Source organism: Streptomyces sp. So13.3, from assembly GCF_005860785.2.
GTDB lineage: Bacteria > Actinomycetota > Actinomycetes > Streptomycetales > Streptomycetaceae > Actinacidiphila > Actinacidiphila fildesensis.
Genome location: NZ_CP048835.1, coordinates 5,205,328 through 5,287,500 on the forward strand (window position 1 = coordinate 5,205,328; position 82,173 = coordinate 5,287,500).

Sequence of the window (82,173 nt, forward strand, 5' to 3'; positions counted from 1 at the left end):
GGTCCCGTACCAGGAGAAGCAGACGACCGCGCTGGTCGTCTGGCGTCCCAAGCGGAACGATTAGTCGCTCTTGTGTACGAGCCCGGCATCCCCTCGGGGGTGCCGGGCTTCGTCGTGTCACAGGCCGTGCCACCGGGCCGCCCCCCCCGAATATCCGGACGACATGTCCGGACCCGGCTGTTAGCGTCGAGGCACTATGGAACCGCTCGTCGAACAGCAGATCCGTGCCTCCTTCGTGAACTGTTCCAAGGGAGAAGCACGCCGCCTCAACCTGCCCCGGGACTTCGCCGACCTGCCCTGGGCAGATCTCGACTTCCTCGGCTGGCGCGACCCCGGAGCCCCGGACCGCGGCTACCTGGTGGCAGCCCACGAGGGCGGCCTCACCGGAATCGCGCTGCGCAGCTCGGGCGGAGCCCGCCGCAACATGCTGCGCACCAGCCTCTGCTCGCTGTGCGTCACCAACCACGCGAGCGGCGGCGTCGACCTCCTCGTCGCCCCGAAGGCCGGCCCGGAGGGCCGGAACGGCAACACGATCGGCACGTACATCTGCGCCGACCTGGCCTGTTCGCTGTATGTGCGGGGCAAGAAGAAGGTCGCGACGGCCCAGCGGTTCGAGGAGACCCTCACCCTGGACGAGCAGATCGCCCGGACGATCCGGAACCTCGACGTCTTCCTGGCCAAGGTCACCGCGGACACGGGCGCCGACGCCACGCCCTAGCAGAGCGGTCACCGCAGCGGGAGACGGCTGCGGTGACGGCGGTTACAGCCTGCTGGGGAGCGCGAGAAGCCACACGATGAGTGGTGTGACGAGCAGGACGCCCCAGGCGCCGGCGAGGAAGAACCCTAGCGCGATTTCCGACAGCCATTTGATCCGGGTCGGAACGACCACGCGACGGGGATCGCGGGGGTCGTAGCGGATCTCGCCTCTCCGGGCAGCGGTGTGCGATTGATGCTCGCGTGCGTCACCGTCGAGAGTCCGAAAGCGATGCGTGTAGTCGGGGGCGTCGTCCTCGGCGGTGTCACTACGGGTGGACTCCGCACGGGCCGTTACGCCACGCCACCCAACGATCAGGTGGGTGCGGAACTCGGACAGGTCCGCCCAGAAGCCCAGAAGTGCGAGTCCGGGCAGCGACATGGCCCATGCCTCAAGTCCCGAAGTGCGAGGCTCAACCGGTATCAGCAGCATGATCGGTGCCCCGAGCACGACGTAGGCCAGCGCGCACCGCTGCCACGGCGGACCGTGCCGCACAACGTGTGTGATCCACCCGCCGGCTGCGTGGACCGCCCGCCGCAGCTGGGACGGTGCGGTGTCCTCGCGGACCTCCGGCTGCCGTTCGGCGCTGTCCTCGATGATGGCGTCGATGTCCGCGGCGAGGGCGGCCAGTACCTCTGGATTCCTGTGCCGCAGTGTCAGGGGGGTCGGCTCCTTCGCGTCATCGGCCAGAAGCAGGCTCAACCCCTTTTCGTGGCGGCGGACCTCTCGTACCCGTGCTCCCGGAACGACGGTGGTCCTACGGCCGCGCTGCCAGTGCACCGCGCCCTTCTCGACCCACACCCGGTTCCGGCCGTCCACGACCACGACGCCGGTCCCCTCTGGCTTCTGCTCCCCCATACGGCACACGGTAAGCCCACGCGGCCGGGGCGGCTTGGGTTATGAGCCTGACGATCAACTCAGTTCGAACCAGACGCCCTTCCCGGGCCCCGGCCCGTGCCGGCACACCCCCCACGCCGTCGCACACGCACTGAGCAACGGCAGCCCGCGCCCGTGCTCCTCCTCGCCCCCGGGCCGTGCGTGCGGCTGCGGCAGCCCCGGCGCGTCATCGGTGACCAGCACCCGCAACGCGCCGGGCGTTGCGCACTCGGCGAAGAGCGTCAGGCGCGCCTGAGTGCCGGCTCGCCGACAGGCGAGCACGGCGTTCGTGACGACCTCGGACGTCAGCAGTAACGCCACATCGGAGAGTTCGGCTCCGCCGCCGGTAGCGGTGAGCAGCGTACGGACGCCCTCGCGGGCGGAGCGGACCCATACGGGGTCGGGCGGGAAGACGAGCGAGAAGTCGGTTCCATTCGTCATGGGGGTTCGCGCTTCCGTGGGGCGGGGGCCCACGCGAGGATGGTGGCTCTGCCTGCCCCAACTACCGTTGGGGCAGATGCACTTCCGGTTCCGTCGCGATGGGCGGGTCGCTACGAAGGTAGGGACAGCTTCCGTAGAGTTACAAGTGTGTCCGCGAAATTCAACCCGCAAGAGTGGTGTGCGAGTTGATCGGTGGAACGAGGGTGGCCGGACGTGCAGACTGCCCTCGGTCACGAGGAGGGTTCACATGCCGCCGAGGAGTACCCCGAGCGAGCGTCAGCGTCGACTGGGAGTCGAGCTTCGGAAGTTGCGGAGCCACGCCGGGCTGGCCGGCGACGCGGCGAGTGCTGTGCTGGGTGTGGAGCGGACGCGCATCAGCCACATCGAGGCAGGCCGGGTCGATGTACCGCGGAACGGTCTGTACAAGCTGCTGCGCGCCTACGGCTGCGAGGAAGGACCGCTCTTCGACGGCTTGATGGAGATGGCGCAGGAACGGGGCAAAGGCTGGTGGGACGAGTTCCGCGACGTGGTTGCCCCGGTGGCCGCCGACCTTGCCGAACTGGAGTCACGGTCGGCCGGAATCCGGATCCACGAGTCGCTCATCGTGCCCGGCCTGCTGCAGACCGCCGACTACGCACGGGCGGTGATCTCGGAGTCGGAACACGACGCGAAGCGCGTGGAGCGGTATGTGGACTTCCGCATGGCCCGCCAGAGCGTTCTGGCGGCGCCCTCGACGGTCACCTACCGGGCGATCATCCACGAGGCCGCGCTGCACACCCGCGTCGGCGGCGCGAAAACCATGCGCCGACAGCTGCTGCGACTGATCGAGGTTGCGAGGCAGCCCAACGTCTTCGTGCAGGTCTTCCCGTACGAGGCGGGTGCATACTCGGCCTTCAGCCGTTCCTTCGGGATCTTCGGCGGGGCGACCTCGGGACTGGACACCGTCCACCTGGAGCACCCGCTGAACTCCGTATTCTTGCGGGATGGCCAGCACCTCGACGAATACGCGAAGATGTTCGAAAGGCTGTCCGTGCTGGCGCTCGACGCGGTGGATCCGGAGTCCGAGCCGGAGTCGCACGAGTCCCGCGACTCGTTGAGTCTCATCCAGCACGTCATGTACAGCATGTGAAAAGGGGTCAGATGTCCGAGCTCGCGTGGCGGAAGTCCTCGTTCAGCGGTGGCGGCAACGGCGACTGCGTCGAGGTGGCGGCCGGCGACACAGGCCTCGTCCACCTCCGGGAGAGTGACGACCCCCTGGCCGTCATAACCACCACCCCCGCCGCCCTCCGCGCGCTACTCCGCGCCGCGAAGGCCGGCGCCTTCGATCACCTCGCGCGCTGACGCGCAACAGAACCACTACTCGGCCGCGTGGACCAGCACCTGTTGGGCGCGGATCAGGCGGGGTCCCATCGCGTAGCCGTGGCGCACGATGCGTGCCACGTGGCCCACGAGGTCGGGGCTGAGGGCCGGTACGGTGCCCACCGCCTCCTGGGTGGCGGGGTTGAAGACGCCCGCTTCGATCGGCATCCGCGTCATGCCGTACTTCTCCAGGACCGTGGAGAGCTCGGCGCGGACGGAGTCGGCGAACGGGTCGGTCTCGCGCTCGACGCGGTCGAGCAGCAGCACCAGGTCGTACAGGAGCGGCTGGACCGTGCGGCCCTCGGCGAGCTTGCGGGTGTGGTCGAGCTCCTGGTGGAGCTCCTCGACGGAGCGGCGGGTCTCGCGGTCGTTGAGCAGCCGGCGGCGGAACTGGTCGCCGAGCGCGGCGACTTCGTCGCGCAGCCCGTCGACGGCGTCGGCGACGACGTTGAGCACGTCGGGGCCCGGGGAAGCGGGCGCGGGCGGTGCGGCGGGCGCCGGGATGCCGGGGGGCGCCTCCGGGTGCGGCGGCGGAATGCTCACGATTGGCTCCAGTCCGGCTGTACGGCGTTCGGGGGCAGCGATTTGCGGGCGTGCCACCAGCGGGGCTTCCAGCCGAGGCGTACCAGGAGCACGATCGTCGCGAGCAGCAGCACGTTGCTGATCCAGTTCGCGACGCCGCCATCGGGCAGGGCGTAGGCGATGATGACGAAGATCAGCACGACGCCGAACATGCTCTTGCGCCCGCGCCAGGTCTTTCCCGTCGCGTAGCGCGCGGCGGCCTGGTCGGTGTGGAGCTTCTGCACGAGTTCCTGGTCGGTGGGCTGGACGGCGAGCGCCTGGTCCACGATGCCGTCGATGCGGCGGGCGGCCTCGGCCGAGGTGATCAGCCGCTGCTGGGTGAAGGGGTGGTAGGTCTTGGCGCCCTCGGCGCGGAGCGACCAGATGGAGCTGATCTGGTTGCGCAGCCCCGCGTGCTCCGGCTGGTCGGTCAGTGCGCGCTCGTAGTGCTGCAGGGCCTCGTCGTACTGGCCGGCGGCGTACAGGGCGTCACCGAGGTAGATGCGGTATTCGGTGTTGTCCTGCTCCAGCGCGCAGGCCTTCAGGTGCCAGGTGATCGCGGTCGGGAGGTCGTTGACCGCGCGGCCGGCTCTGCCCATGAGGAAGTGGCTGTACGCGTTGCGCGGCGCGAGGGTGATGGAGCGGCGGAACTCCTGGATGGCGGCGGCGGTGTCCCCGGCGTCCAGGTGCAGCGCCCCGAGCAGCTGCCAGGCGTCGGCGTTCGTGTCGTCGAAGTGGACGGCCTGCTGGGCCTCGTAGAGGGCGGCGGTGGGGTTGCCGCGCCGGACCTCTGTGCGGGCGGCCTCCAGCCAGTCGCGGGTCCGCGGGGCGTCCCCGCCCTGCTGGCCGGGGAGGGACTTGCCGCCGGAGCGCTGCTGCGGCTTCGCCTTCGGCTCCGGGGCGCGCAGCCGCTGGGTGCGCCGGGTGTCGTACGCGGTGCGGCGGGCCGGGTCGAGGAGTTCCTTGCGGGCCTCGGTGATCTGGGCGACCCGGTCCTCGGCCTCGCGGCGCTTGTCCGCGCTGGGCGCGCGGCTGGCCTTGCCCGCCCAGGCGCGCTGCTGGACGTCGAGCTTCTTGCCGAGCTCCTCGGCGCTGTCGGCGGGGTCGAGCTCGAACTCGGCGTAGTAGTCCCGGAATTCGCCGGTGCTGGTCATGGGGTTGAGACTCCGGTCAGAGGGCGGCGCGAAGGATCAGGCGTGTGCGGAGTTCAGAGCGCGGAGATCCGCGCGACCCGGTCGCTGAGCGCGTCCAGTTCCTGGGAGGTGAGGTTGTCCAGCCGCTCGACCTCGAACTCGCCGAGCCACTTGCCGCTGGTGCCGTCCTTGACCTCGACGTGGATGATCCCGTCGACGTCGTAGGAGTAGAAGACCTCGAACGGGGCGCCCACCGGGTACGGCGGGATCTGCAGGGTGCTCTCGCCGACGACCTTGACGTAGTCCAGGTCCTCGCCGTCGCCCTCGGTCACGGCGACGCGCAGCTTCGTCTGCTGGTTGGCCAGCGTGTGGAAGGTGTCGCTGCGGCGGGTGGGGACCGAGGTGTTGCGGGGCACGATGATCGAGTTGTACTGCAGCGAGTGGTCGTGGTCATGGGTGGCCACCATGCCGAGGGACTGCGAGGTGACGTCCTTGATGGACTTGATCTTGCCCTTGGTGAGCCGGGCGAGCCCGTCGCCGGGCGAGGTCTCCACGACGGCACCACTGCCGATGTACTTCTTCTTCTCCTTGGCCTGCTCGCCGCGCACCTGGGCGTCGAGGCCGACCAGCGCCGCCCCGAGGGCGACGACCTCGTCCTGGTTGATACCGCGCTCGGGGTCCTTGCCGGACAGCCGCTTCACCAGGTCCGCGACCATCGGCATCCGCGTCGAGCCGCCGACGAGCAGCACCCGGTCGATACCGGCCCAGGTGAGCGAGGCGTCCGTGAGGACGCCCTCGGTGATGATGCGGGTGCGGTCCAGCAGGTCGGCGCTGAGCTCCTCGTACTTCTCGCGCGTGATGCGGATCTGCTCGTGCCGGCCGTCGGCGGAGAGCATGACGACGGCCTGCGGGGCGTTGGAGAGGGTGCGCTTGGCGATCTCGGCCTTGTCGCGGAGCTCGGCGAGCAGCGCGCCGTCGTCGGTGAGGTCGCGCCCGCCGGCGGCGGTGAACGCCCCGTTGAGGTGCTCCATGAGGACGCCGTCCCAGTCGAAGCCGCCCAGGTTGCGGTCGCCGTCGGTGGCGATCACGTCGTAGTCGCCGTCCACGACGCGCATCACCGTCACGTCGAAGGTGCCGCCGCCGAGGTCGTAGACCAGGACGGTGCCGATCTCCTCGCCGTCGTCCACGCGGTCGAGCCCGTAGGCGAGCGCGGCGGCGGTGGGCTCGTTGACGATGCGCAGCACCTCGAAGCCGGCGATCTGGCCGGCGTCCTGGGTGGCGCGCCGCCTGGCGTCGTCGAAGTAGGCGGGGACGGTGATGACGACCTGGTCGACGGCTTCGCCGAGCATCATCTCGGCGTCTTCGCGCAGCCGCTTCAGGACGAGGGCGGAGATCTCCTCGGGCCGGTAGGCGACACCGGACTCGGAGGTGTAGATGGCGTTCGGCTCGCCCATGTAGCGCTTCGCGAACTGGATGACGTGGTCGGGCGCGGTCATCGCGGAGCGTTTGGCCTGGGATCCGACGACGACCGTGTCGCCCTGGAACATCACCACGGACGGGGTGATGTTCTCCCCCTCACGGTTCCTGACGATGGTGGCCGCACCCGACGCGTCGGCCACCGCCATCGCGGAATAGGTCGTTCCGAGATCGATCCCCAAGACACGCGCCACAGCACTCTCCCCGTTGTCGGCCGTTCCACCGCACGGGACATGATGCCGTGTCACGTACAAGTGCCGCCAGGCCCTTGGGAGATCGACGCGGGACGGGAGGTGCTGGTGGTGCTGCTGGGATCGGAGCGGACGGCCCTGGGGCGGGTGGGGTCAGGCGCTGCCCATCGCGCGGGTCAGCGCGATCTCGATGACGACGCGGTCGGGGTTGAAGGCGGGCGTCCGCGCGTAGCGCTCGCCGTAGCGCCGGACGGCGTCGGCGATGCGTTCCGGATCGGTGCTGACGGTCGCGACGCCCTCGAGGGTGGCCCAGCGGCCCTTGTCGACCTGGCAGGCGGCCACCCGGGCGCCGTCGGGTCCCGCGGCCAGGATGTTCGCGACCTTGCGGCTCGCCTTGTTGGTGATCACGCGGGCGAGGCCGGCCTCGGGGTCGTACGTCACGCCGACCGCGACGACATGCGGGCTGCCGTCGGGGCGTGGTGTCGTGAGGGTGCACAGGTGATATTCGCGCCAGAAGGACAGGTACGCGGATTCGGGGTTGCGTAGGTCTCGGGCCATGGGAATGCACGCTACCGTTCCAGGGTTGAGTGGCATAGACTCAACTTGAATGAGTGATCCGACAGGAGGTTGCAGGTGGCCGTGGAAGCGGAGCTGACCAACAAGAGCCGGGAAGCGCTGAACACCGCCAACGCACACGCGGTGTCCGCCGGGAACCCGGACCTCACCCCCGCACATCTGCTGCTCGCCCTGCTGGGCGGAGCCGACAACGAGAACATCGTGGACCTGATGGCAGCGGTCGGCGCCGACGCCGCGGAGCTGCGCGCGGGCACCGAGCGGCTGATCGCCGCGCTGCCCGTCGTCCAGGGCGCCACGGTCGCGCCCCCGCAGGCCAACCGTGACCTGCTGGCCGTCGTCGCGGACGCGTCGCAGCGCGCGAAGGACCTCGGGGACGACTACATCTCGACCGAGCACCTGCTCATCGGTATCGCCGTCAAGGGCGGCCAGGCCGGCGAGCTGCTCGTCCAGCGGGGGGCCACGGCCAAGAAGCTGCTGGACGCCTTCGAGTCCGCCCGGGGAGGGCAGCGCGTGACGAGCCAGGATCCCGAGGGCACCTACAAGGCGCTCGAGAAGTACGGCACGGACTTCACCGCCGCCGCCCGCGAGGGCAAGCTCGACCCGGTGATCGGCCGGGACCAGGAGATCCGCCGGGTCGTCCAGGTGCTGTCCCGCCGCACCAAGAACAACCCGGTGCTGATCGGCGAGCCCGGCGTCGGCAAGACCGCCGTCGTCGAGGGCCTCGCGCAGCGCATCGTCAAGGGTGACGTGCCCGAGTCGCTGCGCAACAAGCGGCTGGTCTCGCTGGACCTCGGCGCGATGGTCGCGGGCGCCAAGTACCGCGGTGAGTTCGAGGAGCGGCTCAAGGCGGTGCTCTCCGAGATCAAGGAGAGCGACGGCCGGGTCATCACCTTCATCGACGAGCTGCACACGGTCGTCGGCGCGGGCGCCGGCGGCGACTCCGCCATGGACGCGGGCAACATGCTCAAGCCGATGCTGGCCCGCGGTGAGCTGCGGATGGTCGGCGCCACCACGCTCGACGAGTACCGCGAGCGCATCGAGAAGGACCCGGCGCTGGAGCGCCGCTTCCAGCAGGTGATGGTGGCCGAGCCGTCCGTCGAGGACACCATCGCGATCCTGCGCGGGCTCAAGGGCCGGTACGAGGCGCACCACAAGGTGCAGATCGCGGACTCGGCGCTGGTGGCCGCCGCGACCCTGTCGAACCGCTACATCACCTCCCGGTTCCTGCCGGACAAGGCCATCGACCTGGTGGACGAGGCCGCCTCCCGGCTCCGGATGGAGATCGACTCCTCACCCGTCGCGATCGACGAGCTGCAGCGCGCCGTCGACCGGCTGCGCATGGAGGAGATGGCGCTCAAGAACGAGACGGACCCCGCCTCCGTCCAGCGGCTGGAGAAGCTGCGCAAGGACCTCGCCGACAAGGAGGAGGAGCTGCGCGGCCTGACCGCCCGCTGGGAGAAGGAGAAGGAGGGCCTGAACCGCGTCGGCGCCATCAAGGAGAGCCTGGACGAGGTGAACACGGACATCGAGCGCGCCCAGCGCGACGGTGACTTCGAGGCCGCGTCCAAGCTGCTCTACGGCGAGAAGCCGCGGCTGGAGGCCGAGCTGGCCGAGGCCACCGAGGCCGAGGCGGCCGCCGCCAAGGACACCATGGTCAAGGACGAGGTCGGGCCGGACGACATCGCGGACGTCGTCGGCGCCTGGACCGGCATCCCGGCCGGCCGGCTGCTGGAGGGCGAGACCCAGAAGCTGCTGCGCATGGAGGACGAGCTGGGCCGCCGGCTCATCGGCCAGACCGAGGCCGTCCGCTCCGTCTCCGACGCCGTACGCCGTTCGCGCTCGGGCATCTCCGACCCCGACCGGCCGACCGGATCGTTCCTGTTCCTCGGCCCCACCGGCGTCGGCAAGACCGAGCTGGCCAAGGCGCTGGCGGACTTCCTCTTCGACGACGAGCGCGCCATGGTCCGCATCGACATGAGCGAGTACGGCGAGAAGCACTCCGTCGCCCGGCTCGTCGGCGCCCCGCCCGGGTACGTCGGCTACGAGGAGGGCGGCCAGCTCACCGAGGCCGTCCGGCGGCGCCCGTACAGCGTGGTGCTGCTCGACGAGGTCGAGAAGGCGCACCACGACGTCTTCGACGTGCTGCTGCAGGTGCTCGACGACGGCCGGCTCACCGACGGCCAGGGCCGCACGGTCGACTTCCGCAACGCGATCCTGATCCTGACGTCGAACCTGGGCAGCCAGTACCTGGTGGACCCGGTGCTCGGGGACGCGGAGAAGAAGCAGAGCGTCCTGGAGACGGTGCGGATGTCCTTCAAGCCGGAGTTCCTGAACCGGCTCGACGACATCGTGGTGTTCAGCGCGCTGAACAAGGAGGAGCTGCGGCACATCGCCCGGCTGCAGACGGACCGGCTCGCCGACCGGCTGCGGGACCGCCGGCTGGTCCTGGACGTCACCGACGCCGCCCTGGACTGGCTCGCCGACGAGGGCAACGACCCGGCCTACGGCGCGCGGCCACTGCGCCGCCTGGTGCAGACCGCGATCGGTGACCCGCTGGCCCGCGCGATCCTGTCCGGCGAGGTCGTCGACGGTGACACCGTACGGGTCGACCGGGCGGGTGAGGGCCTGATCGTCGGCCCTGCCCCGTCCCTGTCCAAGACGGTCTGAGCAGGCTGCCCCCGGCGTGGATCCGCCGGGGGTTGCCAGACCCCTCGGCGCATGGGGGAGGATGGAAGGAATCCGTACGAAGGGAACTCACGGTGAGCATCGATCCGTCCTCGATTCCTAATTTCGGGGGCCAGCCGGACCCCGAGCAGAACGGCCCCGCCGCCAGCGCGGTCATCCCCGACCAGGACCTGGTCAAGCAGCTGCTCGAACAGATGGAGCTGAAGTTCGTCGTCGACGACGAGGGTGACCTCGCGGCGCCGTGGGAGGAATTCCGCGCGTACTTCATGTTCCGCGGCGAGGAGGACCAGCAGATCTTCGCGGTCCGGACCTTCTACGACCGGCCGTACACCGTCGATGACAAGCCCCAGCTGCACGAGGTCATCGACGACTGGAACCGCCGCACCCTGTGGCCGAAGGTCTACACGCACACGCACGACGACGGCTCCGTCCGTCTGATCGGCGAGGCGCAGATGCTGATCGGCCTGGGCGTCAACCTGGAGCACTTCGTCTCCAGCACGGTCAGCTGGGTACGCGCCTCGATCGAGTTCGACAAGTGGGTCGTGGAGACCCTCGGACTCGAGAAGGACGTGGACGCCGACGGCGGCGCCAAGGGCGACGAAGGCACCAACGGCGACGACGCCTGACGCAGCCCGGATCTTGGATCTTGGATTGTGGATCTTGGGTTGAACCACGCCGGATCGGAAACGCCGGATCAGACCGGCGCGGAGACGACCGTCAGCAGGTACGTCCCGTAGAAGAACGAGAGCCCGGCCAATGCGGCCACCGCTACGGCGGCGGTGCGCGGCCGGGCTTTCGCCAGTGCCAGGGCGGCCGGGACCAGCAGCGGGAAGGCCGGCAGCAGGAAGCGCGGCTTGGATCCGAAGTAGTGCGAGCCGCCCAGCGCGATGAGCACCAGCACCCCCGCGTAGACCGCCAGCGGCAGCGGGATCCGCTCCAGCAGCGCCAGCGCGAGCAGCACCAGCGCGGCGGCGGTGATCGCGACGACCATGTAGCTCATGAGCTGCTCGCGGTCGAGGATCAGATGCCGGACGTACTCCACGGAATTTCGGCCGAAATCGAACTCCGAGCCCCAGCGGCGCTGCACGTCGAAGTACCCCAGCGGCCGGCCCGTCTGCCGGCCCACCCAGCCGACGTACCCGCACCAGCCCAGCGGCGCGATCAGCACGGCCGCCCAGGCCGCCCGGTCCTGCGGCAGCCCCTCCCGGCGGCGGCGCCAGGCATCGGCGGCGACGGTGACGGCGACGGCGGCCACCACCGCGACGCCGTTCGGGCGGGCCAGCCCGGCGAGCAGCGCCAGCACCCCCGCGGCGAGCCAGCGCCGGGTGAGCAGCGCGTAGAGCGCCCAGGCGGCGCAGGCGGTCAGCAGCGGCTCGGTGTACGCCATCGTCAGCACGACGGAGTGCGGCAGCAGCCCCCACAGCAGCACCAGGGCGATCCCGGCCCGCCGGCCGTACAGCCGCTCGCCGATCGCGTGGATCCCCCAGGCGGCCAGGGCGGCCGCGCCCCAGGAGATCAGCAGGGCGGTGTTGACCGGGCCGATGGGCAGGACGGCGGAGACGGCCCTGATCAGCGCCGGGTAGAGCGGGAAGAACGCCAGATCGCTGAAGCTCATGCCCTGCGTGACGGCGGACGGGAAGAACGTCCCGTAGCCCCATTCGGCGATCCGCTCGTACCAGCGCGCGTCCCAGCTCTGCCCGAACAGACTGCGCGGATGCAGTCCGGCGTGCACCGCCCACGCCGTCACCAGCACGGCGCCGGCCAGCCGGGTGGCGGCGAAGAGGACCAGGGGGGGGGGCGGCCCGGCGCAGGAGCCGCGCCAGGCGGGGAGCGGCCGGGCTGCGCGTCGGGTGCGGGGTGCGACCCGGTGGTTCGGGGGCTGGACGAGACCGGCTCGGCCGTGTGCACCGTACCGCTCCTTCCGTGCCCGGTCGGGGCGCCGTCGGGTCCGCCCGGCTCCGCTCGGAGCGGCGGGAATGACGGTACGACTATGCGGTGATCGTCCTGAGGAATGTGCTCCCGGGCGCACGCCGAGTCGCATTCCACCCACTTGGCGGACGCCCTTGCCCGGCGCGGGGGGCCGGGGCATTCTGGATTCGGACGGTGTCGCAATCAGGCGCCGGGAAAACATCGTTGGGCGCGGTAGCAGGGCAGCGGCTCGTCGCGGGAAGCTCGGATGGTGGATTCCCAAGTCGCTGAACTGATCCGGGTCCTGGTCCTGAGTGGTGGTCAGGGACCGCCGCGTGACTGGACCAGGCTCTGCGCCGAGGTGCTCGGGGTCGACGGGATCGCGATCTCGGTGGCCTCGGACGGCACGGAACTGCTGTGGTTCAGCGACGAGCGGAGCGCGCGGCTGGACGATCTGCAGTTCACGCTCGGCGAGGGCCCCAGTGTGGAGGCCGCCCGTGACGGGTCGCTGAACCTGGAGTCCAATCTGGAGCGCGCGTTCGGGGAGCGCTGGCCCGCCTTCGTCCCCGCCGCGGTCGACTCCGGAGTGCTCGCGGTCTTCGCCTTCCCGCTACGGCTCGGTGCGATCTGCTGCGGCGGGATGACCGGCCACCGGCGGCGGCCGGGACCGCTGGGCGAGCGGGCCGTCGCGGACGCGCTGACCATCGCCGACGCCATGGCCGTCTACCTGCTGGCGCTGGGGCCGCGCGATACGGGCCCCGCCCCTCTCGCCGCCGGGACGGGGCACCCGGGCGGCAGTGGGGGCGGGACCGGCAGGACCACCGGCGGCGGCTTCGGGAGCGGGTTCCTGACCGGGTTCGGGGACCTGCACCGGGCGGAGGTGCACCAGGCGGCCGGGATCAGCAGCGTCCGGCTGGACGTGCCGCTGCCGGATGCCCTGGTGCGGCTGCGCGCCCACGCGTACGCGTCGGACCGCCCCATCCTCGATGTCGCCCGGGACATCATCGGCAACCGCCTGCAGCTGCCGCGCGATCCCGCATCGTGAAGGACCGGGCGGGAAGGCGGCGGCGGGACGGGGCGGGACAGGGCGGGGCGCGGCGGAGCGGGATGAGGTGGGGGCGCGACGGAGCGGGACGGGACGGCGCACGGCACGGCTTCGGAACCACGTTCGGCGGCAGAAAGGCAGGCGATCATGGATCGCGAACAACGGCTGGCCGACACCTTCGTCGAGTTGGCGGACACGCTGATCGACGACTTCGACATCATCGAGTTCCTCCATCAGCTGTCCACCCGGTGCCTGGAGCTCCTGGAGGTGTCGGCCGCCGCGATCATGCTCGCGCTGCCCGGCGCCGATCTGCACCCGGCCGCCGCCTCCGACGACCGCGCCGAGCTCTCCGACCTGCTGGCGCTGAACCAGCGCGAGGGCCCCGCGCTGGACTGCTACCGCACCGGATCACCGGTCGGGCCGTTCGACGTCGCCCGTTCGACGCCGCAGTGGCCGGACTTCGCCGGCCAGGCCCGCCGCGCCGGATACGGCGTGGTCTGCGCTCTGCCCATGCGGCTGCGGCGCGAGGTGATCGGCTCGCTGCTCCTGCTGCGCGCCGGCGCGACCCCGCTGAGCAGTGCCGACGTCCGGCTGGCGCAGGCACTGGCCGACGCCGCCACGATCGGCATCCTGCACCAGCAGACGCTGCGCCGGCACGCCGACCTCAGCGCCCAGCTGCACACCGCGCTGCACAGCCGGATAGCGATCGAACAGGCCAAGGGCGTACTGGCCGCCCGCTGGGGGACCACCGTGGACGAGGCCTTCAGCGCGATGCGCCGCCATGCCCGCACCCAGCGCCGGCTGCTCAGCGATGTCGCGCACGACATCGTCAACGGCGGATTCCAGCCGGACCGCGTCGAGTAGCCCCCACCGCACACCGTCTCCCCTCACCCCGTCTCCCCCTGACACCGTCCCCCGCCGCATATCGTGAGCCTCCTGTGGTGGGCCCAGGGAAGTGGCTCGGGACGTGGCTCAGGGAAGTGGGGAACGCATGGGTGAGTGGAGTCCGGCCGCGCGGGTGCGGGGCGTCGGAACGTCGATCTTCACCGAGATGACGGAGCTGGCCAGAAGGACCGGGGCCGTCAATCTGGGGCAGGGAGTGCCGGAGCTGGCCAGCCCCGCGACGCTGCTCAAGGACGTGGCCGAGGCCGTGCTCGCGGGCAACAACCAGTACCCGCCCGCCACCGGCTTCCCGGCGCTCCGCACCGCCGTCGCCGAACACCAGCTGCGGCGCTACGGGCTCGACTACCGGCCGGACGGCGAGGTGCTGATCACCACCGGCGCCACCGAGGCCATCGCGGCGGCGCTGCTCGCGTTCTGCGACCCCGGCGACGAGGTCCTGGCCTTCGACCCCTGCTACGACGCCTATCCCGCCGCCGCCCGGCTCAGCGGTGCCACGCTGGTCGGCGTCCCGCTGGAGGCCGACGGCGACGGCTTCGTGATGAACGCCGACGCGCTGCGCGCCGCCGTGACGCCCAGAACCCGCGTCCTGGTGCTCAACACCCCGCACAACCCGATGGGGAAGGTGTTCACGGCCGCGGAACTGGACGCGATCGCCGACGTCTGCCGGGAACACTCGCTCATCGTGGTGACCGACGAGGTGTACGAGCACCTGGTCTACGACGAGACCCCGCACCGGACGATCGCGGCGCTGCCCGGCATGCGGGAGCGGACGCTGATCATCTCCTCGGCGGGCAAGACCTTCAACGTCACCGGCTGGAAGATCGGCTGGATCTGCGGACCCGCGCCGCTCGTCGCCGCCGCCGGCTCCGTCAAGCAGTTCCTCACCTACGCCTCCGGCACCCCGTACCAGGAGGCGCTGGCCCGGATGCTCGGTTCCGTCGAGGAGTGGGCGGCGGAACTGCGCGGCACCCTGCGCACCAACCGTGATCTGCTGAGCGACGGCCTCAAGCAGGCCGGGCTGCGCCCGTACCGCGCGGAGGCCGGGTACTTCCTGCAGGCGGACGTACGGCCCTGGGGCTATACGGACGGCGTCACGTTCTGCCGGGAACTGCCGGAGCGGGCAGGCGTCGTCGCCATTCCGACGTCTGCCTTCTACCAGGGGCAGGACGCCCCTTCCTGGCTGGTCCGATTTTCCTTCTGCAAGCGCGAGGAATCGGTACGCACCGCCGTCGACCAGCTGGTGCGGGCGCGCTGAGAAGTTTTCGAACCTCTGGACTTCCTCAACTCTGCTTTCGATCCGATTCGGCGGGGGCATCACCGTCGCACGAACAACATCACAGCTCAGGAAGACGGGGGGCGGGGAAGATGCGTGCATTCCTCATTGGTCTGGTCGCCGTAGTGGTCATCATCGCCATAGCGATGCAACTGCAGCGCCGGAGCCGATCGGTGAACCTGCGCAAGGGACGGGGCCGCGGACGGGGCCGGGCGGGCGCGGACGGCGCGAGCGCCACGGCGGGAGGCGGCAGCTGGTGGGCCTTCGGCGGCTCGGACGGGGGCGGCTCCGGGGGCGGCGGCCACCACGGCGGGGGCGGTCACCACTCCTGCGGCGGCGGGCATTCCTGTGGCGGCGGTTCGTCGTGTGGCGGGGGTTCGTCCTGTGGAGGAGGCGGCGGCTGCGGTAGCAGCTGATCCGTGGAATTGCATGTGGCCCATGCCCATTCGCATATGCGCCCGGTGGAACTGTCACCCGCCGGGCGCAGTTTTGGTGAACACCTGAACCGATACGCGCTCCTGGGGATGTAAAGAGCGCGAAGATGGGTAAAAAGGCTGAAGGCACCCCGCGTTTCATGATTCCGTATCTACCGGACCCCACGTGGGCACGAGCCGACGTACGTTCCCGCCAGATCCACCACCTGGTGCGGGTCGGCCCATCATCCACTGCGTGCTTGCGGAGCCGACCCATGCTCACCACTCTCCAGACCGCTTACACCGATACCCGTGCCGGAGACCTGGCCTGGTGCCTGGGCAGGGAAGCGCTCCCCGCGCTCGCCGTGCTCGACCTCCAGCTCAGCGGCGCGGACCAGCCCCCCGTGCAGGTGCAGATGCGCCTGCTCGGCGCCTCCCACCAGGTACTCATCGAATCCGAGGGCGGCGGTTGTTCGGAAACCGTCGCCTGCATCCCGGGAAGTCAGACTCCGCTCCCTTTTGGCGTCGCCAAACGGATCGGCATATGGGACTACGAATTCGCGGCACGCGTCGAGACGTTGTCGCGCGGCTCCTTCGCGGGCCGGGCGCAGGAACTGCTCGCACTGGTCGCGGATCATCCGCACGGTCTCGCGGGAACGTTTCCCGGGGATCCGCACGCGTTCACCGCGATGCTCGTCCAGCACAGCGAGGGCAGCGTCCGCTGGCGCACCTGGCACGCCTATCCCCAGGAAGGGCGGTTGGTGGCGACGAGGTCGCGCGTCAGTGCCCTTCCGTAGCCGTACGGCGGGCGGGCCGCGGGTGGAGTGCGCTTCGGTGCCGGCGCTCGGAGCGCACTTTTGCGAGCCGTGGTGGTACTCATCGCGCCCTCAAGTGACGTCAAGTGCCCTCAAAATGCACCCCTGTGGGTGACAAATGCGACCGCAAGCCTGACATAGCGTTCATTCATGATCGACCAGTCAAGCCGCCGGTCCGCCGTGCGGCTCCCCGTACCGGTCGGGCCGGCCCGTGCACTGGTCCTCGCCGCCGTCTTCGTCTGCGCCGCCTGCGGCCTGATCTACGAGCTCGAACTCGTCGCGCTCGCCTCCTACCTGGTCGGTGACTCCGTCACCCAGGCCTCCGTCATCCTGTCGGTGATGGTCTTCGCCATGGGCGTCGGCTCCCTGCTCGCCAAGCGGATACGGTGCGTCGCGGCCGTCGGCTTCGCGGGGGTGGAGGCGGCGCTCGCGCTGGTCGGCGGCCTCTCGGTGATGGCGCTGTACGCGTGCTTCGCCTGGTTCGGGATGGCGCGGCCGGCGATGATCGGCTGCGCGTTCGCCATCGGGGTGCTGATCGGCGCCGAGATCCCGCTGCTCATGACGCTGATCCAGCGGATCCGCCGGCAGGATGCCGGCGGCGCCGTCGCCGATCTGTTCGCCGCGGACTACGTCGGCGCGCTCGCCGGCGGACTCGCCTTCCCGTTCCTGCTGCTGCCGGCGTTCGGACAGCTCACCGGCGCGCTGGTCACCGGCGCGGTGAACGCGGTCGCGGGCGCCGCGATGGTGCTGTGGCTGTTCCGCAACGACCTGACCCCGAGCGCCCGCAACTGGCTGCTCGTCGCCAACCTCGGCGTGCTGACGGTGCTCGGCGGCGCCGCCTTCACGGCCGGCCCGTTCGAACAGGCCGCGCGGCGCGCGGTGTACGGCGGCGATGTGCGCGTCGCCGAACAGACCGATGTGCAGGAGATAGTCCTGACCGGAGGCTCCGGCGCCCCCGTCCAGCTCTTCTTCGACGGGCGGCTGCGGGTCTGCGGAGCCGACGAGTTCCGGTACCACGAGGCGCTGGTGCACCCGGCGATGGCCGGCCCGCACTCCCGCGTCCTCATCCTCGGCGGCGGCGACGGCCTCGCCCTGCGCGAGGTGCTCCGGTACCCGGACGTCACGTCGGTGACCGTCGTCGACCTGGACGGCGAGCTCGTGCGGCTCGCCCGCACGGACGCCGACCTCGTCGCGCTCAACCGGCACGCCTACGCCGATCCGCGGGTCCGCACCGTCACCGCCGACGCCTTCGACTGGCTCCGGGCCGGCCGCCCGGGGCCGTACGACGTGATCCTCGCCGATCTGCCCGACCCCGGGATCTCGCGCAGCGCGAAGCTGTACTCCGAGGAGTTCTACGGCCTGGCGGGCCGCGCGCTGGCCCGGGACGGACGGCTCGCCGTCCATGCCGGCTCGCCGAGCTCGGCCCGGCACACCTACTGGACGATCGACGCGACGCTGCGGGCCACCGGGCTGCGCACCGTGCCGTATCTCACCGGCGGGCGGGACTGCGGGCCACCGTCGGGACCCGACCGCTGGTCCGGCAGGACCGGTGACGGGCCCACCGACTGGGGCTTCGTGCTGGCGTCGCGCGAGCGGCCCGAGCTGCGGCTCGCCCCGGACGCGCCACCGCTGCGCTCACTGACCCCGGCGGCCCTGCGGTCACTGCGCGAGGCCGCCTGGGCCTCCCGCGAGAGCGGACTCGCGCCTTCCACACTGATGCGGCCACGGGTGGGCGGCTGAGTGGGGTGGCGACCCGGCTCCGCGCCTGCTGCCGGGTCCGCTGCCGGGTCCGCTTCCGGGTCCGGTTCCGGTCCGGCTCGCAGGCCTGGCTCGGGCCTGTGTCCGGTCCGGCCGGTGCGACCCGGTGACCTGGGCGGCCGACGGTCGGTAGGCTCCCCGCATGGAGCATGAGGTGTTCGTTCCGGTCCTGGCGGAAACCATTCGGCAGGCACTCGCCGACCCGGCCCGCGTCGCCGCGAGCCTGCCCGGCTGGCAGCCCGACCCCGGCGGGGACGTTCTCACCGGCCGGCTGCGCGTGCGGGCCGGCGGTTCGACGATCACCTACCGCGGCTCGCTCCGCGTCACCGAGCGCGACGGCGGGTTCTCCGTCGAGGGCGAAGGTGCGGAGGCGCGCGGCACCGGCACCGTGAAGTTCTCGCTCGGAGTGCTCGTCGAGGAGGCCGACCAGGCCGTTCCCGGCACGATGCTGTCCTTCACCGGCACCGCGACCGCGGACGGGCGGCTCGGTACGTTCGACGGCCCCGCCCGCGAGACCGCGGCCCGCCGGCTGCTCGACCGCTTCACCGCGGAACTGACGGCCGGGCTCCCCGGACTGCCCGAGGAACCCGATGTCGTCGACGGCCTCGACGGTGCCGACGAGGGCGGGGAGCCGGACCCGGCCGAGGAGATCGCGCTGGTCGAGGTGGACCTGAACGAGGTCGAGGTGGAGGTCCCGGAGACCGCGGCCGAGCTCGACGACCTCGAACCCCCGGCCGAGGCGGCCCACGCCCGCCGCACGATGATCGGCCGCAGCGCGGAGGAGGTCGACCACGCTCCGCCCCGCGGCCGTTACGCCCCCGCGCCCTCCGCGGCGACCACCTCCACCACCGCCACCCTCCGCTGGGCCGCACCCGCCGCCGCGGTCCTGGTGGCCTCCGCGGTCGTCGTGGGCCGGGTGCTGCGCCGCCGCCGGTAGGTGGGTGCTGAGCACACATGATCGAGGGTCAGGCCCTACGCTCATAGGGTGACGACTGGGAAGAAACTGACGGCGGGCGACGCCGAACTGACCGTGGTGCCGCAGGACGGCTGCCGGATCGCCTCGCTGACGGTCGGAGGGACCGAACTGCTGCGCCAGGGCGACCGGTACGGCTCGTTCATCATGGTGCCGTGGTGCGGCAGGACCGAGAACGGCCGGTTCCGCAACGGCGGGATCGTGCACCAACTGCCGGTGGACGCAGCTCCGCACGCGATCCACGGCACGGGCCGGCACACCGCGTGGCACGACGGTCCGCCCGGAACGGACTCGGCGGCTTCCTACTACTTCGACCTGGCCGACCCGTGGCCGTATCCGGGCCGCGTCACGCAGACCTTCGAGCTGGGCGAGAACGAGCTGCGGATGACCCTGGCGGTGGAGGCGTCCGCCGACTCCTTCCCGGCGCAGGCCGGCTGGCACCCCTGGTTCCTGCGGAACCTCGGACAGGGCGGCCGCGACGCCGAGATCGACTTCAGCCCGGAGTGGCAGGAGGAGCGCGGCGACGACCATCTGCCGACGGGCAAGCGGACCGAGCCGAAGCCCGGACCGTGGGACGACTGCTTCGGGATGCCGGACGGAGTGGACGTGTCGCTGACCTGGCCCGGCGAGCTGCGGGTACGGGTGACCAGCCCGGCCGAATGGGTCGTGGTCTACGACGAGCAGCCCGAGGCCGTGTGCGTCGAGCCGCAGTCCGGGCCGCCGAACGGCCTCAACACGCTGCCGCGCCTCGTCACCCCGATCGATCCGCTGGAGATCACGACGGTCTGGTCCTGGGAGCGGCTGGGCTGATTCCGCCCGAGCCGATCGCGGCGGCTAATCTCGACGCTATGAGTGACGTGCGCGAGGCCCTGCTGCAGCAGATCAAGGACAAGGCCGTGGTCCACGGCAAGGTGACCCTCTCCTCCGGGCTGGAGGCCGACTTCTACGTCGACCTCCGCCGGATCACCCTGGACGGCGAGGCGGCGCCGCTGACCGGCCAGGTGATGCTCGATCTGACCAAGGACCTCGACTTCGACGCCGTCGGCGGGCTGACGCTCGGCGCCGACCCGGTGGCCGGCTCGATGCTGCACGCGGCCGCCGCCCGCGGCCGCCGGCTCGACGCCTTCGTCGTCCGCAAGGCGACCAAGGCGCACGGTATGCAGCGCCGGATCGAGGGCACCGAGGTCAAGGGCCGACGCGTCCTGGTCGTCGAGGACACCTCGACCACCGGTGGCTCCCCGCTGACCGCCGTCGAAGCGGTGCGTGAGGCCGGCGGCGAGGTCGTGGCCGTCGCCGTCATCGTGGAGCGCGGCGCCGCCCCGGCGATCGAGGCGGCCGGGCTGCCGTATCTCGCCGCCTACTCGCTGGCCGACCTCGACCTCGGCTGAGTCACGGCTGAGTCTCGTTCCTGCGCTTGCTCAGCGGCGGGAAGGGCCTTCTGACCTGCGGATCCACCGGCCCCCTGAACGTTCCACGTGGAACGTTCAGGGGGCCTTCGCATGCGAGGTGTGCACCGAGGTGGTGTTCCAGCGGCTCTCTGGGAGGATGGTGCCGACAAAGACGTCGTACCGCAGTATCAGGACCCGCACATCACGAGGAGCGGACAAATGCCCATCGCAACCCCCGAGGTCTACAACGAGATGCTCGACCGGGCGAAGGCAGGCAAGTTCGCCTACCCGGCCATCAACGTGACCTCGTCGCAGACGCTGCACGCCGCGCTGCGCGGCCTGGCCGAGGCGGAGAGCGACGGCATCATCCAGATCTCCACCGGTGGCGCGGAGTTCCTGGGCGGCCAGTACAGCAAGGACATGGTCACCGGCGCGGTGGCGCTGGCGGAGTTCGCGCACATCGTGGCCGAGAAGTACCCGGTCACCGTCGCGCTGCACACCGACCACTGCCCGAAGGACAAGCTGGACGCGTACGTCCGTCCGCTGCTGAAGATCTCGCAGGACCGTGTCGCCGCGGGCCGTCTGCCGCTCTTCCAGTCCCACATGTGGGACGGCTCGGCGGAGAACCTCAACGATAACCTCGCCATCGCGCAGGAGCTGCTCGCCCAGGCCGTCAGGGCCAACATCATCCTCGAGGTGGAGATCACCCCGACCGGTGGCGAGGAGGACGGTGTCTCGCACGAGATCAACGACTCCCTCTACACCACCCCGGACGACGCGTTCCGTACCGTCGAGGCCCTCGGCCTGGGCGAGAAGGGCCGCTACCTGCTGGCCGCGTCCTTCGGAAACGTGCACGGCGTCTACAAGCCGGGCAACGTCGTCCTGCGCCCGGAGATCCTCAAGGAGCTCCAGGTCGCGGTCGCCGAGAAGCACGGCAAGGCCAACGCCTTCGACTTCGTCTTCCACGGCGGTTCCGGCTCGACGATCGAGGAGATCAACGAGGCCCTGGAGAACGGCGTCGTCAAGATGAACATCGACACCGACCTGCAGTACGCCTTCACCCGCCCGGTCGCGGACCACATGTTCCGTAACTACGACGGTGTGCTGAAGGTCGACGGCGAGGTCGGCAACAAGAAGGTCTACGACCCCCGCGTCTGGGGCAAGTCCGCCGAGGCCGGCATGGCCGCGCGCGTCGTCGTCGCCGCCGAGAACCTGCGCTCCGCGGGCAACAAGATCAAGTAATTCGCGGCGCCACTGCGGAGTGCCGCTCCGTGGCACGACCGCGCAGTACCGCTCCGCACGCAGCCCCCCGGGTCCGCCGTTCCGGCCCGGGGGGCTGCGCGCTGTCCGGGACAGGGCAGACTGGAACGCATGGCCATTCACAAAGACCTTCTCGGGGGTCCGCCCCCGACCCATCTGCCCGACGACCCGGAGCCGCGCGAGCTGCTCGCCTCCGGGGCGGCGCCCTCCGAGGTAGCCGCGAAGTACCCCGCCTCCTCTCTGGCCTGGGCCCAGCTCGCCGACGACGCCTTCGAAGGGGGCCGGGTCGTCGAGTCGTACGCCTACGCGCGCACCGGCTACCACCGCGGCCTCGACGCGCTGCGCCGGGCCGGCTGGAAGGGCCACGGCCCGGTGCCGTTCGAGCACGAGCCGAACCGCGGCTTCCTGCGCGCGCTGCACGCCCTCGCCCGCGCCGCGCAGGCGATCGGCGAGCAGGAGGAGTACGAGCGCTGCTCGTCCTTCCTCCGCGACAGCTCGCCGACCGCGGCGGACACCCTCAGCTGACGGAACCGGCGACGGGATCTCCGGCGGCACCAGTGGTGCGACGCGTGAGGGAACTCGCGTACGTCACCCACGTATTGGGCTGATGCCGCCTTCTCCCGTCCGGTCGCCGATTGCCCCCGAATTGCAGCAGAAGCTGACAAAAATTCATGCGGTTTGGCGTTGGACCGAACCCATGTGTGATTGTGAGCGTCATTGTCTGTGAGCACCGTGGGAGCAGTCGGCGGCCGGGGAGGCCGCCACTCCGGTGGCGCCTTCAGGGGGAGCTTTGACCCATCACGCACCGGTGGCCGGCGGCGACCGACAGCGAGGCCCCAGCCGTCGGGGGAGCCGGAGCCAGGCCGCGCGCCGGCGTCGGCGCGCCCAACGGCGTGTGCGGTTGCTGCTGACCTTCACCGTGCTGGCCTTGCTGGTCGGCGGTGTCGCCGCGTGGTGGAGCGGTGGTTCCGACGACGTCGCGGACGCGTCGGCCCCGACCGCGGCACCCGCCGCGTCCTCCCCGGTCGCCACCGCGTCGAAGGACGTGTCCCCGAGCGCTGCCGCCAAGAGCCCCAAGGCATCCACGTCGCCCAGCGTGACGAAGGGCGGCGGCAAGTCGACGTCCGTACCGAAGTCCGGCCCCGGCACCTTCAAGGCGGGCAAGGGCAAGGGCGACGGCTCAACGGTCGGCAAGGGCCTCATCCGTACGTACCGGGTCCAGGTCGAGGACGGCATCCTGGTCTCCGCCGACCAGGCGGCGGACGAGGTGGCGGCGATCCTCGCCGACCCCCGCAGCTGGGCCCATGACGGCAAGCACGGCTTCCGCCAGGTGTCGTCCGGCAGCGCCGACCTGGTCATCAAGATAGCCACGCCCGACACCGCCGACGCGCTCTGCCTGGCCGCCATCCACCTGGACACCGGCAACGAGCTGAACTGCGAGGTCCCCGGCGGTGTGGTGGTGAACCTCCGGCGGTGGATCCTGGGCTCCCCGACGTTCACCGGTCCCATCTCCGACTACCGCGCCCTGATCATCAACCATGAGGTCGGGCACAGCCTCGGCCACGGCCACGAGGGCTGCCCCGGCCCCGGCAAGCTCGCGCCCGCGATGATGCAGCAGATCAAGGGCCTCGACGGCTGTAAACCGAACGCCTGGCCGTACGACTCCCAGGGGCGCTACATCAGCGGCCCGCACGTGACCTGAGGCCCTTGCCGAATCACCGCACTCGACAGATGATCTCGGCGTGGCCCGGCGACCCCGGGCCGAGATCCTGAAGGGAACGGAAATGTCCGAAACACCGGCCGAGAGTCCGGAGACCCCGAACCTCGACTTCCAGGGCACCACCCCTTACGAGGACTACGTCCAGGCGGATGTCCTCACCCACCTTCAGCACACCCTCTCCGACGACCCCGGCGAGATGGTCTTCCTCGTCACCACCCAGGTCATGGAGCTGTGGTTCACCGTCCTCGTCCACGAGTGGCACACCGCGGGGCAGGCGCTCCGCGAGGACGACATCCCGACGGCGATGGCGGCGCTCAAGCGCAGCACCTACGAACTCGAATCGCTCAACGCCTCCTGGAAGCCGCTCGCGCACCTCACCCCCGGGCAGTTCAACGCCTACCGCAGCGCGCTGGGCGAGGGCTCCGGATTCCAGTCCGCGATGTACCGGCGGATGGAGTTCCTGCTCGGCGAGAAGTCGGCGTCCATGCTCGTCCCGCACCGCGGCTCGCCGCGGGTGCACGCCGAGCTGGAGAAGGCCCTGCACGAGCCGAGCCTCTACGACGAGGTGCTCGGCCTGCTGCAGCGGCGCGGCCACGACATCCCCGCCGAACTCCTCGAACGCGACCTCTCGCTGCGCTACGAGCCCGACCCGGCCGTCGAGCGGGCCTGGCAGCGGATCTACTCCGCCGCCGAGGCCACTCCCGAGGCCACTCCCGGGGCCACTCCCGGGGCCGGCGCGGCCTCCGCCGGTGACGCCGATCTGCTGCGGCTGGGCGAGGCGCTGACCGAGGTCGCCGAGCTGGTCTGGCGCTGGCGCAACGACCATCTGGTGGCGACCCGCCGCGCGATGGGTTCCAAGACGGGCACCGGCGGCTCCGCGGGCGTGGCGTGGCTGGAGAAACGTGCCACCAAGAACGTCTTCCCCGAGCTGTGGACGGCGCGCAGCCATGTCTGACGCCTCGCTGCGGGAGAAGGCCGGGCGGCTCGACGCCGCCGACGGGCTCGCGAAGATCCGCGACCGGTTCACCCTCGACGAGACCGTCTATCTGGACGGCAACTCCCTGGGCGCCCTCCCCACCACGGTCGCGCCCCGGCTGCGGGACGTGATCGAGCGCGAATGGGGCAGTCTGCGCATCCGCTCCTGGGACGAGAGCGGCTGGTGGACCGCACCCGAACGGATCGGCGACCGTATCGGCGCGCTGATCGGCGCGGCCCCCGGCCAGGTCGTGGCCGGCGACTCCACCAGCGTCAACGTCTTCAAGGCGGTCGTGGCGGCCGTCCGGATGGCCGGGGAGGACCGCACCGAGATCCTCGTGGACGCAGCGACCTTCCCGACCGACGGCTACCTCGCCGAGTCCGCGGCCCGGATGACCGGCCGTACCGTCCGGCCCGTCGCGGCCGGGGCGATGGCGGACGCCATGGGCGACCGCACCGCCGTCGCGCTCGTCAACCACGTCGACTACCGCACCGGGCGGCTGCACGACCTGCCCGGTACGACGGCCGCCGCGCACGCCGCGGGCGCCCTGGTCGTCTGGGACCTGTGCCACAGCGCGGGCGCGCTGCCGGTCGGTCTCGACGCGCACGGGGTGGACCTCGCCGTCGGCTGCTCGTACAAGTACCTCAACGGCGGCCCCGGCGCGCCCGCGTACCTGTACGTCCGCCGCGATCTGCAGTCCCGTTTCGACTCGCCGCTGCCGGGCTGGAACTCGCACGCCGATCCCTTCGGCATGAGCTCCGACTACCTTCCCGCGGATGGCGCCGTCCGCGGCCGCGTCGGCACGCCCGACATCCTGTCGCTGCTCGCCCTCGACGCCGCGCTCGACGTCTGGGACGGCGTCGCCGTCGCCGACGTACGGGCCAAGAGCCTGGCGCTGACCGACTTCTTCCTCGACTGCGTCGAGCGGTACGTGCCGGCCGGCCGGGTCTCGTCGATCACGCCGGCCCCGCACGAACACCGTGGCAGCCAGGTCGCGCTGCGCTGCGACGACGCCGGCGAGGTCATGCGCCGGCTGACCGCCCGCGGTGTCGTGGGCGACTACCGGCGCCCCGACGTCCTGCGCTTCGGCTTCACCCCGCTCTACACGCGGTTCGCCGACGCGGAACGCGCCGCGCAGGTGCTCGCCGACGTGCTCCGCGAGGTCGACGAGGAGGCCGGTGCGAAGCCCGGCGCGGAGGTCGTGGAAGCTGGCGGCGAAGCCGGCGCGCCGTCCGGCCACGACGCCGGTGAAGGGAACCGATAACCGATGCCCGCCTCCACGCCCGAGCACGCCGCCCACCGCGCGCCGGCCCCGGCCGGCCCCGGCCCGGCGGACGCCGCCGCGAAGCGTGCGGAGGCGGAGGAGGCATCGGCCTTCGCGCACGCGGCCGTCCCCCCGGACGTGACCGCGGCCTACGGTGAACTGCCCGACCAGATCGCCGACTTCTACCGGCCGCGTACCGCGCCCGGTGTCCCCGCGCCGCTCGTCGTGGTGCTGCACGGCGGTGCCTGGCGCGCACGCTACGACCGCCGGCACATCTCGCCGTTCGCCGCGTACCTCGCCGGCCGCGGCTTCGCCGTGGCGTCGGTGGAATACCGCCGCGGCGGCGAGGAGCCGCCGTCCGGCGGCGACGGCAGCGCCTACCCGCGCGAGGAGACCCCGCCGGCGGGCCGTTGGCCGGACACGCTCGACGACATCGCCGCCGCCGTCGACGCCCTGCCCGCGCTCGCGGTGCGGGCGCTGGGCGCGGACACCGTGGACCCCCGGCGGGTCGTGCTCACCGGGCACAGCGCCGGCGGGCACCTGGCGCTGTGGGCCGCCGCCCGCAACGCCCTTCCGCTCGATTCCCCCTGGCATCGCCCCTCGCCTCCCCCGTTGCGCGGTGTCGTCGCCCTCGCGCCGATCGCGGACTTCGCGTCCGCGATCCGGCTGGGGGTGTGCTCCGACGCCGTCGTGCAGTTCCTCGGCGGGCCCGAGCACGTCACGGCGCGGCTGCCCCACGCCGATCCCGCCGCGCTGCTGCCCACCGGTATCGCCACAACCATCGTGCAGGGGACCACTGACAATGAGGTTCCGCCGCAGGTCGCGAGGGCTTTCGCGGCAGCCGCGGCCCTGGCGGGCGAGGAGGTCACCGAGGCGGTGCTGGACGGCATCGGGCACTTCCCGCTGATCGACCCGGCTGCCGCCGCCTGCGCCGTCGTCGCCGAGGAGATAGCGCAACTCGCCTGGTAGCGGGCGGCGCCGGCGACCGTCCGTGCCGCCTTCCGGCGGAGCCGTGTAGTCCTTGAGACGGATGCCGGGAGATCGGCTCCGGTGTGGACGACGCGCCGCCGTGAGCTGCCTAGTGTGTGAGCGTGACCGACACCGACCAGACCACTTTGCGGACCGAGCTCCGGATAGCCCGGAGCGCTCTGAAGGGGCTGCGTGACGACCTGGTCACCGACGCCTTCGCCTTCCGCCCGCTGCCGCCCCGCTCCACCGACGGCCCGGTCGTACACCGTCTCCCCGACCGGCTCCGCGACTCCGCGCGCCTGCTGCCGCACGCCTGTCTGGCCGCCTTCGCCTGCTTCCTCATGCTGGTGGGCTTCGAGTTCGAGAGCGAGCGGGGCGGAGCGGCACTGGCCGCCGCGCTCCTCACCGGGATCCCGCTCTTCACCGTGCTGTTCCGCCCGGTCGGCGGCTGGTGGCTGTCCTTCGGGGCCGCCTTTCTCAGCGGCGCCGCGGCCGGCCAGTTCTCGGTGTGGCCGTGGTCGGCCACCGGATTCGTCTCGCACCTGGTGGTGATGGCCGTCGTCGCGGGCCGCACCCGGCCCCGGGTCGCGGCGGAGATGTGGCTGCTGACGGTGCTTCTCGGCGCCGGGTTCGCGTTCACGACGCCCGGCCGGGAGTCGGACACCTTCGCCATGGCGTTCGTGTCGTTCCTCGTCCTGCTCACCGTGGTGCTGATCAGGGGCTGGCGCGAGACGCAGGCGAAGGTCGTCGAGCAGGTCGCGGTCACCCAGGTGGAGCGCTCGCGCCGCACCGTCCTGGAGGAGCGCACGACGATCGCCCGCGAACTGCACGATGTCGTCGCGCACCACATGTCCGTCATCGCGATCCAGGCCGAGGCCGCGCCCTACCGCGTCGACGACCCGCCGGCCGAACTGACCCGCAGCTTCGCGATCATCCGGGAGAACGCGGTGGCCGCCCTCACCGAGCTGCGCCGCGTCCTGGGCGTCGTGCGGGCCGACAACCCCGAGGCGTTCGCCGGCGGTGCCCCCGAGGCCCCGCAGCCCACCCTCGCCAACCTCGACTCGCTGCTGGCCAACGTCAGGGACACGGGCGCGGACGTCGACAAGGTGGTGACCGGCGCCGTCCGGACGCTTCCGCAGGGCGTGGAGCTCTCCGCGTACCGGATCGTCCAGGAGGGGCTCAGCAACGCGCTGCGGCACGCTCCGGGCGCCGCCACCCGCGTCGAGATCGGCTACGTCCTCGGCGGCCTCGGCCTGCGCGTGGTCAACGGCCCGGCCACCGAGGAGGTCAGGCCGTCCCACGGCGCCGGTCACGGGGTGCTGGGCATGCGGGAGCGGGTGTCGATGCTGGGCGGCGAGATGACGGCGGAACCCACCGCCGAAGGCGGCTACGAGGTGACGGCCTTCATCCCGGTGGCCGCCGAGCCGAAGCCGGAGCCGAAACCGGAAGGGGACCCCGGAGCGAAGCGGGAACCCGAACCGAACCCGCAACGGAAGCCCTGGCCCATGGTCAAGTCCACCGGGGACCCCGTATGACGATCCGGGTGCTGATCGTCGACGACCAGATGATGGTCCGGGAGGGCTTCTCGGTCCTGCTCAACGCGCAGCAGGACATCGAGGTCGTGGGGGAGGCGGTGGACGGCCGGGAGGCCATCGCCCAGGTGGCCGCGCTCCGTCCCGACGTCGTCCTCATGGACATCCGGATGCCCGAGGTCAACGGGCTGGAGGCGACCCGCGAGATCGTCGCGGCCGACGCCGACGCCAAGGTCCTCGTCCTGACCACCTTCGATCTGGACGAGTACGTCTACCAGGCGCTCCGCGCCGGAGCCAGCGGCTTCCTGCTCAAGGACGCCTCGGCGCGGCAGCTGGGCGACGCCGTACGGATCGTTGCCGCCGGTGAGGCGCTGCTCGCCCCGGCCGTCACCAAGCGGCTGATCGCCGAGTTCTCCCGGCTCGGTACGCCCAGGCCGCCGGCCCAGGACCGGGTCGGCGATCTGACCGACCGCGAGACGGAGGTCCTCGTGCTGGTCGCCCAGGGCCTGTCGAACGCCGAGATCGCCTCGCACCTCGTCGTCGCCGAGTCCACCGTCAAGACCCACGTCAGCCGGGTCCTGGTGAAGCTCGGGCTCCGGGACCGCACCCAGGCGGCGGTCTTCGCCTACGAGGCCCGTCTGGTGACCCCGGGAGGCTGACCGGCCGGAACGGACGCCTCCGGGGGCCGCAGGCCCGCAGAAGGCGGTCCAGGCGCCCTCTGGACGCACCGAAGGCCCCGCCCGGTGAGGGGCGGGGCCTTCGGCAGGTGGTTCGGTCAGCGGCTGCGCTTGGCGAGCCGCTCCACGTCGAGCAGGATCACCGCGCGCGCCTCCAGACGGAGCCAGCCACGGCCGGCGAAGTCGGCGAGCGCCTTGTTGACGGTCTCGCGCGAGGCGCCGACGAGCTGCGCCAGCTCCTCCTGCGTGAGGTCGTGCACCACGTGGATGCCCTCTTCGGACTGCACGCCGAACCGGCGCGACAGGTCGAGGAGCGCTTTGGCCACCCGGCCGGGCACGTCCGAGAAGACCAGGTCCGACATGACGTCGTTGGTACGCCGCAGCCGTCGCGCGACGGCGCGCAGCAGCGCGGTCGCGACCTCGGGCCGGGCGTTCAGCCAGGGCTGCAGGTCACCGTGGCCCAGGGCCAGGAGCTTGAGCTCCGTCAGTGCCGTGGCCGTGGCGGTCCGGGGGCCGGGGTCGAAGAGCGACAGCTCGCCGATCAGCTCGCCGGGGCCGATGACGGCGAGCATGTTCTCGCGGCCGTCGGGGGAGGTGCGGTGCAGCTTCACCTTGCCCTCGGTGACGACGTAGAGCCGGTCCCCGGGGTCTCCCTCGTGGAACAGCGCGTCGCCACGCGCGAGCGTGACCTCGGTCATCGAGGCGCGCAGTTCAGCGGCCTGCTCATCGTCGAGCGCCGCAAAAAGCGCCGCGCGCCGCAGAACGTCGTCCACGAGCTCTCTCCTTGTCGACATCGCCGGATGATCCCCGTGATGCCCGCTGGCAAAACAGTGCGATCAATCACAAGTCTGTCTTATGTATCGCCGTGCACGTGCCCCGGGGGTCCGATTGGGGGTCGGTTCCTTGTGGTCAAGGGCAGATGTCAGTGCCGAGCCTTAGGCTGGCCGGGTGTCTGATACGCCGAGTTCGCAGAAGAAACGGCAGGGTGGGACGGCCAAGCGGGTGACCCGGACCCCTGATTCCGCTGTGAGCGAACAAGCTTCGCTCAAGCCCGCCAAAAAACCGGAATCACGCATCGCCCTGGTCCGCCGGGCGCGGCGGATCAACCGTGAGCTCGCCGAGCTCTACCCGTACGCCCATCCGGAACTCGACTTCGAGAACCCGTTCCAGCTCCTCGTCGCGACGGTCCTGTCCGCGCAGACCACCGACCTGCGCGTGAACCAGACGACCCCCGCCCTCTTCGCCGCCTACCCGACACCGGAGGACCTGGCGGCGGCCGAACCGGAGCGGCTCGAGGAGCTGATCCGGCCGACCGGCTTCTTCCGCGCCAAGGCCAAGTCGCTGCTGGGCCTGTCGACGGCGCTGCGCGACCGGTTCGACGGCGAGGTGCCGAGCCGGCTGGAGGACCTGGTCACGCTGCCGGGAGTGGGCCGCAAGACGGCGAACGTCGTCCTGGGGAACGCGTTCGGAGTCCCCGGGATCACCGTCGACACCCACTTCGGCCGGTTGTCCCGCCGCTTCGGCTGGACCACCTCCGAGGATCCGGAGAAGGTCGAGCAGGAGGTCGGCTCGCTCTTCCCGAAGAGCGAGTGGACGATGCTCTCGCACCGGGTGGTCTTCCACGGCCGCCGTACCTGCCACTCCCGCAAGCCGGCTTGCGGCGCCTGCCCGATCGCCCCGCTCTGCCCGTCGTACGGTGAGGGCGAGACCGACCCGGAGAAGGCGAAGAAGCTTCTGAAGTACGAGCTGGGCGGTGCCCCCGGCCAGCGCCTGCAGCCACCGCCCGACTATCCGGGCGACCCGGCTCCGGCGCTGGGCGCCCCGGCGGCCACCGCGGCCATGACGCAGGGGAGCGAATGACGACGACACGTGGCGGCGAGGCGGCCGTATCGACCCAGGGGCTGCCCCAGTGGCTGCAGCCGGTGGCCCGCGCGGCGGGCGATGTGCTCCCCGAGCAGCTCAGCCGGTTTCTGCCGCCCGAGTCCGGCCGGGGCCGGCAGTCCGCAGTGCTGATCCTCTTCGGTGAGGGCGAGCACGGCCGCGACCTGCTGCTGATGGAGCGCGCGACGTCGCTGCGGTCGCACGCGGGCCAGCCGTCGTTCCCCGGCGGCGCCCTCGACCCCGAGGACGGCGATCCCGAGGGCGACGGCCCGCTGCGCGCGGCCCTGCGCGAGGCGGAGGAGGAGACCGGCCTGGACCCGTCGGGCGTGCAGATCTTCGGCGTGCTGCCGCGGCTCTACATCCCGGTCAGTGAGTTCGTCGTCACACCCGTGCTCGGCTGGTGGCGCACTCCCAGCCCGGTCGGCGCGGTGGACCAGGCCGAGACCGCCCGGGTCTTCCGGGTCCCCGTCGCGGACCTCGCCGACCCCGCCAATCGGGCGACGATGACCCATCCCAGCGGTTTCCGCGGCCCGGCGTTCCTCGTCGAGGGCGCGGTGGTGTGGGGATTCACAGCCGGTCTGATCGACAAGATTCTGCACTTCGCGGGCTGGGAGCAGCCCTGGGACCGGGGCAGGACGGTGCCGCTCTCATAGAACGGCATGAGACCGTGTGCTCGTGCTGTGTCTTCCTGGGGGGCAGCCCCGGGAACCCCGGCCGTTGCCCCGGTCGAGCTGGACCGTCCTCGCGAGGTCAACCTAGATGAACGTGCTGGACTTGTTGCTGTTGCTCGCGGCCGCGTGGTTCGCGGTCGTCGGCTACCGCCAGGGATTCGTCGTCGGCGTCATGTCGGTGATCGGGTTCCTGGGCGGCGGCCTGGCAGCGGTCTACCTGCTGCCCATGATCTGGGACAAGGTCACCGACGACTCCTCGCCGGGGTCCGTGGCGGTGGTGATCGCCGTGGTCGTGGTGATCGTCTGCGCCTCGGTCGGCCAGGCGTTCACCACCCATCTGGGCAACAAGCTGCGCACCCAGATCACGTGGTCACCGGCCCGCGCGCTGGACGCGGGCGGCGGCGCGCTGGTTAACGTCGCCGCGATGCTGCTCGTCGCCTGGCTGATCGGCTCCGCGCTGGCCACCACGGCGCTGCCGACCATAGGCCGTGAGGTGCGCTCCTCGAAGGTCCTGCTCGGCGTCTCCCGGGTCATCCCGCAGCAGGCCGACAACTGGTTCACCGACTTCAGCTCCACGCTCGCGCAGAACGGCCTCCCGCAGGTCTTCAGCCCGTTCGGCAGCGAACCGATCACCTCGGTGCCCGCGCCCGATCCCAGGCTCGCGAGCAGCGCGGTCGTCAACGACGCCCGTCGGAGCATCGTGAAGGTCGTCGGGACCGCGCCCAGCTGCGGCAAGGTGCTGGAGGGCACCGGCTTCGTCTTCGCCAGGGACCGGGTGATGACCAACGCCCACGTCGTCGGCGGGGTCAGCGAGCCCACCGTGCAGATCGGCGGCGAGGGCCGGCTCTACGACGCCCGCGTCGTCCTCTACGACTGGCAGCGCGACATCGCCGTCCTGGAGGTGCCGTCCCTCAACGCACCCGTGCTGAACTTCACCGCGGGCGACGCGCACAGCCGCGACGACGCGATCGTGGCGGGCTTCCCGGAGAACGGCGGCTTCGACGTCCGTGCGGCCCGGGTACGCGGCCGCATCCAGGCGAACGGCCCGGACATCTACCACCGGGGCACCGTGCACCGCGACGTCTACTCGCTGTTCACGAAGGTGCGCCAGGGCAACTCCGGCGGCCCGCTGCTGACCCCGGACGGCAGGGTGGCAGGCGTCATCTTCGCCAAGTCCCTCGACGACGCCGACACCGGCTACGCACTGACCGCGGACGAGATCCGCGACGACATCACCGCGGGCCGCACGGCGGACCGCCAGGTCGACAGCCAGGGCTGCGCGCTCTAGAAGGTCTTCCAAGGTCCCTGCGGGCCGTTCGGGATCGGCCGAACGGCCCCTGAGGCCCTGTCCGGGTCCCTGAGGCCCTGTCCGGCGCTAGTCGCTACGGGGGTGCCGCAGGCGCGCGCCCACCCAGCGGGCGCGCCGCCGGAGAATGCGGGGAATACCGATCTGATGCTCCCCCTCGGGGAGTACGGCCACAGGCGTCGCGCGGTTGACAGCTGCGACGAGATTGCGGCGGGTGCGTGATACATCACGGTAGTCGTGCGTCCAACCCATACCGAGCTACGTGCCCGCGCCCCAAGGTCGGTAATCGTGCGGCGGTCGGCCAATTGGCGTATGCGTCCGGCATTTGGCTGATCGTCAGACAGTCGTACCGGACTGTCCACCCGTCTGACGTCCCGTCCGGCGGCCGATTCTTCAGGGTGACTAGCGGTCCGGCTCGGGGTCCTTCAGCCAGTTGATCAGCTCGGTCGAGAACGCGACCGGGTCCTCCTCGTGCGGGAAGTGCCCCAGCCCGTCGAAGAGCCGCCAGCGGTACGGCGCCTCCACGTACTCACCGCTGCCCGCGGCGCTGCGGGTGCGCATCGCGGAGTCCAGCGAGCCGTGCAGATGCAGGGTCGGGACCCGCACCGGACGCTTCATGCGCCGGTTGAACTGGATGCCGTCGGGGCGGGCCATCGAGCGGACCATCCAGCGATACGGCTCGACGGCGCAGTGCGCCGTCGAGGGAATCTGCATCGCCTGCCGGTAGACGTCGACCGTCTCCTCGTCCGGCAGCAGCGGTCCTGACCAGTCCCGGATCAGCCGTCCGACCATCGCGGAGTCGTCCGCGATCAGCTGCCGCTCCGGCAGCCATGGCCGCTGGAAGCCCCAGATGTAGGAGCCGGCCGCGCTCTGCTTCATGTCGGTGAGCATCGCCGTGCGCCAGCGCCGGGGGTGCGGCATCGAGCACACCGCCAGCCGGCGCACCAGCTTCGGGCGCATCACCGCCGCGGTCCAGGCGAGGTAGCCGCCGATGTCATGGCCGACCAGCGCGGCGTCCGGCTCGCCGAGCGAGCGGATCACCCCGGTCACGTCCAGCGCCAGGTTCGCGGGGTCGTAGCCGCGCGGCGTACGGTCGCTGCCGCCGACCCCGCGCAGGTCCATCGCGACCGCGCGGAAACCCGCGTCGGCGAGCGCCGTCAGCTGGTGCCGCCAGCTCCACCAGAACTGCGGGAAGCCGTGCAGCAGCAGCACCAGCGGGCCGTCGCCGGCCTCGGCGATGTGGAAGCGCGCGCCGTTCGCGGCGACATCCCGGTGAGTCCAGGGTCCGTCGAGCCGTGCAACCGAGGAATTACCAGCGACCGTCATGAAGCTGAGCGTGTCACACCTTGAGGTCGTCGGTGGTCCTGGACTCCAGGGGGCGCGGATGCGGCTTGACGCTCTGGAGTACGGCTGCCGTCTGCTTGGCCGAGGCGATGCTGCGCTCCGGCTTCTTCACCTTCTTGAACTTCGCCCGCGCGAACACCCCGAGGATCAGGGCGATCAGCACGTACGCGCCGCCGACGATCAGGAACGACCAGGCCAGACCCAGCCCGAGGGCGTGGATGCCGTAGGCCGCCGCCATGCTGAACATCGGCAGGGCGAAGAACGCCAGGGTGACGGCGCCCACGATCGCGCCGCTGCCGAGGCCGACCCGCTTGACGTCCTCACGCAGTTCCGCTTTGGCGAGGGCGATCTCGTCATGCACCAGGGCGGACATCTCCGCCGTGGCGGAGGCGAACAGCTGTCCGAGACTGCGGCTCGCGCCCTCGGCCTGCTCCACTGCGCTCATCGCATCCTCCGTCGGTATCCGTCATGCCCGGCTACCAGGTGGTAGGGACTGTTACCCACAGATCATGCCTCAGTCCCCGTCACCCGCGCCTCTGACCCGGGCCAGTTCGGCGAGCCTGCGGTGCTCGACGGCCTTCCGTTCGAGGATCTCGGCCATCCGCAGGTGGTACTCCGGCTTGTCCTGCTCGTAGATGTCCGGGATGCCGTCCCCGTCCTCGTCGCGCTCCTCCTCCTCGCACATCGCCCGGTACTTGTTGTTGCGGAGCTTGAGCAGGATGCCCGCGATGACGGCCGCGATCAGGGACCCGATCAGGACGGCCGCCTTCACCTCGTCGGCCAGCACCGGGTCCTCGTCGAAGGCGAGTTCGCCGATCAGCAGCGACACGGTGAAACCGATCCCGGCCAGTGAGGCGACGGCGAGCACATCGGGCCAGCGGAGCTCCGGGTTGAGCTCCGCCCGGGTGAACCGGGCCGCGAGCCACGTGCCGCCGAACACGCCCAGGGTCTTGCCGGCCACCAGGCCGAGCACCACGCCGAGCGTCTCGGGCTGGGAGAAGACATCGGTGAGCGCGCTGCCGGAGACGGCGACACCTGCCGAGAAGAGGGCGAACAGCGGCACCGCCAGGCCGGCGGAGACGGGGCGCACCAGGTGCTCGACGTGCTCGCCCGGAGAGTGCTCCTCGCCCTCCCGGCGGGTACAGCGCAGCATCAGGCCCATGGCGACGCCCGCGATCGTGGCGTGCACGCCGCTGTTGTACATCAGCCCCCAGATGACCAGGGCGAGCGGCAGGTAGATGTACCAGCCGCGCACTTCCTTGCGGAGCAACAGCCAGAAGACCAGCAGGCCGAGCACAGCGCAGCCGAGGGCCACGAAGTTGATCGACGAGGTGAAGAAGACCGCGATGATCAGGATCGCGAAGAGGTCGTCGACGACGGCGAGCGTCAGCAGGAAGGCGCGCAGCGCGGACGGCAGCGAGGTGCCGATGACCGCGAGCACGGCCAGCGCGAAGGCGATGTCGGTGGCGGTCGGGACCGCCCAGCCGTCGAGCGCGCCGCCGCCGACGGTGTTGACCACCACGTAGACGAGCGCGGGTACGGCCATGCCGCAGACGGCGGCGATGACCGGGAGCGCCGCGGCGGACGGCGTCCGCAGCTCACCGGCGACCAGCTCGCGCTTGAGCTCGATCCCGGCGACGAAGAAGAAGACGGCGAGCAGCCCGTCGGCCGCCCAGTGCTGCACCGACAGGTCCAGCCCCAGGGAGGACGGGCCGAAGTGGAATTCCCTGACCGTCTCGTAGGTGTGGTGCGCCGGGGTGTTGGCCCAGATCAGCGCGGCGACGGCGGCGATGAGCAACAGGATGCCGCCCACGGTCTCGGCGCGCAGTGCGTCGGCGACGAAGGTCCGCTCGGGGAGGGACAGCCGGCCGAGGAGGACGGAACGGCGGGTGGGCGCGGTCGCGGGCTGGTCGGTCGCGGGTCGCTCGGTCACAGGTCGAAGACCTCCGGTCGGTCGGTCATCCACTGGACATGGCTGACTCCGTTGCCGACCAGACTTCCCGGCGCACCTTGTGTACTGACGCGTTCCTGACGCGGGGACCAGCTTATCGGGTCACGCGCTGTGCCGTCCGGCGATCGTCATATTACGGACATGAGGGGCTCCCGGCCTGCTGCCGGGAGCCCCTTGTCGGCCGTCCGGACCCTCTCAGGCCCTGCGGTCAGTCCTCGCTGGTCGCGCCCGGCAGGTTGGTCTGGATCAGATCCATCACCGAGGAGTCCGTCAGCGTGGTGACGTCACCGAGCTCGCGGTTCTCGGCGACGTCGCGGAGCAGCCGGCGCATGATCTTGCCGGAACGGGTCTTCGGCAGCTCGCTGACGATCAGGATGCGCTTGGGCTTCGCGATCGGGCCCAGCGTCTTCCCGACGTGGTCGCGCAGCTCGGCGACGAGCGTGTCGGAGTCCGAGGCGGTGCCGCGCAGGATGACGAAAGCGACGATGGCCTGGCCGGTGGTCGCGTCGGTCGCGCCGACGACCGCCGACTCGGCGACCTTCGGGTGCGAGACGAGCGCCGACTCGACCTCGGTGGTCGAGATGTTGTGGCCCGACACCAGCATCACGTCGTCCACCCGGCCGAGCAGCCAGATGTCGCCGTCCTCGTCCTTCTTGGCACCGTCACCCGCGAAGTAGCGGCCCTCGAACCGCGACCAGTAGGTGTCGATGTAGCGCTGGTCGTCGCCCCAGATGGTGCGGAGCATCGACGGCCACGGCTCGGTCAGCACCAGGTACCCGCCGGAGCCGTTCGGCACCTCGCGCGCCTCGTCGTCCACGACGGTGGCGGCGATGCCCGGCAGGGCGCGCTGCGCGGAGCCCGGCTTGGTGGTGGTGGCGCCCGGCAGCGGGCTGATCATCATCGCGCCGGTCTCGGTCTGCCACCACGTGTCCACGATCGGGCAGCGGTTGCCGCCGATGTGCTCGCGGTACCACATCCACGCCTCGGGGTTGATCGGCTCGCCGACGCTGCCCAGCACCCGCAGCGAGGACAGGTCGAACTTCGCGGGGATGTCGTCGCCCCACTTCATGAACGTCCGGATCGCGGTGGGCGCGGTGTAGAGGATCGTCACGCCGTACTTCTGGACGACCTCCCAGAAGCGGCCCTGGTGCGGGGTGTCCGGGGTGCCCTCGTAGATCACCTGGGTGGCGCCGTTGGAGAGCGGCCCGTAGACGATGTACGAGTGGCCGGTCACCCAGCCGATGTCGGCCGTGCACCAGTAGACATCGGTCTCCGGCTTGAGGTCGAAGACGGCGTGGTGGGTGTAGGAGGTCTGGGTGAGGTAGCCGCCCGAGGTGTGCAGGATGCCCTTCGGCTTCCCCGTCGTGCCGCTCGTGTAGAGGATGAAGAGCGGGTGCTCGGCGTCGAACGCCTGCGGCGTGTGCTCGGCGGACTGCCGCGTGACGATGTCGTGCCACCAGACGTCACGGCCCTCGGTGAACGCTGTCTCCTGGCCGGTACGGCGGACCACCAGGACATGCTCGACCTGCGGACACTTGGCGACCGCCTCGTCGATGGCGGGCTTGAGCGCCGACGGCTTGCCGCGCCGGTAGCCGCCGTCGGAGGTGATGACGAGCTTGGCGTCGGCGTCCTGGATGCGGGACGCGACGGCGTCGGCCGAGAAGCCGCCGAAGACCACGGAGTGGGCGGCGCCGATCCGGGCGCAGGCCAGCATCGCGACCACGGCCTCGGGGATCATCGGGAGGTAGACCGCGACCCGGTCGCCGGCCTCGACGCCCAGCTCGGTGAGCGCGTTGGCGGCCCGGCTGACCTCGTCCTTGAGCTCGGCGTAGGTGAGCGAGCGGCTGTCGCCGGGCTCGCCCTCGAAGTGGATGGCGACCCGGTCGCCGTTGCCCGCCTCGACATGGCGGTCGACGCAGTTGTACGCCACGTTGAGCTTGCCGTCGGCGAACCACTTGGCGAACGGCGGGTTCGACCAGTCCAGCGTCTCGGTCGGCTCGGTGTCCCAGCTCAGCCGGCGCGCCTGCTCGGCCCAGAAGGCCGGGCGGTCGGACTCGGCCTGTGCGTACGCATCCGCGGTGACGTTGGCGGATGCGGCCAGCTCGGCCGGCGGAGCGAAACGCCGCTCCTCCTTCAACAGATTGGCCAGGCTCTCGTTGCTGCTCACGCCAACTCCTTGTCAGACTGTCCCAGATGTCCCGGCCATAGCTCATCAGGCCGCGGGCGCGATGACAAGAGTCGCAGGATAATTGGTTTAGACCTGTAGCGTGAGCGGCCCCGTTCGGGGCCGCGCGGCGTGTCGCTCCGCCGCCCGGCCCCGGCCGGTGTCAGACCGCGTCCAGCACCTCCGGATGCACCGCCGAGAACGCCCCCGTGGCGTGGTCCAGGACGTACGCCTGGGCCTCGGCGACATGGAAGTACATGCCCTGGAGCTCGAGCTTCCCCTCCGCGTAGCGGCGGGCCACGCACGGGTGGTCCAGCAGGTGCTCCAGCTGTTGGACCACGTTGGCCAGGCTCAGCCGCTCCAGATCGTCGGCCGGTGCCCGGTCCGTCATCCCGGGACCGCCCCGCGCCAGCCGCTCCAGGCTCGGCCGGCCGTGTCGCAGCCAGCGGGCCAGCGGGGTCTGCGCGCCGGGCGCGTGGTCGCTGCCGAGCAGCGCCTGCATGGCGCCGCAGCCGGAGTGCCCGCAGACCGTGATGCTGCCGACCTTCAGTACGTCCACCGCGTACTCGACGGCCGCGGCCACCGAGTCGCAGGAGTTGTCCGAGCCGGGCGGCGGCATCAGATTCCCGACATTGCGGACGGTGAAGAGGTCGCCGGGACCGCTGGAGGTGATCATGCTGGTCACCAGCCGGGAATCGGCGCAGGTGAGGAAGAGCTGGGTGGGCCGCTGGCCCTCCCGCGCCAGCCGCGCCAGCTCGTCGCGCACCAGGGGTGCGGTGTTGCGCTGGAAGTTGCTGACGCCCCCGAGCAGCTGGTTGCCGGCCGGTGCGGTGACGGTGGCGGCGCTCGGCCGGGTGCAGTGGTGGTTGCGCCACGGCGTCCAGGGCCGGCAGGCGTGCGTGCTCGCCGGTTCGCTGACGGTCCCTCCGTTGCGGTCGCCGAGCATGGCCCAGCCGCCGCGGGCACGGTGCCGGTCGCACCACGACTGCAGCGCTTCGTACGCCGCGTGGTCCATGAACGAGCCGTCCAGCTCCACGACGGCGTGCGCTCCGTCCGGCACTTGGGCGAAGGCCCGGGTGAGCCGGGGCACCGCGAGGAACGTCAACTGCCCGCGGGCCCGCACCCGGTAGCCGCCCGCCTCCTCGGAGACCGTGATACGGGTGCGGGTGAGGCGGCGCAGCGCGGTGAACGCCGCTACCGCGATCCCGGCCACCACGCCCTCCAGTACGCCGAGCAGCAGCACGCCGCCGATGGTGGTGACGTACACCGGGAACTCCTGGTGCCGCCGTACGTTTTTGATGTGCGCGAAGCTGACCATCTTCACGCCGACGAGCAGGACCAGGACGGCGAGGGCGGCGAGCGGGATCAGATCCAGCACGCCGGCCAGCAGGCTCGCGCACAGCACCACCCCCACCCCGTGCAGGACGGTGGACCAGCGCGTCACGGCTCCGGCCCGGATGTTCGCCGAGCCGCGCATCGCGCCGCCGGCCACCGGCAGACCGCCGAGCAGCCCGGAGACCACGTTCGACGCGCCCTGGCCGAGCAGTTCACGGTCGAGCCGCGCGGGTCTGGCCTGCCGGTCCGGGTACGCGGACTGCATCTTGTCGAGCGCGACCGCGGACAGCAGCGATTCCATGCTCGCGACGAGGGTGACGGTGACGACCGCGGCGAGCAGGCCGAGCACCGGGCCCTCCGGCAGCCGGGGCAGCACCGGAGCGTTCCACGACGGCAGATCGACGCGCGGCACGGTCAGCGCGAGACCAGCGGCCGTGGCGGCGGCGACCGCCGCCAGCGCCGCCGGGACCGCCCGCAGCGCGCGCACGGCTCTGTTTCTGACGTTCTTTCCGGGCAGCCGGGGCCAGCCGACGAGGACGACGGCGGTGAGCGCGCCGATCCCCAGGGTGGCCGGGCTGGTGGCCGCCAACTGGCGTGGCAGCGCACCGAGGTTGGCCAGGGCGGAGCCCTGAGCGGTGCCGCCGAGGATGACGTGCAATTGCCCGACGGCGATGGACACGCCGATCCCGGCGAGCATGCCGTGCACGATGGCGGGGCTGACGACGAGCGCGGCCCGCGCCACCCGCAGGGCGCCGAGGGCGACCTGGGAGAGGCCGGCGAGCACGGTGATGGCGCAGGTGGTGCGCCATCCGTAGCGCTGTACGAGTTCGGCGGTGACGACCACGAGGCTGGTGGCAGCCCCGCTGACCTGCAACGGGGCCCCGCCGAGCAGCCCGGCGACGATACCGCCGACGGCTGCGGCGACAAGGCCGGACTGGAGGGGCGCACCGGTGGCGAGGGCGATACCGAGCGACAGCGGCACGGCGATCAGAAAGACAGTGATCGAGGCGGACAGATCGGACCTGTGAGGCGTCTGCATGGTTCCCGTCTCCTTCAGGGCGGCGGGACGTGGTAGCCGTACGTAACTGTATGGCTACTCTCAAGCGTCGGTAAAAGGAGAGTAATGCGGATATACGGTTCGGTGAAGTCCGTAGATCCACTCGGGCGGAGATTTGCTCCTATCGGGTGAATCGGGGAGTGGTTTGGCCGGTCGTGACGGCCAAATCGCGGGAGCATGTCAGTTTTTGCTCTCGAATCCCTGCTCTCCCCTTTGGATCGAGGTTCGTATGCATTCCATGCGGAAGACCACGGCCCTGGCGGCTGTAACCGCGTTGGCATTCGGCGCGGTGGGTTGTTCGAGCGGTTCCAGCGGTTCCAGTTCGGGAGGGTCCGGGCAGAGCAGCCGGCAGCACGACGGTCCTGCCGCGGCCGTGCAGAAACCACCGGCGCGGGTGATGAAGCTGATCGGCGACGGCTCCACCGCCGAGACCGGGGCGCAGCCCAACCAGCCCAAGTTCGAGCGGCTCGCGCCGGGCGAGAAGCCCCCGCAGTTCGTCGTCTTCTCCTGGGACGGCGCGGGAGAGGACAGCCAGAAGCTGTTCTCGCACTTCCGCGAGGTCGGCAAGGAGAACAACGCGGCCATGACGTACTTCCTCAGCGGCGTCTACCTGCTGCCCGGGGACCGCAAGGAGGTCTACGCGCCGCCGCGGCACTCGCGCGGTGCCTCCGACATCGGCTTCACCGACCGCCCGGAGATGACCGACACGCTGCAGCAGATCCGGCTGGCGTGGCAGGACGGCAGCGAGATCGGCACCCACTTCAACGGCCACTTCTGCGGCCCGAACGGCGGGGTCGGCACCTGGTCGTCCGAGGAGTGGAAGAGCGAGATCGAGCAGGCCGAGGGCTTCGTCAAGAACTGGAAGACGAACAGCGGCCTCACCCAGCTCGCCCCGCTGCCGTTCGACTACAGCAAGGAGCTGGTCGGCGGCCGCGCCCCCTGTCTGGAGGGCCAGCGGAACCTGATCCCGGCCGCCAAGGCGATGGGCTTCCGCTACGACGCCAGCTCGGTCGGCGGGCGGCAGGTCTGGCCCTCGCAGATCGACGGCGTCTGGGACTTCCCGCTCCAGGACATCCCGGTCCCCGGCCGCGCCTTCGAGACGCTGTCCATGGACTACAACTTCCTGGCCAACCAGTCCGGCACCACCAAGGGCGACCCGTCGATGCGCGACTACTGGGGCCGGCAGATGGAGAACGGCCTGGCCGCCGCCTTCGACCGCGCCTACACGGGCAACCGGGCGCCGATGTTCGTCGGCAACCACTTCGAGTCGTGGAACGGCGGCGTCTACATGAAGGCCGTCGAGTCCACCATCAAGTCGGTGTGCAACAAGGACGGCGTGCGGTGCGTGTCGTTCAAGCAGATGGCGGACTGGATGGACGCGCAGGACCCGGCCGTGCTGCAGAAGCTGCGCACGCTGGACGTCGGGCAGGCGCCGAAGGAGAGCTGGCCGGCCCTCCTCGCGGCACCTGCGGCCCCTGGCGCGCCTGCGGCTTCGGCGGGCGCCGCCGGACCCGGGTCGAGGGTCAGCTAGGCGACAGCGCGCCGGCGGCGGTCATCGCCCCGGCCTCGCCGAGGACGAAGACGGGGTCGACCTGGGATGCCAGGTCGGCGCCCGTCTTGGCGTTGCCCCAGCTCTCCGCGTTCTTCAGATGGAAGTGCACCATCTGGCGGGTGTAGCGGTCCCAGTCGCGCGCGTCGTACGAGGCGTCGGCCGTCTCGTGCATCGTCCGCAGCGCGCGGCGGTTGGTCTCCTCCAGCAGCTCGAAGCTCGGCGGACGGCCCTTCTCCATCGCGCGCACCCAGTCGGAGTGGCCGACGGTGGCCAGCAGGTCGTCACCCGTCTCGTCGCGCAGGAACGCCAGGTCGTCGGGGCCCTGCACCTTGTTGCCGATGACGCGCAGCGCTACGCCGAAGTCGCGGGCGTACTCCTTGTACTGGCGGTAGACGGCGACGCCCTTGCGGGTCGGCTCGGCGACCAGGAACGTCATGTCGAACCGGGTGAACATCCCGGAGGCGAACGAGTCGCTGCCGGCCGTCATGTCCACCACGACGTACTCGCCGCGCCCGTCGGTCAGATGGTTCAGGCACAGTTCCACCGCTCCGACCTTGGAGTGGTAGCAGGCGACGCCGAGGTCGGACTCGTTGAACGGGCCGGTCGCCATCAGCTGCACATGGGCGCCGTCGTCCAGGGGGACGGTGCGGGCGCACGCGGCGTAGACCGGGTTCTCCTCGACCACCCGCAGCAGGCGTGAGCCGCTGCCCGGCGGAGTCGTCTTGATCATGGTCTCGACGGAGGCGATCCGCGGGTTGGTGCCCCGCAGGTACTCCTTGATCTCCGGCAGGTGGGCGCCCATCGCGGGGAACGCGGCGGCCTCCGCCTCGTCCAGGCCGAGGGCCGGGCCGAGGTGCTGGTTGATGTCCGCGTCAACGGCGACGACGGGCACGCGGGCGTCCGCGAGGTGGCGGATGAACAGGGAGGACAGCGTGGTCTTGCCGCTGCCGCCCTTTCCAACGAAAGCGATCTTCATGTTCGCCAAGAGTAGTCGGACATCTACGGGCGGTGACGGTCTGGAGTGGGGAAGGCCACTCGATCGGGGTTCATTGGTGCGGTTCGCTGTGCGTAGGGTCGTACTCATGGGTACGAACGCTGATCCGCTCGCCATCCTCGGTTCCCTGCCCGGCGTGTCCGACGCGGTGGACTCTGTGCGGCAGTCCGTGGACAAGGTCTACGGGCACCGGGTGATGCGCCGCCGGTCCGAAGAGGTGACGTCCGAGGCGGCGCTGCGCGGAGCGCGCGGTTCCGCCGCACTGGCCGGCGCCGACTGGCCGCTGGAGGAGATGCGGCGGCGCAGCGACTTCTCCGCGGACGCCGAGGCCCGCACGGTGGGTGCGGCGCTGCGGCTGACCGCCGAGGCCGGGCAGATGCTCAGCGTCTGGCGCCAGTCGCCGGTGCAGGCGCTGGCGCGGCTGCACCTGGTGGCGGCGGGCGGCGCGGCTCCTGACGACACGGTCGGCCGGCCGCGGCTGGCCGGTGAACCGGTCGACGAGCCGCTCGTGGAGCTCCCGCTCCCGGAGTCGGGAGAGGTGGCCGCCCGGCTCGACGGGCTGGTCGGACTGCTGCGCGCGGGGAGCGAGGCGCCCGCGCTCGTCGTCGGCGCGGTGGTGCACGGCGAACTGCTCTCGCTGCGGCCCTTCGGCTCGTTCAACGGGCCGGTCGCGCGGGCCGCGGAGCGCATCGTGCTGGTCGGCAGCGGACTCGATCCCAAGTCGATCTGTCCGGCCGAGGTGGGCCACGCCGAACTCGGGCGGGCCGACTACCTCAAGGCCCTGGAGGGTTACGCGTCCGGGACGCCGGAAGGCATGGCCGCGTGGATCGGGCACTGCGGGAAGGCGCTGGAACTCGGGGTGCGCGAGAGCGTCGCGGTGTGCGAGGCGCTGCAGCGCGGCGCGGCCTGAGACCGGAGCCCGGAAAGGGTTGCGCCGGAAAGGGTTGCGGCGGCACCCAGGGGGTGCCGCCGCTGACATGTCCGTCGCGTTACCATGCGTGCTCGATTTTTGCCGATCAGGTCGGGACTTTGCCCGTCACCTGGTGCGGCTGGCCCGGTTAGCGGGTCGGCTGCGCGTGGGTGCCCGACTTCCATGCTGGGTCCGTGTGGCCAGATACTCTGCGGTCTTCCTCTCGGAACGTCCGTGGTCTCGCGGGCCTCTGAGTCCTTTCTACCGCCGCCACGGCCGAAGCGGAACCCCTGAGCGCACTTCTTTACTTTTGCCTTCAATCAGGACAAAAGTGACGGTCGGCGGCGGCGGGCCGCGTACCAGACCAGTCCGGCGGTGGCGGCGGCCGCTCCGACCGCTGCGGCGGCGAGCACCGGGCGCGGCGGCATCGACAGCGACGGGATCCGCTGGTTGAGCCGGACCGGCCGGTTGAAGGTGAGGATCGGCCACTCCTTGCCGGTCGCCTCCCGGCGCAGCCCGCGGTCCGGATTCACCGCGTACGGGTGGCCGACGACCTCCAGCATGGGGATGTCCGTCACCGAATCGCTGTACGCGAACGACCGTTCCAGGTCGTATCCCTCGGTCTCGGCGAGCCCGAGGATGGCCTCGGCCTTGGCGGGGCCGTAGACGTAGTGCTCGATCTCGCCGGTGTAGCAGCCGTCCTTGGCGACCATCTGGGTGGCGATCACATGGTCGGCGCCGAGCATCCGGCCGATGGGCTCGACGACCTCGGCTCCCGAGGCGCTCACGATCACCACGTCCCGGCCGGCGGCGTGGTGCTCCTCGATGAGGGATGCGGCCTCGTCGTAGATGATCGGGTCGATGAGGTCGTGGAGGGTCTCGGCCACGATCTCCCTGACCTGCTGCACGTTCCAGCCGCGGCACAGCTCGGAGAGGTACTTGCGCATCCCCTCCATCTGGTCGTGGTCGGCGCCGCCCACGAGATACACGAACTGGGCGTAGGCGGTGCGCAGCACGGCCCGTCGATTGATCAGGCCGCCCTGGTAGAAGGATCTGCTGAAGGCGAGGGTGCTCGACTTGGCGATCACGGTCTTGTCGAGGTCGAAGAATGCTGCGGTGCGCGGGGACAGGTGGTTTTCCACGAGCACGAGCATAAGCAACCACCATTCGGCGTAAGCTCAGGCGCGTGGGTTTGCCTGAGAAGGCTGTCGGGTACACCATGGAAGTCACGGATCGTTCGCGACCGTGCTAACCCGGTCTGGCTCCTCCCCCCCGAGTCGGACTGTGGGGACGACCCCCGCTCTCCCCCCCGGCGGGGGTCGTCGCATGTCCGGATGTCTTTTCGGACCGACGTCCCGGTAGCTCTCCTTCCTTTTATGCGGTAGCTCCGCCTCCTCTTGCGCTGCCTGTATCGGGTACGACGTGTCACGTTCTGTAATCGTTGCGCCTTGGCGGCGAACTCACCCGTTCGAGTGGCGGAGTTATCCACAACCGCTGAGTTATCCACCGGAACCGACCAAGATCATCTGAGACTCCGGAACGGCCGGACTCTGTTCGCAGGCGATGCACCACCGTGCTCGCGGGACGAACGAGGGGGACAGGGCCGTGGCTGAATCCATCACACCCGACCGGAGGCCGGCAGCAGCGGACGAGCCGGTCGGACCGCTGATCGTCACTCAGGACGAGGCGCTGCTCGACGATTTGCTGCGGCTGTGCGCGGCGGCCGGCGCCGAACCCGAAGTGGCTTTCGGGGCTCCGCCACGTGCGGGCAGCTGGGAATCCGCGCCGCTGGTCCTCGTCGGCTCCGACGACACCACCCGGCTCCGCGGCGCCGTCCGGCGAAAGGGCGTGCTGCTCGTCGGCCGGGATCTGGACGACCAGGACGTGTGGCGCAGAGCCGTCGACATCGGCGCCGATCATGTGCTCTTCCTGCCGGATGCCGAGACATGGCTGGTGGACCGGATCGCCGATGTGGCCGAGGGAGTCGCCGAACCCGCCCTGACCATCGGGGTGGTGGGCGGCCGCGGCGGCGCCGGGGCCAGCACTCTGGCCTGCGCCCTCGCGGTCACCGCGGCCCGCGACGGCCGCCGCGCGATGCTCATCGACGGCGACCCGCTCGGCGGCGGCCTCGACATCCTGCTCGGCGCGGAGCGCGCCGGGGGACTGCGCTGGCCCGACCTCGCCGACTCGCGGGGGCGCGTCAACAGCGGTGCGCTGGAGGAGTCGCTGCCGCGGCTGGACGCGCTGAGCGTCCTCAGCTGGGACCGCAGCGACTCGGTGGTCATCCCGCCGCAGGCCATGCGGTCCGTGCTGGGTGCCGCGCGGCGCCGGGGCGGAGTCGTCGTCGTGGACCTGCCCCGCCGGGTCGACGACGCGGTCGCGGAATCCCTGGCCCAGATCGACGTCGGACTCCTCGTCGTCCCGGCCGAGTTGCGGGCGGTGGCCGCGGCCACCCGGGTCGCCTCGGCGGTCAGCATGGTCCTCAAGGACCTGCGGGTGGTTGCCCGCGGGCCGTTCGCTTCGGGGCTCGGGGACGAGGAGATCGCCAAACTCATCGGTCTGCCGCTGGCCGGTGAACTGCCGTCGGAACCGGACCTGCTGGATGCGCGGGACGGCGGGCGGCCGCCCGGCGCGAGCGGACGCGGGCCGCTGGCCCGCTTCTGCTCCGCCTTCCTGTCCCAGGCCCTGCCCAGCGGCGGGAGCGTGCCGGTATGAGCGCCGACCGCGCGGAACCGAGGGCGGCGCTCCTGGACGCCGTCAGACTCCGCCTCGCGGAGTACAGCGGGGACCCGACACCCAGCAGGGTCGCCGCCGCGCTGCGCGCCGAAGGGCGGCTGCTGGGCGACACCGAAGTGCTCGGCGTCGTCACCGCGCTCCGCTCCGAAATGGTGGGCGCGGGGCCGCTGGAACCCCTCCTCGCGGATCCGGACGTCACCGATGTTCTCGTCAACGGGCCGGACGAGGTGTGGGTCGACCGCGGGCACGGCCTGGAGCGCAGCGACGTCGGCTTCGCCGATGCCGCCGCGGTGCGCAGGCTCGCCCAGCGGCTCGCGACCACCGCCGGGCGGCGGCTGGACGACGCGCGGCCGTGGGTCGACGCCCGGCTGCCGGACGGCACCCGGCTGCATGCCGTGCTGCCGCCCGTCGTCGTCGGGTCGCCGTGTCTGTCGCTGCGGGTGGTGCGGGCCCGTGCCTTCGCCCTGGACGAGCTCATCGCCGCCGGCACCATGGACGCCGAGACCGCCCGGCTGCTGCGGGCCGTCCTCGACGCCCGGCTCTCCTTCATGATCAGCGGCGGCACCGGCACCGGGAAGACCACACTGCTCAGCTGCTTGTTGGGCCTGGTCGAACCGGATCTGCGCATCGTCCTCGCCGAGGACTCCGCGGAACTGCGACCCGACCACCCGCATGTCGTACGTCTGGAGACCCGGCCGGCGAATCAGGAGGGTGCCGGTCTGGTGGAGCTCCGGGACCTGGTGCGCCAGGCCCTGCGGATGCGCCCGGACCGGCTGGTGGTCGGCGAGGTCCGCGGACCGGAGGTCACCGAGCTGCTCGCCGCGCTCAACACCGGGCACGAGGGCGGTTGCGGCACGATCCACGCGAACGCGGCCGGCGACGTGCCGGCCCGGCTGGAGGCGCTCGGCTCGACCGCCGGACTCGACCGGGCCGCCCTGCACAGCCAGTTGGCGGCCGCGCTGTCCGTCGTCGTCCATCTGGCAAGGGACCGTTCGGGGCTGCGCCGGGTCGCCGAGATCCATGTACTGGAACGCCGCGCCGACGGGCTGGTCGTCACCGTCCCGGCCGTGATGCGCGGCGCTCACGGTGCCGGGGAGCGGGGGCCGGGCTGGGACCGGCTGGCGGGCCTGTGCGAGCGGGGCGCGTCATGAGGCCCGGGCCGGCGCTGGTGACGCTGTGGGCGGCGGTGCTCTGCGCGGGGACCGCCGGGTGGCTGATGTGCGGCAGGGACGCCGTGCTGCGCCGGGCCCGGCTGATGCTCGTCGGCAGTCAGCGGCCGGCCACCGTGTGGGCTTGGGGGCCCGGCATGTGGCGTGGGCCGGTTGCCTGCGGGCAGGCGCTGCTCGCACCGCTGCGGGAGCGGCTGGGATGGCGGCTCGGACGGGAACTGCTCTGCCTGCCCGCCGGACTGCTGCTCGCGCTGCTGGCGCATTCGGTGCTGCCCGCGCTGGCCGGGGCCGCCGCTGTGCCACTGGTCGGCCGCCAACTGCGGGAGCGGGCACGGCGGGTGGCAGCGGAGATGCGGGTGACCGCGGTGGGCACCCTCTGCGGGACGGTCGCCGGTGATCTGCGGGCGGGAAGCCCGCCGCACACGGCACTGGCGGGCGCGATCGAGGACGACGGCTGGCCGGACGCCCCCGAGCTGGTGGACGCCGCGCGGCTGCTGCTGGCCGCCGCCCGGTTCGGCGGAGATGTGCCGGAAGTTTTGCGGGCCGCCGCGCGCCAGGAGGGCGCCGAGGGGCTGGCGGCCGTCGCCGCCTGCTGGCAGGTCGCCGTCGACGGCGGCGCGGGGCTGGCCGGGGGCCTCGACCGGATCGCCGCCGCGCTGCGCGCCGAACGTGATCAACGCGACGACCTGCGAGCCCAGTTGGCCGGTCCTCGCTCGACCGCGCTGATGCTGGCCCTGCTCCCGCTGTTCGGAGTGGTGCTGGGCGCGGGACTGGGAGCGGATCCGGTGGGGACGCTGCTGGGCACCCCGACAGGGCTGGCCTGCCTGCTGGCGGGCGGCCTGCTGGAGTGGGCGGGACTCGCCTGGACCGGACGCATCGTGCGGTCCGCCGAGGAGTCCTGGTGAGCGGCGACCGGGTCCACAGCCTGGGGACAGCCGTCTCGGTCGGCGCCGCGGTCCTGTGTGTCGCGGTGACGGTGATCGAGGCCCGGCGGGAACGCGCCGCGCTCGGCAGGCTCCGCCTGCTGTTCGGGGTGCGGGTCGCCAAAAACCCTGGAACCGCGTGGTGGACCAGAGGGCCCGCGCTGCGGACCTGGGGTCCGGTGGCAGCGGTGGCGCTCGGCGCGGCCGTGTTCGTGGGAGGGATCCCCGGCTGTGTGACGGGTCTGCTCGCCGCGTACGGGATACGGCGCTGGCAGCGCCGGGCACGGACGGCCGGCAGCCATGACCGTGACGTGAGTGCCGGGCGTCAACTGCCGCTCTGCGCCGACCTGATGGCGGCCTGCCTCGCGGCGGGCGCCCGGCCGGGCGAGGCGGCCGAAGCGGTCGGCCGCTCACTGGGCGGGCCGTTGGGCGACGGGCTCATACGGGTGGCGGCCGAGCTCCGGCTGGGCGGTGATCCCGAGCAGTGCTGGGAACGGTTCGGCCGGCTGCCCGCGGTCAAGGGGCTCGCCCGCTGCCTGGCCCGCGCCTCGCACAGCGGAGTGGCGCCGGTCGACGAAGTGGCCCGCCTCGCCGCTGACTACCGCGCGGCACGCGGCCGTTCGGCACTCGCCCGGGCCCGGCGCGCGGGAGTGCTCGCCACGGCTCCGCTCGGACTCTGCTTTCTGCCGGCCTTCCTGCTCGTCGGGGTGGTTCCGGTGGTGATGGGGCTGGCGGCGGGGATCCTCGCGGGCGGCTCCGGCTAGCGCCAGGGCCGGCTCGATCACGGCATACGAACGTCATTCAACACATACCGATACAAGGGGGAACGTCATGGTGGTCCGGATGCTTCGCGCGACGGCCCGGCGGCTTCGGTCGGCCGCGGATGCGGGAATGACCACGGCGGAGTACGCCGTCGGCACACTGGCGGCCTGTGGATTCGCCGCCGTGCTCTACAAGATCGTGACCAGCGGCGCGGTGAAATCGGCGCTCAGCGGTCTGATCGAGAGGGCACTCGATGTGTCCTTCTGAGAGCCCTCCGGAAGGGTCGTCGGAGTCGCCTTCGGAACCGCCCCCGAAACCGCCCATCCGGCGGCCGTCAGTGAGGGCGTGGCGGGGCGAGCGGGGGTTCGTCACGGCGGAGGCCGCGGTCGCGCTACCGGTCATGGTGCTCTTCACCGCGGGGCTGCTGAGCGGGCTGATGGCCGTGGCGGCTCAGATCCAGTGCGTGGACGCGGCGCGGGCGGGTGCGCGGGCCGCGGCCCGTTCCGAGCCGGAGGCCGCCGCGCTGGCGGCGGCCCGCGCCGCCGCTCCGCGGGGTGCCGCGGTGTCGCTGACCCGGGAGGGTGAGCTGGTCAGGGTGCGGGTCACCGCCCGGGCGCCGGTGCTGGAGGTCGCGCTGCACGCGGAAGCGGCGGCGCTCGCCGAGGACACCGTCCGATGAGCGGCGGGTGGCGCGGGGACCGGGGCTCGGCGACGGTCTGGGCCGCGCTGCTGATGGGCGTGCTGTGTCTGGCGTTCGGCGCGGTCCTGGCCATGGGCCAGGCGGTCGCCGCCCGCCATCGGGCGGGCGGCGCGGCGGACCTGGCGGCCCTGGCCGCGGCGGACCACGCGCTGGACGGCCCGGTCGCCGCCTGCGCGCGGGCCGCGCGGACGGCGGCGGCACAGGGCGCCCGGCTCGTGCGGTGTGTGGTGACAGGTGAGATCGCCGATGTCACCGCCGCCGTCGGCCCGGCCCGGGTCCGCTCCCGTGCCGGTCCCGCCTCCCCGGGCTCTCACTCCCCGACCGGAGCCGGGCCCGCTGCTGGATCCCCGCCTGGATCCCCGCCTGGATCCGCACCTGGATCCGCACCTGGATCCGTACCTGGGCCAACAGCTGGATCGGCCTTTGGATCCGCAGCTGATTCCGGGAGCGTCTCCCGGGCCAGCAGGCAGTCCAGGAGGCGGACGGCGGCCGGTTTGTCCAGGGGCTCGTTGCCGCTGCCGCACTTGGGGGACTGGACGCAGGAGGGGCAGCCGAACTCGCACTCGCAGGAGGCGATGGCCTCCCGGGTGGCGGTGAGCCAGCCGCGGGCGGTGTGGAAGGCGCGCTCGGCGAAGCCCGCGCCGCCCGGGTGGCCGTCGTAGACGAAGACGGTGGGCAGGCCGGTGTCGGCGTGCAGCGGGATCGAGACGCCGCCGATGTCCCAGCGGTCGCAGGTGGCGAAGAGCGGGAGGAGACCGATGGAGGCGTGTTCGGCGGCGTGCAGGGCGCCGGGGAGCTCCTCGGGGTGGATCCGCGCGGCGTCCAACTGGTCGTCGGTGACGGTCCACCACACGGCGCGGGTGCGCAATGAGCTTGGCGGGAGGTCGAGTTTGGTCTCGCCGAGCACTTCACCGGTGATCAGCCGGCGGCGCAGGAAGGAGACGACCTGATGGGTGACCTCGACCGATCCGAAGTGGACGCGGGCAGCGCCCCAGGACTCCTCCAGGTCGGTGGAGAGAACGGAGACGGAGGTGGTCTCACGGGCCATCGTCGAGTAGTCGGGGTCGGCCTCGCCGACCAGGGCCACGGCGTCCTCGAGGTCCAGGTGCTCGACCAGATACGTCCGGCCCTGGTGGAGGTGGACCGCGCCGTCGTGGACCGATGTGTGGGCGGAGGCGTCGTCGACCGTGCCGAGCAGCCGTCCGGTGGCGGACTCTACGACCTGGACGGCCTTTCCGCCGGCACCCCGGATGTCGGTGAGGTCGGCGGCGCGCTCCCGGCGGGTCCAGAAGTAGCCGCCGGCCCGGCGCCGCAGCAGACCGCGGCGCTCCAGCTGGGGGAGCAGGGCCGCGGTTTCGGGGCCGAAGAGCGTCAGATCGTCGTCGGTGAGCGGGAGCTCGGCCGCGGCGGCGCACAGATGGGGGGCGAGGACGTAGGGGTTGTCGGGGTCCAGGACGGTGGATTCCACCGGGCGTTGGAAGATCGCTTCGGGGTGGTGGACGAGATACGTGTCGAGCGGGTCGTCGCGGCCCACGAGGATGGCGAGCGCGCCCTGTCCGGCGCGCCCGGCGCGGCCCGCCTGCTGCCACATCGAGGCACGCGTGCCGGGATAGCCGGCCAGCAGGACGGCGTCGAGCCCGGAGACGTCGACGCCCAGTTCCAGGGCGGTGGTGGAGGCCAGGCCGAGGAGCCGGCCCGAGTGCAGATCGCGTTCGAGGGCGCGGCGCTCCTCGGCGAGGTAGCCGCCGCGGTAGGCGGCGACCCGGGAGGGCAGCGAGGCGTCGACGGCGGCCAGTTTCTCCTGGGCGATCAGGGCGATCAGCTCGGCGGCCCGCCGGGAGCGGACGAAGGCGACGGTGCGGGTGCCCTGGACGACGAGGTCGGTGAGGAGGTCGGCGCACTCGGCGGTGGCGGTGCGGCGGACGGGCGCGCCGTGCTCGCCGCTCATCTCCGTCAGCGGCGGTTCCCAGAGGGCGAAGGCCAGTTCGCCACGGGGGGAGGCGTCGTCGGTGACCTCCACGACCTGGACGCCGGTGAGACGGCCTGCAGCGGCCGCGGGATCGGCGGCGGTGGCGGAGGCGAGTACGAAGACCGGATCGGCGCCGTAATGGGCGCACAGCCGCCGCAGCCGCCGCAGCACCTGGGCAACGTGGGAGCCGAAGACACCCCGGTAGGTGTGGCACTCGTCGATGACGACGTACCGCAGCCGGCGCAGATACGAGGCCCAGCGGGCGTGGGCGGGAAGGATGCCGCGGTGCAGCATGTCGGGGTTGGTGAGGACGTACGTGGCGTACTGGCGGACCCACTCGCGTTCCTCGAATGGAGTATCGCCGTCGTAGAGCGCGGGACGGATCGCCGAACCGAGCGGTTCTGCGAGCGCGGCGACCGCCCGCCGCTGATCCGCTGCGAGGGCCTTGGTGGGCGCCAGATAGAGCGCGGTGGCCCCACGGCCGTTCGGAGCCTCGGAGCCGTCCAGGAGGGCACTGAGGACCGGGGCGAGGTAGGCGAGGGACTTGCCGGAGGCGGTTCCGGTGGCGACGACCACCGACTGGCCGCGCATCGCGTGTCCTGCGGTGAGCGCCTGGTGCTCCCAGGGACGGGCGATACCGGCCGCCCGGATGGCCTCCAGCACCTCCGGACGGATCTGATCAGGCCAATCGGCATGGCGACCGACCCGCGGGGGCAAGTGCTCCGTATGGGTGATGCGTGCGGCTCGGCCTGCCCCCGTGGCGAGCCGCTCGAGAACGGTGCGGGGGGACGGCCGGCCGTGCGCCGACTGCGGAAGTTGATCCTTAGCCATCGGCACTCAGTGTGTCACCGGCGTGACGGACAATCGCAGGAAGGCGTCGTGCTGGCCCGCTGTGAAGTGATTGAATGCCATCGCGGCTGCCGATCCGTCCCCTCCCCTTCGGCGGGGAGGTCCCCGGGGGCGACGCCGCTCGATGCAAGGTGCTGGAGGATCCGTGGACCTGTCCCTGTCGACTCGAACCGTTGGCGACCGTACGGTCGTCGAGGTCGGCGGCGAGATTGATGTGTACACCGCGCCCAAGCTGCGTGAGCAGCTGGTAGAGCTGGTGAACGACGGCAGTTATCACCTGGTTGTGGACATGGAGGGAGTCGATTTCCTCGACTCCACCGGTCTGGGTGTACTGGTCGGCGGTCTCAAGCGGGTGCGTGCTCACGAAGGCTCGCTGCGCCTGGTATGCAATCAGGAGCGCATTCTTAAGATTTTCCGGATTACTGGCCTGACCAAGGTGTTCCCGATCCACACCTCGGTCGACGAGGCTGTCGCGGCGAACGACTGATCATCCCGATCGTCGCAGGACGGGGGTACCGGGCGGTTTCGTCGCCCGGACCCCTGTGATGCCCACCCATAGGAGCGAGGGGGAGGCCATGCCCACCGTAGAACTGCTCTTCAGCGCTCAGCCCGAGCACGTGCGCACCGCACGGCTCGTAGCGGCTGCGGTAGCGCGCCGGGCGGGGGTGGACGAGGCAGTCCTTGACGAGGTGCGGCTTGCCGTGGGCGAGGCGTGCAGCCGAGCTGTCGGCCTGCACCTGAGCAACGGCGTGGACCGGCCCGTGCGGGTGTTGCTGACCGAGGAGGAGAAGAAATTCTCCATCGAGGTCGGCGACGAGGCACCGGGTTCACCGGCGGGCTCCGTCCCGTCGGCGCGCGCGTCCGGCGCCGATGACTCCGACGACGAGGGCGAGATGGGCCTGGCCGTCATCAGCGGTCTGGTCGACGACGTCGAGGTCACCGTTGGCGAGCACGGCGGAATCATCCGCATGAGCTGGCCGACGGCGTCCGCTGTCGTGCTCCCCTAGGACCTGCTCCGGCCGTTCCCGAACCGGACGACTCACCCGCAGCACCGGCAGCACACGCCTCACCCGTATCGCTCATTCGCGACGGGCGGAACGGCCCCCCGCGGCGGCCCTCCTAGCGCTGCCCGGCGCCGTCGTCATGACGCCGCCCGCGCGCCGGCCCCGCCTGCCTCCGCGCTGCCCGCATGCTGCCCTGGTGCTGCCTTCGCGGCGTCTTCCGCATGCCTTCCCCGCGCCTTCCCCCGTGCCCGATTCTTCACCGCATTCGGTGGTTTACGCGCCCGAGGGGAATTCCGGCTTCCCCGACACAGGCGAATTCTGATCCCGCGCACTGTTTTGATCTAGTCCCGCTCCCTACAATCCGTCCATCTTTGCTCAGCTCGCTGAGCGTCGCGGCTGTGGGAGTCGCAGGAGCCGCGCGCCCATGCGCCAAACGTCAAGGAGGACGAATGGCGGGGCCACTTACCCCTCACACGCACGACATCGCTCAGGCACTGGCCGCCGGGCCGGTACTGACCGACGGCAACCGGAATCTCGTACTGATCATCGTGGTCGTCGCACTGGCGGCACTGGCGCTCGCCGGAGTGCTGGTACGTCAAGTGCTCTCGGCGGACGAGGGCACCGACAGCATGAAGCGCATCGCTGCTGCCGTGCAGGAAGGCGCGAACGCCTACCTCGCACGGCAGTTCCGTACGCTGGGGATCTTCGCCGTGGTGGCGTTCTTCCTGCTCATGCTGTTGCCTTCGGACAACACTTCGCAGCGAATCGGCCGTTCGGTGTTCTTCCTCGTGGGCGCCGTGTTCTCGGCGGTCACCGGCTATGTCGGCATGTGGCTGGCGGTGCGCGCCAATGTGCGCGTGGCGGCCGCCGCACGGGCGGCCACGCCCGCGCCCGGCGAGCCGAAAGCGGATCTGACCGATGTCTCGCACCGCGCGATGAAGATCGCTTTCCGCACCGGTGGTGTGGTCGGCATGTTCACGGTGGGCCTCGGTCTGCTGGGCGCCTCGGTCGTCGTGCTCCTTTACAAGGCCGACGCGCCCAAGGTGCTGGAGGGCTTCGGCTTCGGCGCGGCCCTGCTCGCGATGTTCATGCGTGTCGGCGGCGGCATCTTCACCAAGGCCGCCGACGTGGGCGCCGACCTGGTCGGCAAGGTCGAGAAGGGCATCCCCGAGGACGACCCGCGCAATGCCGCGACCATCGCGGACAACGTGGGCGACAACGTCGGTGACTGCGCCGGTATGGCCGCCGACCTCTTCGAGTCCTACGCCGTCACCCTGGTGGCCGCACTCATCCTGGGCAAAGTGACGTTCGGCGACGCCGGGCTGGCCTTCCCGCTGCTCATCCCCGCGATCGGCGTGCTCACCGCGATGATCGGCATCTTCGCCGTCGCGCCGCGCCGCTCCGACCGCAGCGGGATGACCGCCATCAACCGCGGCTTCTTCATCTCCGCCGTCATCTCGATGGTGCTCGTCGCGGTGGCGGTCTACCTCTACCTCCCGGCCACCTACGCGGAGCTGAAGGGCGTCCCGGCCGACATCGCCGGCCACTCGGGCGACCCGCGGGTCCTCGCGCTCGTCGCCGTCGCCATCGGCATCGTGCTCGCCGCGCTCATCCAGCAGCTCACCGGCTACTTCACCGAGACCAGCCGGCGTCCCGTCCAGGACATCGGCAAGTCCTCGCTGACCGGCGCGGCCACCGTGGTCCTCGCCGGCATCGCCATCGGCCTGGAGTCGGCGGTCTACTCGGCGGTGCTGATCGGGCTGTCGGTCTACGGGGCGTTCCTGCTCGGCGGCACCTCCGTGTGGCTCGCGCTGTTCGCCGTCGCACTGGCCGGCACCGGCCTGCTCACCACCGTCGGCGTGATCGTGGCCATGGACACCTTCGGTCCGGTCTCCGACAACGCCCAGGGCATCGCGGAGATGTCCGGGGACGTGCACGGCGAGGGCGCCCAGGTGCTCACCGACCTGGACGCGGTCGGCAACACCACCAAGGCGATCACCAAGGGCATCGCCATCGCCACGGCGGTGCTCGCCGCGACCGCGCTCTTCGGCGCGTTCAAGGAGGCGATCGACACCGCGGTCGCGGGCGCCCACATCTCCGTGTCCGACATGAGATGGCTCAGCCTCGACATCTCGCAGCCGAACAACCTGTTCGGGCTGTTGCTCGGGGCGGCCGTCGTGTTCCTGTTCTCCGGCCTCGCCATCAACGCCGTCTCGCGCTCCGCGGGCTCGGTGGTCTACGAGGTGCGGCGGCAGTTCCGCGAACACCCCGGGATCATGGACGGCACCGAGCTGCCGGAGTACGGCAAGGTCGTCGACATCTGCACCAAGGACGCGCTGCGCGAGCTGACCACCCCCGGTCTGCTCGCCGTCCTCGCGCCCATCGCGGTCGGCTTCTCCCTCGGCGTCGGCTCGCTCGCCTCGTATCTGGCGGGCGCGATCGGCACCGGCACCCTGATGGCGGTGTTCCTCGCCAACTCCGGTGGCGCCTGGGACAACGCCAAGAAGCTGGTCGAGGACGGGAATTACGGCGGCAAGGGCAGTGAGGCCCATGCCGCGACCGTCATCGGTGACACGGTCGGCGACCCGTTCAAGGACACCGCGGGACCGGCGATCAACCCGCTGCTCAAGGTCATGAACCTGGTGGCGCTGCTGATCGCCCCGGCGGTGGTGAAGTTCTCGTACGGCGACGACGCGAACCTCGGGGTCCGCATCACGGTGGCGGTGGTCTCGATCGCCATCATCGTCGGCGCGGTCTACAACTCCAAGCGGCGTGGCATCGCGATGGGGGACGACAACAACGCGCCGACGCCGGAACGTTCGGCCGATCCGGCGTCGGTCTCCTGACCGGCTCCTGACCGGGACGCACTGACCCGGATCCGGACCGACGGCACGTCAGAACGGCGGCGGGCGGCACTTTTTGAGTGCCGCCCGCCGCCGTGCGCGAGTGTACCGACACCGGACGATCCTTGGTGCAAATGGCTTCAATAGGGGATGAATCTTCCTTCGGACTCGTGGTCGACACCCATTTGGCGTGTAAGTTCCGGGGCCGTAGAGCCATGGAAGGGACACAACCGGTGAAGAAGAAGCTCGTGGGCGCGCTGTCCGGTGCCGCTCTGCTCCTGGCATTGACGGGATGCAGCAGCGACGACTCGAACGACAAGCTGGACGCCTGGGCGAAGACCGTCTGCGACCAGGCCTCGGCACAGACCAAGAAGATCAACGACGCGAACACGGCCATCACGAAGGTCGACAAGAACGGCAAGCCGGCGGATGTGAAGGCGGCGGACTCCGCGGCCTTCCAGCAGATCTCCGAGGCGTACAAGTCCCTCGCGGACATCGTGAGCAAGGCCGGACCGCCGCCCACCGACAACGGCGAGGTCCAGCACAAGGACACGGTCGCCGACCTCAACAAGGCGTCGGCCGCCTACGCGTCCGTGAAGATCAAGGTCGACGGGCTCGACACGTCGGACCAGGGGAAGTTCGCCGACGGCCTCACCGCCGCCTCGGCGGAGGCGGACACCGCCAACAAGACCGCGGAGACGGCTCTCAACACCCTGCGCAAGGGTGAGGTCGGCAAGGCGATGGCCGACCAGCCCGGCTGCAAGACCGGAGCCTCACCGTCGGCGACATGACAGGTCCGGCCGCACGACAGGTCCGGCGGCATGACGGGGCCGGCCGCATGAGACAGGGCCGGCCGCATGACCGGACCGTCGACATGACACGCCCGGCGGGTCCCTGACCCGATCCGAGGGCCCGATCCGAGGACCCGACACGGCCCGGCATCCCTCCGAGGGGCGCCGGGCCGCGCTCGTTCCGCGACAATGGGGGCGTGAGTACCCCGCCCCTCTCCAAAGCCCCGCCCCTCCCCGCCCCGGACCACGCGGAACAGCTGCGTGACGCCCTGCGGGCCGCCGCCTTCACCGCCGACGGCTGCCTCGATCTGCTCGGCGCCACCGCCTACGCGGCCCTGTCCCGGGCCGAGACCGTGCCCGCGCTGCGCGCCACGCGCGGCGGCAGCCCGCTGGAGTCGCTGGTGCGGCTCTTCCTGCTGCAGCGGCCGGTGACCCATGAGCGGCTGCGCGCCGCCCTGCCCGTCGACGTGTGCCTCGCCGACGGCTGGCTGGTCAGGGACGGCGACGAACTGCGCGCCACCGTGGACGTCCGCCCGTACGCGGGGGACGGCGGCGAGGACTGGTGGATCGTCTCCGACCTCGGCTGCGCCGTCGGTGGGGCCGGCGGCATCGGTACGGCGCCCGGCGTCGACCGGGCCGATCTGGTGCTGGGCGTCGGAGGGGCCTCCACGACGCTGGCGGGCCTCACCGTCCGCGACGCGGTGGGCTCCGCGCTCGACCTCGGCACCGGCTCCGGCGTCCAGGCGCTGCACGCCTCCCGGCACGCCACCCGCGTCACCGCGACCGATGTGAACGCGCGCGCCCTGCACTTCGCCCGCCTCACCCTCGCGCTCTCCGGCGCGCCGGAGGCCGATCTGCGGCAGGGCAGCCTCTTCGAGCCGGTCGGTGAGGACCGCTACGACCTGATCGTGTCCAACCCGCCGTTCGTCATCTCCCCGGCGGGCCGCTTCACGTACCGCGACGGCGGGATGCGGGGCGACGACCTGTGCCGCACCCTCGTCCAGCAGTCCGCCGCGCACCTCAACGACGGCGGCTACTGCCAGCTCCTCGCCAACTGGCAGCACACCGAGGGCGAGGACTGGCGGGAGCGGTTGGCCGGCTGGGTGCCGCGCGGCTGCGACGCCTGGATCGTGCAGCGCGAGGTCCAGGACATCACCCAGTACGCCGAGCTGTGGCTGCGCGACGGCGGCGACCACCGCGACGACCCCGAGCGGTACGCGGCCCGGTACGACGCCTGGCTGGACGAGTTCGAGCAGCGCAAGGTCAAGGGCATCGGCTTCGGCTGGATCACCCTCCGCAAGTCCGGCTCCGACCGGCCGGCGATCACCGCCGAGGAATGGCCGCACCCGGTGGAGCAGCCGCTGGGCGCGCACATCAAGGACTGGTTCGTCCGCCAGGACTTCCTCCGCACGCACGACGACGCGGCGCTGCTGGAGGCGCGCTTCCGGCTCGCCGACGAGGTGGTGCAGGAGCAGGTGGGGCTGCCGGGCGCCGAGGACCCCGAGCACGTGGTGCTGCGTGCCAACCGCGGGATGCGGCGCGCCACCAAGGTCGACACGGTAGGCGCGGGCTTCGCGGGCGTGTGCGACGGGACGTTGCCGGCGGGCCGGATCCTCGACGCCATCGCGCAGCTGCTGGGGGAGGACCCGGTGATACTGCGCGACCGTACGCCGGACTCGATCCGGCTCCTCGTCGAGCAGGCGTTCCTGGACCCGGTGGAGAACTGACCGGACCCCGGTGGGCACTGATGCGCGCCGGACACACCTCGGCCCGCTCCCGAGCGGAGTAACGGGGAGCGGGCCGAGGCGGAGCGATCAGCGGGACCAGGGACTAGCCCTGCAGCACACGACCGTTGGAGTCGGTGCGGTCCTTGCTGGTGAAGAAGATGATGGCGTCGATGAACGACCAGATGCCGCAGCCGCCGAGGGTGAACAGCTGGCCGAGGGCCATGCCCGTGTGGCCGGTGTAGAAGCGCCCGATGCCGAGGGTGCCGAGGAAGAGCTGCAGCAGGCCCGCGGTGATCTTGGACTTGTCCGACAGCGGACGACCCTGCGGGTCGTAACCGAACGGGGCGTCGGGCGTGGGCGTGGCCATGGATGGCTCCTTGCGTTGGGGACGAAACACCAAAGGGACGTGCGTAGGTGCCCCGCCCCCCGATGCGTGGCCTGATCCTGGCAGCAACGCCTGTCGGTAGTCACATCATTTGACCGGACTTCATGAAAACGTGATCAGAGATGTGCTAGTTGATGTTGCGCAGTACACCCCAGACCAGCGCCCCGGCGATGAGGACCGCCTGGTACCGGCCCGGGATCACCGGCCGGTACGTCCGGCCGCGCAGCCCCTCCGCCAGCCACCGGCCGTAGAGGAACAGGCCCACCGGCGCGAGCACGAACAGGGCCGCGTTGTCATGGAATGCGCCGGGCAAATCGCCGTGCATCAGGTCATAGACCATGCGCGTCGCACCGCACGCGGGACAGAGCAGCCCGGTCGCCCAGTTGAACGGGCAGCGCGGCAACAGGTGCCCCGGCTCGTGCGGGTTGGTCGTCCAGAGGTACCCGGCGCCCGCGAGGAGCGCGAGCGGGACCGAGGCCGGGTGCGAGACGAGACGTCGCACCCGGCCGGCGGTCGGCCGCAGTCGGGTTTCAGCCACGCAGGACGCGACCCTGCGAGTCGGTGTTGTTGTTGCCCGTCAGCAGGATGATGCCGTCGATCAGCGACCAGATGCCGCAGCCGCCGAGCGTGAAGAGCTGGCCGAGCGCCATGCCGATGTGACCGGTGTAGAACCGGCCCACGCCGAAGCCGCCCAGGAACAGCGAGAGCAGCCCCGCCGTCACCTTCGACTTGTCGGAGTACGGGCGGCCGTAGGGGTCGTAGCCGTACGGGGCGGCCGGGTCGCCGGTGTACGCGCCGGGCTGCGCGTAGCCGGGCTGCATGCCCGGCTGCTGCGGGTAGCCGTAGCCGGGCTGGCCGCCGGCCGGCTGGCCGTACGGGTTCTGCGGGGGCTGCTGCGGCTGGCCGTACTGCGGGTAGCCGTATGCCGCGCCCGGCTGCTGCTGCGGGTCCTGCGGCTGGCCGTACGGGTTCTGGTCGGACATGGCGGGTGGCTCCCCCTGCTGAGAAACGTCGGGCGTCGGACACATCGGTTTTCGGTCGACGCCGCACATCTTTCCAGCTCGCCCGAGTGCACGTCCCGCCCGGGGCAGAATGCGAGGGTGATCCGCATTGAACTCGACGAGGCGTCGCTCGGCCGCACACGCATCGCCATGAGTCCGCTGTGGGACGCGTTCTGCAGCCTGCACCTGACGAAGCCGGGCCGGGAACCGTCCTGGCCGTACCGCAAATGGGTCGGCCGGGCCCGGCACGTCCTGGCGTCCGACGACCGGACGGGACCGCTGCGCGCCCTGTTGAACGGCCCGCTCGGCTTCCCCGACTTCATGCTGCCGCGGCCGCTCGGCACCGGCTCGGTCGAGGCGGAACTGGACGTGCTGCGCGCCACCACGCGTGAAACGGTGCAGCTGCAGATCGCCGAGCACTTCCCCGACGGGCTGCCCGAGCTGTACCGCCCGTACCTCGACGATCCGCGGCGCGCCTGCGGCGAGCTCGCCGACGCCTACGCCGCCTACTGGTACGCCGTCCTCGAACCGCACTGGCCGGTCATGCGCCGGCTGGTCGAGGACGAGGTCCTCATCCGGGCCCGGACGTTCGCCACCGAAGGCGTCGACGCGCTCTTCGCCGGCCTGGAGGCCCGTGCCCGCTGGAACCCGCCCGTCCTGGAACTGACCAAGCACATCGAGGCCGACTACCGGGCGGGGGAGCGCAGTCTGCTGCTGGTGCCGCTGGTCTTCGCCGAGGGCTGCCGGCTGTACTCCACCGACGACCCGGGCGTCATGGCCGTCTCGTTCCAGGCCCGCGGCGCGGGCGCGCTGCGCGACGAGCCCGAGGAGCGCACCGACGACCGGCTCGGCGCGCTGCTCGGCCGCGGGCGGGCCACCGTGCTGCGGGAGCTGGCCGCGCCGCTCACCACGGCCGGCCTCGCCGACCGGCTGGGGCTGGCGCCCTCGACGGTCTCGGAGCACCTGTCCGTGCTCGCCGAGGCCGACGTCGTCAGCCGCCACCGGGTCGGCCGCAGCGTCTACTACCAGCTCACGGACACCGGCCGGGCGCTGCTCGCACTGCTCAGCGGGGAGAACGTGCTCAAAGCCGTCTCCTGACGGCCGGGCTCCGGCCCGCCGGGTCGGCCGGGGTGACGATTCGGGGGTCACCGAATCAGTCGCCGGCGCCCGCCCCCGCTTCGTAGCGTCGCCCGCATGCTGGCAATCGACGCGCACCAACTGCGGCGCACCTACCGTTCCCGCACCGGATGGCTGCGCCCGCGCACCACCGAGACCGAGGCCGCGCAGCAGGACCGCCCTGTGGACCGGCCGCGCGCTGCCCTACGTCGTCAACGGTCTCTTCGTCACCGTCTTCACCCTCGCGGCGGGCGCCCTGCTGCTCGGGCTGCGGATCCCGGCCGCCGCCCTGCCGGGGCTGGCTGCCGCGATCGGCGCGGCCGCCCTGTCGTGCTCGGTCTTCGGGATCACCCTGGGGGCGCTCGGGCTGCGGTTCCGGGACGTCTTCCTCGTGTCGAACGTCGCGAGCGCCGTCCTGCTCCTGCTCACCGGCGCGAACGTGCCGCGCGGGACGCTGCCCGGCTGGATGCGCACGGCCGGCGACCTGCTGCCGCTGACCCACGCGACCGGGGCCGCCCGGGCGCTCGCCGCCGGGGGCACCTGGCGGGCCGCGCTGCCCGGGATCGGGGCCGAGCTGGCGGTGGCCGCCGGGTACACCGTGCTGGCCGTCGTCCTGCTGCGGATCTTCGAGCGCGGCAGTCGGAAGCGAGCCACGCTGGATGTGATGTAGCGCTCGGTTGTCGGCCGCCATTCACCCGGGGTTCGCCCGGACGCCGTACGGAGGTGCGAGTCTCCGGCGCGAGCCGCAAAAAAGCCGCGAAGACGCAGGAAGAAGGGGGACGGGCATGGAGAGCACACCCGCACTGTTCGCCGGAACGGTCTTCGCGCTTTTCGGAGCGGCGCTTCTGGTCTGGGCGGGGGCGCGCACAGCGGGTCGAGCACCGGTGACCCAGGGCGGCGGCCCGGTGGGGGCGGCCCTGACCATTCTTTTCGGAGCGGCGTCGCTGGTCGCCGGCGTCTGGTGTCTCGCACAGGTATAAGCGCACGTCACGCTGCCTGGAAACGGACCGGGCCGTCGGGCCGTGCGGCAGGAATGACGGTTGTCGGGTTACCGTTCGAGTGGCGTTGCGGACTTTTCGCGTTTGACATGGGACCGGGATGTACGGTCACACTCCGCAGCGAACCCCTTCGACCCGGAGAGAAGAGCGAAGTTGTCCCCGACCCGCGAGACCGCAAAGAGCGGCCGCCGACTCGTCATCGTCGAGTCGCCTGCCAAGGCGAAGACGATCAAGAGCTACCTCGGCCCGGGCTACGTGGTCGAGGCCAGCGTCGGGCACATCCGCGACCTCCCCAACGGGGCCGCCGAAGTGCCGGCGGAGTTCAAGGGCCAGCCGTGGGCTCGCCTCGGCGTCAACGTAGACAGTGACTTCGAGCCGATCTACGTCGTCAACGCCGACAAGAAGGCGCAGGTCAAGAAGCTCAAGGACCTGCTCAAGGACTCCGACGAACTCTTCCTCGCCACCGATGAGGACCGCGAGGGCGAGGCCATCGCCTGGCACCTGCAGGAAGTCCTCAAGCCCAAGGTCCCGGTCCGCCGGATGGTCTTCCACGAGATCACCAAGGAAGCGATCCAGGCCGCGGTCGCGAACCCGCGCGAGCTGAACCAGCCGCTCGTCGACGCCCAGGAGACCCGCCGGATCCTCGACCGCCTCTACGGCTACGAGGTCTCGCCGGTCCTGTGGAAGAAGGTCATGCCGCGCCTGTCGGCCGGCCGTGTCCAGTCCGTCGCCACCCGACTCGTCGTCGAGCGGGAACGTGAGCGCATCGCGTTCCGCACCGCCGAGTACTGGGACCTGAGCGGTACCTTCGCCACCGGCCGCACGGGTGACGCCTCCGACCCGTCGACCGTCTCGGCCCGTCTGACCAGCGTCGACGGCCGCCGTATCGCCCAGGGCCGCGACTTCGACGCGTCGACCGGGCGACTCAAGGACAACGCGACCGTCCTCCACCTGGACGAGGCGAACGCCCGCGCGCTCGCCGCCTCGCTCGCGGACAGCGCCTTCGCCGTCCGCAGCGTCGAGTCCAAGCCGTACCGCCGTTCGCCGTACGCCCCCTTCCGCACGACGACGCTGCAGCAGGAGTCCTCGCGCAAGCTGGGCTTCGGCGCCAAGGCGACGATGCAGGTAGCGCAGAAGCTGTACGAGAACGGCTTCATCACCTATATGCGTACGGACTCCACGACGCTGTCGGAGACCGCGATCAAGGCCGCCCGCGCGCAGGTCACCCAGCTCTACGGAGCCGAGTACCTCCCGGAGAAGCCGCGCGTCTACACCGGCAAGGTGAAGAACGCGCAGGAGGCGCACGAGGCGATCCGCCCCTCCGGCGACCGCTTCCGCACCCCCGCGGAGACCGGTCTGACCGGCGACCAGTTCCGGCTCTACGAGCTGATCTGGATGCGTACTGTCGCGTCCCAGATGAAGGACGCGGTCGGCAACTCCGTCACCGTGAAGATCGGTGGCACGTCGAGCGACGGCCGCGCGGCGGAGTTCTCCGCCTCCGGCAAGATCATCACGTTCCACGGCTTCATGAAGGCCTACGTCGAGGGCGCGGACGACCCGAACGCCGAGCTCGACGACCGTGAGCGGCGGCTGCCGCAGGTCAGCGAGGGCGACGGGCTCACCGCGGAAGAGCTCACCGTCGACGGCCACGCCACCAAGCCGCCGGCCCGCTACACCGAAGCCTCGCTGATCAAGGAGCTCGAAGAGCGCGAGATCGGCCGCCCGTCGACGTACGCGTCGATCATCGGCACGATCCTGGACCGCGGCTACGTCTTCAAGAAGGGCACGGCCCTCGTGCCGTCCTTCCTCTCCTTCGCCGTGGTCAACCTGCTGGAGAAGCACTTCGGCCGGCTCGTCGACTACGACTTCACCGCCTCCATGGAGGAGGACCTCGACCGCATCGCCCGCGGTGAGGCCCAGGCCGTGCCGTGGCTGCGGCACTTCTACTTCGGCGGCGACGACACCGCGGCCAAGGCCTCGGCCGCCGACGCCGGCAACGGTGACGGCGACCACCTCGGCGGCCTCAAGGAGCTCGTCGAGGACCTCGGCGCCATCGACGCCCGTGAGATCTCGTCCTTCCCCATCGGTGAGGGCATCGTGCTGCGGGTCGGCCGCTACGGCCCGTACATCGAGCGGGGCGAGAAGGGCGAGGAGAACCACCAGCGCGCCGACGTCCACGAGGAGCTGCCGCCGGACGAGCTGTCCGTCGCGTACGCCGAGGAGCTGTTCGCCAAGCCGAGCGGCGACTTCGAGCTGGGCACCGACCCCGCGACCGGCCGCCCGATCATCGCCCGCGACGGCCGCTACGGCCCGTACGTCACCGAGGTCCTGCCCGAGGACACCCCGAAGACCGGCAAGAACGCGATCAAGCCGCGTACCGCGTCGCTCTTCAAGTCCATGCAGCTCGACACGGTGACGCTCGCCGACGCCCTCAAGCTGATGTCGCTCCCGCGCGTCGTCGGTACGGACGCCGAAGGCGTCGAGATCACCGCGCAGAACGGCCGCTACGGGCCGTATCTGAAGAAGGGCACCGACTCGCGCTCCCTGGAGACCGAGGACCAGCTCTTCGACATCACCCTCGACGAGGCACTGGCGATCTACGCGCAGCCCAAGCAGCGCGGCCGCGCCGCCGCCAAGCCGCCGCTCAAGGAACTGGGCACCGACCCGGTCAGCGAGCGCCCGGTCGTCGTCAAGGACGGCCGCTTCGGCCCGTACGTCACCGACGGCGAGACGAACGCGACGCTGCGGACCGACGACGACGTCGAGACCATCACGCCGGAGCGCGGCTACGAGCTGCTCGCCGAGAAGCGTGCCAAGGGTCCGGCGAAGAAGAAGGCCACGGCGAAGAAGGCGCCCGCCAAGAAGGCGGCGGCGAAGAAGACCACCACGGCCGCCAAGAAGACCGTGGCGAAGAAGACGACGGCCAAGAAGACCACCGCGAAGAAGACCACGGCGGCGCAGACCACCGAATAACCCGCCGAAACACCGGCTCGTCCATGACCCCCCGCCCGTTTGTTCGGGCGGGGGGTCATGGATTTCCGTGCTCCGGATAGGCTGTCCGAATGACGCGAATCGAGCGGCCAAGGGACGTGACCGACGCTTTCGCCGGCGACCTCGCGGCGGACTCGCGCGAGCGGGCGGTAGGTGCCCTGCTGAAGATCCCGCCGCTGCGGAAGCTGTGGAGCGCCCAGCTCACCGGAGGCATCGCCGACCGGCTCGGCATGCTGGTGCTGATCTGGCTGACCGTGCAGGCAGCCGTCCTCGCCGGGTCCTTCGGCGGCGGCTACCGGGGCGCGGCCTTCGCCGTCGCCGCGGTGCTCGGCGTCCGGCTGGTGTCCACCCTGCTCTTCGGCGCCGTCCTGCTCGGCCCGCTGTCGGCGCTCACCGCGACCGCCGGCGCCCTGGACCGCCGCTGGACCATGATCGGCGCGGACGGCGCACGGCTGGCGCTGTTCATCGTCGCCCCGCTGTGGATCACCTGGGTGCCGTCCTCCGCCGTCACCTGGCTGCTCGTCACCGCCTTCGTGGCCGGTATCGCCGAACGCCTGTGGACGGTCGCCAAGGACGGCGCGGCCCCCGGGCTGCTCCCGGTCCCGACCCCCGGCGACACGGCCGTACGCCCCGCCCCCGACCACCTCGCGACGCTCCACCGCCTCGACCTGCGCACCGGGTTCGTCGCCCTGCCGCTCGCCGCGGCCGCGCTCGTCGTCGTGACCCTGCTGAACAGCCTGCTCGCGCTCGGCGTGAACTGGTTCGACCTCCACCAGGTCGCGCTCTCCTCCTACGTCGCCGCCGGGCTGTTCTCCGCGTCCATCGCGGTGCTGTACTTCCTCGAACTGCCCGACACCACGACGGTCCGCCCGCACTCCCCGCTCGAAGGCCTCCGGCTCCCCAAGGGACCCGACGGCTCCGAGCGCGGCCGCACGGGCGCCCTCCCGCTCCTCGTCCTGGCCACCGCGGGCGTGGCCGGCTCGATCGCCGCCGCCGTCGCCCTGTCGGTGTTGCACGCACTCGACCTCGGCTTCGGCCCGGTCGGCTTCGGACTCCTCGTCCTGGCACTGACCGCGGGCACCGTCACGGGCATCCGGGTCGGACCGCGCACCCTGCCGACCCTCTCGCGCCGCCGCCTGCTGGCCATCGCCATCGCCGTCACCGGCCTCGCGCTGCTGCTCACCGGACTGGTCCCCGACCAGACCACCGTCCTGCTGCTGGCGGCTCTCGCCGGCACGGCCGCCGGCGTCACCGCCAACACCGGCCACCTCCTCATCGAGCAGGAGGCCGAGGAGCAGCGCCGCGCGCGCACCACCGACCACCTGCACGCCGTCGTCCGCGTCGCGGTCGCCGTGGCCGCCATCGGTGCCCCGGTGCTCGCCGGACTCATCGGCCCGCACCGCCTCGCCAACGGCCACTTCACCTTCCAGCACGGCGGCGCCGCCTTCACGCTCATGCTGATCGGCGCGCTCCTGCTGCCGGTCGCCGCCCTCGTCCTCGGCAAGACCGACGACCGCCAGGGCGTACCGCTCCGCCGCGACCTGCGCGAGGCCCTGCGCGGCGGCGAGCCCGCCGCGGCGCCCTCCGCCACCGGCTTCTTCATCGCCATAGAGGGCGGCGACGGCGCCGGGAAGTCCACCCAGGTCGAGGCGCTCTCCGAATGGATCCGCGCCAAGGGCCACGAGGTCGTCGTCACCCGCGAACCGGGCGCTACCGCCGTCGGCAAGCGGCTGCGCTCGATCCTGCTGGACGTCTCGTCCGCCGGTCTGTCACACCGCGCGGAGGCGCTGCTGTACGCCGCCGACCGCGCGGAACACGTCGACTCCGTCGTCCGTCCCGCCCTGGAACGCGGCGCCGTCGTGATCTCCGACCGCTACATCGACTCCTCCGTCGCCTACCAGGGCGCCGGCCGCGACCTGGCCCCGACGGAGATCGCCCGCATCTCCCGCTGGGCCACCGACGGACTGGTCCCCAACCTGACGGTCCTCCTCGACGTCTCGCCCGAAGCGGCCCGCGAGCGCTTCACCGAGGCCCCGGACCGACTCGAGTCCGAGCCCGCCGAGTTCCACCAGCGGGTCCGCGCCGGCTTCCTGACCCTCGCCGCCGCCGACCCCTCCCGCTACCTCGTCATCGACGCCGGCCAGGAGCCCGAAGCGGTCACCACCGTCGTGCGGCACCGCCTCGACCAGGCACTGCCGCTCTCCCAGCAGGAGATCGACGCCCGCGAGGAAGCCCGCCGCCAGGCCGAGGAAGCCGCCCGCATCCGCGCCGAGGAAGAGGCGGCCCGGCTCGCCGAGGAAGCCCGCCTCGAAGCCGAACGCCAGGCCCAGCTCGCCCGGCTCCGCGAAGAGGAGGCCGAGCGCCAGCGGGAGGCCGAGGAGGCCGCCCGCCGCGAAGCCGCTGAGCAGGAGGCCGAAGCGGCCCGCCTGCGCGCCGAGGAGGCCGCCCGCCTCGCCGAGGAGGAACGGCTCCGGCTCGCCGCCGAGGCGGCCGCCCGTGCCGCAGAACAGGACCGGCTGCGCCGCCAGGCCGAGGAGGAGTCCCGGCTCCGCGCCGAGGCCGAGGCCCGCCGCCTGGAGAAGCAGCGCAAGGCCGAGGACGCCCTGCGCCGCGCCGAAGAGGCCCGCGCGGCAGCAGCCGCGGCCGCGGCGGCAGCGGCGGCAGCCGCCAGCAACACCACGCAGACCGTGGAGACCCCGAAGCCGGCGCCCAAGGCTCCGGAAGCGGAGACCACCGTCCTCCCGCAGGTTCCGAAGACCCTGGCAGCGGACGAGACCACCGTCCTCCCGCAGGTTCCGAAGACCCTGGCAGCGGACGAGACCACCGTCCTCCCGCAGGTTCCGAAGACCCTGGCAGCGGACGAGACCACCGTCCTCCCGCAGGTTCCGAAGACCCTGGCAGCGGACGAGACCACCGTCCTCCCGCAGGTTCCGAAGACCCTGGCAGCGGACGAGACCACCGTCCTCCCGCAGGTTCCGAAGACCCCGGCAGCGGACGAGACCACCGTCCTCCCGCAGGTTCCGAAGACCCCGGCAGCGGACGAGACCACCGTCCTCCCGAAGGTCCCCAAGGCCCCGGCAGCGGACGAGACCACCGTCCTCCCGAAGGTCCCCAAGGCCCCGGCCTCCGCCGCGGACAAGACATCCGTCCTCCCGAAGGTCCCGGCAGCGGATGAGACGGCCGTCCTGCCGCCGGTCCGCCCGGAACCTGCGGACCGCAGCCCGGCCGACCGCGTCCCGCCGGGCTTCTTCCGCCCGGAGACGACCCCCGACAACGAGCGCACCCGCGAACTCCCCGCGATCAACCCCGACAAGGCCCCTCCGGCCCGCCGCCCCCGCTCCGACTGGGCCGAGGAAACCCCCCTCGACGACCTCCCCACCCTGGCGGACGAACTCCTGGGCTCCCACGACGACGAAGACGGCCCGAGGGGCCGGTAGCCCCCGACGGGGCGCGCGGGCACGACGGCGCCGTTTCGCCTACCGGCGGGGGTGCGGGTAGGTAGGCGCCCGCGCCACCGTTGCGCCTGCGGCGGGCCGCGCCGACTCCGGCGGGGGTGCGGGTACGTCGGCGCCCGCGCCACCGTTGCGCCTGCGGCGGGCTTTTTCCCACCCACCCGCCCAATGCCGGTACGGATGCACGTGCGTCGGCACCCGCCCGCCCACACCCGGGCGTTCCCCAAGACGCTCCCGGAGGGCCCGGGCGCCGGAGCCCACCACCGGCCCGCACACCAACCCGGCAGAATGGACCCCGTGCGGTACCTGATCCTCGGCACCACGGAAGCACGTGACCCCTCCGGCGCCCCCGTCCCCCTAGGCGGCAGCCGGCTCCGCGCCCTGCTCGCCGCCCTCGCCCTCCACGCCGACCGCCCCGTCTCCGCCGATGCCCTCATCGCAGAGGTCTGGGGCCCGGACGCCGACCTCCCGCACGACGCGAGCGGCGCGCTCCAAGCGCTCGTCTCCCGTCTGCGACGTGCCCTGGGCAAGGACGTCGTGACCTCCGGCCCCGGCGGCTACCGCCTCCTCACCGGACCCGGTGACGTCGACCTCCACGTCTTCGAGCGGCTCGCCGCAGAAGGCGCCGCCGCCCTCGACGCGGGCCACCCGGAGACCGCCGCGAGCAAACTGCGCGAGGCACTCGCCCTGTGGCGCGGCCCGGCGTTCGCGGATCTGCCGGACCGGCGGTCGGCGGCGGCCCGCCCCGAGGCGCTGCGCCTCACGGCGCTGCACCGCAGGATCGACGCGGACCTGGCCTGCGGACGCGCCGCCGAGACGCTGCCGCAGCTGCGGGAGCTGGTCGCGGACCACCCGCTGGACGAGCCGTTCCACGTACAGCTGATCAGGGCGCTGCGCGCCGCGCACCGCTCCGCGGACGCGCTCGTGGCGTACGAACAGGCCCGCAGGGCGCTCGCGGACCAGTTGGGCGCGGACCCGGGCCCGGAACTCCGCGCGCTGCACGCCCAACTCCTGGCAACGGACGAACCACCCGCACAAACCATCCCCACCCGCACCCCCACCCCCGCACCACCACCCCAACCACTCAAAGCCCCGCAGGGAAACCTCCGCCCAAGACTCACGAGCTTCGTCGGCCGCGAGCTCGAACTCCTCGAAATCCGGGCCGACGTGGCGCAGTCGCGTCTGGTGACGCTCACCGGACCCGGCGGCTCCGGTAAGACCCGCCTCTCGGAAGAGGCGGGTGCGGCGCTGACCGGCTCGGACTACCCGGACGGGGTCTGGATCGCGGAACTGGCCCCGCTCGACCATCCCGAAGCGGTGCCGCAGGCGGTCCTGAGCGCTCTCGGCCGCCGGGACACGACGATCTTCGGCGTGGCCCGCGAGGGCATCAAGGGTTCGGCCGGCGGCGCGGGCGCCGACCCCGGTGATCCGACCGTGCGCCTGCTGGAGCACTGCGCGCACCGCCGGCTGCTGCTCGTGCTGGACAACTGCGAGCATGTGATCGGCGCGGCGGCCGAGTTGGCGGCCGAACTGCTCGCCGCGTGCCCCGGCGTCACGGTGCTGGCGACGAGCAGGGAGCCGCTGGGAGTGCCGGGCGAGACGGTGCGCCCGGTGGAGCCGCTGTCGCCGACGACCGCGCACCGGCTGTTCGCCGAGCGCGCCGCGGCCGTGCGCCCGGGGTTCGACCCGGAGCAGGACGTGGCGGCCGTCGACGAGATCTGCCGCCGGCTGGACGGTCTGCCGCTGGCGATCGAACTGGCCGCGGCCCGGCTGCGCATGCTGTCCCCGCGGCAGATCGCCGACCGCCTGGACAACCGGTTCCGCCTGCTCACCAGCGGCAGCCGTACGCTCCTGCCGCGTCAGCAGACGCTGCGCGCGGTCGTCGACTGGAGCTGGGACCTGCTGTCGGAGGAGGAGCACTCGGCGCTGCGCAGCCTGAGCGTCTTCGCGGGCGGCTGGACGCTGGCCGCCGCCGAGGCGGTGGTCGGCGGAGACGACGTCATCGAGCTGATCGGCCAGCTGGTCGACAAGTCCCTGGTGGTCGCGGCACAGCCGGACAAGAACAACGAGGACGACGGCACAGAGATCGGCACCAGCACCGGCACCTCGATCCAGACCGAGGACGGCGTCCGCTACCGCTTCCTCGAGACGATCCACGAGTACGCGGCCGAACGCGCCCAGGAGCGCCCGCAGGAGCTCGCGGCGGCCGCCCGCCGCCACACCCACTACTTCCGGCGGTTCGTGCGGACCGCCGACCCGGAGCTGCGCACCACCCGCCAACTGGTGTGGCTACGCCGGCTGGAGGCCGAGCTGGACAACATCCGCGCGGCACTCCAACGGGCGATCACGGCGCAGGACGAGGCGGACGCGCTGCCCCTGGCCGTCGACATGGGCTGGTTCTGGTGGCTGCGCAACTACCGGGAGGAGGGCGCCGGCTGGCTGGGACGGATCATCGAGATGAGCGAACCGGGCGAGCGGGACGACCCGTCCTTCTGGGCGCGGATGGACGCCCGGCTGCTGACGTTCTTCGTGAGTACGGACCACGCCTCGGAGGAGTTCCTCAACACCCGTCCGGTGCAGGAGACGGCCGCGCTGATCGCCGATGTGTACGGGGACGCGGGGGCGGCCTCGGCCCGCTTCCCTGGCCTGCTGTGGCCGATCGCGAGCTACGTCGGCGGCGGACGTCTGGCGATCCGCGAGTGCACGGACTCCGTCGTCGCCAACTGCCGTGAGTACGGGGACGACTGGGCGCTCGCGGCCGCCCTGATGTTCCGTACGCACGTCACCATCGACCTGCCCGGCGGACTGGCCCGTGCCACCGACGACTGGAACGAGCTGACGGTCCTCAGCGGCCGCGTCGGCGACCGCTGGATGCTCGCGCAGGTGCACGGCGCGCGCGCCGAGATGGAGGTCATGTGGGGCGAGTACGCGGCGGCCCGCGCCGACTTCGAGGCGGCGCTCCGGCTCGGCGAGGAGCTGGGCGCGCGCGCCGAGGGGCCGTTCCTCGTCGGGCGGATGGCCGAGCTGGCCATCCGTTCGGGTGATGACGCGGAGGCCGAGAAGCTCTGCCGCCGGGCCGAGGAGGGGGCGGAGCAGTTCGGGGTGATGGACGCGCGGAACTACGTCCGCGCCCTGTCCGCGTGGCTGTCGCTGCGCCGCGGCGATGTGCAGCGGGCCCGTGAGCTGTGCGTGCTGGCCCGTGACGAGGCGAGCCAGGGCACTCCGCCACCGGTCTTCGCGGTGGTTCTCGCCGGTCTCTTCGCCCGGATCGCGGCCGCGGAGGGCGATCCGCGGGACGCGCTGAACCAGGTCAGTGGCGCGGTGCGGCTGGGCATCGACACGGGCTCCACGGAGCCGATGATCGCGGGCCTGCTGGAGTACGGGTCCGAGCTCCTCGTCGAGCTGGGCGAGCCGGGGGCCGCCGCACGGCTGCACGGGGCGTCGTCGGCGCTGCGCGGGCCGCTGCTGCCGCGTACGGTCCCGGAGACGGTGAGCTTCCGCGGGGCGGAGGCGGGTGCGCGTGCCGTGCTGGGCGACGCCGGGTACGAGGCCGCGTACGCGGAGGGCGAGGGACTGGACCTGGAAGCCACGGCCGCCACCCTCGCGGCGGCGGCGGCCTCCGCCCCGGCCGCCACCCCTCGCGGCGGCGGCAGCCTCCGCCCCGGCCGCCCCTCGCGGCGGCGGCGGCCTCCCGCCCCGGCCCCCGCTTCCGCCACGGCCCCCGCTTCCGCCACCGTCGGGGAATAGCTCCGCACCGGTCACCGTTGCTGAATATTGATCATTCAAGCAATTTGGGAGTGTCCGTGAAGGTCGAGATCTACAGCGACATCGCCTGCCCGTGGTGCCACGTCGGCAAGGCCCGCTTCGAGCGCGCCCTCGCCGCCTTCCCGGGGGCCGCTTCCGTCGAAGTGGTCTACCGGCCGTTCCAGCTCGACCCGGCCGCTCCCGAGAAGCCGCAGCCGCACCGCGAGGTGCTGGCCGCCAAGTACGGGCCCCAGTCCCTCGCCATGGACGAGAAGATCACGCAGCTCGGCGCGGCCGAAGGCCTGACCTTCGACTTCGACACCGTCGTCGAGAACAACTCGCTGCTCGCCCACCGCCTGCTGCGTTTCGTGCTCGACACCTACGGCCACGCCGCGCAGGCGCGCCTCAAGGGCCGGCTCCTGGACGCCCACTTCGGCGAGGGTCTGGACATCGGCGACCGCGAGCGCCTCGCCGACGCCGCCGTGGCCGTCGGCCTCGACCGGGCGCCGGTCGCCGCGTTCCTCGCCGGCGACGACCTCGTCGACGAGGTGGCCGGGGAGATCGACGAGGCCCGGCAGCTCGGCATCACGGCCGTCCCGACCTTCGTCTTCGAGGGCACGTGGATGGTCCAGGGCGGCCAGGAGACGTCCACGTTCCTCCGCGCCCTGGAACAGGTCGCGAAGGAGACCGGAACGGTCGTGACGGACCAGGACGGCGGCGTGTGCGCCGATGGAGCCTGCGAGGTCCCGGCGAAGGACCACGACCACTGAGGCCGCCTGCCCTGCCGATGCCCTGCCGATCAGGAACGTCCCCTACTGGCAGCTGATCCTGGACTGGGCCCAGTCCGCCACGTTCACGAACTGGTAGCGCTCGGCGGACTCGACGACCAGCCGGATCGTCTTCTGCCCGGCGATCCCGACACTCACCGGCACCGCCGCGTCGCCCCCGCGCACCACCTGCGACCGCCACAGCCGCCCGTTGTCGCCGTAGACGGAGAAGCGGACCGCGCCCAGCCCCATGGTCATGTCGTCGGCACCGGCCAGTGCGTCGTACGTCGTGCAGCTGCGGTTGAGGTCGATGAGCACGGACGACGGGGAGCGCACGGTGATGCCGTGTTCGTACTCCTCGCCGGCGATGTTCAGGCCCCAGCGGTCCCAGACCCAGCTGCTGCGCCCGAGCCGCACCGTCGGCTTCGTGTTGTCACCGATCCCGCTCCACCCCAGCTGGTTGACCTGGAAGACCGTGGGAGCGGGGGGCGGCGAAGGAGTGGGTGTGGGGGTCGGCTCGGGCGTGGGCTTCGGGGCGGGTGACGGCGTGGGGGAGGGCGACGGCTTCGGCTTCGGCTTCGGCTTCGGCTGAGCAACGGGAACGGCGGGCTTCGGCGCCGGCGGCTTCGGTGCCACCCTCGGCGGCTCGGGGCTCGGCTTCGGCTTCGGGGGCGGCGTCGGCGGCGGTGTGGTGACGGGCGCCACCACCGCCGGCTTGGCCTGCGGCTTCGGCGCGGGCGCGTCATGCCCGATGTTCATCGCGGCGAACGCGATACCGGCGGCGGCGACCACCACGGCCGCCACGATCCCGGCCTTCACGGGCGCGCCGAGACCCTCGGCCGCGGCGCCTCCGCCGGCGGCGCCGGCTCCCGCCCCGCCACCCGACGCGGCACCCGTGGCGGCGGCTGCCGCACCTCCGGCGGCACTCGCCACTCCGACACCCGCCACGATGCCGGCCACCTTCGCCGCGTACGCGGCGGCGAACCAGCCGATGACCGCGACCGGCAGCAGGCCCTTGAGCGCCGAGTTGACATCGGCCAGCTCCAGCGCCGCCGCCCGGCACCGTTCGCACTCCTTGAGGTGCTTGCTCAACTCCCGGTCCGCACGCATCCGCAGACCGCCGCGCGCATGCGCGCCCAGCCGGTCGGCGTAGCGCGCGCAACTGCCCCCGGTGGTCAGCATCGAGCTCACGTGCGCCTGCAGATAGGCCTGCCGCAGACCCTCGCGGGCCCGGTGCGCCAGTACTGCCGTGGCGTTGGCCGTCAGGCCGAGCAGCGGGGCGATCTCGCTCGGCGACTCCTCCTCGACGGCGGTGTGCCACAGCACCGTCTGCCACCGCTCGGGCAGCGTACGGAACGCCCGGATGGCCAGCGACTGCTCGGCGTCGTGCATGGCGCGGACGTCCGCGCCCAGGTCCAGCGTGTCCTCGTTCGTGGACGAGCCCGCCGCCGACACCGCGAACACCGCGAAGTCCTCGACGAGTTGCTCGCGCCGGGCGGTGTTGCCCCAGGACGCGGCGACGCGCCGGACCGTCGTCAACAGGTAGGCGCGCACCGCCGAGTCCGGACCGCTGCCGCCGCGCACCGCCTGGAGCGTGCGCGCGAAGACCTCGCCGGTCAGGTCCTCGGCGGTGTGCGCGTCCCGGCAGCAGCTGCGGGCATAGCGGCGTACCGAATCGGCGTGCCGCCGGTACAGCTCCTCGTACGAGCTGTCGTCACCACCGCGTACCCGGGCGACCAGATCGGCGTCCGACAGCGGTACGTGGGACTCCGGTTCACGCTGCTCGGGAACCCGGCGCGATGGCAGTCCGCCGCCCGCTTCCGCACTTGCAGCAGCGTTCGACTCGCCGTTTGCCTCGTCCACCGCGCCAGGGTGTCACACCATGTGCATCCCGAGATATGCCGCGACAGGGAACCACTCGTCCGGGGAGCCTTCGCTCACCGGTCCTTCACCATTGATCGCCTTTTCACCCGGTCTACTCGGCCGGGGCCGTGCTCCAACTGAGCGTGGACGGGGCCGAAGGGCCCTCCGCGGCCGCGGAGGACGGGCGTGAGCGCAGTCCGTCCAGCAGGATCTCCAGCAGCCGTGCCGACGCCGCCGCCTGCTGTGCCGGATCGGGCAGCGAGGGCGCCGCGGTGGCTATCACCAGCAGCACGTCTGCCACCGAGACATCACCCCGCAGTTCGCCCGCCGCCCGCGCCCGGTCGACGAGCTGGCCGACGACCTCCAGCAGCGCGGGAATCCCGGTGTCGTCCGCTTCCCCGGCACCGTCGGGAACGGCCGCGTCGAGCACCGGAGCCGAGCCGGCCGACGTGCCCGCCGACGTGCCGAGGGAAGTGCCGGATGATCCGTCGGCCGGCGGATCGGCCACCGGCGCCGGATCCGCGAGTCCTGTCGACGGTTCGCCCGGCTCCACCGCCACGCTCAGCGGCGCCCGCTGCTGCGGAACCCGCGCCGCCTCGTCCGACAGCCCGGAATGCGCGGGCAGCCCGGACAGTGCGGAAACAGCCGCCTCGACGGCGAACCCGGATCCACCGGAGCCGCCTGGCGCCGCCGGCACCCCGGACACCCCGGTCCTGACCCGCAGCACCTGCGGCGGCAGCAGCCGCCCGGCACCCGAGGCCACCGAGGTCCGCAGGAAGCGCGCCAGCGCCGACCACGCCTCGTTCTCCTGCCCGAGAGCGGTCCTCGCCTGCTCGGTCAGCCGGGAGGTCTCCTCCTCGGCGATCCGCCGCACCAGTACGTCCTTGCTCGGGAACCGCCGGTACACGGTGCCGACGCCGACGCGCGCACGGCGTGCCACGTCCTCCATCGGCGCCCCGTAGCCCAGCTCCCCGAACACCTCACGCGCGGCCCTCAGCACATGTTCCAGATTGCGCTGGGCGTCCACCCGCAGCGGGGTCGCGCGGCTGCTGCCGCCGTTACCCTCCGCGCCTGCCGCTACCGTCCATTGAGAGTCCTGAATGTGCATATGTGTATCCCCCGGTTATGACGTCTCCCCCCGGAGACTCCCCACCCGTAATGATCATCGGCGCACGACGAACGTACCCCGATGGAGTACGAACATAGTTGAGCCGAGGTCAGGAAAGAAGGGGGTCCGTTCCGCCCGGCGCGTCCCCGATCGGAGTAGCGGGTCCGACTGTTCTTCTTTCACCGGCTTTGCCCGGTCAACGACACATCCCTGACCTGCCGGATCCGGGTATCCGGTGAATCACTGCGGTACGCCCTGTGGACAAACGTCCTTCATCCATTGCGTCATGGAGCAATGACGGAGTCGGCAGCCCAGTCAAGAGCCAGGACCAGCCCGCGCATTCTCGTGATCGGCGGGGGATACGTCGGTATGTACACCGCCCTGCGCCTGCAGCGGAAGCTGAAGCGCGGCGAAGCGGAAGTGATCGTCGTCGACCCGCAGCCCTATATGACCTATCAGCCGTTCCTCCCCGAGGCGGCCGCCGGGTCGATCTCCCCCCGGCACGTCGTGGTGCCGCTGCGGCGGGTGCTGAGCAAGTGCCAACTGGTGGTGGGCGAGGCGACGCACATCGACCACGCCAAGCGGGTCGCGACCGTGGCGACCCTGGCCACCGAGGAGGAGGGCACCTCCGGGATCGAGATCCCGTACGACCACCTCGTCCTCGCCCCCGGCTCCGTCTCCCGCACGCTGCCCATCCCGGGCCTCGCCGAGTTCGCCATCGGCTTCAAGACCGTCGAGGAAGCCATCGGCCTGCGCAACCACGTCCTGGAGCAGCTCGACATCGCCTCCTCGACCCGCGATGTCGACGTACGGGACGCCGCGCTCACCTTCGTCTTCGTCGGCGGCGGCTACGCGGGCGTCGAGGCACTCGCCGAGCTCGAGGACATGGCCCGCTACGCCACGCGGTACTACCACAACCTGCGCCCCGAGGACATGAAGTGGGTGCTCGTCGAGGCCACCGAGAAGATCCTCCCCGAGGTCGGTGAGGAGATGGGCAAGTACGCCATCCGGGAGCTGCGCGCCCGCAACATCGACCTGCGGCTCGGCACCCGGCTGGACTCGTGCGAGAACCGGGTCGCGGTCCTCTCCGACGGCACGCGGCTGCCCACCCGCACCGTCGTCTGGACCGCGGGCGTCAAGCCGCACCCGATCCTCGCCGCCACCGACCTGCCGCTGAACGAGCGCGGCCGGCTCAAGGGCACCGCCACCCTCATGATCGACGGCGTCGAGGGCGCCTGGGCGGCCGGCGACGCCGCGGCCATTCCGGACCTGACGGCGGAGGAGCCCGGCAAGGAGTGCGCCCCCAACGCCCAGCACGCCGTCCGCCAGACCAAGGTGCTGGCCGAGAACATCCTCGCGTCGCTGCGCGGACAGCCGATGAAGGAGTACCGGCACAAGTACGTCGGATCCGTCGCCTCTCTCGGCCTGCACAAGGGCGTCGCCCACGTCTACGGACGCAAGCTCAAGGGCTATCCCGCGTGGTTCATGCACCGGACCTACCACCTCAGCCGGGTGCCCACGTTCAACCGCAAGGCGTGGGTGCTCGCCGAGTGGACACTGTCCGGTCTTTTCAAGAGGGAAATCGTTTCGCTGGGCTCGCTGGAACACCCGCGCGCCGAGTTCGAACTGGCCGCGGGAGGGCTCCCCAAGCCGGACGCGCCCTGAGCCACGCGATTCCCCCCGGGCCGCGGGTCGGCCACACTGGGCGTGTGACCATGTGTGCGCCAGCACCTGCAAAGCGTGACAAATACGAGGAATCGGACGTTTGCTGAATTCTCCCGGGGAGCGACCCCCCGTACCCCCGCGCGGAGCCAGGCGGTCCGGGCTGCCCCGAACAACGCCGCGAGGTGGAGCTCGGTGAACCTCACCCGCTGGAGCGCCCGGCTCCCCGGCACGCAGCGCCGTACGGCCGCGGCCGGGCGTACGCCCGACGCCGCACCCGCCGCCCCGAACGCGCCGACGGCCGGCGGAGCCGTGCCCGCGGCCCGCGCCGAGCACCCGGAAGCGCCGGCGTGCGCCGTCGACGCGCTCTCCGTCCACGACGTCCTCAGCCAGGTCCCGGCACTGATCGCCATCACCTACGGCGCCGCGCACCGCATCGCGTACGTCAACGAGGCGTACACCGAGGTCTTCGGCGCCCGCAGAACGGGTGAACCCGCCCGCGAAGGACTTCCCGAGCTCGACGAGCTCGGGCTGCTCCCGCTCATGGACCAGGTGCACCGCAGCGGCAAACCGCGCACCGTCAAGGCGCGCAAGGTCACCCTCCCCGACCGGGACCGCTACTTCACCTTCACCTGCACGCCGGTGCACACCGGCGCGGGCCACGACGGCACACCGGGCGCCCCCGGCGCGCCAGGCACCCACGGCGCCGCGCACACCACCGCTCACAGCGCCGCCCACGGCACCCAGGACGTCCCCGAGGCCAAGCGCGGCGTCCTGGTCTTCGCCGCCGACGTCACGGACCAGGTACAGGCCGCCGAGCGCCTCCGGGAGAGTGAACGCCGGCTGCACGCCACCGCCGTCACCCTCCAGCGCAGCCTGCTGCCGCAGGAGCTGGAGCAGCCCGACGATCTGCGGGTCGCCGCCACGTACCAGCCCGGCGGCACCGACGCCGCGGTCGGCGGCGACTGGTACGACGTGATCACCCTCGGCGCCGGTCGCACGGCGCTCGTCATCGGCGACGTCATGGGCCGCGGCGTCCGCGCCGCCGCCGTGATGGGCCAGCTCCGCACCGCGGTCCGCGCCTACGCGCGGCTCGACCTCCCGCCGCACGAGGTCATCCAGCTGCTCGACGGCCTCGCCTCCGAGATCGACGCCACCCAGATCGCCACCTGCGTCTACGCGGTCCACGACCCCAGCGAGGGGCGGCTCTCGTACGCCACCGCCGGCCATCTGCCGATCCTCGTCCGCGACCCCGAGGGCCAGGTGCACCGCACCGACGAGCCGACCGGCCCGCCGCTGGGCACCGGCGGCTGGGTGCACACCTCCGGATCCATCCCGCTCGGCCCCGGCTCCATGGCGGTGCTCTACACCGACGGCCTGGTCGAGCGGCGCGGCGAGGACATCGACGTCGGCATCGACTCCCTGATGAGCGCCTTCGCCGGCGCCACCGGCACCCCACAGGTCATCTGCGACCGGCTGCTGCGCGCGCTCGGCGTGACCTCCGAGCACGACGACGACGTCGCCGTCCTGGTCCTGCAGTACCCGGACCACACCGGCGCCGACGCCGAGCTCTTCCGCAACGCCTCGCTGGAACTCCTCGGCGGCATCGAGGCGGCGCCCCGCGCCCGCGCCTTCGCCACCGGCGTCCTGTCCAGCTGGCGCTTCCCCGCGGAACTGCGCGACCTCGGCGTTCTCGCCGCCAGCGAGCTGGTCGCCAACTCGCTGCAGCACGGCACCCCGCCGATGAAGCTCCGGCTCCGGCGCACCGACCGCCGGCTCATCATCGAAGTCACCGACGGCGACGACCACCTGCCGCGCCGCCGCCGCGCGGAGCCGGCCGACGAGGCCGGCCGCGGCATCTCGATCATCGCCACGATCGCCTCCAGCTGGGGCTCCCGCCGGACGCCCGGCGGCGGCAAGGCCGTCTGGTGCGAGTTCGCCCTTCCACGCGCCTGAGAACGACAGCTGCCCCGGCCGATCGGCCGGGGCAGCGTCCTACTCAGTCTTCGCCGTCTTCGCGGTGTGCGAAGGGGGCGTTCCTCGGCCGCTCAGCCCCCGACGGAGGCCTCGACCGGCCGGCCGGTCACCAGCGGGCGGTCGGCCGCCAGCGGCTCACGCGGCGCCGGAACGACGGCGTGCGGGTTGTCCTGGGCGGGAGTGAGCCCGCGGCCCATCCGCAGCGCCAGCCACGTGATGCCGAGCGAGAACGCGATCAGCATGCCGATGTAGGCACCCCACATCCCGGCCCCGGCCATCAGCCCGCCCACCGCCGGCCCGACCGCGAGGGCGAGCTGCTTCACGAGGGCGAACGCCGAGTTGTACTGCCCGATCATCCGCGCCGGCGCCAGATCGGCGACGAGCGGAGCGACGGTCGGCGACAGCATCGCCTCGCCGAGCCCGAAGAGCGCGTACGTGGAGATCAGCGTCACCGTCGCCACCGCGTGGCTCCCGTGCAGCAGACCCGAGACACCCGCCGCGACCCAGGCGACCGTCCAGATCAGCCCGACCGCCGCGATGACCCGGCTGCGCCGCCGCCGCTCGATCTTCTTCAGGATCAGGAACTGCGCAGCGACGATGACGGCCGTGTTCGCCGCGAGGGCGATTCCGAGCGTCGCCGGCTGGATGCGGGTGACCTCGGTCGCGAAGGCCGCCAGGCCCGACTCGAACTGTCCGTAGCAGGCGAAGAACATCACGCCGCCGAGCACGCACAGCTGCACCATGGCCCGGTCCCTGACCAGCATCCGCCAGCCGCCCGGGGCCTTGTCCGTCGGTGCGCACTCGATGCGCGACGTCCTCGGCAGCCGCACGGTGCAGACCACCGCGCCGAGCACCAGGAACATCACGGCCTCGATCGAGAACAGCAGCGTGAAGCTGCCGGGCCGCGAGGTGTCGACCATCAGGCCGCCGATGAGGCCGCCGATGCCCAGACCGAGGTTGTTGAGGAAGAACTGCGTCGCGAAGGCCCGCGAGCGGGTCTTGGTGGTGGAGCACCACACGATGAGTGTGGCGAGCGACGGCGCGATGATCGCGACCCCGGCGCCCATGACGGCCGACGCCGCGACCACGGTCACCGCGGTCGACGCGAGGCCGAAGCCCATCGCGCCGATGGCGGCGAGCACCGCACCGGTCATGGCCACGGGCAGCGGCCCTCGCTGGTCGATGGCCCGGCCGGTGAACGGCAGCACGCAGAGCGCGGCCACGGCATAGGCGGCCAGCACCACCCCGGCCGTCGTCGCACCAAGATCCCGTACCTGTGCCACGTAAATGAACAGGAACGGGACCGTGAAGCCGTTGCCGAACGCGCTCAGCGCGTTGCCCAGCTGGATCCGGCGCAGAGCCGCGCCCATCTCGGTGGTCACACTCACCTACCTCGGTTGTCGTTGAGTCTCGAAGACTTCAAAGTTAAAGTTAGAAGCTAAAGAGTACACACAGAAGGGCTTTAGCGCCAAGCCGTTACGTGCCATACTCGGGCCATGCCCGCAGCAGACGGTCCCGCCAGTCCCCCGCAAGAGCTGGACCTCG

At 71.6% G+C, this 82,173-nt stretch carries 71 protein-coding genes and 1 pseudogene (2 of these 72 cut by a window edge); 49 read left to right on the top strand and 23 right to left on the bottom strand.

Translation table 11 applies throughout. The features are described from left to right. Positions 1–64, top strand: partial view of a helix-turn-helix transcriptional regulator gene (locus tag C8250_RS23450; protein WP_138358856.1) — the end only. It extends 389 nt beyond the left edge of the window; 64 of the gene's 453 nt are visible here — the last part of the coding sequence; its start codon lies beyond the left edge, outside the window; the stop codon is at positions 62–64. A gap of 132 nt (positions 65–196) precedes the next feature. Next, entirely contained in the window at positions 197–718 is a 522-nt protein-coding gene (locus C8250_RS23455) for an FBP domain-containing protein (RefSeq protein WP_138358854.1), read from the top strand. A 42-nt stretch (positions 719–760) separates the two neighbouring features. Here the strand turns inward: C8250_RS23455 and C8250_RS23460 are convergent, their stop codons facing one another. Next, positions 761–1,612: a hypothetical protein gene (locus C8250_RS23460; RefSeq protein ID WP_138358852.1), complete on the bottom strand. Its 852-nt coding sequence runs from the start codon at positions 1,610–1,612 to the stop codon at positions 761–763. Positions 1,613–1,666: 54 nt separating this feature from the next. Next, complete coding sequence (locus C8250_RS23465; protein WP_138358850.1) at positions 1,667–2,071, bottom strand: ATP-binding protein; 405 nt, start codon at positions 2,069–2,071, stop codon at positions 1,667–1,669. Between the two features lie 247 nt (positions 2,072–2,318). Between C8250_RS23465 and C8250_RS23470 the strand changes: the two genes are divergently transcribed. Both C8250_RS23470 and C8250_RS23475 read left to right on the top strand, forming a co-directional pair. Further along, positions 2,319–3,200, top strand: coding sequence for a helix-turn-helix transcriptional regulator (locus C8250_RS23470; protein ID WP_138358848.1), 882 nt, complete (start codon positions 2,319–2,321; stop codon positions 3,198–3,200). Positions 3,201–3,211: 11 nt separating this feature from the next. Continuing rightward, positions 3,212–3,412, top strand: coding sequence for a DUF397 domain-containing protein (locus C8250_RS23475; protein ID WP_138358846.1), 201 nt, complete (start codon positions 3,212–3,214; stop codon positions 3,410–3,412). Between the two features lie 15 nt (positions 3,413–3,427). Here the strand turns inward: C8250_RS23475 and grpE are convergent, their stop codons facing one another. From grpE to C8250_RS23495, 4 genes are all read right to left on the bottom strand, one after another. After that, the gene (gene grpE / locus C8250_RS23480; protein ID WP_164294596.1) at positions 3,428–3,973 is read right to left on the bottom strand and encodes a nucleotide exchange factor GrpE; all 546 of its coding nucleotides are present in this window, start codon (positions 3,971–3,973) and stop codon (positions 3,428–3,430) included. Next, positions 3,970–5,145 carry a tetratricopeptide repeat protein gene (locus C8250_RS23485; RefSeq protein WP_138358842.1) on the bottom strand — a complete coding sequence of 392 codons (1,176 nt, stop codon included), beginning with the start codon at positions 5,143–5,145 and terminating at the stop codon, positions 3,970–3,972. The genes grpE and C8250_RS23485 overlap by 4 nt, the downstream gene beginning before the upstream one ends. Positions 5,146–5,198: 53 nt before the next feature. After that, a complete protein-coding gene (locus tag C8250_RS23490) occupies positions 5,199–6,794 on the bottom strand; it encodes an Hsp70 family protein (protein WP_244809318.1) in 1,596 nt (531 codons plus the stop codon). A gap of 150 nt (positions 6,795–6,944) precedes the next feature. Further along, positions 6,945–7,349, bottom strand: coding sequence for a TIGR03618 family F420-dependent PPOX class oxidoreductase (locus tag C8250_RS23495; protein ID WP_187144960.1), 405 nt, complete (start codon positions 7,347–7,349; stop codon positions 6,945–6,947). Positions 7,350–7,430: 81 nt separating this feature from the next. On the opposite strand from C8250_RS23495, the gene clpB reads away from it, so the two are divergent. Together clpB and C8250_RS23505 are read left to right on the top strand one after the other, a co-directional pair. Next, positions 7,431–10,034, top strand: coding sequence for an ATP-dependent chaperone ClpB (gene clpB / locus C8250_RS23500; protein WP_138358868.1), 2,604 nt, complete (start codon positions 7,431–7,433; stop codon positions 10,032–10,034). A 92-nt stretch (positions 10,035–10,126) separates the two neighbouring features. Then, entirely contained in the window at positions 10,127–10,678 is a 552-nt protein-coding gene (locus C8250_RS23505; RefSeq protein ID WP_138358838.1) for a YbjN domain-containing protein, read from the top strand. 68 nt (positions 10,679–10,746) lie between these two features. On the opposite strand, the gene C8250_RS23510 is transcribed toward C8250_RS23505, so the two are convergent. Then, entirely contained in the window at positions 10,747–11,784 is a 1,038-nt protein-coding gene (locus C8250_RS23510; RefSeq protein WP_244809320.1) for a hypothetical protein, read from the bottom strand. 444 nt (positions 11,785–12,228) lie between these two features. On the opposite strand from C8250_RS23510, the gene C8250_RS23515 reads away from it, so the two are divergent. From C8250_RS23515 to C8250_RS23590, 16 genes are all read left to right on the top strand, one after another. Next, the gene (locus C8250_RS23515) at positions 12,229–13,005 is read left to right on the top strand and encodes an ANTAR domain-containing protein (RefSeq protein ID WP_138357057.1); all 777 of its coding nucleotides are present in this window, start codon (positions 12,229–12,231) and stop codon (positions 13,003–13,005) included. A 147-nt stretch (positions 13,006–13,152) separates the two neighbouring features. Beyond that, positions 13,153–13,869 (top strand): GAF and ANTAR domain-containing protein, encoded by a 717-nt coding sequence (locus C8250_RS23520; RefSeq protein ID WP_138357058.1) that lies wholly within the window; start codon positions 13,153–13,155, stop codon positions 13,867–13,869. 127 nt (positions 13,870–13,996) lie between these two features. Then, positions 13,997–15,163: an aminotransferase class I/II-fold pyridoxal phosphate-dependent enzyme gene (locus C8250_RS23525; protein WP_138357059.1), complete on the top strand. Its 1,167-nt coding sequence runs from the start codon at positions 13,997–13,999 to the stop codon at positions 15,161–15,163. 706 nt (positions 15,164–15,869) lie between these two features. After that, on the top strand, positions 15,870–16,391 hold the full coding sequence (locus tag C8250_RS23530; RefSeq protein WP_138357060.1) for a DUF2617 family protein: 522 nt from the start codon (positions 15,870–15,872) through the stop codon (positions 16,389–16,391). Between the two features lie 168 nt (positions 16,392–16,559). Then, the gene (locus tag C8250_RS23535) at positions 16,560–18,149 is read left to right on the top strand and encodes a polyamine aminopropyltransferase (RefSeq protein WP_138357061.1); all 1,590 of its coding nucleotides are present in this window, start codon (positions 16,560–16,562) and stop codon (positions 18,147–18,149) included. Positions 18,150–18,309: 160 nt separating this feature from the next. Further along, positions 18,310–19,104, top strand: coding sequence for a carbon monoxide dehydrogenase subunit G (locus tag C8250_RS23540; protein ID WP_138357062.1), 795 nt, complete (start codon positions 18,310–18,312; stop codon positions 19,102–19,104). Positions 19,105–19,152: 48 nt separating this feature from the next. Next, positions 19,153–19,950, top strand: a complete 798-nt coding sequence (locus tag C8250_RS23545) for an aldose 1-epimerase (protein WP_138357063.1) — start codon at positions 19,153–19,155, stop codon at positions 19,948–19,950. 38 nt (positions 19,951–19,988) lie between these two features. Next, positions 19,989–20,528 (top strand): orotate phosphoribosyltransferase, encoded by a 540-nt coding sequence (pyrE, locus tag C8250_RS23550; protein ID WP_138357064.1) that lies wholly within the window; start codon positions 19,989–19,991, stop codon positions 20,526–20,528. Between the two features lie 219 nt (positions 20,529–20,747). Beyond that, positions 20,748–21,770 (top strand): class II fructose-bisphosphate aldolase, encoded by a 1,023-nt coding sequence (fbaA, locus tag C8250_RS23555; protein WP_138357065.1) that lies wholly within the window; start codon positions 20,748–20,750, stop codon positions 21,768–21,770. A gap of 129 nt (positions 21,771–21,899) precedes the next feature. Next, complete coding sequence (locus C8250_RS23560; RefSeq protein WP_138357066.1) at positions 21,900–22,313, top strand: DUF3151 domain-containing protein; 414 nt, start codon at positions 21,900–21,902, stop codon at positions 22,311–22,313. Between the two features lie 370 nt (positions 22,314–22,683). Continuing rightward, the gene (locus C8250_RS23565; protein WP_244809322.1) at positions 22,684–23,490 is read left to right on the top strand and encodes a DUF3152 domain-containing protein; all 807 of its coding nucleotides are present in this window, start codon (positions 22,684–22,686) and stop codon (positions 23,488–23,490) included. Positions 23,491–23,572: 82 nt separating this feature from the next. Further along, positions 23,573–24,463 carry a tryptophan 2,3-dioxygenase family protein gene (locus C8250_RS23570; RefSeq protein WP_138357067.1) on the top strand — a complete coding sequence of 297 codons (891 nt, stop codon included), beginning with the start codon at positions 23,573–23,575 and terminating at the stop codon, positions 24,461–24,463. Next, complete coding sequence (gene kynU / locus C8250_RS23575) at positions 24,456–25,748, top strand: kynureninase (protein WP_138357068.1); 1,293 nt, start codon at positions 24,456–24,458, stop codon at positions 25,746–25,748. The genes C8250_RS23570 and kynU overlap by 8 nt, the downstream gene beginning before the upstream one ends. 3 nt (positions 25,749–25,751) lie before the next feature. Further along, positions 25,752–26,717, top strand: coding sequence for an alpha/beta hydrolase (locus C8250_RS23580; protein WP_138357069.1), 966 nt, complete (start codon positions 25,752–25,754; stop codon positions 26,715–26,717). A gap of 122 nt (positions 26,718–26,839) precedes the next feature. Next, positions 26,840–28,252 (top strand): histidine kinase, encoded by a 1,413-nt coding sequence (locus tag C8250_RS23585; protein WP_138357070.1) that lies wholly within the window; start codon positions 26,840–26,842, stop codon positions 28,250–28,252. Beyond that, complete coding sequence (locus C8250_RS23590) at positions 28,249–28,908, top strand: response regulator transcription factor (protein WP_138357071.1); 660 nt, start codon at positions 28,249–28,251, stop codon at positions 28,906–28,908. Before C8250_RS23585 ends, C8250_RS23590 begins: the two co-directional genes overlap by 4 nt. Positions 28,909–29,024: 116 nt before the next feature. Here C8250_RS23590 and C8250_RS23595 read toward each other — a convergent pair whose 3' ends face one another. Next, positions 29,025–29,699, bottom strand: a complete 675-nt coding sequence (locus C8250_RS23595) for a Crp/Fnr family transcriptional regulator (RefSeq protein WP_138357072.1) — start codon at positions 29,697–29,699, stop codon at positions 29,025–29,027. Positions 29,700–29,952: 253 nt separating this feature from the next. Between C8250_RS23595 and nth the strand changes: the two genes are divergently transcribed. The 3 genes from nth to C8250_RS23610 all read left to right on the top strand — a co-directional run bounded on the left by nth (position 29,953) and on the right by C8250_RS23610 (position 32,766). Then, complete coding sequence (gene nth / locus C8250_RS23600) at positions 29,953–30,786, top strand: endonuclease III (RefSeq protein ID WP_244809324.1); 834 nt, start codon at positions 29,953–29,955, stop codon at positions 30,784–30,786. Continuing rightward, on the top strand, positions 30,783–31,460 hold the full coding sequence (locus C8250_RS23605; protein ID WP_138357074.1) for a CoA pyrophosphatase: 678 nt from the start codon (positions 30,783–30,785) through the stop codon (positions 31,458–31,460). Before nth ends, C8250_RS23605 begins: the two co-directional genes overlap by 4 nt. A 106-nt stretch (positions 31,461–31,566) precedes the next feature. After that, positions 31,567–32,766 carry a MarP family serine protease gene (locus C8250_RS23610; protein ID WP_138357075.1) on the top strand — a complete coding sequence of 400 codons (1,200 nt, stop codon included), beginning with the start codon at positions 31,567–31,569 and terminating at the stop codon, positions 32,764–32,766. 87 nt (positions 32,767–32,853) lie between these two features. Here C8250_RS23610 and C8250_RS43670 read toward each other — a convergent pair whose 3' ends face one another. The 6 genes from C8250_RS43670 to C8250_RS23635 all read right to left on the bottom strand — a co-directional run bounded on the left by C8250_RS43670 (position 32,854) and on the right by C8250_RS23635 (position 40,617). Beyond that, a complete protein-coding gene (locus C8250_RS43670; protein WP_138357076.1) occupies positions 32,854–33,036 on the bottom strand; it encodes a hypothetical protein in 183 nt (60 codons plus the stop codon). 150 nt (positions 33,037–33,186) lie between these two features. Beyond that, positions 33,187–34,110 carry an alpha/beta hydrolase gene (locus C8250_RS23615; protein ID WP_138357077.1) on the bottom strand — a complete coding sequence of 308 codons (924 nt, stop codon included), beginning with the start codon at positions 34,108–34,110 and terminating at the stop codon, positions 33,187–33,189. A 13-nt stretch (positions 34,111–34,123) separates the two neighbouring features. Further along, positions 34,124–34,573: a phage holin family protein gene (locus tag C8250_RS23620; RefSeq protein WP_138357078.1), complete on the bottom strand. Its 450-nt coding sequence runs from the start codon at positions 34,571–34,573 to the stop codon at positions 34,124–34,126. Between the two features lie 69 nt (positions 34,574–34,642). Further along, positions 34,643–36,061: a Na+/H+ antiporter NhaA gene (nhaA, locus tag C8250_RS23625; protein ID WP_138357079.1), complete on the bottom strand. Its 1,419-nt coding sequence runs from the start codon at positions 36,059–36,061 to the stop codon at positions 34,643–34,645. A 226-nt stretch (positions 36,062–36,287) separates the two neighbouring features. Then, positions 36,288–38,246, bottom strand: a complete 1,959-nt coding sequence (acs, locus tag C8250_RS23630; RefSeq protein ID WP_138357080.1) for an acetate--CoA ligase — start codon at positions 38,244–38,246, stop codon at positions 36,288–36,290. A gap of 160 nt (positions 38,247–38,406) precedes the next feature. After that, positions 38,407–40,617 carry a SulP family inorganic anion transporter gene (locus tag C8250_RS23635; RefSeq protein WP_138357081.1) on the bottom strand — a complete coding sequence of 737 codons (2,211 nt, stop codon included), beginning with the start codon at positions 40,615–40,617 and terminating at the stop codon, positions 38,407–38,409. A 256-nt stretch (positions 40,618–40,873) separates the two neighbouring features. Here C8250_RS23635 and C8250_RS23640 point away from each other — a divergent pair, with 256 nt between their 5' ends. After that, complete coding sequence (locus tag C8250_RS23640) at positions 40,874–42,166, top strand: hypothetical protein (protein ID WP_244809326.1); 1,293 nt, start codon at positions 40,874–40,876, stop codon at positions 42,164–42,166. Here C8250_RS23640 and C8250_RS23645 read toward each other — a convergent pair. Beyond that, positions 42,159–43,163, bottom strand: coding sequence for an ATP-binding protein (locus tag C8250_RS23645; protein ID WP_138357083.1), 1,005 nt, complete (start codon positions 43,161–43,163; stop codon positions 42,159–42,161). The two genes, C8250_RS23640 and C8250_RS23645, sit on opposite strands and share 8 nt — an antisense overlap. A gap of 106 nt (positions 43,164–43,269) precedes the next feature. Here C8250_RS23645 and C8250_RS23650 point away from each other — a divergent pair, with 106 nt between their 5' ends. Then, entirely contained in the window at positions 43,270–44,091 is an 822-nt protein-coding gene (locus tag C8250_RS23650) for an oxidoreductase (protein ID WP_138357084.1), read from the top strand. 320 nt (positions 44,092–44,411) lie between these two features. On the opposite strand, the gene C8250_RS23655 is transcribed toward C8250_RS23650, so the two are convergent. After that, the gene (locus C8250_RS23655) at positions 44,412–45,245 is read right to left on the bottom strand and encodes an HAD family hydrolase (protein WP_138357085.1); all 834 of its coding nucleotides are present in this window, start codon (positions 45,243–45,245) and stop codon (positions 44,412–44,414) included. A 451-nt stretch (positions 45,246–45,696) separates the two neighbouring features. On the opposite strand from C8250_RS23655, the gene ssd reads away from it, so the two are divergent. From ssd to C8250_RS23690, 7 genes and pseudogenes are all read left to right on the top strand, one after another. Beyond that, the gene (gene ssd / locus C8250_RS23660; RefSeq protein ID WP_244809328.1) at positions 45,697–46,806 is read left to right on the top strand and encodes a septum site-determining protein Ssd; all 1,110 of its coding nucleotides are present in this window, start codon (positions 45,697–45,699) and stop codon (positions 46,804–46,806) included. Further along, positions 46,803–47,978 (top strand): TadA family conjugal transfer-associated ATPase, encoded by a 1,176-nt coding sequence (locus C8250_RS23665; RefSeq protein WP_138357087.1) that lies wholly within the window; start codon positions 46,803–46,805, stop codon positions 47,976–47,978. Before ssd ends, C8250_RS23665 begins: the two co-directional genes overlap by 4 nt. Further along, positions 47,975–48,901, top strand: a complete 927-nt coding sequence (locus tag C8250_RS23670; RefSeq protein WP_187144961.1) for a type II secretion system F family protein — start codon at positions 47,975–47,977, stop codon at positions 48,899–48,901. Before C8250_RS23665 ends, C8250_RS23670 begins: the two co-directional genes overlap by 4 nt. Continuing rightward, positions 48,898–49,683, top strand: a complete 786-nt coding sequence (locus C8250_RS23675) for a type II secretion system F family protein (RefSeq protein WP_138357088.1) — start codon at positions 48,898–48,900, stop codon at positions 49,681–49,683. The genes C8250_RS23670 and C8250_RS23675 overlap by 4 nt, the downstream gene beginning before the upstream one ends. Positions 49,684–49,750: 67 nt before the next feature. Further along, positions 49,751–49,948 carry a DUF4244 domain-containing protein gene (locus C8250_RS23680; RefSeq protein WP_138357089.1) on the top strand — a complete coding sequence of 66 codons (198 nt, stop codon included), beginning with the start codon at positions 49,751–49,753 and terminating at the stop codon, positions 49,946–49,948. A gap of 133 nt (positions 49,949–50,081) precedes the next feature. Continuing rightward, positions 50,082–50,360, top strand: coding sequence for a TadE family type IV pilus minor pilin (locus tag C8250_RS23685; protein WP_232484897.1), 279 nt, complete (start codon positions 50,082–50,084; stop codon positions 50,358–50,360). Next, positions 50,357–50,689: pseudogene (locus C8250_RS23690) on the top strand (Rv3654c family TadE-like protein); the annotation flags it as partial. The gene C8250_RS23685 and the pseudogene C8250_RS23690, both read left to right, overlap by 4 nt. Positions 50,690–50,691: 2 nt before the next feature. Here C8250_RS23690 and C8250_RS23695 read toward each other — a convergent pair. Then, positions 50,692–53,181 (bottom strand): DEAD/DEAH box helicase, encoded by a 2,490-nt coding sequence (locus C8250_RS23695; RefSeq protein WP_138357091.1) that lies wholly within the window; start codon positions 53,179–53,181, stop codon positions 50,692–50,694. Positions 53,182–53,344: 163 nt separating this feature from the next. On the opposite strand from C8250_RS23695, the gene bldG reads away from it, so the two are divergent. From bldG to C8250_RS23720, 5 genes are all read left to right on the top strand, one after another. After that, positions 53,345–53,686, top strand: a complete 342-nt coding sequence (bldG, locus tag C8250_RS23700) for an anti-sigma factor antagonist BldG (RefSeq protein WP_138357092.1) — start codon at positions 53,345–53,347, stop codon at positions 53,684–53,686. A gap of 88 nt (positions 53,687–53,774) precedes the next feature. Next, positions 53,775–54,206 (top strand): ATP-binding protein, encoded by a 432-nt coding sequence (locus C8250_RS23705; RefSeq protein ID WP_138357093.1) that lies wholly within the window; start codon positions 53,775–53,777, stop codon positions 54,204–54,206. A 446-nt stretch (positions 54,207–54,652) separates the two neighbouring features. After that, positions 54,653–57,049 carry a sodium-translocating pyrophosphatase gene (locus C8250_RS23710; protein WP_138357094.1) on the top strand — a complete coding sequence of 799 codons (2,397 nt, stop codon included), beginning with the start codon at positions 54,653–54,655 and terminating at the stop codon, positions 57,047–57,049. 230 nt (positions 57,050–57,279) lie between these two features. After that, positions 57,280–57,837 (top strand): small secreted protein, encoded by a 558-nt coding sequence (locus tag C8250_RS23715; RefSeq protein ID WP_346268771.1) that lies wholly within the window; start codon positions 57,280–57,282, stop codon positions 57,835–57,837. Positions 57,838–58,034: 197 nt separating this feature from the next. Then, positions 58,035–59,564 carry a methyltransferase gene (locus tag C8250_RS23720; RefSeq protein ID WP_138357096.1) on the top strand — a complete coding sequence of 510 codons (1,530 nt, stop codon included), beginning with the start codon at positions 58,035–58,037 and terminating at the stop codon, positions 59,562–59,564. Positions 59,565–59,667: 103 nt separating this feature from the next. Here C8250_RS23720 and C8250_RS23725 read toward each other — a convergent pair whose 3' ends face one another. The 3 genes from C8250_RS23725 to C8250_RS23735 form a co-directional block, all read right to left on the bottom strand. Further along, positions 59,668–59,931 carry a TM2 domain-containing protein gene (locus tag C8250_RS23725; RefSeq protein WP_138357097.1) on the bottom strand — a complete coding sequence of 88 codons (264 nt, stop codon included), beginning with the start codon at positions 59,929–59,931 and terminating at the stop codon, positions 59,668–59,670. A gap of 145 nt (positions 59,932–60,076) precedes the next feature. Continuing rightward, positions 60,077–60,487, bottom strand: a complete 411-nt coding sequence (locus C8250_RS23730) for a DUF2752 domain-containing protein (protein WP_244809330.1) — start codon at positions 60,485–60,487, stop codon at positions 60,077–60,079. Then, a complete protein-coding gene (locus tag C8250_RS23735; RefSeq protein WP_138357098.1) occupies positions 60,480–60,932 on the bottom strand; it encodes a TM2 domain-containing protein in 453 nt (150 codons plus the stop codon). Before C8250_RS23735 ends, C8250_RS23730 begins: the two co-directional genes overlap by 8 nt. 117 nt (positions 60,933–61,049) lie before the next feature. Between C8250_RS23735 and C8250_RS23740 the strand changes: the two genes are divergently transcribed. The 7 genes from C8250_RS23740 (at position 61,050) to C8250_RS23770 (ending at position 74,021) form a co-directional block, all read left to right on the top strand. Then, positions 61,050–62,048 carry a winged helix-turn-helix domain-containing protein gene (locus C8250_RS23740; protein WP_138357099.1) on the top strand — a complete coding sequence of 333 codons (999 nt, stop codon included), beginning with the start codon at positions 61,050–61,052 and terminating at the stop codon, positions 62,046–62,048. A gap of 217 nt (positions 62,049–62,265) precedes the next feature. Continuing rightward, positions 62,266–62,736, top strand: a complete 471-nt coding sequence (locus tag C8250_RS23745) for an ABC transporter permease (protein ID WP_232484961.1) — start codon at positions 62,266–62,268, stop codon at positions 62,734–62,736. A gap of 115 nt (positions 62,737–62,851) precedes the next feature. After that, positions 62,852–63,046 (top strand): hypothetical protein, encoded by a 195-nt coding sequence (locus C8250_RS23750; protein ID WP_138357101.1) that lies wholly within the window; start codon positions 62,852–62,854, stop codon positions 63,044–63,046. A 171-nt stretch (positions 63,047–63,217) separates the two neighbouring features. After that, positions 63,218–66,037, top strand: coding sequence for a type I DNA topoisomerase (gene topA / locus C8250_RS23755; protein WP_138357102.1), 2,820 nt, complete (start codon positions 63,218–63,220; stop codon positions 66,035–66,037). Positions 66,038–66,126: 89 nt separating this feature from the next. Next, the gene (gene tmk / locus C8250_RS23760; RefSeq protein ID WP_187144962.1) at positions 66,127–69,492 is read left to right on the top strand and encodes a dTMP kinase; all 3,366 of its coding nucleotides are present in this window, start codon (positions 66,127–66,129) and stop codon (positions 69,490–69,492) included. Positions 69,493–69,804: 312 nt separating this feature from the next. Continuing rightward, the gene (locus C8250_RS23765) at positions 69,805–73,254 is read left to right on the top strand and encodes a BTAD domain-containing putative transcriptional regulator (protein WP_244809332.1); all 3,450 of its coding nucleotides are present in this window, start codon (positions 69,805–69,807) and stop codon (positions 73,252–73,254) included. Between the two features lie 56 nt (positions 73,255–73,310). Continuing rightward, positions 73,311–74,021 (top strand): DsbA family oxidoreductase, encoded by a 711-nt coding sequence (locus tag C8250_RS23770; RefSeq protein ID WP_138359293.1) that lies wholly within the window; start codon positions 73,311–73,313, stop codon positions 74,019–74,021. A 42-nt stretch (positions 74,022–74,063) separates the two neighbouring features. On the opposite strand, the gene C8250_RS23775 is transcribed toward C8250_RS23770, so the two are convergent. Both C8250_RS23775 and C8250_RS23780 read right to left on the bottom strand, forming a co-directional pair. Next, positions 74,064–75,824 carry a sigma-70 family RNA polymerase sigma factor gene (locus C8250_RS23775; RefSeq protein ID WP_232486290.1) on the bottom strand — a complete coding sequence of 587 codons (1,761 nt, stop codon included), beginning with the start codon at positions 75,822–75,824 and terminating at the stop codon, positions 74,064–74,066. Positions 75,825–75,993: 169 nt separating this feature from the next. Beyond that, positions 75,994–76,989 carry a helix-turn-helix domain-containing protein gene (locus C8250_RS23780; RefSeq protein WP_232486288.1) on the bottom strand — a complete coding sequence of 332 codons (996 nt, stop codon included), beginning with the start codon at positions 76,987–76,989 and terminating at the stop codon, positions 75,994–75,996. A gap of 294 nt (positions 76,990–77,283) precedes the next feature. Here C8250_RS23780 and C8250_RS23785 point away from each other — a divergent pair, with 294 nt between their 5' ends. Both C8250_RS23785 and C8250_RS23790 read left to right on the top strand, forming a co-directional pair. Then, the gene (locus C8250_RS23785) at positions 77,284–78,654 is read left to right on the top strand and encodes an NAD(P)/FAD-dependent oxidoreductase (RefSeq protein ID WP_138359289.1); all 1,371 of its coding nucleotides are present in this window, start codon (positions 77,284–77,286) and stop codon (positions 78,652–78,654) included. 192 nt (positions 78,655–78,846) lie between these two features. Then, positions 78,847–80,607, top strand: a complete 1,761-nt coding sequence (locus C8250_RS23790) for a SpoIIE family protein phosphatase (RefSeq protein WP_138359287.1) — start codon at positions 78,847–78,849, stop codon at positions 80,605–80,607. Between the two features lie 92 nt (positions 80,608–80,699). Here the strand turns inward: C8250_RS23790 and C8250_RS23795 are convergent, their stop codons facing one another. Further along, positions 80,700–82,010, bottom strand: a complete 1,311-nt coding sequence (locus C8250_RS23795; RefSeq protein ID WP_138359285.1) for an MFS transporter — start codon at positions 82,008–82,010, stop codon at positions 80,700–80,702. A gap of 114 nt (positions 82,011–82,124) precedes the next feature. Between C8250_RS23795 and C8250_RS23800 the strand changes: the two genes are divergently transcribed. Then, positions 82,125–82,173, top strand: the 5' end (the start) of a protein-coding gene (locus tag C8250_RS23800; RefSeq protein WP_138359283.1) for a MarR family transcriptional regulator. Its footprint extends 512 nt past the window's final position; the window shows 49 of its 561 coding nt (coding positions 1–49); it begins with the start codon at positions 82,125–82,127; its stop codon lies beyond the right edge, outside the window.

Coding starts and splice junctions, on each gene's coding strand:
- C8250_RS23580 (WP_138357069.1), top strand. CDS start 25,752: ATGCCCGCCTCCACGCCCGAGCACGCCGCCCACCGCGCGCCGGCCCCG.
- C8250_RS23645 (WP_138357083.1), bottom strand. CDS start 43,163: ATGAAGATCGCTTTCGTTGGAAAGGGCGGCAGCGGCAAGACCACGCTG.
- C8250_RS43670 (WP_138357076.1), bottom strand. CDS start 33,036: ATGGGTTGGACGCACGACTACCGTGATGTATCACGCACCCGCCGCAAT.
- C8250_RS23475 (WP_138358846.1), top strand. CDS start 3,212: ATGTCCGAGCTCGCGTGGCGGAAGTCCTCGTTCAGCGGTGGCGGCAAC.
- C8250_RS23465 (WP_138358850.1), bottom strand. CDS start 2,071: ATGACGAATGGAACCGACTTCTCGCTCGTCTTCCCGCCCGACCCCGTA.
- C8250_RS23525 (WP_138357059.1), top strand. CDS start 13,997: ATGGGTGAGTGGAGTCCGGCCGCGCGGGTGCGGGGCGTCGGAACGTCG.
- C8250_RS23495 (WP_187144960.1), bottom strand. CDS start 7,349: ATGGCCCGAGACCTACGCAACCCCGAATCCGCGTACCTGTCCTTCTGG.
- C8250_RS23455 (WP_138358854.1), top strand. CDS start 197: ATGGAACCGCTCGTCGAACAGCAGATCCGTGCCTCCTTCGTGAACTGT.
- kynU (WP_138357068.1), top strand. CDS start 24,456: ATGTCTGACGCCTCGCTGCGGGAGAAGGCCGGGCGGCTCGACGCCGCC.
- C8250_RS23655 (WP_138357085.1), bottom strand. CDS start 45,245: ATGCTCGTGCTCGTGGAAAACCACCTGTCCCCGCGCACCGCAGCATTC.
- C8250_RS23540 (WP_138357062.1), top strand. CDS start 18,310: ATGGAGCATGAGGTGTTCGTTCCGGTCCTGGCGGAAACCATTCGGCAG.
- C8250_RS23515 (WP_138357057.1), top strand. CDS start 12,229: ATGGTGGATTCCCAAGTCGCTGAACTGATCCGGGTCCTGGTCCTGAGT.
- C8250_RS23680 (WP_138357089.1), top strand. CDS start 49,751: ATGGTGGTCCGGATGCTTCGCGCGACGGCCCGGCGGCTTCGGTCGGCC.
- C8250_RS23520 (WP_138357058.1), top strand. CDS start 13,153: ATGGATCGCGAACAACGGCTGGCCGACACCTTCGTCGAGTTGGCGGAC.
- C8250_RS23610 (WP_138357075.1), top strand. CDS start 31,567: ATGAACGTGCTGGACTTGTTGCTGTTGCTCGCGGCCGCGTGGTTCGCG.
- C8250_RS23640 (WP_244809326.1), top strand. CDS start 40,874: ATGCGGAAGACCACGGCCCTGGCGGCTGTAACCGCGTTGGCATTCGGC.
- C8250_RS23650 (WP_138357084.1), top strand. CDS start 43,270: ATGGGTACGAACGCTGATCCGCTCGCCATCCTCGGTTCCCTGCCCGGC.
- C8250_RS23750 (WP_138357101.1), top strand. CDS start 62,852: ATGGAGAGCACACCCGCACTGTTCGCCGGAACGGTCTTCGCGCTTTTC.
- C8250_RS23705 (WP_138357093.1), top strand. CDS start 53,775: ATGCCCACCGTAGAACTGCTCTTCAGCGCTCAGCCCGAGCACGTGCGC.
- C8250_RS23635 (WP_138357081.1), bottom strand. CDS start 40,617: ATGCAGACGCCTCACAGGTCCGATCTGTCCGCCTCGATCACTGTCTTT.
- C8250_RS23570 (WP_138357067.1), top strand. CDS start 23,573: ATGTCCGAAACACCGGCCGAGAGTCCGGAGACCCCGAACCTCGACTTC.
- tmk (WP_187144962.1), top strand. CDS start 66,127: ATGACGCGAATCGAGCGGCCAAGGGACGTGACCGACGCTTTCGCCGGC.
- C8250_RS23710 (WP_138357094.1), top strand. CDS start 54,653: ATGGCGGGGCCACTTACCCCTCACACGCACGACATCGCTCAGGCACTG.
- C8250_RS23725 (WP_138357097.1), bottom strand. CDS start 59,931: ATGGCCACGCCCACGCCCGACGCCCCGTTCGGTTACGACCCGCAGGGT.
- fbaA (WP_138357065.1), top strand. CDS start 20,748: ATGCCCATCGCAACCCCCGAGGTCTACAACGAGATGCTCGACCGGGCG.
- C8250_RS23470 (WP_138358848.1), top strand. CDS start 2,319: ATGCCGCCGAGGAGTACCCCGAGCGAGCGTCAGCGTCGACTGGGAGTC.
- C8250_RS23620 (WP_138357078.1), bottom strand. CDS start 34,573: ATGAGCGCAGTGGAGCAGGCCGAGGGCGCGAGCCGCAGTCTCGGACAG.
- C8250_RS23665 (WP_138357087.1), top strand. CDS start 46,803: ATGAGCGCCGACCGCGCGGAACCGAGGGCGGCGCTCCTGGACGCCGTC.
- C8250_RS23485 (WP_138358842.1), bottom strand. CDS start 5,145: ATGACCAGCACCGGCGAATTCCGGGACTACTACGCCGAGTTCGAGCTC.
- C8250_RS23685 (WP_232484897.1), top strand. CDS start 50,082: ATGGTGCTCTTCACCGCGGGGCTGCTGAGCGGGCTGATGGCCGTGGCG.
- C8250_RS23460 (WP_138358852.1), bottom strand. CDS start 1,612: ATGGGGGAGCAGAAGCCAGAGGGGACCGGCGTCGTGGTCGTGGACGGC.
- C8250_RS23560 (WP_138357066.1), top strand. CDS start 21,900: ATGGCCATTCACAAAGACCTTCTCGGGGGTCCGCCCCCGACCCATCTG.
- C8250_RS23530 (WP_138357060.1), top strand. CDS start 15,870: ATGCTCACCACTCTCCAGACCGCTTACACCGATACCCGTGCCGGAGAC.
- C8250_RS23535 (WP_138357061.1), top strand. CDS start 16,560: ATGATCGACCAGTCAAGCCGCCGGTCCGCCGTGCGGCTCCCCGTACCG.
- pyrE (WP_138357064.1), top strand. CDS start 19,989: ATGAGTGACGTGCGCGAGGCCCTGCTGCAGCAGATCAAGGACAAGGCC.
- C8250_RS23615 (WP_138357077.1), bottom strand. CDS start 34,110: ATGACGGTCGCTGGTAATTCCTCGGTTGCACGGCTCGACGGACCCTGG.
- C8250_RS23780 (WP_232486288.1), bottom strand. CDS start 76,989: ATGCACATTCAGGACTCTCAATGGACGGTAGCGGCAGGCGCGGAGGGT.
- C8250_RS23735 (WP_138357098.1), bottom strand. CDS start 60,932: ATGTCCGACCAGAACCCGTACGGCCAGCCGCAGGACCCGCAGCAGCAG.
- C8250_RS23605 (WP_138357074.1), top strand. CDS start 30,783: ATGACGACGACACGTGGCGGCGAGGCGGCCGTATCGACCCAGGGGCTG.
- C8250_RS23785 (WP_138359289.1), top strand. CDS start 77,284: ATGACGGAGTCGGCAGCCCAGTCAAGAGCCAGGACCAGCCCGCGCATT.
- C8250_RS23670 (WP_187144961.1), top strand. CDS start 47,975: ATGAGGCCCGGGCCGGCGCTGGTGACGCTGTGGGCGGCGGTGCTCTGC.
- C8250_RS23590 (WP_138357071.1), top strand. CDS start 28,249: ATGACGATCCGGGTGCTGATCGTCGACGACCAGATGATGGTCCGGGAG.
- C8250_RS23695 (WP_138357091.1), bottom strand. CDS start 53,181: ATGGCTAAGGATCAACTTCCGCAGTCGGCGCACGGCCGGCCGTCCCCC.